Genomic DNA, 111,136 nt, shown 5'->3' on the forward strand with positions numbered 1-111,136 from the left:
TCGAGCCCTACCTCGGCACCGTGGTGATCGGCGGCGGCTTCCTGAAGCATTCCGGCTATGCCGGCGCCAGCGACCTGATCGGCGGCATCATCGGCGGCGAGACGATCATCGCCTTCGCCTATGCCGAGCCGCAGGCCCGCTACACTTGGCAGGACCTGAAGACCACCGCCAAGAAGGACGGCGGCGGCTACGTCCTCAACGGCCACAAGGCCGTGGTCATCGGCGCGCCGTACGCCACGCACCTGATCGTCACCGCCCGCACCGGCGGCGGCCAGCGCGACGCCCAGGGCGTCTCGGTGTTCATCGTGCCGAAGAACGCCAAGGGCGTGACGACGCGCGATTACCCGACCGTCGACGGCTTCCGCGCCTCGGAAGTCACCTTCGAGAACGTTTCGGTCGGCGCCGACGCGCTGATCGGCACGGAAGGCGCCGCCCTTCCGCTGGTCGAGAAGGTGATCGACGAAGCCATCGTCGCCACCTGCGCCGAAGCCTGCGGCGTGTTCCGGAAGCTGCATGAAGGCACGCTGGAATACACCAAGCAGCGCAAGCAGTTCGGCCAGCCGATCAGCCAGTTCCAAGTGCTGCAGCACCGAATGGTCGACATGTTCATCAACCTCGAGCAATCGATCTCGATGACCTACATGGCCGACATCAAGCTCAGCGACAGCGACGTCGAGCGGGCCAAGGGCGCGGCGGCGGCCAAGGTGCAGATCGGCAAGGCGGCCAAGTTCATCGGTCAGAACGCCATCCAGTTGCACGGAGGCATGGGCATGACCGACGAGATGGCCATCGGCCACTACTTCAAGCGCGCCACCATGATCGAGAGCGCCTTCGGCTCGACCGATCACAACCTGGCCCGCTACGAGACCCTGAGCCTCGGCGCGGCGGCGTAAGCCCGCGCGCATGGCGGATATCGAGGCGGCGCTCTTCGGGCGCCGCCTTTTTCGTGCGTCACAGCAAGGTGCGTTGCCGCGGCGGGGGCGCGGCCTGGATTTCGATCTTGCCGCGACGACGCAACTCGGTCTCGGCGGAGAAGCGGAGGTTGGGGTCTCTATCTCGGGCGAAGCTGTGCAGGAGGTCGGTTGCGACCTCGGTCCACGGCCGCCCACGTTCCGGGCCCGTCGGCACGCGGGGGAGCAGTCCCGGCTCGTCGCTCCAGGCCAGCAGTTGGTCGACGGACGCCTCGTTCAGCATATCGCGCAGGTGGTGCGCGGTGACGTAAGCGTCCGGCATAGCCCGGTGCGCGGGCAGGCCGGTCTGACGATCCAACCCCTGGGGCATGCGCTGGTACCGGAGCAGTTGGTTCGAATAACCGGGCAAGTCCGGCCATAGGCGCAAGGCGCACTTCCAGGTGCAGATCCATCGGGCCCCGCCGCTCAGCGCAGGCGTGCAGTAACGCTGCTCGAAAGCCGCCCGGTGCGCGGCCAGCGCCAGGACGCCATCGGCGGGGCGCAGGACGTCCGGCGCCGCCTCGCGCCAGAACGGAGCGCCCACGACATCGCCGTCCATGATGTGGTGAACCGCCATTGTGGCGGTCGAGATGGGGCGGCCCGGATTGACGAATTTCGCGCCGCGTTCTTCGTTCACGGACCATCGGCCGTCCGGACCCAGGACGACGTCCTGCCAGCCGATTTCGCAGACCTCATAGGCCGAGGCGCCTGACGTCTCCAAGTCGATGACGCGGATGCGGAGCGTGGACATTCATCCAATATGGTCGCGCCGGGCCGCTCTGCCGGAAAAAGTTCGCGTGGGATGTCGGGACGGGAGGGGGGCCTTCGTCCTAGGCTCAGACCCATCCCCCAGGAGTGATCCCATGCGAATGATCTTTGTGAACCTGCCGGTGAAGAGCGTGGCCGCCTCCCGCGCATTCTTCGGCGCTCTCGGCTTTTCGTTCAACGAGCAGTTCTGCAGCGAAAACACCGCCTGCATGGTCATCGAGGAGAACATCTTCGCGATGCTGTTGGAGCATGAGCGTTTCCAGGACTTCATCAACGGCGACATCGCCGACGCTCACAAGGCGACGGAGGTGCTGACCTGCCTCTCCGCCGCCAGCCGGGCCGAGGTCGACGGCCTGCTGAGCAAGGCGCTGGCGGCGGGTGGCAAGCCCTGGAAGCCGGTCCTGGACATGGGCCCGATGTACGGCTGCAGCTTCCAGGACCTCGACGGGCATGTCTGGGAGGTGATGTTCATGGATCAGGCCGCAATGGCCGAGGGCGGGGCGCCGGAGGCGGCGAACGCCTAAGGGTCAGCCGAAGATGGCCGCCAGCCGTGCGTGCTCGGCGGCCATCTCGGCGCGGAAGCTGTCCTTCGACCACAGCCGGTAGTCGCCCTGGGCGTAGGCCTGGGCGTTGCGCCAGTAGAGGAAGGCGTTCAGCGCATTGGCGCGGCGGCTGTCGCGGGTCTTGGTCGCCGCGCCGGGCGAACCCATGACGATCGAGTTCGGCGGGATCACCGTGCCTTCCTTAAGGAAGCTGCCGCCGGCGACGATCGAGCCCGCGCCGACCACGCAGCCGTCCATAATCGTCGCGCCGATGCCGATCAGGCAGTTGTCGCCGATATCGCAGCCGTGCAGCGTGACGTGGTGCGTGATCGAGCAGTTCTCGCCCACGATGGTCGGGGTCCCCGAGCCGACATGGATCATCACAAAGTCCTGGATGTTGGTCCGCCGGCCGATCACGACCTTTTGGCTCTCGGCGCGGGCCACGACGTTGCACCAGATCGAGGCCTCCGGCGCGATCTCCACCGCGCCGAATATTCGCGCCGAGGGGTCGATCCAGGCCGAACCGTGATCTTGGACGTCGGGGCCTAGGAAGGGGGCGGCGGTCATGTCTGGAACTCCGGGCTCGAACTGGGCGCCACAATCGGGGATTTCCCAAACGTCGCACAAGCCGCGCACTTGCCAAACGCGGTCCAACCGCGCCTAACCGCCAGGTCATGGCCCTTCGCGACTTCGCCCTCCTGGTCTTCGTCTGTCTGTTGTGGGCGACCAACAACATCGTCTCGAAGTACGTGGTCGCCTATCTGCACGCTCCGCCGCTGTTCTATGCGGCGGTTCGCTTCATCATCGTGGCGGCGGCGGTGTTCCCCTGGCTGCGCAACCCGCCGCGGCCGCTGTGGCGGCTGCTGCTGATCGCGGTCTGCATGGGGGCCGGCTCGTTCGCCTTCATGTTCATTGCGCTGAAGACCGCCAGCCCATCGTCGGCCGCGATCGTGAGTCAGCTCATGGTGCCGACCACGACCTTCCTGTCATTCATGCTGCTGGGCGAACGGCTGAACCGTCGCCGCCTGCTGGGCATCAGCCTGACCCTGGTCGGCGCCCTGGCGGTGATGTGGGATCCGCACGGCTTCACCCTGACCGGCGGCCTGGCGTTCGTGCTGGTTTCGGTCGTGCTGGGCTCGCTCGGCTCGGTGCTGATGAAGCAGATGGAAGGGGTCAAGCCTCTGCAGTTCCAGGCCTGGGTCGGAGTGGCCTCGGCCGCCGTGCTGATCCCGATGTCGCTGATCTTCGAGCCGGGCGGCGTCGAAACCGGCCTGGCCATCGGTTGGCGGTTCTGGGCCGCGGTGATCTTCTCGGCCCTGGTGGTGTCTGTATTCGGCCACACTGCCTACTACTGGCTGATCCAGCGCTATGAGGCGAACCTGATCTCGCCGTTGACCCTGATGACGCCGCTGGCCACCATCGGCCTTGGAGTCGTCATCACCCACGACCCGTTCGACGCACGCATGGCATTTGGCGCCGCGGTGGCGCTGGCGGGCGTTCTGATCATCGCCATGAGGCCCAACCAGATCATGCTGCTGCTGCTCAACCTGCGGGGACGGGCCCGATGAACTTCATTGAAGCGGTCTCGCCGAACTTCAACGAGCGCAAGGTCCCGCCCGACATCATCGTGCTGCACTACACCGGCATGAAGACCGGAGAGGAGGCGCTCGCCTGGCTGTGCAACGAGGAGTCCAAGGTCTCGTCGCACTATCTCGTCGAGGAGGATGGGCGGGTGTTCCGGCTGGTGCCTGAGGAACGCCGCGCCTGGCACGCCGGCGTCTCGTCCTGGAAGGGCGAGACCGACATCAACGGCCGCTCGATCGGCATTGAGATCGTCAATCCCGGCCACGAGTGGGGCTATCGCCCCTTCCCGAAGGCCCAGATCGACGCGGTGATCGAACTGCTGTCCGACATCCGCAGCCGTTGGCAGGTCGAGGACGGGCGCATCGTCGGCCACTCCGACGTCGCCCCGGCCCGCAAGGACGACCCGGGCGAGCTGTTCCCCTGGAAGACGCTGGCCCAGGCCGGCCATGGGCTGTGGGTCGAGCCCGATGCAGCGCCTGGCGCCCCGCTGTCCGAGGGCGAGGAGAGCGCCGGGGTGTTCGCGCTGCAGGCCGGACTGACCCGGCTGGGCTACGACAGCGCCCCCTCAGGCAAGTACGACGCCGACACCACCACCATCGTGCGCGCCTTCCAGCGCCACTGGCGGCCGGAGAAGGTCGACGGGATCGCCGACGGCATGACCCGCGCGCGGCTGATCGCCCTGTTGCGGGCGGCGGCGGTCTCGTGAGCGAGCCGATCATCCGGGCCACGACGGCCGGTGACGCCACGCAGGTGCTGGCGCTCTATCGCGCCGCGGCTGGAGGTTCGGGCGGTCTGGCGCGGCGGCCCGAGGAGATGGACCTGGCCTATGTCGAGGGCTTTCTCGCCAAGGCCCACGCCGGCGGCGTGAGCTTGGGCGCCTGGATCGACGGGCGGCTGGCTGGCGAGATCCACGCCTCGCGTATCGGGCCGGACCAATTCGCCCACGTGCTCTCCGACCTCACCGTTGCAGTCGATCCGGCCTGGCAGGGGAAGGGCGTCGGGCGAGCGCTGTTCGCGGCGCTTTTCGCCGCGGCGCGGGAGCTGTCGCCGACGGTCACCCGCATCGAGCTCATGGCGCGCGAGGGCAATATCGACGCCATTCGTCTTTATGAGCGGCTCGGCTTCGTGATGGAGGGCCGCTTCGTCCAGCGCGTGCGCATGCCGGACGGCCGGCTGGAAGACGATATCGCCATGGGACTGCTGCTGACGCCTGCTTGACGGCGGCCGCGCCGCCCGTCAGCAGTGCTCGCCACGAGTTTTCCGCCTTTCGCCATACCTTTATTTCGAAATTGAGGGACGTATTCCATGCGCAATCTGTTCAGCGTTGAGGGCAAGGTCGCCCTGGTCACCGGCGGCAGCCGCGGCATCGGCGAGATGATCGCACGCGGCTATGTCGAGAACGGCGCCAAGGTCTACATCTCGTCACGCAAGGCCAATGTTTGCGACGGGCTGGCCGAGGAGCTGTCGAAGTACGGGACCTGCATCTCGCTGCCCTTCGACCTGTCGAACATGGACGGCATCACCGGTCTTGCCTCGGCGCTGGCCGAGCGTGAGGACAAGCTCGACATCCTGGTCAACAACGCGGGCGCCACCTGGGGCGCGCCGATCGACGAGTATCCGGAAGACGGCTGGGACAAGACCGTCGACCTGAACGTGAAGTCGATCTTCTTCCTGACCCAGAAGCTGCTGCCGCAGCTGCGCGCCGCCGCGACCCACGAGAACCCGAGCCGGGTGATCAACATCGCCTCGGTCAACGGCATCGAGCCGCCGGCGCTGGAGACCTACGCCTATTCGACCTCCAAGGCCGGCTGCATCATGCTGACCCGCCACCTGGCCAAGCGCCTGGCTCCCGAGCACATCCTCGTCAACGCCATCGCGCCCGGTCCCTTCCAGAGCCACATGATGGCCGCGACGCTAGCCCGGGCCGGCGACGCCATCGCCAAGTCGAACCCGCGCGGCCGCATCGGGACGCCGGAAGACATCGCCGGCGTGGCGATCTTCCTGGCCAGCCGCGCCAGCGCCTACACCACCGGCGCGGTGGTGCCCTGCGACGGCGGTTCGGCCGAGTTCTAGAACGGTTCGGCGAGGCGGCCCGCGCCGCCTCGCCGTTCTGTCTTAGCCGCGCCGGCCGCGTCCGCCGGGGCGGATCGGAGCGGGCGACCAGCCGCCCTTGCCGGGTTTGTGGACGCCGCCGGCCTTGCCGCCGGAGGCGCCCGGCGGGCCGCTGTTCTGCTGCTTCTTGGCCAACTGCTGCTCGATGATCGCGCGGGCGCGTTCGGCCGCGGTCAGGGGCGCGGAGTCGGTTTCAGGATGGCGCACGGGCGTGCGCGGGTCTTGGAATTTCGGCATGATGTGTCCAGTCGAGTTGAGGCGCTCGCGCCCGGCAGGCGCGGCGGGGATGGCAGGGCTCAGCCCAGCGGTCTCACGGCCTCAATCGATCACAGCACACACGTAGGCATCCTCTTCCGGACGGTTGCGACAAGGCTAGGCGCGTGAGCCGCGATGCGCAAGTCGCCGCCTGATGGGACGAAATGGGATGAGCGCCGCGCTTGACCGCGGGCGCGGGGCGGCCCACTTAGCGCGCGGACCAGACGGCCGGGCGATCGCGGCTGCTCACGCAGTCGAGGAAAGTCCGGGCTCCACTATGACATGGCGGCGGGTAACGCCCGCCGGGGGCGACCCCAGGGATAGCGCCACAGAGAGCAGACCGCCCCGGTTTCGCCCGGGGTAAGGGTGAAAGGGTGGGGTAAGAGCCCACCGCGGACCTGGTGACAGGGACGGCATGGCAAGCCCCGCCAGGAGCAAGACCGAATAGGGATTCCGCGCCCCGCAAGGGGTAGGGCCGTCATAGGCCTGAGGCGTCCGGGTAGGTCGCGAGAACCGTCCAGCAATGGACGGTCCAGAGGAATGATCGTCGCGCCCGTTCGCGGGCGGCACAGAACCCGGCTTATAGGCCGTCTGGTCCGTACTTCCGTCCCGCTTATCCACCGCCGTCCACAGACGCGGCGGCTATACTTAACAAGTTCGCTGTATGTTCTGTTGATATCAACTGTGGATGCATGCGACGTGACCGTGAGCTCTTTGAGATTCCCCGAAATTACGGCTTGGAGTCATTGTCTCCCAATTGATCCCATGTTAACCCAATCAGCATCCGTTGAAGATCAGCGGCGCGTCGGAGCTGGGGGCTTCGCGGGTCCAAAACGGGGTGAAGTTGGCGGCTCGCTCGGAGCCGCGATCTGGGGCGCGGCGGGATGTTTCTCTCGACCTTCGAGAAACAAGTAGACGCCAAGCGGCGCATCGTTGTGCCGCAGGAATTCCGCGCGCTCGTGTCCGGCCCTTTTGACGGCATCGTATGCTTCCCCTCGATCGAGGCGGACTGCATCGAGGGCGGCGGTCGGGCGCTGTTCGATCGCTACATCGCGCTGATGGACGAGATGCCGTTCGGCGACCCTGTGCGCTCGGCGATCGAGCTGTCGGTGCTGGGCGGTCAGGCGAAGATGAGTTTCGACACCGCCGGCCGCATCACCCTGCCTGAGCAGCTGTGCGACCAATTCGGCCTGACCGACTGGGTCGTGCTGGTCGGCCTGGGCGACCGTTTTCAGATCTGGGAGCGCGAGGCGTTCCAGGCCCATCGGGCCGCCCAGCGCGAGTTGGCCCGCGCCGGCCTCGCCGAACTGCGCGCCCAGCAGCGCGCCGCCAAGCTGGGAGCGGCTTAGGTGAGCGCGCCCCACACCTCGGTCTTGCTGGATGAAGTGATCGCGGCGCTGGAGCCCGCGCCCGGCAAGCTGATCGTTGACGGCACCTTCGGCGCCGGCGGCTACAGCCGTGCGTTCCTGGCCACCGGCGCCGACGTCGTCGCCTTCGATCGCGATCCCAGCGCGCGCAAGTTCGCCGAAGGCCTGGGCGAGCGCTTCCGGCTGGTCGACGGGCGGTTCTCGCAGATGGCCGACGAGCTGGGCGAAGGCGTCGCCGACGGCGTCGCCCTGGATCTCGGCGTCTCGTCGATGCAGCTCGACCAGGCCGAGCGCGGCTTCTCGTTCATGCGCGACGGGCCGCTGGACATGCGAATGGGGGCTGACGGCCCGACCGCGGCCGACATCGTCAACACCGCCGAGCAGGCTGAGCTGGCCCGGATCTTCTACGTCTATGGCGAGGAGCGGCAGTCGCGCCGCGTGGCCTCGTTCATCGTTCGCCGCCGCGCCGAGCAGCCGTTCACCCGCACGCTGGACCTGGCCGAAGTGATCGAGCGCGCCCTGGGCGGGCGACGCGGGGCCAAGGTGCATCCGGCCACGCGCTCGTTCCAGGGCCTGCGCATCGCGGTCAACGAAGAGCTGTCCGAGCTGGAGGCTGGGCTGATCGCCGCCGAGCGCGTGCTGAAGCCGGGCGGCCGGCTGGCGGTGGTCACCTTCCATTCGCTGGAAGACCGTATCGCCAAGGCCTTCTTCACTGAGCGCGCCGGCAGGACCCCCGGCGGCTCGCGCCATGCCCCGCCGGTCGAAGCCGGCGCGCCCCCGAGCTTCCAGCTGCTGTTCAACGGCGCCCGCGCGCCAGGCGAGACCGAGACCGCGACCAATCCGCGCGCGCGATCGGCCAAGTTGAGGGTGGGGGTTCGCACCTCCGCTCCGGTATGGAAGGAGGCGGCATGAGTCTCCTAACCCGCAAGATTCGGGGCTTCCGGCTGGTCGATGTGGTCGCGCTGGGGGTTCTGGTCGCCGTGATCCTGTCGGTCTACCTGGCCAAGACCATGGCCGGGCGCGAGCGCGCGGAAATCGCCTCGGTCGAAAAGCAGATCGACGCCGAGAAGGCCCGCATCCGCCTGCTGCAGGCCGAAGTCGCCCACCTGGAGCAGCCCTCGCGCATCGAGGCGCTTTCGACGGCGCATCTGGGCATGGGTCCGGTCGGGGCCAAGCACGAGACCACCATCGACAAACTGGGCGAAGTCGCCCTCGGGAAGCCAACGCCGTGAGCCTTGCTCATCCATCGTTCGAAGCGCCGGGTTGGCGCTGGCTCAAGGCCAAGGTCTGGGGACTGGAGCACGCCTTCGAGCGCGCCAAGGCGGCCGGCAAGGCCGAAGACGATACGCGCATCCGCATCTTCTTCGTGCTGGCGCTGTTCGCGACCGCCTTCCTGCTGCTGGCCATCGGCGCGACGCGCGCGGCGCTGTTCTCGGACGCCGGCCGCAGTGGCGGATACGCCGCGCCGGTCGGCGCCTCGCGCGCCGACCTCGTCGACCGCAACGGCGCCATGCTGGCCGCCGACCTGCTGCACTATGGCGTCTATGTCGATCCGCGCGAGATCTGGGACGCCGACGAAACGCGCCGGGCCCTGCGCGCGGCCCTGCCGAACCTGAACCGCCAGCGCCTGGAGAAGGTGCTGAGCGGCGAGCGCCGCGGCTTCGTGGCCGCCGGACTGACGCCGGAAGTGCGAGCTCGCATCCATGCCCTCGGCCTGCCGGGCGTCACCTTCGAGCCGGAAGAGCGGCGGGTCTATCCGCTGGGCACGACCGCAGCCCACCTGGTCGGGTTTGCGGACACCGGCGGGATCGGGCTGGCCGGGGCCGAGCGGGCGCTGAACGACACCATCCGCGGCAATGCTGCATCGAAGACGGCGGTGGCGCTGTCCATCGACCTGCGCGTCCAGGCGGCGCTGGAGGACGAGCTCTACAAGGCCGCGGCCGAGTTCCAGCCACGCGGCGCCGTCGGCATCGTCACCAACGTCCACACGGGCGAAATTCTGGGGATGGCGAGCTATCCGACCTTCGATCCGAACCAGGTCGCCAAGGCCAGCGACGACGCCAAGCTTAACCGCGCGGCGGCTTCGATCTACGAGATGGGCTCGACCTTCAAGGCGTTCACGGTCGCGATCGGTCTGGACACCGGCGTGGCTAATCCGTCGTCGACTTTCGATGCGCGCGTGCCGTACCAACTGGGCTACCGGACCATCAAGGACTACCACGCCGCCCGGAAAATCCTGACCCTGGTCGAGGTGTTCCAGCACTCCTCCAACATCGGCACCGCCAAGCTGGCCGAGAGCGTCGGCGCCGAGCGCCTGAGCAAGTACTTCACCGCTCTGGGCCTGACCAAGCCGGCTCGCGTCGAGCTGATGGAATCGGCCCGTCCCTTGACCCCGCGCAAGTGGGACATGGACGCGGTGGCGTCGACCTCGTTCGGCCACGGCATGAACGTCAGCCCGCTGGCGCTGTCGAGCGCCATGGGCGCGCTGCTGAACGGCGGCTATCTCGTGCCGCTGACCATCAAGAAGCTGGAGCCTGGCCAGAGACCTCAGGGCCAGCGGGTGCTGTCCGAGCAGACATCGATCCAGATGCTGCAGATCATGCGCGCCAACGTCATCGGCGGCAGCGGCAAGTCGGCGAACGCCCCAGGTCTGAGCGTCGGAGGCAAGACCGGCACCGGCGAGAAGTACGACCCGGCGATCCGCGGCTACTCGACCCAGCGCCAGGTGTCGTCGTTCGCGGCCGTGTTCCCGACCGCTGGCGCCGTGCAGGAAGACCGCTACTTCGTGCTGATCCTGATGGACGAGCCGCACGGCACGGCCAAGACTTATGGCTATTCCACTGGGGGCTGGGTCGCCGCGCCCGCCGCCGGCCGCGTCATCGACCGTATCGCCCCGTTCCTGGGCGTTCAGCGCCAGCCCGACCTAATCAAAGTGGTGGGCGAGGGTTCCGTGGCTGCCGAGCCGATCGCGGACGGCCACTGATGCGCAAGATGCTCTCCCAGCTGGTCCAGCGGACCTCTGCGGTCGATCCGGAAGTGACAGGCGTCACCGCCGACAGCCGCAGGGTCAAGCCCGGCTTTCTGTTCGCCGCGCTGCCAGGTTCGAAGGTCGACGGCAAGGCGTTCGCCGCCAAAGCTGTCGAAGCCGGCGCCGTGGCGGTGATCGCGGCCGAGGACATGCCCGAACTGGGCGTGCCGGTGATCGTCACCCCCGATCCGCGCCGGGTCTATGCCCTGGCCGCACGGGCGTTCTGGGGCGCGCAGCCGCCGGTCGTCGTCGCCGTCACCGGCACCAACGGCAAGACCTCGGTCGCCGGATTCTGCCGTCAGATCTTCAACCGCCTCGGCCATCGAGCCGCCAGCATGGGCACCCTCGGCGTCCGCGCGACCGGGCCGGGCCTTGATGAGCAGATCACCCCCGCCGGCCTGACGACGCCGGACGCGGCCGATGTCGCCGAATTGATGTCGGTGCTGGTCGCCAAGGGCGTCACGCACCTGGCGATGGAGGCTTCGTCGCACGGGATCGACCAGCGCCGGCTCGACGGGGCGGACCTGACCGCGGCTGGTTTCCTGAACCTGACCCAGGACCATCTCGACTATCACCACACCATGGAAGCCTACCGCGACGCCAAGCTGCGCCTGTTCGAGGCGCTGCTGCCGCGGGGCGCAACCGCTGTGCTGAACGCCGACTCCGACGCCTACGGCGCTTTCGCCGCCGCGGCGGTCGGGGCGGGGCAGTCGGTGCTGTCAGTCGGCGAGGCCGGGCAGGGGCTGAAGCTGGTCGGTCATGCCCCGACGCCTGACGGCCAGGCCCTCAAGATCGAAGCCAAGGGCAAGACCTATGACGTCGTGCTGCCGCTGGCCGGAGCGTTCCAGGCGTCAAACGCCCTGGTCGCCGCGGGGCTGTGCATCGCCGCGGGCGAGCCGGTCGACGGGGTCATCTCAGCGCTCGGCACGCTTGAGGGCGCGCCCGGACGTCTGCAGCGCGTCGGAACCGGCGCCAAGGGCGGCGAGGCCTATGTCGACTATGCCCATACGCCCGATGGATTGGAGACCGTGCTGAAGTCGCTGCGGCCGCACGTGGAAGGCAAGCTGATCGTCGTGTTCGGGGCCGGCGGCGACCGCGACCGCGCCAAGCGTCCGCTCATGGGTCTGGCCGCCGCCCAGCACGCCGACATCGCCATCGTCACCGACGACAATCCCCGGTCGGAAGTTCCGGCCGCGATCCGCGCCGAAATCCTGGCCGGCGCGCCGGGCTCGCGCGAAGTCGGCGACCGCCGCGAGGCGATCCGCGCTGGCGTGGCGCTGATGGGGCCTGGCGACGTGCTGGTCGTCGCCGGCAAGGGACATGAGCAGGGCCAAACCGTCGGTTCGACCGTTCATCCCTTCGACGACGTGGCTGAAGTGTCCGCGGCGCTGGAGGCTGGGCATGTCTAATCCCCTCTGGACGTCCGAAGAGATCGCCGCTGCGACCGGCGGCCGGCTTTCCGGCCGGCCGTTCACGGTCGACGGCGTTTCAATCGACACCCGCAGCATCGAGGCCGGCGACCTCTTTGTCGCCCTGGCCGGCGCGCGCGACGGTCATGAGTTCGTGCCGCAGGCTCTGGCGGCCGGCGCGGCCGCAAGCCTGGCGTCGAAGAGCGTCGACGGCTCCAGTATCGTCGTAGTCGACACGCTCAAGGCCTTGGAACAATTGGGCGAAGCTTCGCGCGAGCGGGCGTCGCAGGCGCGTCGGGGCGCGGTGACCGGCTCGGTCGGCAAGACGAGCGTCACCCAGGCCATCCGGGCCGGGCTTGAGCGCGCCGGCCGCGCGCACTCGTCGGTGAAGAGCTACAATAACCATATCGGCGTGCCGCTGACCCTGGCGCGGATGCCGCGTGACACCGAGCGGGCGATCTTCGAGATCGGCATGAACCACGCCGACGAGATCACCCCGCTGTCGCGGTTTGTGCGTCCGCACGCCGTCGCGATCACCACGGTCGGGCCGGTGCATGTCGAGAACTTCCCCGATGGCGAAATAGGCGTGGCGCGCGCCAAGGCCGAGATCTTCGCCGGCATCGAGCCGGGCGGCGTGGCGGTGCTCAACGCCGACAACAAGTGGTTCGAGCTGCTGGCCGAAGAGGCCCACAAGGCCGGCGCGACCGTGCGCAGCTTCGGCGCAGGCAAGGATTGCGACGCCCAGCTTGTCGACTTCGCGCCCGAGCCGGGCCGGGCGGTGATCAAGGCGCGGCTGCACGGCAAGGCGCTGGACTTCCCGATCCTGCAGACAGGTTTCCATTGGGGCCCCAACAGCATGGCGGTGCTGCTGATGCTGGAGGCGCTAGGCGTCGGCCTCGACGACAGCCTGGCGGCGCTCGGCGGATTCGAGCCGCTGGCCGGCCGCGGGGCCGAGAGGGCGATCAAGCTCCCCGGCGGCGTCTTCACGCTGATCGACGAGAGCTACAACGCCAATCCGATCTCGATGGGCGCGGCGTTCGCCAGTCTGGGCGCGCGCAAGACGGGGGGGCGGCGGATCGTCGCCCTGACCGACATGCTCGAGCTCGGGGCCGAAGCGCCCGCCTTCCATGCCGGCCTGGCCGAACCGCTGGATGCGGCCAAGGTGGACCTCGTGTTCGCCGCCGGGCCGCTGATGAAGTCCCTGTGGGACGCACTTCCGCCGACTCGTCGCGGCGGTTACGCCGAGAGTGCGGCGGAGCTGGCGCCACTGATCAGCGCGGCCGTCGAGCCGGGCGATCTGGTGATGGTGAAGGGGTCCAACGGCTCTCGGGCGGGCGCGGTAGCAGCTGCGCTGAGCGCGCTCGACGTGCGTTCGGGGGAGACGGGCTGATGCTCTACTGGCTGTATCAACAGCTCGCCGCGGACGGCTATGTGCCGTTCCTCAACCTGCTGAAATATCAGACCTTCCGGACCGGCATGGCGCTGTTCACGGCGCAGCTGGTGGTCGTGGCCATGGGCTCGCGCTTTATCCGCTGGATGCAGGCCAAGCAGGGCAAGGGCCAGCCGATCCGCGCCGACGGCATCGAGCGTCACGTGGTCGAGAAGGCCGGCACTCCGACCATGGGCGGGGTGATGATCCTCGCCGGCCTACTGGTCGGCACCCTGCTGTGGTCCGACCTCAGCAACGTCTATGTCTGGGCGGTGATCCTGGTCACCGCCGGCTACGGGGTGCTCGGCTTCACCGACGACTACGCCAAGGTCACGAAGCAATCGACCGCCGGGGTTTCGGGCAAGATTCGCCTGCTCATGGAGGCGGCGATCGCTATCGCGGCGGTAGCCCTGATGGTGATCTTCGGCACCAGCCCGCCGGAGACGCCGGAGCTGTCGACCTCAGTCGCCTTCCCGATCTTCAAGCAGCTTTTGATGCCGCTCGGCTGGTTCTACCTGGCGTTCGGGGCCTTCATCATCGTCGGGGCGGCCAACGCCGTGAACTTCACCGACGGCCTGGACGGGTTGGCGACGGTGCCGGTGATGATCGCGGCCGCCGCTTTCGGCTTCATCGCCTATCTCGTCGGCAACTACGTCTTCGCCCAGTACCTGAAGCTGCACTTCGTACCGGGCGTGGGCGAGATCGCGATCTATTGCGGGGCGATGATCGGCGCCGGACTTGGCTTCCTCTGGTACAATGCGCCGCCGGCTAAGATCTTCATGGGCGACACCGGCTCGCTGGCTCTGGGCGGCGGCATCGGCGCCGTGGCCGTGGCCACCAAGCACGAGATCGTGCTCGGCATCATCGGTGGTCTCTTCGTGATGGAGACCCTGTCGGTGATGATCCAGGTCGCCTCGTTCAAGCTCACCGGCAAGCGGGTGTTCCGCATGGCGCCGATCCACCACCATTTCGAAAAGCTCGGCTGGTCCGAGAGCACGGTCGTGATCCGCTTCTGGATCATCGCGGTCATGCTCGCCCTGCTGGGCCTTGCGACGCTGAAGCTGCGGTAGGGGAGGGCAGGCAGTCTCATGATTCCGGTCCGCGGCTTCGAAGGCAGGACGGTCGCCGTGTTCGGCCTGGCCCGCACAGGGCTGACGGCCGCGCGCGCGCTGATCCTGGGCGGCGCGAAGGTCGTAGTCTGGGACGAAAAGGCTGAAAGCCGCGCCGCCGCCGAGGCCGAGGGGCTGGACCTCCAGGACCTCTCGACCGCCGACTGGTCTCAGTTCGCCGCCCTGATGCTGTCGCCGGGCGTACCGTTGACCCATCCGACCCCGCACTGGACGGTCGAGAAGGCCAAGGCCGCCGGCGTCGAGATTCTCGGCGATGTCGAGCTGTTCGCGCGCACCGTGAACGCCGCGCCGGATCACAAGCGCCCGAAGATCGTCGCCATCACCGGCACCAACGGCAAGTCGACCACCACCGCCCTGATCGGCCACATCTGCGCCGCCGCCGGGCGCGACGTGCGGGTCGGCGGCAATATCGGCCAGGGCGTGCTGGGCCTGGAGGACATGCACGGCGGGGCGGTCTACGTGCTTGAGTTGAGCTCCTACCAGTTGGACCTGACCTCGAGCCTGAAGCCCGACGTGGCGCTGCTGCTCAACGTCTCGCCCGACCACCTCGATCGCCACGGCGGAATGGAAGGGTATGTCGGGGCCAAGCGCCGTATCCTGCTGAACCAGGGGAAGGGCGACACCGCCGTCATCGGCGTGGACGACCCCTGGGGCCAGCGGATCTGCACCGAGATCACCGCCGCCAACCGTCGCACCATCGTTCCCATCTCGGCTTCAAAGGCCATGGGCCGTGGGGTCTATGTCTTGCAGGGCCTGCTCTATGATGCGACCGGCGAGCGGGCGGTGGAAGTCGCCGACCTGCTGCGCGCGCGTTCGCTGCCGGGCCGCCACAACTGGCAGAACGCGGCCGCCGCCTACGCCGCCGTGCGCGGCCTAGGCCTGACCTCGCAGGAAGCCGCCGACGGCCTGATGAGCTTTCCGGGGCTGGCGCACCGGATGGAGACGGTGGGCGCGGTCGGAAAGGTGCGGTTCGTCAACGACAGCAAGGCGACGAACGCGGACGCGGCGCGCCAGGCGATGTCCAGCTATCCGAAGTTCTACTGGATCGCCGGCGGCGTGCCGAAGGCCGGCGGCATCGACAGCCTGGGCGATCTCTTCCCGCGGATCGAAAAGGCCTACCTGATCGGGGAGGCGCAAGACGACTTCGCTGCGACACTTGAAGGCAAGGCCAAGCTCGCCAAATGCGGGACGCTGCCGGCCGCTGTGGCCGCCGCCTATGCGGACGCCGCGGCTTCAGGGCATGACGCCGTGGTGCTGCTGTCGCCGGCCTGCGCCTCGTTCGATCAGTTCGCCGACTTCGAAGCGCGCGGCGAAGCGTTCCGCGAGGCGGTGCTGGGGCTGAGCCGCCCGACCGCCAAGGGCGCGCGCGCCTAGGCTCGAGCCGTCACCAGCCAGCAACCGGCGACCATCGGCACGACGCCGTCCACGGCCTCGGCCTCCAGGGCGTTTTCCACTGCCTCACGCACCTTGCCGCGTGTCGCCTCATCCGCCTCGCGCAAGGCCGCCGCGACCGGGCCCATTCGCAGGCTTAGCGTGACCAGATCGTCCAGCGCGATGGGCGTCGGCGTATCGAGCCGGGTGATGTCGATGTCGCTCCAGCCGCTGCGCGTGAGGATCCCGCGCACCCGCTCCGGATCGGCGAAGGCGAAACGGCCGGGGGCAAGCGGATCGGCAGCCGGGGAGGGCGGCAGGAACGGCGCGGCGGCGCGTCCGGGGATGACCGCCATCGGGTTGTCGGCTGGGCTGCGCCAACAGGCGAAGACCAACTCGGCCCCGGGCTTCAGGCTGCGACGGATGTTGGCGAAGGCGGCGTCGAAATCACTGAAGAACATTACCCCGAACCGGGACATCGCCGCGTCGAAGGTCGCCTGGTCGAAATCATAGGTCTGGGCGTCGGCCTGTACGAACTGCGCCCCCGCCGTCGCCTGGGCGACGGCGATCTCGATCAACGGTGCGGAGATGTCGACGCCGAGGCTGAGTCCCTCGGAACCGAGCCGCCGGGCCATGGCCAGGGTGGTGGCTCCCGCGCCGCAGCCGATGTCCAGGACTCGCTTGCCGACCCCTGGGAAGGCGCGCTCGACCAGGGCCTCTTCGATCGGCCGGTTGAGGTTGTCCATCATATCCTGCAGGTCGACCCAGGCTTGGCCCCCGGTCTTGTTCCAGTAGGCGGCCTGATCGGTCGGGGCGGAGGGGGCCTGGGGCATCGAGACGTCCTTCTTCGGCGGGAAAGCGATGTCGCCTGTAGCGACGAAAGAATTCAAGTCGCAGGGCCGTCGAGCGGTCGCTTGGTTAAGATATCTTAAGCATGCCGCGGGCATCTGGAGGATACGGGCCGCTGCGCCCGCGGAGACGCCCCATGAGTCACATCCATCGCCCCCAGCAGGCCCACGCCTTCGCGCGGAGCGACCGCTCGTCGGTCGGGATCTGGTGGTGGACGACGGACCGCTGGATGCTGGGTGCGGTCGCCGCCCTGATCGCCATCGGCGTGATGATGTCCTTCGCCGCCAGCCCGGCGGCGGCGGCGCGCATGAACGTCGGCGATCCCTTTCACTTCGCGGTGCGCCAGTGCGTGTTCGCGGTGACCGGCGCGGCGATCCTGATCGGGGTGTCGATGCTCGATGCGAGGGGGATCCGGCGCGCGGCTTTCTTCATCTATCTGGTCGCCATCGCCATCATGCTGATCCTGCCGTTTCTGGGGCACACGGCCAAGGGCGCCACGCGCTGGGTGCAACTCGGCGGCTTCACCCTGCAGCCGTCCGAGTTCATGAAGCCGGCGCTGATCGTGCTGGTGTCGTGGATGTTCTCGGAAGGGCAGAAAGGGCAGGGCGTGCCGGGCGTCTCGATCGCCTTCGGCCTCTACTTCCTGTCGGTCGGGCTGCTGCTGATCCAGCCGGATGTCGGCCAGACGGTGCTGATCACCATCGCCTTCGGGGCGGCGTTCTGGATGGCCGGGGTGCCACTGTCCTGGGTGATGCTGCTGGGCGGCGTAGCGGTGACGGGTCTCAGCTCGACCTACTTCCTGTTCCCGCACGTGGCCAGTCGCGTGGACCGCTTCCTCAGCCCTGATCGCGCCGACACCCACCAGGTCGACCGCGCCGCCGAGGCCATCGCCGCCGGCGGCTTCTTCGGCCGCGGTCCGGGCGAAGGCGTCATGAAGCGTCACGTGCCCGACCTGCACACCGATTTTATCTATTCGGTCGGCGCCGAGGAGTACGGGCTGATCTTCTCGCTGCTGTTGATCGTGCTATTGGGCTTCATCGTCACGCGCGGCCTCTATCGCGCCATGAAGCTGACCGATCCCTTCGAGCAGGTCGCTGCGGCCGGACTGTTCGTCCTGGTTGGGCAGCAGGCCTTCATCAATGTGGCGGTGAACCTGAACATGATCCCGACCAAGGGCATGACCCTTCCGTTCATTTCGTACGGCGGCTCGTCGATGTGGGCGATCTGTCTGACCTTCGGCATGGCGCTTGCGCTGACTCGCCGTAGACCGGGCGCCTATTCCCAGGGCGAGGGCCTCGCCAAGGCCGGCGCGTTCGCCTAAAGGCTCGTGATGCGCAAAATCGCTGTCGTCGCCGCCGGGGGAACCGGCGGCCATCTGTTTCCCGCACAGGCCCTGGCTGAGGCGCTGATCGCCCGTGGATGGCGCATCGTGCTGGCCTCCGACGAGCGCGCCGCCGCGTTCGCCGAAAGCTTCCCGGCCGAGGAGCGCATCGGGCTGTCGGCCCGCACCTTCCAGCGCGGCGACGTGGTCGGCATGGCCCAGGCCGGTATCGCCATCGTGCGCGGAGTCATGCAGGCGCGCGCCGCCTTCACGCGCATCGATCCAGCCGTCGTCGTCGGATTCGGCGGCTATCCGTCGGTGCCTGGCCTGCTGGCGGGCATCACCCAAGGGCGGCCGACGCTGCTGCACGAGCAGAACGCGGTGATGGGCCGCGCCAACCGGCGGCTGGCCGGACATGTGCGCGCGGTGGCTTGCGCGTTCCCGGTGCTGCAGAAGGCCCCAGGACGAGTGGCTGAGAACGCCGTCGTCGTGGGCAATCCGATCCGGCCCGACATCCGGGCCCTGGCCGACCATCCCTATACGCCGCCGACCGCCGACGGTCCGATCCGCCTGCTCATCACCGGCGGCAGCCAGGGCGCGCGACTGCTCTCCGAGTTGATGCCCGAAGCGATCAAGAAGCTGCCCGAGGACCTGCGTCACCGGCTCGACGTCCAGCAGCAGACCCGCAAGGAGTCGATGGACAACGCCCGGCGCATCTACGCCGACGCGATGGTCAAGGCGGAGATCGCCCCGTTTTTCCGCGACATGGCCACCCGCTTGCGTGACGCCCATCTGGTGATCGGCCGCTCGGGAGCCGGTTCAGTCTGCGAGTTCGCGGTAGCCGGCAAGCCGGCGATCCTTGTGCCGCTAGCCATCGCTCTGGACGACGATCAGGGGCAGAACGCCCGGGTCATGGCCGAGGCGGGCGGGGCGGAGGTTGCCCGCGAGAACCAGCTGACCGTCGATACGATGGCGGGCGCCCTGCAGAAGCTGCTGACCAATCCCGACCGCCTGGCGCGCATGGCCGCCGGCGCCCGATCCATCGCCAAGCCCGACGCGGCCGAACGCCTGGCCGACCTGGTCGAGAGAACCGCCGTCCAAAAATGAACAAGCGCCCCGTCCCCTTCGCCCTCGGCCCCGTGCATTTCATCGGCATCGGCGGCATCGGCATGAGCGGCATCGCCGAGATCATGCTGCGCATCGGCTACACGGTGCACGGCTCCGACGCGAAGGCCAGCGTCAACACCGAGCGGCTCGAGAAGCTGGGCGCCAAGGTGTTCATCGGCCAGGATGCGGCCAATGTCGAAGGCGCGTCGGCAATCGTCTATTCGACGGCGATCAAGGCCGACAATCCGGAGATGGTCGCGGCGCGCGAAAAGCGGCTGCCGCTGGTCCATCGCGGCGAGATGCTCGCAGAACTGACCCGCCTGCAGTACTCGGTCTCGGTCGGCGGCACGCACGGCAAGACCACCACGACCTCGATGGTCGCCGCCCTGCTGGACGCCGGCGGCATGGACCCGACTGTGATCAACGGCGGCATCATCAACGCCTACGGCACCAACGCCAAGGTGGGCGAGGGCGACTGGATGGTGGTCGAGGCCGACGAGAGCGACGGCACCTTCCTGAAGCTGAAGTCGACCTGCGCCATCGTCACCAACATCGATCCCGAGCATCTGGACCACTACGGCGACTTCGAAGCCGTGAAGAAGGCGTTCCAGGATTTCGTGGAGAACGTGCCGTTCTACGGCTTCGCCGCGGTCTGCACCGATCATCCGGAGGTCCAGGCCATGGCCGCGCGGGTGCAGAACCGCCGGGTCATCGCCTATGGGACCAACCCGCAGGCCGAGGTCCGGGCCGAGAAGATCAGCATGGGCCCGGATGGCTCGCGGTTCGACGCGGTGTTCGCCCCGCAAGACGGCCCGGTGACGCGACTGGAAAACCTGCACCTGCCGATGGCCGGCCGGCACAATGTGCTGAACGCCACGGGCGCGATCGCGGTCGCGCGCGAACTGGGCGTGTCTGACGAAGACATCCGCAAGGGCCTGACCGGATTCGGCGGCGTGAAGCGCCGCTTCACCACCACTGGCGTAGCGGGCGGCGTGCGCATCATCGACGACTACGGCCACCACCCTGTCGAGATCGCCTCGGTGCTCAAGGCCGCGCGCGCGGTGACTGAAGGCCGCGTCGTCGCCGTCGTCCAGCCGCACCGCTATACGCGCCTTCACGACCTGTTCGACGAATTCTGCGGCTGCTTCAACGACGCCGACACCGTGATCGTGGCCGATGTCTATACGGCCGGTGAGAGTCCCATCCCGGGCGCAGACCGCGATGGCCTCGTCGAGGGACTGCGCCGCTTCGGCCATCGCCGGGCGCTGGCGCTCGAAAGCCCTGCCGATCTCGCGCGGATCGTGCACGAGGAGGCCAAGTCCGGCGACCTGGTGGTCTGTCTGGGCGCCGGCGACATTACGGTCTGGGCGCACGCGTTGCCCGGGCAGCTTGAGGCGTTGAACCGATGAGCTGGCGAGACAACCTGCCCGAGGTCCGCGGCCGGCTGCTGCGGGACGAGCCGCTCGGCCCGTTTACCTGGTTCCGCGTCGGCGGCGCGGCCGACGTGCTGTTCCTGCCGGCCGACGAGGCGGACCTGAGCGACTTCCTGGCGGCCCTGCCGACCGAGGTTCCGGTGACGGTGCTGGGGGTCGGGTCTAACGTCATCGTCCGCGACGGCGGCGTCGAGGGCGTGGTCATTCGCCTTGCCGGCAAGGCCTTTGCGGAGATCTCGATCGACGAGGAAGAAGGCTGGATCATCGCCGATGCTGGCGCTCTGGACGCCATGGTCGCCAAGGCGGCGGCCAAGGCCGGACTGGCAGGGCTGGAATTCTATGCCGGCATCCCCGGCACCATCGGCGGCGCCCTGACCATGAACGCTGGCTGCTACGGCAGCGAGACCAAGGACGTGCTGGTCTCGGCATGGGGCTTCGACCGCAGCGGCGAGATCGTCAGCTATTCGCTGGAGGACTTCGGCTACACCTACCGCCACAGCGCCGTGCCGCCGGGCGAGGTGATCTGGATGCAGGCCGTGTTCCAAGGACGCCCGGACGAGCCGGCAGCCGTAGAGGCGCGCATGGCCGAGATCACGGCGCGGCGCGAGACCACGCAGCCGATCCGCGAGAAGACCGGCGGCTCGACCTTCAAGAACCCGCAGGGGCATTCGTCCTGGAAGCTGGTCGACGAGGCCGGCTGGCGTGGCAAACCTTTCGGCGGAGCGATGTTCTCGCCGCTGCACTCGAACTTCATGATCAACACCGGCGAGGCGACCGCAGCCGACCTCGAAGACCTGGGCGAAGCGGTGCGGGCCGACGTCAAGGCGAAGACCGGGGTCGAACTGGAGTGGGAGATCAAGCGGATCGGCCGAAAGGCCTGAGGGCGTGTTGTTCCTGCCAGCACGGCGCGCCGCGCCTGGAGCCCGGCACGCCGCCGTCGTGGCGATGTGGGAAGAGAGCGCCGACGAAGCGCATGCCCGGTTTTCCCGGGGGCTTGATCGGGCAGATCGCCGCCCATCCGGGCGGGCGCTGGTGATCGTGACCACGGAAGGGTGATCAGCCTGTGGGCCAGCCGCAGGTTTGGTTTCGACCCCAGTCTTTGTGGCGCAGCTTGAACCTCGGGCCGTGCTCGTGACCGCGTCCGACGCCGAGTAGCGGGCGATCGAGCCCTAGGTCGCGAGGATGTTGCGCCGGCGGCCGGCGCGTACGGCGGTCCCCGCGACGCCGAACCCGATGATCATCATCGCCCAGTTCGCCGGTTCCGGAACCGCGGCGGTCACTAGGCGCAACTGAGCACGCAGGTCGGCCGAGCCGCTCTCATTCTCGCGTGCCCAGAACTCCTCGACGGGATTGCCGTCGTGGACGAGCCCGGAGATGTCGAGAGCGTAGTACTTGCCGTCGATCTTGATCAACTCGGCCGGCTTGAGCAGCGTCGCGCGCACCCGATCGGCGCAGCCGTACAGATTGCTGGCGTCGCGGTCACGCTCGCCGTTGCCGCAGACGCCGTTCACGCCATGCGCGTTGTTCGGCGTCTCCCAATGCTCGAAGCCATAGACGAAGTTGCCCAAGCCCTGATTGACGCCGTCGACGACCACGGAAGTCGAGACCGACAGCGTGATCCCCGTGATCGAGCCGCCGCTGACCTTGGCGTCATCATAGGTGAAGGCGCCGATCCTGAACGGCGCGGGGCCTTCGCCCAGGGTCTTGCTGACGTCCGACGCGCCTGAAAAGACGTAGCTGCTCTTGGAGAGCGCGTCGCCCCTGACGGCTTGCGCCTCATCGGTCCCGGCGCCCGTGTAGGCGACCTTCGCGCCTTTCGCGTTGGACCAGACGCCGGCGAAATCGGTGAACAGGATCGTAGCCGCAACCGCAGGAGCGGCGACCGCGCCAAGCGACAGGGTCGCTGTGGCGGCGGCCCCGATAGAGCGCGCCCTCATCTGGAACCTCTTACGACTCGAGCTGTCACGCCGGACCCGACGAACTTGGTTAACCGGTAGCGTCGTTACGTCGCATTTACAAGCGGGAATAGAGATTTTCCGGGATTCACCCGAGTAATGGCTTGGCCATGAGACGTGTGCGTCTGCTTCGGAAGTGCAGTATTCGTGCGAGCTTACACTTGCGGAAGTAGATCGGCGCGATCGCGAGTTGAGTCGCCCGGGTGCGGGCGATGCCGCGGGTGGGCCGGTGCCTGCGGCCGAGCGGCACTTGGCTTGACAGCACTCCCTGCGAAAGGCACCGGCGGCGCATGCGTATTGCTTTGCTCGCGGCCGCCGCCGCCACCCTGGTCTCGGCCAACACCGCCTTCGCCACCGACCTCGCCGCCGCCGCTGTGGCGATCAGAGACCGCGCCCTAGCGGACACAACCGCCTGGGACGTCACAGAGTCGCTGACGACCGAGGTGGGGGCGCGCCCGCAAGGATCGCCCGCCATGGACCGCGCCCGCGACTGGGGCGTGGCCAAGCTGAAGGCCCTGGGGTTCGAGAACGTCCACGTCGAGACCTTCGAGACGGAGTCCTGGCTGCGTGGCGCGGAGTCCGCCGAGGTCGTCGCGCCGTTCCCACAGAAGCTGCAGATTTTGGGGCTGGGCCGCTCGGCGGCGACGCCGGCTGGCGGGCTGGAGGCCGAGATCGCGCTCTTCCGCAGCTATGATGAATTGCTGGCCCAGCCGCCCGGGGCGCTGAAGGGCAAGATCGCCGTGGTCACCGAACCTATGCGCCGCACCCAGGACATCCGTGGCTACGCCGGCGCCGTGCGCGCCCGTTCCGGCGGCGTCGAGGCGGCCAAGCGCGGGGCGGTCGCTTATCTGGTGCGTTCGATCTCGACCGACGACACGCGGTTGCCGCACGGCGGTGGCGCGGCGATGTCGGGCATTCCAATGGCGGCGCTGTCGCCGCCCGACGCCGAACTGCTGGAGCGTATGGTCGCGCGCGGCAAGCCGGTCCGGATCAAGCTTGCCATGGCCTCGACCTATCGCGCCAAGGCGCCGGCCTACAACGTGGTCGGCGAGATCCGCGGACGCGAGAAGCCGGAAGAGGTCATCGTCATCGGCGGGCACCTCGATTCCTGGGACGCCGGCACCGGCGCCGTAGACGATGCGGCCGGCATCGGCGTCACCACGGCGGCGGCCAAGCTGATCTCGGACCTACCGCAGCGCCCCCGCCGCACGGTGCGCGTGGTGATGTGGGGAGCCGAAGAGCAGGGCGGTTCGGGCGGTGCCTATGCCGAGGCCAACAAAGCCGAGGTTCCGAACATGATCGTCGCTGGCGAGAGCGACCTGGGCGCGGGCGAGATCTTCAACGCCAAGCTGCCCGCTGGCAGCCTGGACCATCCCGCCATGAAGGCCTTCGCCGCAGCCGTGAACCCGCTGCGGGTGATCATCTCGCGCGATCCGGCCCAGGACGGCGGCGCTGATGTAGCCGGCCTTAAGCGGCTCGGGACGCCGGTCGTGGAGTTGCAGCAGGACGCTGGTCGCTACTTCGACCTGCACCATTCTGCAGACGACACGCTGGACAAGGTCGATCCCAAGGAACTCGCCCAGAACGTGGCCGTCTGGGCCGCCTTCGTTTACACCGTTGCGGACAGCGATATCGACTTCCGCAAGACTGCGAGCGTGAGCCAGTGAGCCTTCCCCTATCCGGACACCATGTCGCCCTGCTGCTTGGCGGCCTTTCTTCCGAACGCGAGGTCAGCCTGTCGTCGGGCAAGGAGTGCGGCGCGGCGCTCGAACGCCTGGGCGCCAAGGTGAGCTATGTCGACGCTGGCCGCGATCTGGCCCAGGTGCTGACGGCGCTGAAGCCTGACGTGGTTTTCAACGCTCTGCACGGGGAGTGGGGCGAAGACGGTTGCGTCCAGGGCATCCTAGAGACCCTGCAAGTCCCGTATACCCACTCGGGCGTGCTTGCTTCGGCGCTGGCGATGGACAAGGCCAAGGCCAAGGCGGTTATGGCTGCTGCGGGCGTCACCGTGCCGGGCGGTGGGCTCTTCAACCGCCACGTCGCGGCGGCGGATCACGTGATGGCGCCGCCTTATGTGATCAAGCCGAACGCCGAAGGTTCGTCGGTGGGGGTGTTCATCGTCCGCGAGGGTGCGAATCGCCCGCCGCAGGAACTCGTCTCGCCACAATGGACCTTCGGCGAGGAGGTCATGATCGAACCCTATATCCGCGGCCGGGAACTGGCCGTGGCCGTCATGGACGGCAAGGCTTTGAGCGTTACCGACATCATCCCGCAAACTGAATTTTACGATTACGAAGCCAAGTACGCCGCGGGCGGTTCCGTGCACGTCGTCCCGGCCGAAATTCCGAAGCATGCCTTTGAAAAGGCGTTGGAATTGTCCGAGCTGGCGCATGCCGCCCTTGGTTGCCGGGGAGTTACCCGGTCCGATCTTCGTTATGACGACATTAACGACATTCTGGTCCTTCTGGAGGTCAACACCCAGCCCGGCATGACGCCTACCTCGCTCGCGCCCGAGCAGGCGGCTCACAAGGGGGTGGATTTCGAACGTCTAGTGCTTTGGATCACGGAGGATGCGTATGCCCGCGGCGATGCGGGGGGAGTCGCGAGCTCAAGCGAAGCCCCGGGCCAAAACGCCCGCTAGCTCCAAGTCCGCGCCCCGCGCCAGAAAGCCGGGGGCGGCTTATGCGCCCGGCAAGTTGGGCGCGGCCCGCGGCGTCGGGCTGTCGCCGTGGCATGCTCTGATCGCGGCCGCCGGCGTGGTCACCATCGCACTGACCGTGACCATGGTGACCGGCCACCGAGGCGAGAAGCTGAGCGCCTCGATGGGCTCGGCGGTCGGCGGCCAGCTCGCCGCGCTTGGCTTCAAGTTGAAGGCGATCCATGTCGAGGGTGCGTCAGAGATGGCGGCCGCCGACATCCTGCGCGCCGCCGCGGTCTACCAGGACGAGCCGGTCGTCGGCATGGACCTCGAGGCCATCCGCCAGCGGGTTGAAGCGGTGGGCTGGGTCAAGGAAGCGCGGGTCGTGCGCCTTCTGCCCGACACCCTCGTGCTCGCCGTGGTCGAGCGCCGCCAACTGGCGGTCTGGCAGAACGGCGGCCGAAGCTACGTCATCGACGAGACCGGCCGGGTGATCCCCGAGGCCGATCCCGGCCGCTTTGCGACCCTGCCGCTGATCGTGGGCGCGGGGGCGAACGAGGCCGCTGCGGCGATCCTGCCGGAAGTCGCGGCCCGGCCGCGGCTGGCCGAGCGCACCGAGGCGCTCGTGCGCGTCGACGGTCGTCGCTGGGACCTGAGAATGAAGGATGGATCGCTGGTGCAACTGCCGGCGGTCGACGAGGGCGCGGCCCTGATCCAGCTCGAACAGCTCGATCAGCGCTCGCGCATTCTGGAACTGGGCTTCGAGCGGATCGACCTGCGCGATCCGACCGTGGTGGCCGTGCGCCCGCGCGACGGCGTGCTGCCGGGCCAACTGGTCGCCAACGGCGCGTGAGATTGAAGGAAGGACGTACGGACTTGTCGACCCGGGTTGAGGAACGCAAGGAAAGCCGCGAGGGCCTGAAGGCCGCGCTCAGCCGCCAACCTGTGGTGGCGGCCGTGGACCTTGGCGCGTCCAAGGTCACCTGCTTCATCATGAAGCCCGACGGCGTGCGCCGCGGCGACCGCACCCTGACCGCGGCCGGCGTCGGCTACGTGCAGTCGCGCGGCGTGCGGGGCGGGGCGATCATCAATCTCGACGAGGCCTCGGATGCGATCGCCCAAGCGGTCGAACGGGCTGAGAACGTCGCCGGGGTGCAGGTGCAGGGCGTCACCGTCGCCACAGCCGGCGGCCAGCTGACCAGCCACCGCATCGCCGGTCGCGTCTCCATCGGCGCCCGCCCGATTTCGGACGGCGACCTTGTCCGGGCCATCCAGCAGGCGCTGGGTCAGATCAAGATTCCGGGCCGCCGCGCCGCCCACATCCTGCCGGTCGCCTGGAGCGTCGACGGCCAGGCCGCCATCCGCGATCCACGGGCCATGTTCGGCCGTTCGCTGGGTGTCGAGCTGCTGGTCGTCACGGTCAGTGAGGCCGTCTACCAGACCCTCGGCGCCTGCGTCGAACGCGCTCACCTGCAGTTCGAGGGCGTGGTCGCCGCGCCGTTCGCCTCTGCGCTCGCAGCGCTGGAAGAGGACGAGATGGATCTGGGCGCAGTCTGCATCGACATGGGCGGAGGGTCGACCTCGGCCGCGGTGTTCGCCGGCGGCAGCCTGATCCACGTCGAAACCCTTCCGGTCGGCGGCAGCCACGTCACCGCCGACATCGCCCGCGGCCTGTCGACTTCGGTCGCCGGCGCCGAACGCATCAAGACCCTGCACGGGTCGGCCATAGCCTCGGCCAACGAGGACCGCGAGATGATCGAAGCGCCGCCGCGCGGCGACGATCCGGGCGCGGGGCCGGTCATCGCGCCGCGCTCGTTGCTCAAGGGCATCATCGCCCCGCGGGTGGAAGAGACGCTCGAACTGCTTCGCGACCGTCTGAAGGCGTCAGGCGCGCCGGTCGAGGCCGGCGCCGGTTTGGTCCTTACCGGCGGCGCCAGCCAGCTGGCCGGCGTCCGTGAAGTCGCCGTGCGGGTGTTCGACCGTCCGGTCCGTTTGGGCCGCCCGCGTCGGGTGCCGCATCTGGCGGACGCCGCTTCCGGGCCGGCTTTCTGCGCCGCCGCCGGGGTGCTGCAGCGCGCCGCATTCGGCCCGCGCGAAGCGGTCTCGGCCAAGGCCCTGGCCAGCGCAAAGCTGCGCCGCGAGCCGCTAGACCCCCGCGCCAATCCGGTGGCCAAGGCCGCCGCGTGGTTGCGGGAAAATCTCTAGGCGGAGCGATTTAAGCTTCGCCACGAAGATGAATTGTGCCCTGGGCATGCTCGCTCAGAGTGCAAAGCCCTGTTCGCAGAGCAGCTTAGCGCACAGCGTTCGATAAACGCCTGAAGCCAAGACCGCCGCCGCGGCGTGGTTAACGCTCAAGCCTTACACAGCAAGAAATTTTGTTGTGGATGCGGCTTCACGCGCCTTCACGCGCCTCCGACTCGCCTTATGCAGTTAACCGCCAATTAACGATGGTGGGCGCTTCCTTAACGCCAGCCGTCGCGGGAACCGGGCGGGCGGGTCGCCTTCAGTTCCCTTGACCACGGTACGGAGGACACAGGGTCCCAATGGCTATCGCACTTTCCGCGCCGCGCGCGACCGAACTGAAGCCGCGGATCGTTGTGTTCGGCGTCGGTGGCGCCGGGGGCAACGCCGTCAACAACATGATCGAGGCGCATCTCGAGGGCGTCGAGTTCGTCGTGGCCAACACCGACGCACAGCAACTGGCCTTCGCCAAGACCGACCGCCGCATCCAGCTCGGCGTGACGGTGACGCAGGGCCTCGGCGCCGGGGCTCATCCGGAAGTCGGGATGAGCGCTGCCGAGGAGTCGATCCCGGAGATCGGCGAGCACCTCGACGGCGCCCACATGATCTTCATCACCGCCGGCATGGGCGGCGGCACCGGCACCGGGGCGGCCCCGATCATCGCCAAGTGCGCGCGTGAGCGCGGCATCCTGACCGTCGGCGTCGTGACCAAGCCCTTCCACTTCGAAGGCCGCCACCGCATGCGTCTGGCCGACGCCGGCATCGGCGAACTGCAGCGCTACGTCGACACCCTGATCGTCATCCCGAATCAGAACCTCTTCCGCGTCGCCAACGAGCGGACCACCTTCGCCGAAGCCTTTGGCATGGCCGACCAGGTCCTGCACTCGGGCGTGCGTTCGATCACCGACCTGATGGTGCTGCCGGGCCTGATCAACCTCGACTTCGCCGACGTCCGCACGGTCATGACCGAGATGGGCAAGGCGATGATGGGCACCGGCGAGGCGACCGGCGAAGATCGCGCCCTGATGGCGGCCCAGAACGCCATCGCCAACCCGCTGCTGGACGAAGTCTCGCTGAAGGGCGCCAAGGCCGTGCTGGTCAACGTGACCGGCGGTCTCGACATGACCCTTCTGGAGGTCGATGAAGCGGCCAACGCCATCTCCGAACAGGTCGACGCCGAGGCGAACATCATCTTCGGCGCCGCTTTCGATCCGACCCTGGACGGCATGATCCGCGTGTCGGTCGTCGCGACCGGCATGGACGGCGCCTCGATGGCCGCCATCGAGCCGAAGGTCGAGCGCAAGCCGCTCGCCGCGCCGCCGCTGCGCGCCGAGACCACGCGTCCGGCGCCGGTGACCGAGCCAGTGATGCGCGCGACGCCGACTTACGAACGTCCCTCGCCGCCGAGCTTCGCCGACCGCCCGGCGCCGCGTTATCCGGAGCCGGCCGCCTATGTGCCGCCGACGCCGACCGTGACGCCTGTCGCCGCCGCGCCGGCTCCGGCGCCTGCGCCGATCCCGTCTCCTGAGCCGATCAAGGCCGTGTTCGAAGAAGAAGAGCAGGGCGATCTCTACAGCGCTCCGGCGCCCGCGCCGGCTCCGGCCCCGGTGGTCGCCGCGGCTCCCGAGCCGCAGGTCGCCCGCCCGATGACCAAGATCATCGACCCGGCGGTCGAGGAGTTCGAGGAAGAGCCGCTGTTCGCCGAGCCGACCTACGAGGAGCGCCGTCCGCAACGCGGCGGGTTCCTCAGCCTCTTTGGCAGCCGTCCGCGCTATGAGCAGCCGGCCCCGCAACCGACGCGCCAGCAGGCGCCGGTGAGCCGCGGCGGTGCGCTGCCCGCCGAGCAACCGGCCCAGGAAGCCCAGTTCGACAGCCAGGAAGACCTGGAGATCCCGTCCTTCCTGCGGCGCCTGGCCAACTAGGCTGATCGATCAGATCGATGAACGGCCGGACGCGAGTCCGGCCGTTTTTCGTTTCAGGTTCCAGGAATCTCCGAGGTCGGGCCGATGAAAGACAGGCCCAAGTTGGTGGCGACACGCTGCGAGGCGTGGTTCGTCGCCGAGGTGCTGTAGAACAGCGTCAGTTCGCGCAGGTCGGGCAGGGCGCTCCAACTGGCGACGGCCTGAGCGGCCATGCCGCGGCCGTGGAAGGCCTCGAAGTGACCAGACCCAGCTCCGCGCCGCGGAGGCCTAGGCGAGGCCGTCACGGCGTGGCCTCCATCGGTCGCCGAACGTCCTTGCGTCCAACCTGGAGGCGCGCCAATTTCGGGGGCATCGACGGGCGAGAGGGGGGCTCTTCCCTTTGAATCCTAAGGGTTTCTTAACCGTCCCAAATCGAAACATTGCGAAACAGGAAGTGTTTTGCTGCGGCGCGGCATAACCCTTACCTGACAGTTGGGGCGTTATGCGGCCATCTGGCCGTGTGCCCGAACGAGGAAGGCGGCGAGTTTTGCGCGCACAAGAGTTTCAGCACACCCTGCAGGGTCCGGCGATCTTCGCCGGCGTCGGCGTCCACACGGGCGCCTATACGCGTGTCGCCGTCCGCCCCGCCCCGACCAATTCGGGCATCGTCTTCGTCCGTACCGACCTCACCGACCGTGACAACCGCGTCCCTGCCACCGGCGAGGCGGTCACAAAGACCCAACTGGGCACCGTGATCGAAAACGCCGCCGGCGTGTCGGTCTCGACCATCGAGCATCTGATGGCCGCCCTGGTCATGCTGGGCGTCGACAACGCGATCGTCGAGCTCGATGGGCCGGAAATGCCGATCATGGACGGCTCGTCGCTGCCGTTCGTACAGATCCTCGACCGCGCCGGCCGCCGCCAGCAGGACGCGCTGCGCACCTATATCGAAATTCTAGAACCGATCGAGTTCATCGACGGCGACAAGCGCGCCAGTCTGACCCCTTCGGACCAGTTCGAAGTCGCCTTCGAGATCCGTTTCCCGTCCGCCGCCATTGGCCGTCAGGCCGTGGACCTGGTCATGGACGAGCAGGCGTTCCGCGACGAGTTGGCCGACTGCCGGACCTTCGGTTTCCTGCACGAGGTCGAGTATCTGCGCTCGATCGGCCTGGCCCGCGGCGGTTCGATGGAGAACGCGGTGGTCATCGAGGGCGACCGCATCCTCAATCCGGAAGGCCTGCGCCGTCCGGACGAGTTCGTGCGTCATAAGGCGCTGGACGCTATTGGCGACCTCTATGTGCTTGGCGCGCCGATCCTCGGCCGCTTCGAAGGCGTTCTGGCAGGACACGGCCTGAACAATCAGTTGGTCCGCGCATTGCTCGCCGCGCCCCAGTCGTGGCGCTATCGGACCCTGGCGCCGGAGCTGGCCCAAGCGGTCTAACGGCTTTGAATTCGGCAGGCCGCCGCGCCGCTCGGGGCGCGCGTTTGCTCATTGCTGGGGTTGAACCGCCATGGCCTGCGAGCGGCGCCATGCGACCATGACGACTGGTTAGCTGCGTCATTGCACTCCGCCGCATTTGCGCCCTGCATTCCATGCTGTAGAAGCGGGGACTCGCGGCGCGGGGGCGCGCGTCGTTCCTTTTGAGGTGAAGGTGTCCTTGCTTCGCAATAACCGGACTCGCACGGCTCTCATCGTCGGCTGCGCCGCTCTCGCCCTGGCCTCTTGCGCCGGCAAGAAGGAGAAGCCCCGCCTGGCTTATGAGGAGCGGCCCGTAGAGCTGCTCTACGCCACGGGCGCGGACCGTCTCGACCGCGGCCTGTGGAATCAGGCCGTCCAGTACTTTGGCGAGGTTGAACGTCAGCACCCTTATTCGGAGTGGTCGCGCCGCGCGATCCTGATGACCGCCTACGCGCACTATCAGGGCAACGACTACGCCGAGGCCATCGGCGACGCCGACCGCTTCATCTCGCTTTATCCGGGCAATCCGGCCGCCGCCTACGCTCACTATCTGAAGGCCATCTGCTACTTCGAGCAGATCGTCGACGTGGGCCGGGACCAGGCCGCCACCGGCCAGGCCCTGGCGAACCTGAACGAGGTCGTTCAGCGCTATCCGCGCACCGAGTACGCGGCTGACGCACGCTTGAAGATCGACATGGTCAACGACCAGCTCGCCGGCAAGGAAATGACCATCGGCCGCTGGTATCTGCGCCAGGGCGACACTCTGGCGGCGATCGGCCGCTTCAAGACGGTCATCGAACGCTATCAGACCACCAGCCACACGCCGGAGGCGCTCTATCGCCTGGTCGAAGCCTATCTGACACTCGGCCTGGCCGAAGAGGCCAAGCGAAACGGCGCGGTGCTCGGCTACAACTATCCGGGCGACGTCTGGTATCGCGACGCCTACAACCTGCTGACCGACAAGGGCCTGCGCCCGGCGGTCGAGCCGGCCCAGTCGAAGAAGCCGAGCCTTGTCTCGCGACTGCCGTTCGTGAAGGACAAGGATGCGACCATCCGGCCGCCCGCCGCTGATGCTGCGCCCGCCGAGGTTCCGGCCGCCGAGCCGCCGCCCGCCCTGGAAACCCCGCCGACGGCGTCAAACGAAACGCCTGCGCCGGCCGAGCCAGCTAGGCGCCGTGGCCTACTCTCGCGCATCCCCGGCCTCGGCGGCGATAATTAGAACCTAAAGCGAACTTAAGCGTCTTCCGAACCGGCTGATTCCGGGCGATCTTGCGGCCATGCTGATCGGACTTTGGATCCGCGACGTCGTGCTCATCGAGGCCTTGGACCTGTCCATTGGCCCGGGGCTGACGGCGCTGACTGGTGAAACAGGGGCGGGCAAGTCGATCATTCTCGACAGCCTGGGCCTCGCCGTAGGCGCGCGCGCAGACGCCGGGCTCGTGCGCCAGGGCGCGGCCCAGGCGGCGGTGTCGGCGGTGTTCGCACCGGCGCCCGATCATCCGGTTTGGGACCTGCTGGAAGACAAAGGCATCTCCTACGACCGCAGCGAAGACTTGGTGCTGCGTCGAACGCTCAGCGCCGACGGCCGCAGCCGGGCCTTCGTCAACGACCAGGCGACCAGCGCCACGGTGCTGCGCGAACTGGGAGAGATTCTGCTGGAGGTGCACGGCCAGCACGAAACCGTCGGCCTGCTCGACGCACGCAAGCATCGCTCGCTGCTGGACGCCTACGGCTCTCTGGGGCCGCTGGCGACCGCAGTGAACCGGACCTGGTCGGACTGGCGCGGCGCGCGCAACCGGGCGGAGGAGCTGCGCGATATCGTCGCGCGGTCGGCCGAGGAGTCCGAGGAATTGACCGTCCGTCTGGCCGAGCTGGACCGGCTCGACCCGCGCGAGGGCGAGGAGCCGGCCCTGGCTGAAGAGCGGGCGATCTTGGGGGCGTCGGAGAAGGCCCTCAGCGACATCACCGAGGCGCGCGCCGCCTTCGAAGGCCTCGGCCCGCGCCTGGCCCAGGCCGTCCGTGCGGTCGAGCACGCCCGCGCCCGCGCGATCGCCGCAGGCGCGGCCGAGGATTCGGCCGCCGTGGAGCGCCTGACCGCCGCAAGTGCGGCCATCGACCGCGTTTTCAGCGAGGCGCAGGAAGCCGAGGCGGCCGTCGACGCGGCGGCCGACGCGTTCGACTTCCGCCCCGATCAGCTGGAAAAGACTGAGGAGCGGCTGTTCGAGCTGCGCGGCATGGCCCGCAAGCTGCAGGTCAGCGTCGAGGAGCTGCCGCTGCTGCGCGTGCGCTTTGCTGAACGGCTGCAGGCCATGGAGTCGTCGGAAGACGACCTGAAGGCCGCCGAGGCCGCGGTGGCGGCGGCCCGCGCGACCTATCTGGCTGCGGCGGGCAAGCTCACCGCGGCCCGTCGCGCGGCGGGCGAACGGCTGGCGGCGGCGGTGATGGGCGAACTCGGCCCGTTGAAACTGGACAAGGCCCGCTTCCGGGTCGCCGTCGAACCGCTGGGCGAGGATCGCGCCGGTCCGAACGGACTGGATCGCGTCGCCTTCGAAGTCGCGACCAATCCGGGCGCGCCGTTCGGCGACCTGGGGGCCATCGCCTCCGGCGGCGAGCTGGCGCGCTTTGCTCTGGCCCTGAAAGCTTCGCTGGCTGGCCGCGCCGAGGGGCCGCAGCCGTTGATGATCTTTGACGAAGTCGATCAGGGCGTGGGCGGTGCGGTCGCCGACGCCGTCGGCCTGCGGCTCAAGAGGCTGGCCGGCGACGCCCAGGTGCTGGTGGTCACCCACAGCCCGCAGGTGGCCGCACGCGGCGACGCTCATTGGCGGATATCCAAGAGCGGCGACGCCGAGCGGATCCGCACCGCCGTCGAGACCCTGTCGCTCGCCGACCGCGAGGAGGAGATCGCCCGCATGCTGGCCGGGGCACAGATCACCGACGCCGCCCGCGCCGCGGCCAGGGCGCTGATGGATGCCTGACGCCCCCAAACTCCCCGCCGACCTCACCGAGGCCGAAGCCGTCGAGGAACTGACCGCGCTCGCCGATGAGATCGCGCGCCACGACATCGCCTATCACCAGCAGGACGCGCCGACGATCTCGGACGCGGAGTATGACGAGCTCAAGCGCCGTAACACCGCGCTGGAGGCGGCGTTCCCGCATCTGATCCGCGAGAACTCGCCTTCGACTCGAATCGGGGCCGCGCGAGCCGAGCAGTTCTCGCCCGTCGAGCACGGCGTGCCCATGCTCAGCCTCGACAACGCGTTCTCCAATGAGGACGCGCTGGAGTTCGACGCGCGCATCCGCCGGTTCCTGCGGCTCTCGGGTTCGGAAGAGGTCGGCTACACGGCCGAGCCCAAGATCGACGGCCTGTCGGCTTCGCTGCGCTACGAGAAGGGCGTCTTCGTCCAGGGCGCGACGCGCGGCGACGGGCGGGTCGGCGAGGACGTCACCGAGAACCTGCGCACCATCGCCGACATTCCCAAGCGGCTGGCCGGCGAGGGCTGGCCCGACGTCATCGAGATCCGGGGCGAGGTCTATCTCGGCCACGAGGAATTCGCTGCGCTCAACGCCGCCAACGAGGCGGCGGGCCTGAAGACCTACGCCAACCCGCGCAACTCGGCGGCCGGATCGCTACGCCAGATCGATCCAAAGATCACAGCCACCCGGCCGCTAAAGTTCTTCGCCTATGCCTGGGGGCTGCTAAGCGAGTCGTTCGCCCAGACCCAGTGGGAAGCGCTGGCCAAGCTCAAGGCCTGGGGCTTCCAGACGACGCCGCAGAGCCAGCGCGTGATCAGCGGGCAGGGGCTGCTGGACGCCTATGCCGACATGGAGGCCGTGCGGCCCAAGCTCGGCTACGACATCGACGGCGTCGTCTACAAGGTCGATCGCCTGGACTGGCAGCAACGCCTAGGCTTCATCACCCGCACGCCGCGCTGGGCGATCGCCCGCAAGTTTCCCGCCCAGCAGGCGCGCACGATCCTGGAAGCCATCGACATACAGGTCGGCCGCACTGGCGCCATCACGCCGGTGGCGCGGCTGCATCCGGTGACGGTCGGCGGCGTCGTCGTCGTCAACGCCACTCTTCACAACGCCGACGAGATCGCGCGCAAGGATGTACGTATCGGCGATACGGTGATCCTGCAGCGCGCCGGCGACGTGATCCCGCAGATACTCGGCTACGTGCCTGAGGAGCGACCTGCCGACGCGGTTCCCTACGAGTTTCCGACCGTGTGCCCGTGCGACCTGCGGACGCCGATCGTCAAGGAGACGACGGCGGCCGGCGCCGAGACCGTCGTGCGCCGATGCTCGGGCGAGTTCGCCTGTCCGTTCCAGCGGATTGAGCACCTGCGCCACTTCGTATCGCGCCGAGCCTACGACATCGAAGGCCTGGGCGAGAAGCAGCTGACGGCTTTCTTCGAGCGCGGCTGGGTCAAGGAGCCCGCCGACATCTATCGCCTGGCCCGCGACGAGGAGAAGCTCGCCGAGCTGCGGACGACCGAGGGCTACGGGGAGACCTCGATCAGCAATCTGGTCGCGGCGATCAACGCCAAGCGACGGATACCGCTGGACCGCTTCATATTCGGGCTCGGCATCCGCCATGTCGGCGAGACGACGTCGCTGGCCCTGGCGCGCCACTTCGAGACCTACGAGCACTTCGTCCAAATCGCCCAGGCGGCGGCTGGGCAGGTCGGCGGCGAGAATTACGCCGCGCTTTTGGAGCTCGACGGCCTGGGGCCGACGGCCGTGCGCGCGCTGCTGGACTTCGGCGGCCAACAATTGGCGCTGCTGGTGCCGGAGGACGCCTCCCTCGACAAGCGCCTGCAACTGGCCGTGCCGAAGCTCAACGCGCGCGCCCGCTCTGCCCTGATAGAGCGGTTCGGCGACTGGGACACGATCGTTCGTGTGGCTCGTCAAGCCGCCGACGAGGAACCGGGTGAAGAGTTCCGCGAGCTGTCCGGCGTCGACGCCGTCGGCCCCGTCGCCGCGCGGATGATCGCTCAGTTCTTCGCCGAGCCGCACAACCGCGCCAAGGTCGAGGCTCTGCGCGGCCAGCTCGACGAGGTGATCGCGGCCGAGCGTCCGAAGACCGACACCGCCGTCGCCGGCAAGACCATCGTCTTCACGGGCAGCCTGGAGAAGATGACCCGCGACGAGGCCAAGGCGCAGGCCGAGGGCCTCGGCGCCAAGGTCTCCGGATCGGTGTCGAAGAAGACCGACCTGGTGGTGGCCGGACCGGGCGCGGGCTCGAAGCTGAAGACGGCCACCGACCTCGGCATCCAGGTGATGACCGAGGACGAGTGGCTGGCTCTGGTCGGCGGCTAGGCGCCGGCCGGACTTGCCGCGGGGGCCTTCAGTCCCCAACCTTGGACCAGACACAAGGAGGATCGTCGTGGCGTCGCACTGGCTCGTGAAGTCCGAACCGGACACCTATTCCTACGCCGATCTCGAGCGGGACGGGTGCACCATCTGGGACGGGGTGCGCAATTTCGCGGCCGCTTCGCACCTCAAGTCGATGAAAGTCGGCGACCAGGTGTTCTTCTACCACTCCCAGGAGGGCAAGGAGGTGGTGGCGATCGCCCAGGTCGCCAAGGAAGCCTTCCCCGACGCCAGCGACCCGACCGGCAAGTTCGTCGCGGTCGAGCTGACGCCCGTGCGAAAGCTGAAAACGTCCGTCACCCTGGCGGAGATGAAGGCCAATCCCGCGCTGTCGGACATGCCGATGCTGCGCCAGGGCCGGCTGTCTGTTTCGCCGGTCAGCGACGCGGAATGGGAGACGATCCTGAAGATGGCGGGGGAGTAGCCCCCGCCCTAGACCCTCAGAGCGGCGCGCAGACGGCTTCCAGCCAGGCGCGGACGTCCGGCTGCTCGATCCGCGGACCGACCACCTTCAGCACGCGCGCGTGATAGGCGTCCATCTGGGCGCGCTCGCTCGCCGACAGCATTTCGACGACGATCAGGCGACGGTCCATGGGAGCCAGGGTCAGGGTCTCGAAGCCCAGCATCTCGCGCTCGCCGCCCGGGATCGGGGCCGGCTCGGTCACGAACTGAAGGTTCTCGATCCGGATGCCGTAGGCGCCTTCCTTGTAGTAGCCCGGCTCGTTGGAGACGATCATCCCCGGCCGCAAGGCGACGAAGTTCGGTAGCTTGGAAATCCTCTGCGGGCCTTCGTGCACGCCGAGGTACGATCCAACGCCGTGGCCGGTGCCGTGGTCGTAGTCGAGGCCGACGTTCCACAGCGGCGCGCGCGCCAAGGCGTCCAGCGCCGAGCCGGTGGTGCCGGCGGGGAAGCGGATCGCCGCGAGGGCCAGATGGCCCTTCAGCACCAGGGTGAAGCGCTCGCACATCTCCTGGCTCGGCTCGCCGATGGCCACCGTGCGGGTGATATCGGTGGTGCCGTCGAGATACTGCGCGCCCGAGTCGACCAGCAGCAGTGAACCCTGTTGCGTTTGCTTGTTGAGCCGCGTGGTCGGCCGATAGTGGACGATGGCGCCGTTCGACGCCGCGCCGGCGATGGTGTCGAAGGACAGGTCCTTCAGCGCCCCGGTGTCCTGGCGGAAGCCCTCCAGGCGGGTGACCACCTCGACCTCATCGATCGTGCGGCTTTGGCCTTCGGTGGCGACCCAGTGCAGGAAACGGGTCACGGCGACGCCGTCGCGGGCATGGGCCTCGCGCGTCCCGGCGATCTCGACCGGGTTCTTGCAGGCGCGGGGCAGGGCGCACGGGTCTTCGCCGCGCACGACCTCGGCGCCGGCGTTGGCCAGGGTGTCGAAATACCAGGCCGACGATTGGCCCGGATCGACCAGCACCCGCTTGCCCTTGAGCTCGGCCAGGGCGGTCGGTAGATCGTCGGGCGTCTCGAGGCGCACTTCGTTGCCGAGCCAAGCGCGCAGCTCGGGCGACACCTTCACGGGATCGAGGAACAGTCGCGCCGTGCCGTCTTGGTTCAGGATCGCCTGGCCGAGCGGCAGAGGCGAGCGGATGACGTCGCCGCCGCGGACATTGAACAGCCAGGCGATGGACGACGGGGCGGTCAGCACCGTGGCCTCGGCGTTCTTGCCGGCCAGGGCCTGGCCGATACGCGCCCGCTTGGCGGCCGACTCCTCGCCGGCGTACTCCAGCGGATGCGGCGTCACCGGGGCGGTGGGTTGCGCCGGGCGCGCTGCACCCCAGGCCTCGTCCAGCGGATTGGCCTCGACCGGCTTCAGGGCGGCTCCGGCCTTGGCGGCGGCCACCTTCAGGCGCTCCAGTGCGTCCGGCGAGTGCAGGCGCGGGTCGTAGCCGATCAGTTGGCCTTTGGCGGTGGCGGTCTCCAGATAGGCCGGCACGCCGCCATCGACGAGATCGCGGATCTCGAAGACCCCAGCGTCGACCTGATCGCGGACCTGCAAGGTGTAGCGACCATCGACAAAAATCGCTGCCTTGTCGGCCAGTATCACCGCGGCTCCGGCCGAGCCGGTGAAGCCGGTCGCCCAGCCGAGGCGATCGTTGGCTTCGGGCAGGTATTCATTCTGGTGTTCGTCCTCGTGGGGCACCAGGAAGCCGTCCAACCCTTGCGCCTTCATGGCGGCGCGGATCAGCGGAACGTGCTTCGGGCCGAAGGACGGATCGGTGGTTTCATCAAAGGTCTGACGCATGAGGCGAACTTAGTCTTCGCGCGGAGTGCGCGCCACCCTAGGCGGCGGGTTTGCGCAGGGCGAAGAGACAGCCGAGCGCGCCCACACAGGCCAGAATCAGCACCCACAGCGACATCTGCGCCGAGCGCTCCATGCCCAGGGCGAAGATCAGCGGCGCGGCGGCGCCGATCAGCCGCGAGGGCACGCTGAGCGTTCCCAGGCGGCGACCATAGTTGCGGCTGCCGAACAGCACCAGCGGCAGGGTGCCGCGCACGATTGTGAACAGGCCGTTGCCCGCGCCGTAGAGCGCGGCGAAGGGCGCTGCAGCCAGCGGCCCGAGTGCAAGTAGGAGCCCTGCGCCGGCGGGGAACATCGCCACCGCGACCCGGGCCGAGACCAACGGGTGGATGCGTCGGACCAGGAAGAACTCGCCAAGCCTGGCGACGACCTGGGCCGGTCCGACCAGCATGCCGGCGGCGATGGCCGCCGTCGTGCTGGCTCCCAGCCCGATCAGCAACAGCGGCAAATGCGCGGCCATCACCGAGCCGACCCCGGCCATCACCGCCAGCGCCGTGGCCAGCAGCGCCATCTTCAGAGCCGCGCCGGGCTCGGGCGGCGCGTCCCCGCCTTCCTGAGCGGCCTGGGGGGTGTTGGCCGGCTGTGTGGCGCGCGGCAAGGTCCAGTGCAGGGGCAGGGCGATCAGCAGATTGGCCGCCGCCCAGAAAAGCGCCGTGGCTCGCCACCCATAGGAGCCCTCCATCCAGGCCGACAGCGGCCAGGCGATAGTGCTGGCGAAACCGGCGATCAGCGTCACGCCCGTGATCGAGCGCCGTGCGTCCTGACCGAACCAGCCGACCAGTCCGGCGAACGCGATGTCGTAGAGCGCCAGCGCCATGCCGGCGCCGAGCACCAGCCAGGCCAGCGCCAGCTGCACGCCGTCCTGCGCCAGCGCCATGCCTATCAGCGCGAGAGTCAGCACCACGCTGCCGAGGGCCAGCGGGCGGCGTGCGCCGTGCCGGTCGACCGCCCGTCCGGCCGACGGGCCGAGCAGGGCCGAGATCAGCAGCCCGCCGGAATAGGCCCCGAACACGACCGACGTGGAGACGCCGAGCGAGCCCGCCTGAGCCTTGGCGAGTGTGGCGGGCAGGTAGCTGGTGCAGCCGTAGCCGATCAACTGCGTCACGCCCAAGGTCCAGACCGCGCGGCGGGGAGTGATGGCTGGCGCCTGCATGTCCGGCCTCCTTTTCCCGAGGCCTAAGGGGAGTCGGCCGTGCGACGTCGGATCAAATAATTTACCCGGGTATAATTGACTCGGGGTCCCGATCGGGCCATTTGGTGTGCATGGACAAGACCAGCCGCCGCGACGCCGTACGCCAATATAAGGAACGCAAGGTCCCGATGGGGATTTTCGCGCTGCGCAGCGTGTCGACCGGCGAGACCTTCGTCGGCGCCTCGCGCAATCTCGACGGCCAGCGCAACTCCTCGCTGTTCTCGCTGCGCCTGGGCAGCCATCGTAACAAGGCGATGCAGGCGGCCTACACCGCCGCGGGCGGCGAGGCCGGGTTCGAGTTCGTCGTCCTGGAGCAACTGGAGGACGAAGACCTGGGCCCTATCGGGCGCGACACCTGGCTGAAGGAGCGCGAGCGCCACTGGCGCGGGGAGCTCTCGGCGCAGTCTGCGATCTAGACGCCGGCGGCGACATCACGCATAACGCCGCTATGCATCGCGCCTGCGCCCTCTCGAATTCGAACGGTTCCTTTGGGGCCGTGCGTCTTCGCGTGGGTTAGATCATCCAGCGAACGAACGCCGACCCCGCCGCAGACGGCCGGGGTCGATGGCGATGCAAGCGATCTCCTGCCGAGCGGCTCAAGCCCTCGAAGGAATGCAAAATGGACCCGACCCCGCCCTACGCCATCCGCACCGCGCGACTGCTGTTGCGCGAGTTTACGCCTGACGACCTCGACGACGTCCACGCCTACGCCTGCGACGAGGCGACCATCCGCTACATGGATTGGGGGCCGAACACGCTCGCGCAGACTAAGGTGTTTCTGGGCGAGGAGATCGCACGCGCGCAGGCCGCGCCGCGCGAGCATATCGGTCTGGCCGTCCAGCACCTGCAAACTGGGATTGTCATCGGCTCGATCCGGTTGGGCCTGCAGGCGCATCGCAACGCCGACATCGGCTACAGCTACGGCAGCGCCTGGTGGCGACGCGGTTACGGCTATGAAGCGGCCCACGCGCTGGCGGCGCACGCGTTCGAGGCGCTGGATGTCCACCGGCTCTGGGCGACGTGCGACGTGCGCAACGCCGGCTCCTACGCGCTCATGGAAAAGCTGGGCATGCGCCGGGAAGGTACGCTGCGCCAGAACCAGCCCGCCCGCGACGGCGGCTGGCGCGACACCCACGTCTACGGGCTTTTGGCCTCGGAATGGGCGTCGCGCCGTCCGGCCTAGTTGACCGGCTCGTTGGAGGCGGCGTCGGCGGCGGCGCTGTCGACGCTGGCGGCCACCGACTGGGCGGCCTGGGCCGTATTTTCGGCGGATTGCGCGGCGCGTTCGGCCGCCGCGTTACCGGCCGCGGCCACGCTGGCGGTCGCGTCGGCGGTGGCCCTCCGGGCGTCGGCCGTCGCGCTCTGCGCCTGCGTCAGGGCGTTTTCGACCATAGCTTCGGCTCGTCCCGTGTCACGGGCCGCCTGAAGGTTCGATTGGTTGGTCTGGGTGAACAAGAAGAAGCCGCCCGCTACCAAGGCGACCGCCAGAATGGCGGCGACCCACCAACCCCCGCCCGAACTACGCGGCTGCTGAATGTGGACCTCTTCGTGCCGGATCGTCGTCCGGGGTTCGTTCTCGTCGGTCATTCCGTCGTTCCTCCTAGGACAGAACCCTTAGGGGCTCCCCCTCGATGGTCCGGGAACGTCAGGCGCCGGCGTGGGTTCCTCAGGCCCGCCGCAGGACCAGGGTGGCCCACGCGTCGCGATGAATGCGGCGATGCAGGCGGAACCCCTTCGACAAATAGGCCGCAAGCACGCGCCGCTCTTGGGTGCGCAGCAGGCCCGAGAGGATCGCAAAGCCGCCGGGCTTCAGCGCGGTCTTGATGTCCTGCGACAGCGCCACCAGCGGCGGGGCGAGGATGTTGGCGAACACCAGATCGTAAGGCGCGGCCTTGGCCACCAGCTGATGGCCGAGCCCCGAGGCGTGCACGAAGCGGGCGGTCGACTTGTTGAGCTTGGCGTTCTCGTTGGAGATGCGCACGGACGGCCCGTCGATGTCGGTGCCGACCGCCAGCTTGCTGCCGGTCAGCGCTGCAGCGATAGCGAGCACGCCGGTCCCGGCCCCGACGTCCAGCACCTTGTCGAAACGACGCGACTTGATCAGGTCGTTGTAGGCGATCAGGCAGCCGACGGTGGTGCCGTGGTGGCCGGTGCCGAACGCCGCGCCGGCCTCGATGCGCAGGTTGACCGCGTTGGTCGGGGCTCGGCCCTTGTCGTGGGCTCCGAACACGAAGAACCGGCCGGCGCGCACGGGCGGCAGACCCGACAGCGCCACGGCCAGCCAGTCGGCGTCGGCGAGCTTTTCGACGACCGTCTTCATTTCCGGATAGGCGGCCAACGCCTCGACCAGACCGTCGGCCTCTTCGGTCGTGGTCGGGAAGGCGTCGATACGCCAGACATTGTGGTCCTCGTCCTCCTCAAGGATCGAGTAGGTGGCGCCTTCCAGCAGCGGATTGGCGTCGATCGCTTCGGCGGCGGCTTCGGCCACCGCGCGGGGCCCGCGGGAGATGATCTGAACGGCGTCTTGGCTCATGCGCGCCGTTTAGAGGCTAGGCGCGCGAAAGGCGAGGGGGCATGGGCGGGTTTCAGTTCAGCGCCTGACCGTGCCATCATATCGTATCCAGTGACGAGGTTTCGCCCATGAGCAAGTACAGCCCCCTCTCGGACTTTCTCGCCCAGCGCGCCGAGGACGACTGGCGCGCAAGCTTCGCGGAGGTCGAGATGGTGCTGGGCGCATCCCTGCCGAAGGCGGCGAAGCAACCGGCCTGGTGGATCGGTAGCGACAAGCCGCATCAGAAGGCGTGGCTCGACCATGGCTGGCGGGTGTCGGCGGTCGGCGAGGGCATGGTCTCGCTCAAGCGCACGGTCGCCCACGAGGTGCAGCCGCCGGCGCTGAAGGCCGCGGCCGAGAACGCCTCGACCCAGGCCCACGTGCGCCAGACGGCCGGCATCGCCGCGATCGTCGGCGGAGCGATCGCGGTCGTGGCCGGCCTGGGCGTGCTGTCGGCGAAGCTTTGGAAGGCCCGCGCGCGTACCTAGGCGGCGACGCGCGCCTTTTGCGTCGCCTGCTCGATCAACTCGGCGATCGGCTTCCACAGCGCCTTGGGTAGGTTGTGGCCCATGCCCGGAATGACGTGCAGCTCGGCGCCCGGGATGGTCGCGGCGGTGTCTTCGCCCCCCTGAACCGGGACGAGCGGATCGTCGGCCCCATGGATCACCACCGTGGGGGCGGCGATGCCGGCCAACGCCTTGCGGCGGTCGCCGCTGGCGACGATGGCGGCCATCTGGCGCGAGGTGCCGACCGGATAGAAGGCGCGCTGGTAGTCGGCAAGCAACTGGGCGCGCTGCTCGGCGTCGTCGACCGGGTAGCCGGGGCTGCCGATCACCTTGGCGCTGGCCATGCCGTAGTCCAGGAAAGCCTCGATGTCGGCCTTAGGGTCGGGGGCGACCCCGGTCAGGCGCTTGGACGCCTCGGCGGTGGCGGGCGGCACCGCCGGATTGCCGGTGGTCGACATGATCGAGGTCAGGGTCAGCACCCTCTCCGGATGCTCGGCGGCGACCATCTGGGCGATCATCCCGCCCATGGAAGCGCCCACGACGTGCGCCTTCTTGATCCCCAGCGCGTTAAGCAGGCCGACGGCGTCATTGGCCATGTCCGAGACCAGATAGGGCGCGTTCGGCTTTTCACCCTTCATCAGCGAGGCGTAGAGCGCCGGCATGTCAGCCGGGCCCAGTTCGTCGAACTTGTGCGACAGGCCGCAGTCGCGGTTGTCGTAGGCGACGACGCGGTGGCCGTTCGCGGTCAGGAGGTCGATGAAACCGAGCGGCCAGCGGGTCATCTGTGCGCCCAAGCCCATGATCAGCAGGATGACGTCGCCGTCGGCCGGGCCATGGTCTTCGTAATAGAGCGGAATCCCGTTGGCTGTGATCGTCGGCATCTTCGTCGCTCCCTGGCGTTGTTGGGAGCAACCTGAAGCAGAGCAGCGGCGGCGGCAAGGCCGCCCGCGGCCTCAGGCCTTCTCGACGAAGCTGTCGATGACCTTCTTGTCGCCTGCCTTGTCGAAGGCGACCGTCAGTTTGTTGCCGTCCACCGATTTTACCTGCCCATAGCCGAACTTCTGATGGAACACCCGCTGGCCGCGCTTGAAGTCGCTGGCGGCGGAGGATTCGGAGACCACTAGCCGGCCTTCGCCCTCGATTACTGCGCCACGACCCGGATGACTGCCGTGGAAGTTCCGCTCCTGGGCGCGCTTCCAGCCGGGGCTGGAATAGCCCGCGCCGAAGGACGGGCTCGCATCCCAGCGGCTGCCATGCTGCTGCATGCCGGGCCCACCGCCGTAGTAGCCGGTCTCGGAGCTGGCCTCGACGTTCTCAAGCGGCAGTTCGTCGACGAAACGGCTGGGCAACTGGCTGGTCCAGCGGCCATAGACTTGGCGGTTGGCGGCGAATGAGATCCGCGCCTCCTCGCGTGCGCGGGTGATGCCCACATAGGCCAGGCGCCGCTCCTCCTCGAGGCCCTTCTCGCCTTTTTCGTCCATGCTGCGCTGGGAAGGGAACACGCCTTCCTCCCAGCCAGGCAGGAAGACCAGTGGGAACTCCAACCCCTTGGCCGAGTGCAGCGTCATGATCTGCACCGCGTCGGCCTGCGGCCCACGGTCCATGTCCATGACCAGCGACACGTGCTCCAGGTAGCTTTCGAGGGTGTCGAACGCCCCCATCGACTGGACCAGTTCCTTGAGGTTCTCGAGCCGCGTCTGCGCGGTCGGCGTCTTGTCCAGGCGCAGGGCGTCCGTGTAGCCGCTCTCCTCAAGGATCTGCTCGGTCAGGCGGCCGTGGTGGAAGGCCTGGGCCTGACCGCGCCAGCGGTCGAGGTCGCGCAGGAAGTTCGACAGCGCCGTTCGCGTGCGCGCGGCCAATTCGTCGGTTTGCACCGCCTCGCGAGCGGCCTGCATCACCGGCACGCCGTTCACGCGGGCGATCTGCAGCAGCTTCTGGACAGTGGTGTCGCCGATACCGCGCTTGGGCACATTGACTATGCGCTCGAAAGCCAGGTCGTCGTCCGGCGACTGAACCAGCCGCAGATAGGCGTGGGCGTCACGGATCTCCGCCCGTTCGAAGAACCGCGGGCCGCCGACCACCGTGTAAGGGATCTGCAGCATCACGAAGCGCTCTTCGAAGGCGCGCATCTGGAAGGAGGCGCGCACCAGGATGGCGATGTCGCGGTACTTGCGCGGGTCCTTCTCGGTCCCGCCCTTGCGCGCCCGCTCGATCTCCTCGGCGATCAGCCGGCTCTCGGCCTCGCCGTCCCAGACGCCGCGCACGACGACCTTCTCGCCGCCGTTCTGATCGGTCCAGAGCGTCTTGCCGAGGCGACCTTTGTTCGCGGTGATGAGACCGGACGCCGCGGCCAGAATATGGCTGGTCGATCGGTAGTTCCGCTCCAGCCGGATCACCGTCGCGCCCGGGAAGTCGCGTTCGAAGCGCAGGATGTTGTCCACCTCGGCCCCGCGCCAGCCATAGATCGACTGGTCGTCGTCGCCGACGCAGCAGACGTTCTGGCGCTTCTGAGCCAGCAGCCGCAGCCACAGGTATTGAGCGACGTTGGTGTCCTGATATTCGTCGACCAGCACGTACTTGAATCGCTCGTGGAAGTCGGCGAGCACGTCCGGATTGGCCATGAAGATGGTCAAGTTGTGCAGCAGCAGGTCGCCGAAGTCGCAGGCGTTCAGCACCCGCATCCGCTCCTGGTAGAGCCGGTACAGCGCCGGCCCCTTGCCGTTCGCGAACTCGCGCCCCTCGTTGGGCGGCAGGCGATCGGGCGTCCAGCCGCGATTTTTCCAGTGGTCGATCATCCCCGCCAGCGCCTTGGGCGTCCAGCGCTTGGCGTCGACGTTCTCGGCCTCCAGCACCTGCTTGATCAGCCGCTCCTGGTCGTCGGTGTCCAGGATGGTGAAGTTCGACTTCAGGCCGACCAACTCGGCGTGGCGGCGCAGGATTTGCGCGGCGACCGAGTGGAAGGTCCCCAGCCATCGCAGGCCTTCGGCCGACGGGCCGATGATATGGGTGATGCGTTCGCGCATCTCCTTGGCGGCCTTGTTGGTGAAGGTGACGACCAGCAGTTCCCAGGGCTTGGCGCGTCCCGTCGCCAGGATGTGCGCCAGCCGCGTGGTCAGCACGCGCGTCTTGCCGGTGCCGGCGCCGGCCAGGACCAGCACCGGGCCTTCGGTCGCTTCGACGGCGGCGCGCTGCTCGGGATTAAGGCCGGTCAGGTAGTCGGGGCCCTTCACGCGCGCGAGGTCGCTGACCCGTTGCATGGGCAGGGCGTCGTCGAACGGGTTGTCGAATGATTCAGGGGAGGACATCGGAACATATGTAGCACACGGTGCGCGCGGCTTAAGCCCGGAACCGCCGCAGCCGGCGTTCGTTCTCCACCTTGAGCATGACCGCCAGGGAGGTGTTCATGGCCGATCGTACGGGTTCGAGCACCTTGATCTGGCTGGCGATCCTGATCGGGGCGCTGGTCCTGGGCATAGGCGCCATCGGCTACGCGGTGATGAGCCGACAGGCTGAGTCGCCGAGTTCGATCGATGTGGACATTAACGTCCCGCGGCCTCCATCCTTGCCCGACGCGCCGAAGCTTCCGGACGCGCCGCTGCCAACCCCGAAGTAGACCTTGAGCGACGACGACCCGCCTCCGCCCCGCCGCAAACCGATTCCGCTGTTCCTCTGGGCCGTGATCGGCTTCCTGTTGGTTCTGGGGTTCATGTTCGCCATGCGTGCGCTCAATCCGACATCCTTAGGGACCCGTGTCCCTGCGCCGGATATCGCACTGCCGGCGGCGGCCAAGCCGGCGCCGCTGCCGGACGCGCGACCGATCAGCTAGCCCGCGCGTAGGCGAGGGCGGCGACCCGGCACGCCGAAGCGAGCGGCCGATCGCCGCGACCTTCGTCGATCTTGGCGATGAGCACCGCCAGCGTGACGCCTCCGTTCGCCGCCATCTCGTCCATCACCGCCCAGAACTCTGGCTCCAGCGCCATCGAGGTGGCGTGTCCGGAGAGCAGGATCGAACGTTTCTTCAAGGAAGCCATGGGCAGAGTTGTGGCCCAGGCGCCACGTTGCAGCCAAGCATTCCTTTGTCATCTTGCAAAAAGATGACGCATGCGTCATTTTTAATTCAAACGTTGTTCGCATTGAAGGCTGCTTCCCCCATGGCCATGACCGCCGACGCTCTCGACGCCCCGATGCATCGCCAGGCCGCGCCTGCAAATACGCGGCTACCCAAACCGCGCCTGCAGTGGGGCGCTGCGCTGAAGGCGCTGCAGCGACTGCTGAACGACAAGGAAGATACCGGCCAGGTGTTCGAGATCATGCGTGCGCTGAACGGCGCCTCGACCGCCAACTGCTATCAGCGCCTGCTGACCACCACCCAGGGTGGCCGCATCGCTTATCAGCGGGAGGAATTCGCCGACCGTCTGATGGACGAAGCCTGGCTCGACTCTCTGCCGGCGGGCAGCGTCGGCGCGGCCTATCGCGAGTTCATCCGCTCCGAACAACTATCGGCCGAAGGCCTCGCCGAAGTCAGTCGCATTCAGGGTAACGAGATCGATATCGCGCACCCATACGCCTGGATGGGGCGTCGCACACGCGACGTGCATGACATCTGGCACATCCTCTCGGGCTACCACCGTGACGGCCTGGGCGAGGCCTGCCTCGTGGCGTTTTCCTATGCGCAGACCAAAGGCCTGGGCTGGGCGCTGATCGCGCTCGGCGCGGCCTCGCGCTCGCGCCGCGCGGACTATCCATACGTCAAGGCGATCTGGCAGGGTTACAAGCGCGGCAAGGCCGCCGCCTGGCTGCTCGGCGAGGACTATGAGCGCCTGATGGCCGAGCCTTTGGAAACGGCGCGCAAGCGCCTCGGCATCACCCCGCCGACGATCTACGACTCCATCCCGGCGGAAGCCCGCGACGCGGCGGTTCCGGCCCGGATGTAAGCGGTCCCGCGCGCCGATCCGGGGGGACGGTGCGCAGGCGGCGCTGTGCACAGCGCCGGGCGGGTGGGGGAGTGTCGAGCCTTCCCCACCCACGCCCTCGGCCTATTCGGGCTTGTCGAGCTTCGCCCCGTCGAGGGCTTGCTCAGCCTTCTTGGTCTCGGCCTTCGCAACATCCTTGGCGTTCTTGGTGCGGCCGAACCGGACGCGGTTTTCCTGCGCCTGATCCCGCTCGCGTTCGCGCTCGCGCGCCTTTCGAGCCTTGTTCAGGTTCACGACGTTGCTCATGCGTCCTCCGGGCCGCTGGCGTTCGAAACACCGCCGGCCTGCCGGCCGGCGCTCCCGCAGATACGCTCTTCGCGCCCTGCTGTCAGGCGGCCGCCGCCGAGGGCCCCGACGCCGCTCTCGTTGCCCAAGATAACCGCGTTCTTTCCCGGAGGCTTATTCGGAGCTAAGGCGTTGATGTCGGCTAGGATCGGATGACGCCGTGGCGGCCAGTTTTCGCGAGAGATTGTTGGAACGAGTGCGGGAATGGCCGGCCCTGACCTGGCCCGCCATCGTGGCGGCGGTCGGGTTGGCCGCCACCCTGTCCGGCACCTACATGATGGAGCAGGGGAGGCAGGCGCGCGAAAGTCTGCGCTTCGACGCCATCGTCGACCAAGCCAATGAAGCGGTCGCCAATCGCCTCGACACCTATATGGCGGTGCTGCGGGCTGGGGCTGGGCTGTTCGCCGCCAGCACAGACGTCAGCGCCGGTGAATTCCGCGCCTTCGCCCAGCGGGTGGAATTGACGCGGCGATATCCCGGCATCCAGGGCATCGGCTACACCAAGCGCGCACCGGCCGGCGGCGAGCGGGAACTCATCAGCTACATGCGCGCCGAGGGCGTGCCGGACGCACCGCTTCGGCCGCCGGGCTACGGCGAGTTCTATGCGATCCTGTATCTGGAGCCCCTCGACTTCGTGAACCGGCGCGCGCTCGGCTTCAACATGTACGCGTTTCCCGTGCGGCGCGAGGCGATGGACCGGGCGCGCGACACCGGCCTTCCGGCGCTCTCAGGCAAGGTGGAGGTGATCGAGGAGGTCGAAGCCAAACGTCAGGCGGGCTTCCTGATCTACGAGCCCGTCTATCGGGGTGGGAATGTTCCCGACACTGTCGCAGAGCGCCGCGAGCGCCTGGAAGGGTTCGTCTACGCCCCGTTTCAGGCCGGAGACTTGCTCGGCAGCGTGCTGCCCGCGGCGAAGGGCGTTGGTCTCGACTACGCGGTCTACGACGGCTCGCCTTCGGTCAGCACTTTGCTCAGCCAGTCGCCGGACGCGGCCGCGCAACGCGGCGGCCTGGTCGCCACGCGCACGCTGGACATCGCCGGTCGGACCTGGACGATCATCTATCGCGCTCGCGCAGACTACGATCATGGCGCCGACAGATGGGTTTCGCTCGCGTTCATCGTCGGCGGCCTGCTGGCGACCACCCTGGTCAGCCTGGCGACGTGGCGGCAGGTAAAGGCCCGCTTGGCCGCCGAGCGCGAGATCGTGGCCCGCATCGCCGCCGAGGCTCGCCAGAAGCTGTTGCTCGACGAACTGAACCACCGCGTCAAGAACACCCTGGCGACCGTCCAGTCGATCGCCGCCCAGAGCCTTCGGCACGGAGCCGACGTGGGTAGCGTTCGCAAAAGCTTTGAGGCGCGGCTGATCGCGCTCTCCCAAGCCCACAACCTGCTGACGCGCGACAACTGGACCGGCGTCAGCCTGGCCGAACTGATCGAGAGCGAACTCAGTCCATATGGCGGCGATCACGGCGAACGGCTGATCGTCACCGGCCAGGCTGTCTGGCTGCCGCCGAACACCGCCGTCGCTCTAGGCATGGCCTTCCACGAACTTGCCACGAACGCGGTGAAGTACGGCGCGCTCGCCAACGAGGACGGGCGCGTGCAGGTGACCTGGACGCTGGCGCCGGGCGCCGGTCCCCGGCAGATCCGGATCGTGTGGCGAGAGATCGGCGGACCGCCGGTGTCGCCCCCCGACCGCCGGGGGTTCGGCACCCGCGTCATCGTCGGCGGCTTGGCTCATCAGCTCGACGGAGTGGTCGATCTCGACTTCGCGCACGAAGGCGTCGTCTGCACCATCGTCTTCACTCTGCCGGCCGCCGGTGTTGAGGAAGACATTCTTGATCTGGGCTCGGCAGCGTAGAATTTGAAGGTAATTCGACTATTAGTGGAGATATTTCAAAATGTTGGGTCATTTTCCGTGAAACGCGAAGCTGGCTGAAACCCTCCAAAGGTCCCGGCCGTTCTGGGGCGGACGACATCGGCGGAGACGCGAGATGGTTGCGGACATCCATTTCGACATGGAAATTATCGGCTCGGACGGCGGCCATCTCGGACGCGTCCGCCACGTGGCCGGCGACGACATCGAATTGGCAGACATGGACGGCCGCGGCGCCGGTTACAGGCGTCTGATTCCGCTTAGCTGGGTGCATGACATCAATGGCGACCAGATCCGGCTGAACCTGAACGGGCAAGCGGCGAAGGCGGCTTGGCGCGACGTTCACTAGCGGCTTTATCTCCGGCCAAGCTGAAACCGCCTCGAGGCGTGTTCGTTCTTCTGCGACCCCGAAACACCGAAGATCAGGAGAACGCCATGCATCCCGGCATTCGTGAACATATGGAAGTCATCGGCTCGGATGGCGGGCACGTGGGCCGCGTCGACCACGTGATCGGTGACGAAATCGAACTCGCCAAGCTCGACCTTGGCGCCGGCCTCAAGCACCACCTCATCCCGCTCTCCTGGGTGGACGACGTGGTGGACGAAAAAGTCAGGCTGAACCTGACCAAGGACGCCGCCAAGGCCGCTTGGCGCGAAAAGCACTAATGCGACGACAAACGGCCCGGATCGTTCCGGGCCGTTTTTCGTTAGTGGTTCAGACGCTCGAGCGTCAGGTCCATCAGGCCACGTTGGCGCAGAAGCGCTGGATGCGGGTGCAGGCGTCTTCCAGCACCTCGTTGGAGGTGGCGTAGCTGATGCGGAAGAACGGCGAGAGACCGAAGGCCGCGCCGAACACCACCGAGACGCCTTCCTGTTCCAGCAGTTCGACGGCGAAGTCCTGATCGTTCTCGATGACCTTGCCGGACGGGCTCTTCTTCCCCAGCAGTTTTTCAACCGACGGATAGACGTAGAAGGCGCCTTCCGGGGTCGGGCAAACGATGCCGTTGGCCTGGTTCAGCATCGAAACCACCAGGTCGCGGCGGGCCTCGAACAGCTTGGCGTTCGGCTTGATGAATTCCTGAGTGCCGTTCAGCGCCTCGACCGCCGCCCATTGCGAGATCGAGGCCGGGTTCGAGGTCGTCTGGCTCATCACCTTGGCCATCGCCTTGATCAGCGCTTCCGGGCCGGCCGCATAGCCGATCCGCCAGCCGGTCATGGCGTAGGCCTTGCTGACCCCGTTCATGGTCAGGGTGCGGTCGTAGAGCGCCGGCTCGACCTGGGCGATGGTCCAGAACTGGAAGTCGCCGAACACCAGGTGCTCGTACATGTCGTCGGTCAGGATCCAGACGTGCGGATGGCGCAGCAGCACGTCGGCGATGCCGCGCAGCTCTTCCTTGGTGTAGGCCGCGCCGGACGGGTTCGACGGCGAGTTCAGGAACACCCACTTGGTCTTCGGGGTGATCGCCGCTTCCAGGTCGGCGGGCTGCAGCTTGAAGCCCGTCGCGTCCGAGGTGGCCACGGCCTTGGGCGTGCCGCCGGCGAGCAGCACAATATCCCAGTAGCTGACCCAGTACGGGGTCGGGATGATCACCTCGTCGCCGGGATTCAGCGTCGAGATCATCGCGTTCCAGATCACCGGCTTGCCGCCCGGCGAAACGTTCACCTGGCTGGTCTTGTAGGTGAGGCCGTTCTCGCGCTTGAACTTGGCGACGATGGCTTCCTTCAGTTCCGGAATGCCGTCGACGTTGGTGTACTTGGTCTTGCCCTCGCGGATCGCCTTGATGGCGGCTTCCTTAATGTTGTCGGGCGTGTCGAAATCGGGTTCGCCGGCCGCCAGGGAGATCACGTTCCGGCCGAGCGCTTTCAGTTCCCGGGCTTTCGCGTCCGCCGCCAGTGTGGCGGACGGCTTAACGCGGGCGAGCGCGGCGGATTCGAGCGACATGGCGGGCAGACTCCCGGAGACAGGTTGAATGGAACGCGCGCGGTTTAACCGAAGGCCGGGCAAAGGCAAAGCGGACAAGCGGGCTCCACCGCCGATTCCCCATCCCCAGGCCTCCATCGACTATGACTGCCGGCAGGCCTCTAGGAGGGGCTGACCGCCCCCACCAAGGTCCATCTGCTGCTCGAAGTACTAAGCCGCTACGCCAACTCTGGATCGTGACGCTCGAAGGCGGCCGCTGGGGCGTAACGCAACGCTCATACTGAACCGCGGCCTTGCGCGAACGCGGGTGTCCGGCCAAGACTTGCAATTGCAGGGCGTGGGATATCGCATTGCGAGGCGCGGCGGGGGCGGGCCTGGCTGGAGAACGGCTGTGCTCAATTCTGTGCTGTCTATTCTGCCGGGCCTATTGGCGGCCCTGGCGTTGGTGCTCGTCCCGGCGGCGGCCAACGCCTGCACCCGCGTGGTCTATCTCGGCGCGAACAACGACGTGATCACCGCCCGGTCGATGGACTGGAAGGTCGACGTCCAGACCAATCTCTACGTCTTTCCGCGTGGCATGAGCCATGACGGCCAGGCAGGGCCCAATTCGATCAAGTGGACCTCGAAGTACGGCAGCGTGATCGCGACCGGCTACGACATCTCCACCACCGACGGCATGAACGAGGCCGGACTGATGGCCAATGTCCTCTGGCTGGTGGAGTCCGAGTATCCGGCGTTCGGCAAGGGCTCCAAGCCCGGCCTGACCATCGCCGCCTGGGCCCAGTACGTGCTCGACAACTTCGCCACCGTCGCCGAGGCGGTGGCCGCGCTGGAGAAGGAGCCGTTCACCATCGTCACCGACTCGGTCCCGGGCGAGCAGCGCCTGGCGACCCTGCACCTGTCGATGTCGGACGCCAGCGGCGACAGCGCCATCGTCGAGTACATCGGCGGCAAGCAGGTCATCCATCACGGGCGCCAGTACCAGGTGATGACCAACTCCCCGACCTTCGACGAGCAGTTGGCTCTCAACGCCTACTGGAAGGAGATCGGCGGCACGGTGATGCTGCCCGGGACCAATCGATCGGCGGACCGGTTCGCCCGCGCCTCTTTCTACGTGAACGCCATCCCCAAGAGCGAGGACCCGGTCGAGGCGCTGGCCAGCATGTTCGGGGTGATCCGCAACGCCTCGGTGCCGTTCGGCATCACCACCCCGGACCAGCCGAACATCTCCTCGACCCGCTGGCGCACCGTCGCCGACCACAAGCGCAAGCTCTACTTCTTCGAGTCGGCTCTGACGCCGAACACCTTCTGGGTCGACCTGAACAAGCTCGATTTCTCGCCGCAGACCGGCAAGGTGAAGCGGCTCGATCTCGGCAAGGACCAGCGCAACGTCTTTGCGGGCGAGGTCTCGGCCCAGTTCAAGGAAGCCCCGCCGTTCAAGTTCCTGGGCCTGCAGTAGGGTCTAGAAGCCCATGCTCAGGCCCAGCACCGGCCCCTGCTGGGTGACGTCCCAGCGGAAGGTCTGGCCGGTGAAGTCGTCCATCTCGTAGGACTGGTACAGCACCCGGTAGCCGGCCCGCAGCATGGCGGGTCGGCTCAGCAGGTGCGTACGATAGCCGATGAAGGCTTGGGCGTTGACGCTGCGCTTGTCGTCGATGTCGAAGCCGCCGACATCGGCCTGGCCAGACAGGTTCCAGCGGTCGTTGAGGTCGAGGCTGGAGCGGACGCCGACGAACGGCTCGGTCCAGTCGGCCTTCTTCGAGGTCGAGAAGCCCAGCACGTCGACGTCGGCTTTCAGCTTGGTCCAGCGCACGCCGACCATCGGCTCGACGACGAAGCGCCGCGGCTCGCCGGTCACCATGTCGCCGCCCTGCGGAGAGTCGTAGATGCGATAGAACACCCCGGCCATGGCGTTGACCTTGGTGATGCCCAGGCCCAGCTGCTGAGCGAGCAATTCCTGCTCCTGGCTGCTCTTCACGTACTGGCCGTCGAGATAGAGCCCCCAGCGGCCCCGCATGATCTCGACCTCGGCCAGGGCGGCCAGGTCCAGGTTCTCCATGGCATCGGAAAACGGCACGTCGATATGGGTGCGCAGGCCGGCGAGCTCCGCCTTGCCGTCCAGCGAGCTGGCCCAGATGTAGGGGCTGACCGTGACGCTCCAGTCGTCCGCCGCCTGCGACGAGGTCGCCGCCGTCGCGGCCAGCAGGAAAAGGGCGCCCGCGCCCACGGTCGTCAGTCGTCGCATCATCGCAGCTGTCCCGCCCTCCGCGCCAGGCGCGCTAGCGACGAACGTTCCGGCCACGCTTGTCGTTCCCGCCGTTACACCTTCTGGTCGAAGCGCCAGGGTTGACCGGCGACGGCCGTGGCCCGTCGAGCGACGCGGACGCCCGCATCGGGGCCGCGCGGATCGACCACCGAGACGAACTCCGTCTCGACGGTCTCGCGGGTCAGGCGCAGGGCGATGAAGCCGATCGCCCGGTGGTCGCACCAGGCGATGTCGCGGTTTTTCGCCGCCAAGCGCTCGCCCAGCGGCGCGTCGTTCATGGCCAGCACTGCGCCCAGCGACGGGCCGGTGATCGTGGTCGCCGCCACCTCCAGGGCGACCTGGCCCTGGGCGTCGTGCAACTCGTTGGCGAAGGCCATGTGGCTGTCGCCCGACAGCACCACCGTATTGGCCCCAGTCCGGCGCAGGATGTCGTAGAGCCGCTGGCGCTCGGCGCCGTAGCCGCTCCAGGCGTCGAGGTTCAGCAGCGGGATCTGCAGCCGCGTCATCTCGAAGAAGCCCCTGAGCTGGCCGCTGGCCGGCGCGAAGTCCGACATGTCCGGATAGTCGTAGTCGCCCATGATCGTCGCGCTGCCCAGCAGCACCCAGGGACGTCCGGCGGCGACCGACCCCTCCACCTCTCGCGCCAGCCAGTCGAGTTGCTGGGCGCCGAGCATTTCCCGCTCGGGCGCGGCGATCTTGCGGCGGAAGCCTTCGATGTCGGGAACCTTCGCCCCGTCCGGTCCGGTGGTGAAGTCGAGGTCGCGCTGCACGCTTAGCTGCTGGTCGCGCGCTTTCAGCCGGGTTTCTGGAACAATCAGGGTGGCCAGGTCGCCGAACGCTGCCGCCCGTTGGATCGCGTAGGGATCGTTCGGCTCAGGATCGCGGATCGGCATCCACTCGTAATAGGCGCGCACCGCCGCGGTCTTGCGGATCTCCCAATCGCCCTGTCGCTCGGCCGCGTGGCCTTGCGCGCCGCCGGTCCAGTCGTCGTTGGCGATCTCGTGGTCGTCCCAGGTGCAGATCCACGGTGCGCGGGCGTGGGCGGCCTGCAGGTCGGGGTCGATCCGGGCCTGGGCGAAGCGGCGGCGGTAGTCGCTGAGCGTCAGGGTGTCGTGCGGCGGATCTGCGGGACGCAGCGTCGCCATGCCCGGATAGTTCGACGCCCCGTATTCATAGATGTAGTCGCCGACGAACAGCACCGCGTCGAGCTTCGGGCGCTCGGCGATGGCGCGGTAACCGTGGAAGCGGCCCATCGTGTACATGGCGCAACAGGCGACCACGAGGTTCAGGTCGTCCAGCCGCCCGATGGCCAGCGTCCGCGTGCGTCCGACCGGCGAGGCGGCTCCGGCCGCTTCGAACTGGTACCAGTAGTCGGTTCCAGGCTGCAGGCCGGCCAGCTCGACCTTGATCGTGAAGTCGCGCTCGGCCCGGGCCGTGAACTCGCCCTGGGCGGCGACGTCGCGCATCTGCGGGTCGCGCGCCACCCGCCAGCGTCCGCTCGCCTCGCCGACGCCGGTCAGTCGCGTCCACAGCAGCACGCTTGTGGCCGCCGGCTCGCCGCTGGCGACGCCGTGCTGGAAGGGGGCGGGCGCGGCGCTCGCCGGCCCAGCGCTGGCCGCGCTCAACGCCAGTCCGGTTCCGATCAAGGTTCGGCGGTCGAGGGCCATGCATGTGCTCCGAATGCAAAGATGCCCGCCGGGCGCGTCCTGCCCGGCGGGCCAGTGCTGGGGCCCGAGTGGGGCGCGGGCCCCGGGGGGATCAGTAGCGCCAGCTCATCCGCACGCCGTAGGTGCGCGGCGGATGCGGGCTGGCGGTGGCCGCCGAGATGAAGGCGTTGCGGGTTTCTTCGAAGTAGCTGTCGAGGGCATTGTTCACCCACAGCCCGATCGAATAGCGCCCGTCGATCGGCCGCGCGGTCAGGTTGGCGTTGACCAGCCAGTAGTCGCCGATCACCGAGTTCGACGTCGTGCTGAACAGCGAGCTTCGGTAGTTGTAGTTGGTCTCGGCCTCGAACTGCCAAGGACCGACGTCCATCACATAGCTGATCGCGCCCTTGTAGTCGGCCCGCGGGAAGGGCAGGCGCTCGCCTGATCGGTCGCTGTAGATGATGGTGTTGTACTGGCCGGTGACCGGATCGCGCGCGGCTTCCGTCGCCGCCGAGTTCACGAAGTAGAACTCATCGTACTCGCCGTACTTGTAGCCCAGCGACTGGTTGATGGTCAGGCGCTCGGTCGGCCGCCAGGTCAGCTCCAGCTCGCCGCCCCAGATGTGCGACTTCGGGATGTTGATCATCCGCCCGACCCGGCCGGTCTGGGTGTAGAGGATCCCCTGCAGCTGCTGGTCGCGGTAGTCGTAGTAGAAGGCCGACAGGTTGACCCGCAGCTTGCGGTCGAAGAACTCCGACTTCACCCCGGCCTCGTAGGCGTAAAGCGTCTCAGGCGTGAACGGCTCGAGCTGCTGGGGCATGCCGCTGTTGTAGGTGGTGAAGCCGCCGGACTTCACGCCGCGGGCGGCGCTGGCGAACAGTAGGATGTCGTCGCTGGCCTTGTACTCCAGGCCGACCTTGCCGGACCACTCGCCCATCGACTGCTCGGCGTTGGTCGAGGCCAGGCGGCTCGGGACCGGGGCCAGGACCTGGGTCAGGAAGTCCTTCAGCTCGCGTGTCTCGTCCTCGTAGCGCAGGCCGGCCGACACCGTCAGCCGCTCGGTCAGGTCATAGTCGATATTGCCGAACACGCCGGTGGTCTGGACCTCCTGCGTGTAGCTGGTGCTCATCCAGTTGCGCAGGGTCGAGGCTTCCGAGAAGTCCGAATAGAACCCGCCGTCCACCGTCTCGGTGGAGTGGTAGAGGCCGGCCAGCCAGCGGAAGGCGCCCTCGGCCGGCGAGACCAGGCGCACTTCCTGGGACAGGGTCTCGATGTCGTTGAAGAAGAAGGTGCCGGCCTCGTTCGAGGCGGTGGCGTCCCAGTCGTTGAACTCGCGCCGCTCCAGGGTCTCGTAGGCGGCCACGGCGGTCAGGGCGGCCCAACCGAAGTCGTGGCGCAGGCGGATATTGGCGCCCCAGCCCTCGTTGTCGCGGAACGGCTTGGCGTTCGGCGACACCCCGATCAGGTTGGCGAAGTACGGGCTGATGCCCCAGCCGGTGATCCGGCGCTCGGTGTCGATCGGATAGAGCCGGCCGATCGGCGCATAGTTGTGCGACTGGAACGGGCGGGTGACCAGGCGCAGGCCCAGGCCGTCCGATTGATCACGGTTGTACCGCAGCGAGCCGTCGATCTGTGTGGCTTCGGTCGGCTGCCAGTCCAGGCGCAGGCGCACCGCCCAGCGATCCTTGTCGCCGAGCTCTTCCAGCGTGTCGCGGTGGTATTGCCAGGCGCCGCCCTGGTCGACGGTGGCGGCTAGGCGCGCCGACAGCGTGTCGGTCAGCGGCCCGGAGACGAAGCCGTCGGCGTGGACGGCGTTGTAGCGGCCATAGGAAGCGTTGATGCCGGCGTCGAACTGCTTGGTCGGGGCGTTGGTGATCACGCTGACCGCGCCGCCGGTGGTGTTGCGGCCGTAGAGGATGCCCTGCGGCCCACGCAGCACCTCGATGCGGGCGACGTCGAACAGCGCGCCCTGGGTCATCGAGCCGTAGGGATAGGCGACCTCGTCGATATAGACCCCGACGGTCGAGGTGTTGTTGGCGGCGTAGTCGGTCATGCCGACGCCGCGGATGCGGAACTGCGGCTGGCCGCCGCCCAGCTGGCTGGTCACCTCCAGGTTCGGCACGCTGTTTTCGAGATCGTTGACCGTCTCGATGTTGCGGCGCTCCAGTTCGTCGCCGCTGATCACGGTGAGCGCCGTGGCCACCTTCTGCTCGGATTCCGCCCGGCGGCGGGCGGTGACGATCAGTTCGTCGACCTGGGCCGCGTCATCGGCCACGGCCGGCATGGCGGCCGCGCTGGCGCCGGTCAGCAGAACAGCGGCCAGCGCCGCTTTGGACTTGATTTTCATGGATATCCCCGCCCCGAACTGGGTCACGCGAAAAAGCAGTCGTTCGATGCGGCGTGGCTATAGATGCGGCCTGTAATGCTTTGATGACGCGCGGCGTTATGTGGAGTAAAAAAACGCTTGTTCGTTTTCTCAGGCGCGAGGCGCGATAGCCAGCGCCGCGGACTGCAGCTGCATCCTCGGGTTTTCGGTGGGAGCCTGCTCGATAGCGTTCAACAGCGCGCGGCCCTTGATCCAGATGGCGAAATGCGCGGCGCTCATCCGGGTCAGCGCGAACTGCGGCGGCCAGATCGCCTCGCGCCGGGCGAATGTTCCGCCGCCTTCCGGCCCGCGCAGCAGAGCCGCCAGATCCTGGAAGGCCGGATCGCGCCGCGCCAGCAGGCAGATCTGGGCGATCAGCCGGGCGTACTTCTCGTAGAAGCCGGCGTCGGCGGGCGCGCCTGCCGGGGCGGGCTCCAGCGTCGCCGCCATCAGCTCCGACCACGCCGCGAGGTCGGCCGGCCGGCTGCGGTCGAGCGGTCGGCGCCAGTCGAGATAGGCGGGAATTTCGCGGAACACGCTGTGCCAGATGGCCTGGGCCAGGAAGCTGCGCATGTCGCCGAAGTGGTAGAGGATGGTCGAGGTCGACGCCTTGGCGAGTTGGGCGACCGAGCGGTTGGTCACCGCCCCGACGCCGCCCTCCATGATCAGGTCGGCGGCGATGTCGAGCAGCCGCAGCTTCATCGACCCGGCTTCCAGGCCCGGCGGCTGCGGCGGGACGAGGCCGGCCTCGATCCAGTCGAGCACCGGCGTCGCCGGCGGCGGCGTGTCCAGAGCACGAGCCATCAGTCCATCCAGCGACTCATCGAGCAGCAGCTCGTAGTCGGCACGTCCGATCAGGGCGCTCGCGTAGAGCCCCTCCATGGCCAGGTAGGGCGCCAGCACCGGCGCAAGCCGCGCGAAGGCCGGCGCCCGGTCGAGCAACTCGGTCCAGGCCCTCGCCTGCAACTGCCTCCAGGCCTGAAGCTGCGGCCCGGCGGCGAGGCAGGCCTCGCGGTCGGTCAGGTACTCTTCCCACACGCGTACGAAGCGCGCCTGCGGCGCGGCCCTGCGGGTGATGTAGCCGGCCGCCAGGGCGCGCAGGGTCGTGCGGTCGAGCGGCGCGCCGTCCGTCTGCGCCAGGAAGCGCGCATGGAACGCTGCGTCGGCCCCCAGCCCGGCCTCGGCGACCGCAGCCAGCAGACCGGCCTTGGTCTGGAAGAGGTTGACGATGACCGTCGTGCTCTTGCCGATGCTCTGAGCGAGGTCGCGGATTGAGAGCGCCGCCAGCCCCTGATCGGCGATGATCCCCATGGCCGCCGCTATGGCCTGGACGCGCAGCGCGTCCCGTCCGTCGCCGCCATCGGGCCGAATGTCCGCCGCGTCCGCCATCTGGCCCCTTGATGGCCTGAGCAGGCTCCGCCGTCGAGAGGCGACGAAACGAGCCGTTCGGCGTTCTCGTCAGGGCGCGGCCATCGCCGGCCGCCCTCCGAGGAGACGCCGCCATGAAGATCGTCACCAGCCTCAGCTTCCAAGGCCAATGCCGGGCCGCCTTCGACTTCTACGCCAAGGTTCTGGGCGGCAAGGTCACCGCCGCCTTTCCCTACGGCGAAGGGCCGCCCGACATGCCTATGGACCCCAAGTACAAGGACTGGCTGATGCACTGTTGGCTGGAAGCCGGCGACCAGGCGCTGATGGGCGCCGACATGGCCCCCGAGTTCGCGCCGAACATCGACAAGCCGAAGAACGGCTTCGACGTCGCCTTCCACAGCGAGGACGCGGCCGAGGCGCGCCGGGTGTTCGACGCCCTGTCGGCCGGCGGCAAGGTGACCATGCCGTTCGAGGCGACCTTCTGGTCGCCAGGCTACGGCAGCCTCACCGACCAGTTCGGCATCCCCTGGATGGTGAACACCATTCCCGGCCCGGACTGGAAGCCAGCCGCCGGCGGCTAGGCCTCGCCGAGCAGGTGCAGCGCCACCTCGCGCCGGTGCGGGCGTCGGCGGTGCTCGAACAGGTAGACGCCCTGCCAGGTCCCTAGCGCCGGGACTCCGTCGATGACTGGGATGGAGAGCTGCACCCCGGTCAGAACGGCGCGGATATGGGCTGGCATGTCGTCGGGGCCTTCGTCGTCGTGCGCGTAACGGCCGGGCGCCTCGGGGGCGATCGCCTCGAAGTAGGCCTCCAGGTCTTTGCGCACCTCGCGCGCCGCGTTCTCCTGGATCAGCAGCGAGGCCGAGGTGTGGCGGCAGAAGACCGTCAGCAGTCCGGTCTTCACGCCTTGCCGCTCGGTCCAGCGCCGGACCTCCGCGCTGATTTCGTGCAAGCCGCGCCCGCGGGTCTGGATGCTTAGAATGTCGACCGCCTGGAGCATGACGCCAGCCTAGCGGGCGCTCGCGGCGGCTGCGAGCGCTCCTTGACCGCGCGGCGCGAACAGGCGACGGGAGAGCGATGCGCCGCATCATCCGCTTCCTTACCGAAATGGACGCCAAGGCCTGGCGCACGCTGGCCGTGTCCTTCGTGCTGTTCGGCGGCGTCGGCGTGGTCTTCCTGTTCGGCGCGCAGGTTCTGGGCTTCGACGGCGAGGCGACGGTCGAGCGCTGGCTTGGCTTGGCCTCGGACGGTCCCTGGGCGCTGCCGGTGGCGGTCGCAGCCTTCGCGATCCTCGCCTTCGTCGGGGTGCCGCAGTTCGTGCTGATCGCCGCTGCGGTGGTCGCCTTCGGCGCCTGGACCGGCTTCGCCTACAGCTGGATCGGCACCATGGTCTCGGCCCTGGTCGGGTTCTATCTGGGGCGGACGGCGGGCGCGCGCAGCCTGCAGCTGCTGTCGAGCCAGGGCGTGCAGCGGTTCATGGACCTGGTCGGCCGCAACGGCTTCCTGGCCAGCCTGATCGTGCGCCTGGTGCCCTCGGCCCCGTTCATCGTCGTCAACATGGCGGCCGGCGTCACGCCGATGCGGATGCGCGACTTCGCGTTCGGCACGGCGATCGGCATCGTGCCGAAGATCGTGCTCACCGCCTTCGCCGGCAATTCCATCGTCCAGGTGCTGAAGGGGGAGGGCGGCGCCCACTTGCTGTGGCTGGCCCTGATCATCGCCGCCTGGATCGCCATCGGCTGGTTCGCCCGCAACTGGCTGAAGTCGCGCGAGGATGCGATCAGCGGCCCGATGAAGGACGACTGATGCTCAGACTCTTCTATTCGACCGGCTCCTGCGCGCTCGCCTCGCACATAGCCCTGGAGGAGGCCGGCGCGGAGTACGAGGCGATCCGCATGGATCTGCGCGCCGGCGACCAGCACAAGCCCGAGTTCCTGGACCTCAACCCCAAGGGCCGGGTGCCGGCTCTCGTCACGAACCTGGGCGTTCTGACCGAAAACGTGTCGATACTGGCCTTCATCGCCCAGTCGTTTCCTGACGCTCGGCTGGCCCCTATCGATCCGTTCGGCTTCGGCCAGGTGCAGGCGTTCAACGCCTATCTCGCCTCGACCGTGCACGTCGCCCACGCCCACGGCCCGCGCGCCTCGCGCTGGGCCGACGATCCCGCCGCCCAGGCCGCCATGCGCGAGAAGGTCGCCGACAACATGGCCACCTGCTTCCAGCTGATCGAGGACGAGATGTTCGCCGGCCCCTGGGTGATGGGCGAGCAGTACACGATCTGCGACCCCTATCTGTTCACCATCGCCAGCTGGCTGGACGACGACGGCGTCGACCCTTCGCAGTTCCCGAAGATCAGCGAGCACATGGTCAAGATGATAGCCCGCCCGGCCGTCTGGAAGGCGCTGGCGATGGAAAACGCCTGAGCGCCCAGGGGAAGGTTATTGCGCGCATCCGCCTCAGGCGTTGATTTTACGCAATAGTCTTGCGGCTCGGTCCCCGTTTGGGTACACACGGCGCCATGCGCACGCAGCCGAACAGCCTGCTTCTTCTTGACCTGGGGCTTAGCCGCCCCTGGGCGACCCTTTAGGCTGCGCGACTTCGCGGCTGGGCGCTCAGGGGACACATCACCCATCGCCCGCCCCAACAGAATACCCGCGAAGAGAGTTCGCAAATGACCAACGTTTCCGACGCCCCCGCCCGCGATTCTCGTGATCGCGTGATCGTCTTTGACACCACCATGCGTGACGGCGAGCAGTCGCCCGGCGCCTCGATGTCGCTGGACGAAAAGCTGGAGCTGTCGAAAATCCTTGAGGACATGCGCGTCGACGTGATCGAGGCCGGCTTCCCGATCGCCTCCAACGGCGACTTCGAAGCGGTCCGCGAGATCTCGAAGATCGTCACCGAGAGCACCATCTGCGGCCTGGCCCGTGCCGGCATGGTCGACATTGAGCGCTGCGCCGAGGCCATCCGTCCGGCCAAGCGCGGCCGGATCCACACCTTCCTGTCGACCAGCCCCAGCCACCGTGATCACATCCTGAAGGCCAGCCAGGAAGACATCCTGGAGATGATCACAAAGTCGGTCGGCCACGCCCGCAACCTGTGCGGCGACGTCGAATGGTCGGCTCAGGACGCCACCCGCACCGAGCAGGAGTTCCTGCGCCGCTGCGTTGAGGCCGCGATCAAGGCCGGCGCCAAGACCATCAACATCCCCGACACGGTCGGCTACACCTATCCCTCTGAATACGCGGATATTTTCCGCGACCTGATCGAGAACGTGCCGGGCGCGGACACCGTCGTTTTCTCGACTCACTGCCACAACGACTTGGGCCTGGCCGTCGCCAACAGTCTGGCCGGGGTGCAGGGCGGGGCCCGTCAGGTCGAAGTCGCGATCAACGGCATCGGCGAGCGCGCGGGCAACGCGGCGCTGGAAGAAGTCGTCATGGCCCTGAAGGTCCGCGGCGACGCCCTGCCGTTCCACACCGGCATCGAGACCCAGCACATCACCCGCGCCAGCCGCTACGTCTCGGCGATCACCGGCTTCCCGGTGCAGTTCAACAAGGCGATCGTCGGCAAGAACGCCTTCGCCCACGAGAGCGGCATCCACCAGGACGGGATGCTGAAGGACCGCGGCACCTACGAGATCATGAGCCCTGAAACCGTCGGGCAGGGCGCTTCCAACCTGGTGATGGGCAAGCACGCCGGCCGCGCCGGCTTCCGCGAGAAGCTGAAGGAGCTGGGCTACGAGCTGGGCCAGAACGCCCTGAACGAGGCCTTCCAGCGCTTCAAGGATCTGGCCGACAAGAAGAAGCACGTCTTCGACGACGACATCATCGCCCTGGTCGACGACGCCCTGGCCTCGGGCGCCGACCGCATCCAGGTCAAGCACCTGCGCGTGATCGCCGGCACCGACGGCCCGCAGGAAGCCACCCTGACCGTGACGGTCGACGGCGAGGAGCGCACCGCGACCGCCACCGGCGATGGTCCGGTCGATGCGGTGTTCAACGCGATTCACGAGGTGGTGTCGCACACCGCGATCCTGCGCCTGTTCCAGGTGCATGCTGTGACCGAGGGCACCGACGCCCAGGCCCAGGTTTCGGTCCGTCTGGAAGAGGACGGCCGCATCGCGACCGGCCAGGCCGCCGACACCGATACCCTGACCGCCTCGGCCAAGGCCTATGTCAACGCGCTCAACAACCTCTTCGCCCGCAAGGAAAAGAGCGCGCCGGACGCGATCGCTTCGGGCTTCTAGCTCAGTGTGTCATCCCGGTTTCCGCGCGGCGGAAGACCGGGACCCATCAACACCGATTTCTCGGGAAGGACCTGTGCGAACGGGGACCGACAAGCTTAGTCGCTTGTCGGATGCTGTGGCGTGCGGGCATTGAGCCATGCTCTGGATTGTACTGACGGCGGCCGCTGCGCCGCTGCAGGTCGCGCGCAACGCCTTGCAGCGCGGCCTGGTCGGCGACGCCGGCCCCTGGGGGGCGACCCTCGTGCGCTTCCTGTTCGGCCTGCCGTTCGCCCTTATCATCTTCGCGGTGGTCGCCATGGCCACGCCCGACGCCGATCCACGGTTCTCGTGGCGGTTCGCCGCGGCGGTAAGCGCCGGCGCAGCGGGGCAGGTGGCGGCGACGGCCGCGCTGCTGGTCGCCATGCGTCGCTCAGGGTTTGCTGTGGCGACCTTCATGCAGCAATCGTCCCTGCCGCTGGCGGCGCTGATGGGCGTTCTCGTCGGCGACCATCTCAGCGCCCCGGCCTGGATCGGCGTGGCGGCCACGACCGCGGGCCTGGCGGTGCTCTCCTGGCCGAAGGCGGGCGCTGAGAAGGGCGCGGCGCAGGGCGCGCTGTTCGGCCTGGCCTCGGGCCTGGCCTTTGGCGTGACGCTGAACGCCTACCGTCAGGCCGGCGTCGCGCTCGATTCCGCCCACCCGCTGTTCGCGGCCACGGCCTCGGTCTGCGTCGCCCAGACCCTACAGTCGCTCGGCTTGCTGATCTTCCTGGGGACCACCCGCCCGCAGGCGTTGCGCGCTGTGTTCGCCTCCTGGCGCCAGTCGCTGGGCGCAGGCTTCTTTGGGGCGGCCGCGTCGGCCTGCTGGTTCGCGGCCCTAGCCATGGCGCCGGCCGGCGCTGTGCGGGCCGTCGGCGTGATCGAGGCGCCGATCGCCGCGGCGGCGGGGCGTCGGCTGTTCAAGGAAATGCTCTCCGCCCGCCAGATGCTGGGCGGCGGGGCCACGGCCATCGGGGTTGTGATGACCGCCCTAGGCTGAGCTCGGCCGTAACCTGGCTTGGTTCCGCTCATCGAGTTGCGTTATGCGGAGCGGCCTCCATCCCCGGGACAATCGTTCATCCGCCTCGCCAACGCCACGCCCGCCGCCGCGGGCGAGCACAAGCACTAGGAGCCCGCGCCTCATGAAGCTCATCCGTTGGGCCGCCGGCCTGCTGGCCGCCGCCCTCATGGCCGGAGCGGCCCACGCCGCGCCGGTCACCGTCTTCGCCGCCGCTTCGCTGAAGAACGCCCTCGACGAGGTCGGGGCCGAATACGAAAAGGCCGGCGGCGCAGCGCGCTTCTCCTACGCCGCCTCCTCGGCGATCGCCCGCCAGATCGAGCAGGGCGCGCCCGCCGATGTCTATGTCTCGGCCGACAGCCACTGGATGAACTATCTGGCCGAGCGCAAGCTGATCATCGCCGCCACCCGCCGCGACCTGCTGACCAATCGCCTCGCCCTGATCGCGCCGGCCGACTCCAAGGTCGCGCTGAAGGTCGGCAAGGGCATGCCGCTCGCCAAGACCTTGGGACCGGGGCGCCTGGCTGTGGCCGGCCCCGACGTGCCGGCCGGAAAGTACGCCCGCGCCTCGCTGACCGCCCTGGGGGTCTGGGACGGCGTCTCGGGCAAGCTGGTCCAGGCCGAGAACGTCCGCGCCGCCCTGCAGTTCGTGGCCCGCGGCGAGGCTCCGCTGGGGATCGTCTACGACACCGACGCCAAGGTGGAACCCAAGGTCCGCATCGTCGGCCTGTTCCCCGACGGCACGCACCCGAAGATCGTCTATCCGGCCGCGGTGGTGGCCAGCTCCAAGAACGCCGACGCGGCCAAGTTCCTTGCCTTCATGAGCACGCCCGAGGCCGCGGCGGTGTTCCGCAAGTACGGCTTCACGGTCCTGCCGGGACGCTAGCGGGCCTTGCGGCGGGCCAGCCACATCGGGAAGAGGGCGGCGACCACGCCGGCCACATTGGAGATCAGGTCCTTCCACTGGAAGGTGCCCGACACCACGCCGAGGATCTGGGTCGCCTCCAGCCCGGCGCCCAGCGCCAGGTAGAAGCCGCCGATCTTCCATGGCTTGATCTTCGGAAGCGCCAGAATCGACAGCACGGTCAGCAGGTAGCCGTAGATGATGTGCATCACTGCATCGGCCGGCGGCGCCCACTTCTTGGCGTTGTAGTTCGGGTCCAGCGCGCCGACGACGCAAACGGCCAGCACGACGAGCAGGGCGCCGCGACCGGCCCAGGTGATCACATTCTGCATGCCCTCTGACTTAAGGCGTTTCGCGCCCTGCGCCTATTGGGCGGCGAAAAAGGCCTCGGGGCCGTCAACCTCGACCAAACGCCCCTTGCGGATCTCCAGGAAGCGGTTGGCGGCGCTGCGGGTGAAGTAGCGGTCGTGCGACACGAAGAGACAGGCGGTCTCGGCGCCCTCCAGTTGCGCCTCCAGTTCCTCCTGGCCCTCGATGTCCAGGTGGTTGGTCGGCTCGTCCAGCAGGTAGAGGTTGGGACGGGCCAGCTTCATGCGCAGGAAGACCAGCCGCGCCCGCTCGCCGTGGCTGAGGTCGCCGATCGGTCCCTTGATCCGCACATAGGGAAAGCCGGCCTTGGCCAGCAGGGCGTTGGCGTCGCGGTCGCTCGCGCCCTCGGCTGAGGCGACATAGTCCAGCAGGCTGGTCCTCAGCGGCAGGTCGGCCATCTTCTGATCGAAGTAGACCAGCCGGCTCTGGGGGTTGAAGCTGATCGGCGCCTGGCCGTCATAGTGCTCCAGCTCTGGATCGAAGGCGCGGGCCAGGGCCGACAGAAGCATCGACTTGCCGGCGCCGTTGACGCCCAGCAGCGCAATGCGGTCGCCGCGCGCCACGCTCAGCCGCTCGATCGAGAACAGCTTGCGACTGCCGTCCGGCGTGGTCACTGCATAGTCGCGGATGCGCAATGCGACCTTGGCGTCCATGTCGCCGTCGTGCAGCTCCAGCCGCCGCTCGCGGGCCGCATAGGCGCTCGTGCGGTCGGCTTCGATACGCTCGATGCGCTTTTCGGTGGCTTTGGCGCGCTTGTCGAACTTGTCGTTTTTCACGCCCCAGACGCGATAGCGGGCCGCAACCTTCTGCAGGCGCTCGATCTCCTTGCCTTCCAGCTGGCGACGCACGGCGTCGGCGGCGTCGCGTTGCAGCAGCGCCTCGCGGGCCTCGACGAACGGAGTCTTGAAGCTGTGGGCCCCGTCCGAGCGCAGGAACAGGGTGCGCGTGGTCATACGCTGCAGGAACTCGCGGTCGTGGCTGACGATCAGCATCGGCAGCCGCTGATCCTGTTCGAGCCAGGTCTCCAGCGTATTGATGTTTGACAGGTCCAGGTGATTGGTCGGCTCGTCGAGGATCAGCAGGTCAGGCTCGGCCAGCCGCGCCGCCGCCGCGATCAGCAGCAGACGCTGCCAGCCGCCGCTCAGCGATCCGAACGCCTGCTGCGCGGTTTCGTAGCTGACGCCGATCTCGTCCAGCAGGACGTCGATCTTCCAGTCTTCTGACCCGTCGCTCGTAGGCAGGGCGGCCTCCAGCACCTCGCGGACGCTCTTGCCGGCCAGCCCTGGGGGCGTCTCCTGGGGCACATATCCGATCTTCAGACCGCGCGAGCGGACGATCTGGCCGTCCATTAACTCCAGTTCGCCCAGCAAGCATTTGAGCAAGGTGGATTTTCCGGCGCCGTTCTCTCCAACCAGCGCGGTGCGCGCGTCGTCGAGCTGGAAGCTCACGCCCTCGAAGACCTTGTTGGACCCGTAAAAGAAGCCGGCGCCTTCGACGCCCAGGACCGCCTGGCGAGATGACATCTTCGTGCACACGAGGTTCGGCCGACGCGGCCGCTAGACCAACTTCCTTTGTATGCCTGGGATTGCTGCTTAGCTGTAGCGCGGGAGAAACAGTCCACCGTTCGTCCACAGCGGAGTCGTCAATGTCGCCGACTCGACGGAACCATGTGGGACGCTGACTGATTTGAGGCCCCAGATGCACGGTAGCGGGCGGCGAAATGCACGACGTCGGGGGAACTCCGGTGGGTGAGGCGGGGCTGTCCGGCCGGGCGGCGGCCGCCGAGGTCCTGCTCAAGCGCGCCTACCAGACCTGGGAGGGCCTGCTGGAGCGTCTCCCGATCGGCGTCTATGTCTGCGACCGCAAAGGGGCGGTTATCCAGTTCAATAGCCGCGCCGTCGAGATGTGGGGCGGCAAGCCGCCGCCGGCGGGCGGTCGGGCGCCGTTCGAACGCTCCTTTCATCCGGACGGCAGTCCGATGTCGCCGGACCAGTCGCCAGTTGCGGTGGCGCTCGCCACCGGCGCGCCGGTCAAGGACCGCGAGGTGATCATCCTGCAACTGGACGGGCGGCGCACGCACCTGCTGGCCAATGTCGAGCCGCTGTTCGACGAGGGCGGCCGGCTGATGGGAGCGATCAACAGCCTCCAGGACGTCACCGAGCTGCGCCAGGCGCGTGAAATGCTGCGCAACCGCCAGGCCTGGACCCAGAGGGTCGTCCAGACTTCGCCGATCGCCACCTACCACACCGATTCCGAGGGGCGCATCCTCAGCTACAACCACGCCGCGGTGACGCTCTGGGGCCGCGAGCCCAGGTTGGGTCAGGACCGCTGGTGCGGATCCTTCAAGCTGTTCGAACCCGACGGCGCGCCGCTGGCGCCTGAGCGCTGTCCGATGGCGATCGCCCTCCGTGAGCGCCGTCAGATCGCCGGGGCCGAGGTGATCTTCGAACGGCCGGACGGCAGTCGGGGCGCCTTGCTCGCCTATCCGACCCCGCTCAGCGGCGCCGACGGCGAGCTGGTCGGGGCGATCAATATGCTGGTCGACATCACCGAGCGCAAACGCGCCGAGGACCTCCAGAAGACCCTGCTCGACGAACTGAACCACCGGGTGAAGAACACGCTCGCCACGGTGCAGTCGCTGGCGGCGCACAGCTTCCACGACGTCGGCGACCCGGCCGGCATGCGCCAGGCCTTCGAGGCGCGGCTCATGGCGCTCTCGAGCGCGCACAATCGGCTGGCCGAACGGCGCTGGGAGACGGCCGATCTCGGCGACATCGTCGCCGGCGTTCTGGCCCCCTACGGTCCGGACGTCGCCATCTGTGAAGGTCCCTCGATCCAGCTCTCGACCCGCGCATCGGTGACCTTCGCCATGGCGTTGCATGAACTGGCCACCAACGCCGCCCGGCACGGCGCGCTGTCGTCGCCCAAGGGCCGGTTGCTGGTGCACTGGACGCGGGTGAGCGACTTCTTGTTCCTCGAGTGGCGCGAGACCGACGGGCCGCCGCCGCCGTTGCAACCGCTGCGCCGCGGCTTTGGGCTGCGCTTCATCCGGGGGGCGGTTGAACGCGAACTGAGCGGACAGGTCGAGGTCGACTTCAACGAGGCCGGACTGCGCTGCCGTATTTCCGCCCCGATTTCAGCGACGGTTTGAGCCCATCCCCCACCATCGGGCGGCTCCTCCGGGCGCGTCCCCCTGTACACGTGCGACGCGAAATCACAGACCTCTCTTTAAGCCTTGAAATAAGCCCACTTGCAGGGCACACGGACCTTCTGTCCTGCAAGCGGAGGCTGGCGTCGCCTGACGTTTCGAGATTCGAAACGAAGCGTCGGCAGCCTGGGCTTTGCACACCCCCAATTCTGCTCCCCACCCTCCAGGGCCCTGCATGATCTCGTCCCTCTTCGGCGCCATTTCGAACGACATCGCCATCGATCTCGGCACCGCCAACACGCTCATCTACATGAAGGGCAAGGGCATCGTTCTGAACGAGCCTTCCGTCGTGGCTTTGCGTAACGTCGGCGGCCGCAAGGTCGTGCATGCCGTCGGCATCGAGGCCAAGCAGATGCTGGGCCGCACCCCCGGTCACATGGAAGCCATCCGCCCGATGCGTGACGGCGTCATCGCCGACTTCGAAGTCGCCGAGGAGATGATCAAGTACTTCATCCGCAAGGTTCACAACCGCAAGGGCTTCGTGAACCCGAAGGTGATCGTGTGCGTGCCGTCGGGCGCCACCGCGGTCGAACGCCGCGCCATCAACGACAGCTGCCTGAACGCTGGCGGCCGCCGCGTCGGCCTGATCGACGAGCCGATGGCCGCGGCGATCGGCGCGGGCCTGCCGATCCACGAACCGACCGGTTCGATGGTGGTCGACATCGGCGGCGGCACTACCGAAGTCGCCGTGCTCTCGCTGTCGGGCATCGTCTATTCGCGCTCGGTCCGCGTCGGTGGCGACAAGATGGACGAGGCGATCATCAGCTACATGCGCCGCAACCATAACCTTCTGATCGGCGAAACCACCGCCGAGCGCATCAAGAAGGAAATCGGCACCGCCCGCGCCCCGGCCGACGGTGAGGGTCTGTCGATCGAGGTCAAGGGTCGCGACCTCATGCAGGGCGTGCCGCGCGAAGTGCGCATTAGCGAAAAGCAGGCTGCGGACTCGCTGGCCGAGCCGGTCGGTCAGATTGTCGACGCCGTGAAGATGGCGTTGGAAGCCACCCCGCCGGAACTCGCCTCCGACATCGCCGACAAGGGCATCATGCTGACCGGCGGCGGCGCGCTGCTGCGCGGGCTGGACGCCGAAATCCGCGACCACACCGGCCTGCCGGTGACCGTGGCTGACGACCCGCTGTCGTGCGTGGCGCTCGGCTGCGGCAAGGTGCTCGAACATCCGAAGTGGATGAAGGGCGTCCTGGAGTCCACCCTGGCGTAGTATTGCCGAGTCGCGGTCTGGGGGAGGGCTCCCAGGCTGCGCCTCTAGGGCGAGCAGGTTCAGGTGGCGCTTCGCGAGAACCCGTTTGGCGAACTGAAGGTGCCCTTGGCGTGGACGGCCGGGGTCGCGCTGGTTGTCGCCATGGTGGTGGCGCTGGTGCTGCTGATGTCGGACCGCCGCGAGACCTTCCAGACCGAAGCCTACGGCGCCTCGCGCAAGGTTGGCGATGCAATCGCCGCGCCGGTGACCGGCGTGCTGGCGACCCCGGGCGAGTGGATCGGCAGCGGCGTCGAGGGCGTCCGCGGCTACTTCTTCGCCGTTTCCGAGAACCGCCGCCTCAAGGAAGAGCTGCGTCAGGCCCGTGAGTGGCAGGTCGCGGCCTTGGCCCTTCGCGACACCAACGACCGCTACAAGGCTCTGCTGGGCCTGAAGACCGACCCGCCGATCCCAATGGTCGCCGCCCGCACGGTCAGCGAGGCGAGGGGCCCGTTCTCCAACACCCGCCTGGCCAACTCCGGCAAGGAGAAGGGCATCAGGCCGGGCAACCCGGTGATGAGCGAGAACGGCTTGGTTGGCCGTGTGATCGGCGTTACTGACGGCGCCAGCCGCATCCTGTTGCTTACCGACATCGCCTCGCGCACCCCGGTGATGATCGACCGCACCAACGCGCGCGCCATCCTCGCCGGCGACGGCGGTCCCAATCCGCGGCTCGAATACCTGCGCGGCCAGGACCCGGTGAAGCAGGGCGACCGCATCGTCACCTCCGGCGACGGCGGCGTCCTGCCGCGCGGCCTGCCGGTCGGAGTCGCGGTCAAGGGCCTGGACGGCCGTTGGCGCGCGGTTCTGGCCTCCGACGCCGCCCCGGTCGACTTCGTCCAGGTGATGCTGTTCCAGGACTTCTCGCAGCTGACCGCCGCGGCGGCCGCCGAACTAAACCGCATGCCGGTGCCGCCGCCAGCCAGTCCACCGCCGATCGTCGGGGTGACGTCGGCGACGCCCGCTGCTCCGGCCCAGACCGCTCCAGCAGCGGCGCGCCCGGCCGCCAGCGCGCCGGCCGCCTCTCGACCAGCGACGCCGCGGCCGGCGACGCCACGGCCCGCCGCCGCTGCGCCGCCTCGACCCGCGACCGCCACGCCCCCGGCGCCCGCGCCCCAGCCGCAATCCCCGCCTCCGTCGGAGGTCCCGTTCTAGATGGCCGGCGCGCGCCCCTTGGCCCCCTGGCGCTGGATCGGGGTCCCGCTCGTCCAGTGCCTGATCCTGACCGTCCTGTTCTCGCTGCCCTTCCGGCCCTTCGGTCTCAGCCTGCCTGAGCCGATCTTCCCGATGGTGCCGGCCTTCGCCTGGGCGGTGATCCGTCCTTCCATGCTGGCGCCCGCCGGTGTGCTGCTGATGGGGCTGTTCCTCGATATCCTCTGGGGCGCGCCCATGGGGCTGTGGGCCCTGTCGCTGCTCCTCGTCTACGGCGCGGCGCTGATCGGCCGCAGCATGATGGCCGGTCAGAGCTTCCCGGTCATGTGGGCCTGGTACGCCGCGGCGACCGGGCTGGCGCTCGGGGCGGCTTTCCTGTTCACGATGGTCGGGGCGCATGCGACAGCGGACCCCATCGCCGTCGCCTGGCAATTCCTCGCCACAATCATATTGTTTCCGTTCGCACACCTGCTCATCGACCGGTTCGAGGATGCAGACGTGCGTTTCCGCTAGGGTTCCGAAGCGATGGCCGAGCCGTCGATCTTCTTCTCCGAGGTCAACGAACGGCAGGGGGTCTTCCACCGCCGGATGTTTCTGCTCGGCGGCATAGCGGGCCTAGGCCTGGGGGCGCTCGGCGCGCGCCTGGCGCACCTGCAGATCATCGAAACCCAGCGCTACGAGAAGCTCTCGGCTTCGAACCAGTTCAATTTCCGCCTGGTGCCGCCGCCGCGTGGCCTGATCGTCGACCGCAACGGCGCGATCCTGGCCTCCAACCGCCCGAACTTCCGCCTGCTGGTGACCCGCGAGGACAACTCGACAGATGTAGAAGGCACGCTGAAGACGTTGTCGACCTTCGTGCCGCTGGACGAGGCGCGCCAACTGCGCCTGATCAAGGACATCAAGCAGACCCCCAAACGGGTGCCGGTCTCGGTGTTCGAAGACATGAGCTGGGACGAGTTCTCAGCGATCAACATCCGAGCCCCGGAACTGCCGGGCGTCACCGCCGACATGGGCGAGGTGCGGGTCTATCCGCACGGCGGCGCCTTCGCGCATGTCATCGGCTACGTCGCCAAGGTCAACCGCGAGGACCTCACCTCGACCGGGCCGAATTCCGACCCGATCCTGCTCAATCCCGGCTTTCGGATCGGCCGCCAAGGGGTGGAGAAGGCCTTCGATCTGGACCTGCGCGGCAAGGCCGGCGCAAGAAAGGTCGAGGTCGATGCGAACGGGCGCGAGGTTCGCCAGGACGAAGCCGGCGATATCCCCAGCATTCCCGGCAAGCGCATCGAGCTGACGCTGGACGTCGACATCCAGAACCGCGCGCTCGAGGTGATGGGCGACGAGAGCGGGGCCATCGTGATGATGGACTGCCGGACGGGCGACCTGCTGTGCATGGCGTCCTCGCCGAGCTTCGACGCCAACCGCTTCGTCAAAGGACTGTCGGGCCCCGAGTATCGCGCCCTGGCGCAGTATGAGCGCAAGCCGCTGCTCGACAAGGTGATGACCGGGACCTATCCGCCGGGGTCGACCTTCAAGCCGACGGTCGCCCTGGCGGCGCTGACGGCGGGCATCGACCCGGAAGTGCGTATCCATTGCTCCGGCGGCTGGTACTGGGGCGGGCGCACCTGGCGCTGCTGGAAGCATGGCGGGCATGGCTCGCAGAACATGCACGACGCCATCAAGAACTCCTGCGATGTCTACTTCTATCAGACCGCGCTGCGCATGGGGCCGGACCCGATCGCCAAGGCCGCCCACGCCATGGGCTTCGGTCAGATCTTCGACATCGGCATTCCAGGCCAGAAGAAAGGCGTCGTCGGATCCCGCGAGTGGAAACGCAAAGCAGTAAAACGCGAGCCCGTGTGGCAGCCCGGCGACTCCGTCAGCTACGGCATCGGCCAGGGCTATGTGGCGGTGAACGCCCTGCAGTTGGCGGTGATGACCGCGCGTCTGGCCAACGGCAAGAAGGCGCTGAACCCACGCTTGATTAAGTCCGTAGGCGGGGTGGAGCGGCCGCACGGCGACGACGTGCCGGACCTGCCGTTCACCAAGGAGCAGCTCGACTATGTCCGCGGCGGCATGGTCGCCGTCGCGAACGACACCGGCGGCACCGCCTATCGCCAGAGCCAACTCGGCCTGGGCGACATTCAGATGGCCGGCAAGACCGGCACCGCCCAGGTCCGCTCCTATGCGGGCCTGGCGTCTCGAAGCAGCGCGGGCGTCACTTGGCGACTGAAGGACCACAACCTGTTCGTCGCCTTCGCCCCGGTCGATGATCCGCGGTACGCCGTGGCGGTCATCGTCGAGCACGGGGGCCTTGGCGGCGCCACCGCCGGCGCGCCCCGCGCCCGCGAGGTCATGCGCGTCGCGCTGATGAAGGACCCGGAGCTGCGTTCACGCATCGAGACTCCGATGCCGATGCCCGAGGCGCCTGAGCCGCTGGAGGCCGAAGGCGTCGCGCCCGAAGCGCCGACCATCACCGCCGCGCCGGCCGCGCCCGCCGCTCCGGGGACGCCGCCCGCAACCACCCCGACTGGAGGCGCGATATGACCGTCAGCGCCCTGACCCGCCCGGGCGAACGTGACCGCCTAGTCGTCAAACTGTCCGAGATCGACTGGCTGTTTGCTCTGGCGCTCTGCCTGATCGCCGGGACCGGCGCCCTGATGATGTTCTCCATCGCCGGGTCATCGTGGGAACCCTGGGCCGCCAAGCACCTCAGTCGTTTCGCGCTCTGCTTTGCGCTGATGATCGGGCTGGCGATGATCGACCTGCGGGTATGGTTTGCGATCTCCTATCCGCTCTACGGCATAGGCCTCTTGCTGCTGGTCGCGGTGGAGGTGGCCGGGGACGTGCGCATGGGCGCGCAGCGGTGGCTGGCCTTCGGACCGTTCAGCTTCCAGCCGTCCGAGATCATGAAACTCGGGATCGTGCTGGCCCTGGCGCGGTTCTATCACGGCATTTCGGCCGACAACGCGCGGCTCTCCTGGTGGCTGTTGGTGCCGGCCGCGATGATCGGGGCTCCCACCGTGCTCGTCATGCACCAGCCGGACCTGGGCACCGCCATGCTCATCGCCATGACCGGCGTGGCCATCGTCGTGCTGGCGGGGCTGTCGTGGCGGATTATCTTCGCCGGCATCGCCGCCTTCGTCGTCGCAGTCCCGCCGATCGTGATGTTCGTGCTGCACGACTACCAGCGAAAGCGCGTGCTGACCTTCCTCGATCCAGAGAGCGATCCCTCGGGTTCCGGCTATCACATCCTGCAGTCCAAGATCGCGCTGGGCTCCGGCGGCTTCTTCGGCAAAGGCTACGGGCTCGGCTCGCAGAGCCAGCTGAACTTCCTGCCCGAGAAGCAGACCGACTTCATCTTCGCGACCCTGGCCGAGGAATTCGGCTTCCTGGGATGCTTCTCGCTGCTGTTCCTCTATGGGGCGGTGATCTTCATGGCCCTGCGCACCTCGGCCCTGGCGCACTCGCACTTCGGCCGACTGTCGGCGGCCGGCACCACTGCGACCTTCGCGCTCTACGTGCTGATCAACGGCGCGATGGTCATGGGCCTGGCGCCGGTCGTGGGCGTGCCGATGCCGCTGCTGTCCTATGGCGGCACCGTCATGTTGACCGTGATGATCGGTTTCGGTCTGGTCCAGGCCGTGCGCGTCCACCGCTATTCGGAAGTCACCAGCGGCAAGGGTGCGCTGATGTAGCTCAGGCGACCGTCACGGTCGTCTCGCCCTCGCCGAGGGGCGGCTCGAAGCTGCGCAGGAAACGGGCCAGCATCGCATCGTCGACCGGGATCGCACCCCGCTGGTCCGGCTGCTCACGGCGGGCGGCAAGCCGCCGCTGCAACAGCTCTGGCTGGGCGTGCAGGTAGATCAGCCGCCAACGCCCGCCAGCGCCCTCGACCTCGGCCTTGAACGCCTCGCGATGGGCCCGGCTCCAGAAGCTTGAGTCGATCACCACGGCCTGGCCGGCGCGCACCGCCTCGGCGACCTGGGCCTGCATCCAGACGCGGACCGGCTCCAGCAGGGCGGGGTAGTCGGCGGCGGGAAAGTCGAGGCCGTACCGGCCGTGACGGCGCCAGAGCTCCTCGTCGATCGACAACCGCAGGAAGCCGGCGTCTTCGAGCGCCATGGCGAAAGTCGTCTTTCCGCTCCCGGCCACGCCGCACATCAGCACCGCCAGGCCAGGCAGGGGTCTTAGGGACAGAAGCGCGTCGGCGATGGTGACTGCCATGGCGCGCTCCCCTTGGTCCCTAGAGCTTCAGCGCCTGATCGGTCGCCCGGATCAGACCGTCAACGATGCCGGGCTCGGTCGAGGCGTGACCCGCGTCCCAGACGATGTCGAAGCTGGCCTCGGGCCAAGCGCTCTTCAGCCGCCAGGCGCTGTCCATCGGCGTCACAACGTCGAACCGGCCCTGGACGATCCATCCGGGGATGCCGCGGATCTTGTCGATGTTGTTGAGAATCCAGTTGTCTTCTTTGAAGAAGCCGCCGTTGACGAAGAAATGGCTCTCGATCCGCGCGAAGGCGATGGCGAAGTCGATCTCGTTGAACTTGGAGGGCCGCGCCTCCGGTCCGCGGATCGAGATGGTGTCGCCTTCCCATTGGCTCCAGGCGGCCGCGGCCTCGGCCTGGATGCGGCGGTCGGTATGGGTCAGGCGCTTGTGGTAGGCGGCCATCATGTCGCCGCGCTCGGCCTCCGGGATCGGCGCGCAGAACCGCGCCCACGCGTCCGGGAACAGCATTGAGGCGCCCTCCTGGTAGAACCAGCGCAGCTCGCGCTGGGTCAGCAGAAAAATGCCGCGCAGGACCAGCGCCTCGACCCGATGCGGATGGGTGATGGCGTAGGCGAGCGCCAGGGTGCTGCCCCAGCTGCCGCCGAACACCGTCCACTTCTCGACGCCGAGATGGATGCGCAGCCGCTCGATGTCCTCGATCAGCGACCAGGTGGTGTTGTCTTCCAGGCTCGCGTTCGGCCGCGACTTGCCGCAGCCGCGCTGGTCGAACAGCACCATCCGCCACTTCGCCGGGTTGAAGAACCGGCGCATCGTCGGGTTGATCGCTCCGCCCGGGCCGCCATGCAGGATCACGCATGGCTTGCCGTCGCGATTTCCGCACTCCTCGTAGAAGATCTCGTGCGCCCCGCTGGTCGGCAGCCAGCCGTAGGCGAACGGCTCGTTGTCCGGATACAGCCCCTTGCGGTGCGATGTGTTCGAGACGGCGAAAGGCGGGGTGTTGCGTTCCATCCCCGCCAGTCTACTTCGGGAAGCGGCGCCCCATCCAGTCCAGGATGAGCCGGTTGACCTCTTCGGGCTTCTCCTGCTGCGTCCAGTGGCCGCTGTCCTTGATCAGCACCTTCTCCAGGTCGGAGATCACATCCTCCATGCCGTCGGCCATGGCCGGCGACAGCACGACGTCCTTCTCGGCCATGATCATCAGGCAGGGGATGCCGTCGATGCGGGTGGGCAGGTCGGCCGAGCGCTCCCAGTTGCGTGTGAAGTTGCGATACCAGTTGATCCCGCCGGTGAAGCCGGTGGCCTGGAAGGTCTCGACGAAACCGGCCAGTTCGTCGGCGTTCAGCAGCTGGTTGGCGGTGTCGGACTTGTCCCAGGCGTTCAGCGCGTCGCCGAACGCAAACGTCGATCCGCCGGCGGGCGGGGCGGCGGCCTGCGCCACGGCGGCCGGCTTGCGCATGAAGAACCGCATGGTCTTGTCGACGTCGGCGGCCAGCGCCGCGTCGGCGATCCCCGGCTTCTGGAACCACACGATGTACATGTCCTCGCCGAACACCTTGCGCATGCCCTCGATCGGGTCGAGCGGCGCGCGGCGCATGAACGGGGTGTTGAGCCCGATGATTCCAGCGACGCGGTCCGGATGCATCAGCGGCAGCTGCCAGACGACGATCCCGCCCCAGTCGTGGCCGACGAACACACCCTTGGCCGCGCCCAGGTGGTCCAGCAGCCCGATCAGGTCGCCGGTCAGGTGCTCCATGTCGTAGTCGGTGACAGCTTCCGGCCGCTCGGTCAGGCCATAGCCGCGCTGGTCCGGCGCGATGGCCCAGACCCCGGCCGCCTCGCAGGCCGCCAACTGGTGGCGCCACGAGAACGCCAGCTCCGGAAAGCCGTGGCAGAAGATCAGCGGCACGCCCTGTCCGCGCGGTCCGACTTCGTAATAGGCCATGTCGATGCCGTTGACCTTGGCATACTGGGCGGGCGGCATCTGGCGGGCGAGGGCGGTCGACATGGCGGGCTTCCTCCGAAGGTTTGGCCGAGCTTGCCAGGGTTCCTTGCGCGGAAGGCAAGCGCGGCTTGGCGCGTTCGGCGCGAATGACGCTAGAAGGGGGCGATGACCAGCCAGCAAGCCGCCGCCGCCGACCGCACGCCCTGGGGCCTGGTGTTCCTGCTCGGGGCGCTGACCGCCTTCGCGCCGATGTCCATCGACATGTACCTGCCCAGCTTGCCGGCCATCGGCGCCGACCTGCGCGCCAGCGCGGCGCAGACGCAAGGGACGGTGGCGGCGTTCTTCGCCGGCATGGCGATCGGCCAGTTCTTCTACGGCCCGGCCTCCGATCGCTTCGGGCGCCGCGGCCCGATTCTGCTGGGTGTGGCGATCTACGTCGCCGCCTCGGTCGCGTGCGCGCTCGCCACCTCGGGCGACATGTTGGTCGCCGCCAGGTTCGTCCAGGCGCTCGGCGGTTGCGCCGGCGGGGTCGTGGCCCGCGCCGTGGTTCGCGACCGCTTCAACCACACCGAGACTGCGCGGATGCTGTCGCTGATGACCCTGATCATGGGGCTTGCGCCGATCCTCGCGCCGATGCTGGGCGGCCTGCTGTTGACGCTCGGCGGCTGGCGGCTGAACTTCTGGGCGCTGGCGGTGTTCGGTCTGGCCTGCGGCGCGGCGACCCTGCTCTGGCTCAAGGAATCGCGCTCGGAAGAGACCGCCGCTCAGGCCGCATCGGAAAATCCGCTGAAGGCGTATCTGGCCCTGCTGCGCCAGCCGCGTCTGGTCGGCTACGCCCTGGCCGGAGCGCTGAACGGCGCCACCCTGTTCACTTACATCTCGGCCTCGCCGGACCTGCTGATCGGGACCTATGGCATCTCGCCTCAGCAATTCGGCTTGGTGTTCGGTCTCAACGCCGCGGCGATCATCGGCGCCAGCCAGGTGAACCGCTATCTGCTGCGTCGCGCCACTCCTGACGAGGTGCTCGAGCGGGCCAGCCAGGCGGCGGTGTTGGCCTCGATCGCCCTGACCATCGCGGCTCTGACGGGTTTCGGCGAGCGTTGGAGCATTCTGCCGCTGCTCTTCGTGCTGCTGGCCAGCTACGGCTTCATGCAGGGCAACACAATGGCTGGAGCGCTCAATGTCGACCCGCGGCGAGCCGGTTCTGTCTCGGCCCTGATGGGCGGCGCCTCATTCGGCGTCGGGGCGCTGGCGGCCAGCCTTTCGGGCGCCTTCCACGACGGGACGCCGCGGCCGATGGCGGTGGTGATGGGACTGGCCGTGATCGGTTCTGCGGTGGCGCTGCGCGTCCTGGCCTTGCCTAAGTCAACTCAGTCCTGAGGCCTTTGCAGCGCGGCCAAGGCCAGCAACGCCCAGCCGAGCATGAACAGCACCCCGCCGATGGGGGTGATCGCTCCGAACCAGCGCGGCGCGCCAAGCGCCATGGCGAAGAGGGTTCCGGAGAAGATGATGACGCCGCTCAGGAAAATCGGCGGCGTGATCCGCGCCAGCCGCCCCCCGGCGTTAACCACGACCACTGACGCGAAGACTGCCAATGCGTGCAGGAATGCGTAGATTGCACCCGTATGCATCCAATCCTTGGCCTTGGGATCGGTGACGCCATGAGCTGCGAACGCGCCGAAGGCGACGGCAAGAAAGCCGCAGACAGCGGCGGCGGACATCCAGACGCGCAGATTGCTCATGCGCTCTGCGTAGCGACTCCTCATAGCATTGGCCACACATACAGGGGGGACATTCCATGAAGCCCGCATCGGTCGCCGACTATCGCGAGCTTGCGAGGCGACGCCTTCCGAAGATGTTCTTCGAGTACATCGACGGCGGCTCCTACGCCGAGGTCACGCTGGAGCGGAACGTCGCCGACATCGAAGCCCTCGCCCTGCGCCAGCGGGTGATGCGCGACATGACCCAACTCGACATGTCGGTCGAGGTGCTGGGCCAGAAGATGACCATGCCGATCGGCCTTTCGCCGGTGGGCATGGCCGGCATGTACGCCCGCCGGGGCGAGGTTCAGGCCGCCAAGGCCGCCGCCGTCGCTGGGGTACCGTTCTGCCTGTCGACGGTCGGAGTCTGTTCGGTCGAGGAGGTCGCCGAGTCCGGAAAGGCGCCCTGGTTCCAGCTCTACATGCTCAAGGACCGCGGCTACATGCGCGAGCTGCTCGCCCGCGCCAAGGCGGCCGGCTGCCCGGTGCTGGTGTTCACGGTCGACCTGCCGCTGCCCGGCGCGCGCTATCGTGACGTTCGCTCGGGCTTCACCGGCGCGACGGGGGTCTCGGGGGCGATGAACACCGCCTGGCAGGGGGTGACTCATCCGGAATGGCTGTGGGACGTGTGGTTGAACGGGCGTCCGCACAGCCTGGGCTCGGTGGCCGGGGCGATTCCCCAGGGACGCAGCGTCACCGATTTTCTCAGCTGGATCGCAAAGAATTTTGATCGATCGGTCACCTGGAAGGATCTCGACTTCGTTCGCGAGGTCTGGGATGGCCCGATCGTCATCAAGGGCCTGCTCGATCCCGAGGACGCGCGCGACGCCGTCCGCGCCGGGGCTCAGGGCCTCGTCGTGTCCAACCATGGCGGCCGCCAGTTGGACGGCGTCCGCTCTTCGATCTCGGCCCTGCCGGCCATAGTCGATGCGGTCGGAAATGACCTCGAAGTGCTTATGGACGGCGGGATCCGCTCAGGTTTGGACGTGCTCAAGGCGCTCAGCCTCGGCGCCAAGGCCTGCTTCATCGGCCGCGCCTGGGCCTATGCGTTGGGGGCAGGGGGCCGGCCGATGGTCGCCAAGATGTTGGGAACGCTACGGGCCGAGCTTTCCACGGCCATGGTCCTGACCGGCTGCAACGCCGCGCGAGACGCCGATAAGTTGCTACTAGACGTCGCACCTTAGAAAATCTTTTCAATTCGACGCGCGCAGGCCCATCGACAAGGGCTGATCTTGCCGGGTAAATGCCCGCCGAATTTGCGCGCAACAACGGTCGCCGAAAGCCGGCCTTGCTGCGTGCCCGAGTTTTGAGAGCGAGGTATCCGGATGGGAGCTCCCGAGCGGCAAGGTCTTTACGACCCGCGCAACGAACACGATGCGTGCGGTGTGGGGTTTGTGGCCAATATTAAAGGCCGCAAATCGCATGAGGTCGTGACCGCCGGCCTGGAGATCCTGATCAACCTGGATCACCGCGGCGCGGTCGGCGCCGACCCGCTGGTCGGCGACGGCGCCGGGATTCTGATTCAGATTCCCGATGCTCTGATCCGCGACTGGGCCTCCAAGGAGGGCGTCGACCTGCCGCCGGCCGGCGAATACGCCGTCGCCATGTGCTTCTTGCCCAGCGACGACGCCGCGCGCGACATCGTGATGGCTCAGTTCGAGCACTTCCTGAAGGTCGAGCATCAGCCCCTGCTGGGCTGGCGCGACGTGCCGGTGAACCTCGACGGCCTCGGCGCCGCCGTGCTCGCCGACATGCCGGTCATCCGCCAGGCGATCATCGGACGCGGCCCGAACATCCGCAGCCAGGACGCTCACGAGCGCAAGCTCCTGGCGGTCCGCAAGCAGACCCAGAACCCGCTGGCGGAATTGGCCGTGAAGCACGGCATCCCCAGCATCGCCGACCTCTACATGCCGTCGCTGTCGACCCGTACCGTTGTCTACAAGGGTCTGCTGCTCGCCGACCAGGTCGGGACCTTCTACCAGGACCTGCTGGACGAGCGCTGCGAGTCGGCCCTGGCCCTGGTGCACCAGCGGTTCTCAACCAACACCTTCCCTTCCTGGAAGCTGGCCCACCCGTACCGGTTCATCGCCCACAACGGCGAAATCAACACCGTCCGCGGCAACGTGAACTGGATGAACGCGCGCCGGCGCACGCTGGAAAGCGATCTGCTGGGCCCCGACCTCAATAAGATGTGGCCGCTGATCCCGCACGGTCAGTCGGACACCGCCTGCCTCGACAACGCGCTCGAACTGCTGGTCGCCGGCGGCTATCCGCTGGCCCACGCGGTCATGATGCTGATCCCGGAGGCTTGGGCCGGCAACCCGCTGATGGACGCCAAGCGCAAGGCTTTCTACGAGTACCACGCCGCCCTTATGGAGCCGTGGGACGGCCCCGCCGCCGTCGCCTTCACCGACGGCCGCCAGATCGGCGCCACCCTCGACCGTAACGGCCTGCGTCCGGCCCGCTTCATCATCACCGACGAAGACCATGTGATCATGGCTTCGGAAGTCGGCGTGCTGACGGTTCCCGAGGAGCGCATCGTCCGCAAGTGGCGTCTGCAGCCGGGCAAGATGCTGCTTATCGACATGGAAGAAGGTCGGATTATCGAAGACGAGGAGATCAAGCGCTCCCTGTCCGAGGCCGAGCCCTATGCCGACTGGCTGAGCGAGACCCAGTTCAAGCTGGAAGAACTGCCCGAGATCGCCTTCAACGAGGCGCTGTCCAACGACGCGGCCCAGTTGCTCGATCGCCAGCAGGCGTTCGGCTACACCCAGGAAGACGAGCAGTTCTTCCTGGCGCCTATGGCGACCACCGGCGAGGACCCGATCGGCTCCATGGGCGCCGACACTCCGATCGCGGTGCTGTCGAAGCGTTCGAAGCTGCTCTACGACTACTTTAAGCAGAACTTCGCCCAGGTCACGAACCCGCCCATCGACCCGATCCGCGAGGAACTGGTTATGAGCCTCGTGTCGATGATCGGCCCGCGCCCGAACCTTCTCGGCCGTCACGCCGGCACCCACAAGCGCCTGGAAGTCTCGCAACCGATCCTCACCAATGAGGATCTGTCGAAAATCCGCTCGATCAGCGAACTGCTCGACGGTTCGTTCCGCACGGCGACGATCGACACCACCTGGGCGGCCGACGAGGGCGCTGCGGGCCTGGAGCGGGCGATCGAGCGCGTGTGTCGTGAGGCCACCGACAACGTCCTGGCCGACAAGAACATCCTGATCCTGTCGGACCGCCGGGTCGGCTCGGACCGCATCCCGATCCCGGCCGCCCTGGCCACCGCCGCCGTGCACCATCACCTGATCCGCCAGGGGCTGCGCATGCAGACCGGCCTTGTGATCGAGACCGGCGAAGCGCGCGAAGTGCACCACTTCTGCGTCCTGGCCGGCTACGGCGCCGAGGCGGTGAACCCGTACCTCGCCTTCGAAACTCTGGAGAACCTGCGCGTCCGCGAGGGGATCACGGTCTCGGCCTATGACGTTCGCAAGAACTACATCAAGGCCATCGGCAAGGGCATCCTGAAGGTCATGTCCAAGATGGGCATCTCGACCTACCAGTCGTACTGCGGCGCTCAGATCTTCGACGCTGTCGGCCTATCGTCTGAACTAATCGAGAAGTACTTCACCGGCACCGCGACGACGATCGAGGGCATCGGTCTGGCCCAGGTCGCCGAGGAGTCCGTGCGTCGTCACCGTGACGCTTACGGGGACAACCCGATCTACGCGACCATGCTGGACGTCGGCGGCAGCTACGCTTTCCGTCTGCGCGGCGAACAGCACGCCTGGACGCCGGAAAGCGTCTCCAAGCTGCAGCACGCCGTGCGCGGCGGCCGCTCGGATGACTACCGGGCCTTCGCCGAGAGCATCAACGAGCAGTCGGAGCGCCTGCTGACCATCCGTGGCCTGATGCGCTTCAACTTCAACGAGACCCCGGTTCCGATCGAAGAGGTCGAGCCGGCCAGCGAGATCGTCAAGCGCTTCGCCACCGGTGCGATGAGCTTCGGCTCGATCAGCCGTGAAGCCCACACCACGCTCGCCGTGGCCATGAACCGCATCGGCGGCCGCTCGAACACCGGGGAGGGCGGCGAGGAGGCCGACCGCTTCAAACCGCTGCCGAACGGCGATTCGATGCGCTCGGCGATCAAGCAGGTGGCCTCGGGCCGGTTCGGCGTCACCGCCGAGTATCTGGTCAACGCCGACGACATCCAGATCAAGATGGCCCAGGGCGCAAAGCCCGGCGAGGGCGGCCAGCTTCCTGGCCATAAGGTCGATAAGAACATCGCCCGCGTCCGTCACTCGACGCCGGGCGTCGGCCTGATCAGCCCGCCGCCGCACCACGACATCTATTCGATCGAGGATCTGGCCCAGCTGATCCACGACCTGAAGAACGTCAATTCGGGCGCCCGCATCTCCGTGAAGCTGGTGTCGGAAGTCGGCGTCGGCACTGTGGCCGCTGGCGTCGCCAAGGCGCGCGCCGACCACATTACCATCTCGGGCTTCGAGGGCGGCACCGGCGCCTCGCCCCTGACCTCCCTGACCCACGCGGGCTCGCCCTGGGAAATCGGTTTGGCCGAGACCCAGCAGACCCTGCTGCTCAACGGCCTGCGCACCCGCGTGGCGGTCCAGGCGGACGGCGGCCTGCGGACCGGCCGTGATGTCGCCATCGCCGCCCTGCTGGGCGCCGACGAGTTCGGCTTCGCGACCGCCCCGCTGATTGCGGCCGGCTGCATCATGATGCGCAAATGCCACCTGAACACCTGCCCGGTGGGCGTGGCGACTCAGGACCCGGTGCTGCGCGCGCGCTTCACCGGCCAGCCCGAACACGTGATCAACTACTTCTTCTTCGTCGCTGAAGAACTGCGCGAGATCATGGCGTCGCTCGGCTTCCGGACGGTCAACGAGATGGTCGGCCGCGTCGACCGCCTCGACGCCCGTGACGCCGTCGATCACTGGAAGGCTGAAGGCGTCGACTTGTCCAAGCTGCTCCATGCGGCCGCTCCGGAAGGCGCCAAGGGCCTCTGGAACATGGACCGCCAGGACCATGGCCTGGGCAAGGCGCTGGACAATACCCTCATCGCCGACGCTGCTGCGGCGCTGGAGAAGGGCGAACCGGTCCTGCTTGAGTACGCGATCAAGAACATCAACCGCACCGCGGGGGCCATGCTCTCGGGTGAGGTCGCCAAGCGCTATGGCCATGCCGGCCTGCCTGAGGACACCATCACCATCAAGTTCCGCGGCCAGGCCGGCCAGAGCTTCGGCGCCTTCGCCGCCCGCGGCGTGACGCTGGAGCTGACCGGCGACGGCAACGACTATGTCGGCAAGGGCCTCTCGGGCGGCCGCATTGTCGTGCGCCAGCCGGCCGAGGCGCGTCGCGATCCGACCCAGAACATCATCGCCGGCAATACCGTGCTCTACGGCGCCATCGCCGGCGAGGCCTACATCCAGGGCGTGGCTGGCGAGCGCTTCGCCGTCCGTAACTCCGGCGCGGTGACCGTCGTCGAAGGCGTGGGCGACCACGGCTGCGAATACATGACCGGCGGCGTGGTGGTCGTGCTGGGCGATACGGGCCGCAACTTCGCGGCCGGCATGTCCGGCGGCGTCGCCTATGTCTACGACCCCAAAGGGCGCTTCGCCGACCTCTGCAACAAGGCGATGGTCGACCTTGAAAAGGTCGAGCCGGCGACCGCGCCGAGCCGCGAGGACGAGCCGTACCGCCCAAGCCAGCGTTCGCTGTCGGTCGACAACAACGGCATGGGCGACGTGCTGCGCTTCGACGCCGAACGCCTGCGCATCCTGATCGAGCGCCATCACCTCTACACGGGGTCCGAGCGCGCCCGTCAGATTCTGGAGAACTGGGATCAGACCCTCGGCTCGTTCGTGAAGGTCATGCCCAAAGATTACCGCCGCGCCCTGCAGGACATGGCGGCCGAGCGGCAAGCGGCTGCGGCCGTGGCCGCGGAATAGATTGAAAGTCGGAGGACAGCATCATGGGTAAGGTCACCGGCTTTCTCGAGATCGAGCGCCAGGAACGCACTTACGAAGCGCCGCAGGAGCGCCTGAAGAACTGGAAGGAATTCGTCCACCCCATGCCGGCGGCGGACGTGTCCAAGCAGGCCGCGCGCTGCATGGACTGCGGAATTCCGTTCTGTCACCAGGGCTGCCCGGTGAACAACCAGATCCCGGACTTCAACAACCTAGTCTATCGCGACCAATGGAAGACGGCGCTGGAGAACCTCCAGTCGACCAACAACTTCCCGGAGTTCACCGGCCGGGTGTGCCCGGCGCCCTGCGAGGCGTCCTGCACCCTGAACATCATCGACACGCCGGTCACCATCAAGACCATCGAGTGCGAGATCGTCGACCGGGGCTGGCAGGAAGGCTGGATCAAGCCGCAGATGTCGCCGCGCGGCACCGGCAAGCGCATCGCCGTCGTCGGTTCGGGCCCGGCCGGCCTGGCCTGCGCCCAGCAACTGGCCCGCGCCGGCCACGCCCCGACCGTGTTCGAGAAGAACGACCGGATCGGCGGCCTGCTGCGCTACGGCATCCCGGACTTCAAGATGGAGAAGCACCTCATCGACCGCCGCGTGGCGCAGATGGAAGGTGAGGGCGTGATCTTCCGGACCAACTTCGAGGTCGGCAAGACCGTCTCGGTCCAGCGCCTGCTCGACGATTACGACGTGCTCGTCATGGCCGGCGGGGCGGAAGATCCGCGCGACCTGCCGATCCCGGGCCGCGAACTGGCCGGCGTCCATTTCGCGATGGACTTCCTGACCCAGCAGAACAAGCGCAACGCCGGCGACGACGAACTGCGCGCGGCGCCGACCGGCGGCATCTCGGCCACCGGCAAGCATGTCGTCGTGATCGGCGGCGGCGACACCGGCAGCGACTGCATCGGCACCTCGAACCGGCATGGCGCGGTCCAGGTCACCCAGCTGGAAATCATGCCGCAGCCGCCGGTTCGCGAGAACAAGCAACTGACCTGGCCGGACTGGCCGCTGAAGCTGCGCACTTCCTCCAGCCACGAAGAGGGCTGCGAGCGCGACTTCGCCGTCTCGGCCAAGCGCTTCATCGGTTCCAACGGCAAGGTCGAGGCGGTCGAGTGCGTCCGCGTCGAATGGGTCGTCGGCGCGGACGGCCGCCAGTCGCTGCAGGAGGTCGCCGGGAGCGAGTTCCAGATCAAGGCCGATCTGGTGCTGCTGGCCATGGGTTTCGTCGGCCCTCGCCACAACGAATTCATCGCCCAGTCGGGCGCGGAGCTCGACCCGCGCGGCAACGTCAAGGCGCCGGTCAGCGACTACAAGACCACCTCGGCCAACATCTTCTCCTGCGGCGACATGCGCCGCGGCCAGTCGCTGGTGGTCTGGGCGATCCGCGAGGGCCGTCAGTGCGCCCAGGCGGTCGACGAATACCTGATGGGGACCAGCAAGCTTCCGCGCTGACGCTTAGGCGTTGAGGCGGGCCAGGGAGACGGTTAGGGCAGGGGCATGATCCGCTCCTGCCTCACCGCGCTCGCCGCTGTCCTCGCCCTCTCGCCCGCCGTCGCGCTCGCTCAGGAGCCGCCGGTCGAGGCCCAGACCGTCTATCGCAACGTCACGCTCATCGACGGGACCGGCGCGCCGGCCCGCGCGGCCATGAATATCCTCGTCCGCGGAGAGCGGATCGAGCGCGTCTGGAAGGAAGGCGAGATCGCCTTCAAGCTGTCGCCGGACACTCGGATCGTCGACATGACCGGCAGGTTTGTGCTGCCGGGCCTAACCGACAGCCACCAGCACTTGGCCACCCCGCCGAACCGCCGCTTCGCCGAGGCCCAGCTCAAGCGGGACCTCTACAGCGGGATCACCTCGACCCGCGACATGGCCGACGACCTGCGCAATATCGCAGACTTGGCCCGCGCCACGCGCATCGGCGAGATCCCCGGGCCCGACATCCACTATGCGGCCTTGATGGCCGGCCCGTCGTTCTTCGACGACCCCCGCGTCGGCGCCGCCTCGCTCGGCGCGGTCGGCGGCCAGGTTCCCTGGATGCAGGCCATCCGCCCCGACACCGACATCCGTCAGGCGGTGGCTGAGGCCAAGGGAACCAGCGCCGCGGCGATCAAGATTTACGCCAACCTGCCAGGCGCCGAGGTCGCGCGCATCACCGCCGAGGCCCACCGCCAGGAGCTCCAGGTCTGGACGCATGGCGCGGTGTTCCCGGCCACCCCGGCGGAGGTTCTGGCTGCGCGGCCCGACAGCGTGAGCCACGTTTGCATGCTGGCCTACCAGGTCTCCGACCAGTTCCCGACCGGCTACCACCGGCGCGCGGCGGTCCAGGAAGAGAAGTTCGGCAAGGACGTGCACCCGCAGATCGCCCCGCTGCTGGCCACGATGCGCCGGGACGGCGTCGTCCTCGACGCCACTGTCCGTATCTACGAGGCGATGAAGGGCCGGCCCAGCAAGCCCTACTGCTCCACCGAGCTCGCCGCCCAGCTGACCTCTCAGGCGCTGAAGGCCGGCGTGATCATCTCGGCCGGCACCGACGGCTTCTCCAACCCTGCCGCGGCCTATCCGGCCCTCTACGAGGAACTGGAGCTGCTGGTCGACAGATCGGGCTTTTCGCCGATGCAGGCCATCGTCGCGGCGACCCGCAATGGCGCGCTGGCCGTCAGCAAGACCCCGGACTTCGGAACCATCGAGGCGGGCAAGCTCGCCAACCTGGTGTTCACCGGCCAGGATCCGAGCCAGGACATCCGCGCCCTGCGCACCATCACCCTGACCGTCAAGCGCGGGAAGGACTATCCCCGCGCCGACTTCGACCCGGCCGCGGACGTCGCCGCCCGCGCCATGGTCGACGACTAACCCATGAAGCGTCCGGCCGCCCAGTAGGTCAGGGCGCCGATAATCGCCGCCGCGGGCAGGGTCACGACCCAGGCGGTGACGATCTCCTTGGCCACGCCCCAGCGCACCGCCGAGACCCGCTTGGCCGCGCCGACGCCGACGATGGCGCCGGTGATGGTGTGGGTGGTCGAGACCGGCACGCCGAGGCTGGTGGCGGCGAACAGGGTGATCGCCCCGCCGGTCTCGGCGCAGAAGCCCTGCATCGGGGTCAGGCGGGTGATCCGCGAGCCCATGGTGTGGACGATCCGCCAGCCGCCGAACAGCGTGCCCAGGCCCATCGCCGCCTGACAGGACAGCACCACCCACAGCGGCACGTGGAACTCGCCGTCGCTCGGGCCCATGCCGTGCGCGATCAGCAGGGCGGCGATGATGCCCATGGTCTTCTGGGCGTCGTTGCCGCCATGGCCCAGCGAATAGAGCGAGGCCGACACGAACTGCAGTTTTCGGAACACTCCATCCACCGCGAACGGCGTCAGCCGCACGAACAGCCACGAGACGATCAACACCAGGAACAGCGCGAGGATGAAGCCGGTCGCCGGCGACAGCACGATGGCGAACAGGGTCTTGGAGAGGCCGCCCCACATGACGGCGCCCATCCCGGCCTTGGCGACGCCCGCACCGACCAGCCCGCCGATCAGCGCATGCGAAGACGAGGAGGGGATCGCCGCCCACCAGGTGAGCAGGTTCCAGCCGATCGCCCCGATCAGCGCCGAGAAGATCAGCCCGTCGCTGATCAACTCGGGCATGACCAGCCCCGCGCCCACGGTCTTGGCCACGTGCAGGCCGAAGAAGAGGAAGGCGATGAAGTTGAAGAACGCCGCCCAGGCGACGGCGATGAAGGGCGGTAGCACCCGCGTCGCCACGATGGTGGCGATCGAGTTGGCCGCGTCGTGCAGCCCGTTCAGGAAGTCGAAGGCCAACGCCACGAAGATCAGGAAGATCAGCAGCGGGCCGTAGCCGGCGAGGAGTTCCACGTGGGCTAGACCTGCTCGATTACGATGCCGCTGATGCAGTTCGCCACGTCCTCGAAGCGGTCCATGACCTTTTCCAGGTGGCTGTAGACGTCGACCCCGACGACGAACGCCATCGGGTCGTCGTGCCGATGGGCCAGGAACAGGGCCTTGCGGCCGGCGTCATAGATCGCGTCCGAGCGATCCTCGATGTGGGTGATCTGTTCGGTAAGCTGGCTGAGCCGCGTCACATTCTGGCGCATGTTGCTCAGGAGGCCGACGGCCTCGCGGGTCAGCACGGCGGCCTCGACGATGATGTCGGCCATCTCCCGCATCGGATCTTCGAACTCGCGCAGTTCGAACAGGCTGACGACCTTCACCGTCTTGTGCATCTGGTCGATCGCGTCGTCGAGCGAGGTGATCAGGTCCTGGATGTCGCTGCGGTCGAAGGGGGTGATGAACGAGCGGCGCACGTTCAGCAGCACCTCGCGGGTGATCGCGTCGGCCGCATCCTCGTGCGCCACGACGCGGGCGCAGGCCTCGGCTACCCCGTCGCCGCCTTGCAGGACCTCGCGCAGAGCGGTCGCGCCCTCCACCAGCTTCTCGGCGTGGGCGCTGAAGAGGTCGAAGAATTTCAATTCCTTAGGCATCAAAGCCTGGAACCAGGTGAGCATCGTTCCGTCCGTGTCCCTTATGTCGCGGCCGCGGCGGCGCGAAGATTCTGCGCGCTCTTAGCTGCTTCCTGGCTCCGACAGAAGACCTCCACCGCCCGCGAGCGATGCGCGCGCCGAGGCGGAGGGCCCCGTTTGACGGGTATAGACGGTCAAGCCGGCGCCATGGAAGGAGACCTTCCAACCGGGGCCGGGCGCCTGTGCGCCGAGTGAGACGATGGTGTCGATCTCGGTCAACCGCGCGGCGTCGGGGGCGGCCTGGACCGTGATCGGCCGGGCCCGGAGCCGCAGATAGGCCAGGCGCGCCTGGATCGGATCCTGCGCCAGCAGCGCGACGCCCCCTGGCCGCTGTTCGATGATCGCCGCGGCCGCGGTCAGGTCCTGGGCCAGCGCGCCGCGGGCGGCCGATGTGGCGCGCTCCCAACGGACGTCCAGGGCGGTCGACAGCGCCGCCAACGCCACAAAGGCCGTCAGCCAGACGCCCATCACCGGCCAGGTTCTGAACGCGGTGGCCGCGCCGGCCGCCACGACGATGGCGCCCGCCAGGATGGCGGTGATCGGGCTTTCCAGCGAAAAGGCGCTCAGCGCCGCGGCGTCCCAGGCGCGCGGGACCACGCCGCCGAGCAGGCAGGCGGTCAGCACCGACAGGCCGACGACTGGGACCGCCCCCATGGCCAGCCGCCACCAGCGACCGCCGGCGCGGTCGAACTCCCCGATGAACGGGGCCGCCGCGATCCACAGCAGTGGGACCAGCGCCTCGAACTGGCGTCCCCAGATGCGGGTCGGATTGGCCGCCTCGCCAGTGCCTAGCAGGGCGGTCAGCACGAGCGTCAGGGCCGCGGTGAACAGCACCAGCAGGAAGCTCGCCTCGTGCGGGGTTAGGAAGAAGCGGCCGCGACCGCGGTGCCAGCGCCAGCGCATCTCCACGCGCAGCAGGCCCGTCAGGGCCGGAATGCCGGCCAGCATCACGCAACTCGCAGCCATCGCCACGAGCCCGCGCGCGCCGGCGATCCAGCCGTCCTGACTGATCGCGCCCTCCAGGAGGCCGTCGTAGCGATGCTCGAGATAGAAGGTCAGCGGCTCGCTGGACGCCTGGTTCGCGGCCAGTTGCAGCAGGTTCACGCTTGCCAGGAAGGCCGCCGCCAGCACCGCGATCCGCCCGACGAAGATGCGCAGATCCCGCCTTCCCAGCAGCAGGTCGACCACCGCCAGCAACAGCAGAGCGATCCCGAGCGCCGGCCCCTGCGGCTTGAGCAGGGTGAGGGCGCCGACTAGGACGCCGGCCAGCGCCGCATGGGCGATTGGCCGCGGGCCATAGAGCCGCGCCGTGGCCAGCACGGCGGCGCCCAGCAGCAGGACGTACCAGCCCTCGGGCAGGGCGGCGGCCGCGAAGCGGTAGTAGGGATAGGCGAGGGCGAGCAGCGCCGCGGCGATCCAGCCTGGCCGGTCCATGCTCGTGCGCACGCTGGCCAGCGCCAAAGCCAGCCCGCCGAAATAGGCCGCCGCGCCGAGGATCCGCAGCCATGGCAACAGGTTCTGCGTCGCGTAGGTCAGGGCCCGGATCAGCAGGCCGAACAAGGTGTCGCCCGTGCTCTGGGCCTGCGGCAGCAGATCGGGCCGAGCGGCCAGGGTCTTGCCGAACAGCGCATGGACCAGATGGGTGCTCTCGGCGCCGGTATAGAGCGGGGCTTCCAGGAACACCCGGTCGAGATAGACCAGCGCCACGGCGATCGCGGCCGCCGTCAGCACGCCGTAGCCTAAGCGCGCGCTCGGCCATGCCGGCCGACCTGCATCCCCCCGAGTCATGGCTTCACTGTGGCCGCTTCCTGGGCGGGTGACCATAGTGGGCGTTTGCGCCCGGCCGCGGATCGTCGATCAATGGGCGCGGCGATTCACGGGGGGAAACATGCGCACTGCTCTGCAAGCTCTGATCGTGGCGGCCGGTCTGGCGCTGGCGGCTCCAGTCGCAGCGGAGGATCTGCTGCTGCACGGCGGGCCGATCTACACCGGCGATGCCGTGGTCCAGGCCCTGGCGGTCAAGGACGGCAAAGTCGCCTATGTAGGCGGGATCGAGGCCGCCCGCGCCGCCGCGCCCGGCGCCCGCGACATCGACCTCAAGGGGGCGGCCGCCTATCCCGGCTTCGTCGACTCCCACGCCCACTTGGCGGGCATCGGCTTTCGCGAAATGACCCTCAACCTCGAGGGGACGGAATCTATCGAGGCCCTGGTCGCCCGGCTGAACGCCTGGGCCGCGGACAATCCCGGCTCCGACGTGATCTCCGGCGCCGGCTGGATCGAAACCCATTGGCCGGAGAAGCGCTTCCCGAGCCGCGCCGATCTCGATCGCGCCGCGCCGGACCGCCCGGTGGTGCTGACCCGCGCCGACGGCCATGCCCTGGTCGCCAACACCGCCATGCTGAAGCTGGCCGGGATCACCGCCCAGACCGCCGCGCCGGCCGGCGGGCAGATCCTGAAGGACGCCAAGGGCGAGCCCGACGGCATGCTGATCGACAACGCTATGGCCCTGGTCCGCGCCAAGGTGCCGCCGCCCAGCGCTGCGGCCCAGGCCGAGGCGGTGCGCCGCGGCGCGCGGGTCTACGCCTCGCGCGGCTGGACCGGCCTGCACGACATGAGCGTCGGCGCCGACGAGGTGGCGATCCAGCAGGACCTGGCGGCCCGCGGCGAGCTGCCGGTCCGCATCGACAACTACATGTCCCAGGCCGCAGCGCAGAAGGTGCTGGCCGAGGGACCGTCGCAGGACCCGACCGGCCTGGTGCGCGTGCGCGGGGTGAAGCTGTTCATGGACGGCGCGCTCGGATCGCGCGGGGCGGCGTTGCTTGCGCCCTACTCGGACGCCGAGGGAACGGGCCTGATCGTCACGCCCCGCGAAACCGTCGACGCCATCCTCGCCAAGGCGCGCAAGTCCGGAGCCCAGATGGCGGTTCACGCTATCGGCGACCGCGGCAACCGGGTGATCCTCGACGCCTACCAGCAGGCCTTCGCCGACGACCCGGCCGCGCTCAAGGCCGCCCGCTGGCGCGTCGAGCACGCCCAGATCGTGGCGCCGGAGGACCTGCCGCGCTTCGCGCAGATGGGCGTCGTCGCCTCAATGCAACCCTCGCACGCGATCGGCGACCTCTACTTCGCTCCCGCACGTCTCGGCCCGGAGCGCCTAAAGGGCGCCTATGCTTGGGAGAGCCTGCTGAAGTCCGGCGCGGTCGTCGCCGGCGGCTCGGACGCCCCGGTCGAGAAAGGCGATCCGCTGGTCGAGTTCTACGCCGCCGCCTACCGTCATGACCTGAAGGGGTTCGCCGGTCCCGACTGGCATCTGGACGAGGCCGTCACCCGTGCCCAGGCGCTGGAGATGCTGACCCGCGGCTCGGCCTATGCCGGCTTCCGTGAGACCGAGCTGGGCCGGCTCGCCGTCGGCCGCGACGCCGACATCTCGGTGTTTTCCGTCGACCTGATGAGCGCGCCGTTCGCCGACATCGCCAAGGCCCATGCGGTCATGACGATCGTCGGCGGCAAGGTCGTCTATCAGGCCGCGCCGTGACCACGGCATAGGCTGCGCCGCAAACCCCTATGGGGTGTTCTACGGATGGCGCGCGGGCAGCCGCCTGGCTGAGCATTGTCTCTCAGCCAGGAGCCCCCCATGCCCGACAGCAACCCGATCCTCGTCACGCCCGACAACTTCGTGCGCGCCGAGAGCGATCTCTATTTCGCGAACATCGTGAAGGCGGAGAACGCCTTCGCCCGCTTTTCTCACAACCGCGAGCCGGCCTCGGTCGAGCACCAGAACGTCATCCGTCTGAACCGCGACACGCTCTATTCCGCGGCGGTCTTCGACCTCGACGCCGGCCCGGTGACGATCACGCTGCCGGACGCCGGGCGACGGTTCATGTCGATGCAGGTGATCAACGAGGATCAGTATACGCCCTCGGTCACCTATGGCGCCGGCGCCCGGACCCTGACGCGTAACGCAGTCGGCACGCGCTACGTCATAGTGGCGATCCGTACTCTGGCCGATCCTGACGATCCGGCCGATCTGGCCGAGGTTGCAGCCCTGCAGGACGCGATCACGGTCGACCAGCCCGGCGGTCCAGGCCGCTTCGAGATTCCGCATTGGGACAAGGAGAGCCAGGACAAGGTGCGCGGGGCGCTGCTGACGCTCGCCTCGACCCTGCGCGACACGAAGGGGATGTTTGGCCCGAAGGAGACGGTCGATCCGGTACGCCGGTTGATCGGCGCGGCCTCGGCCTGGGGCGGCAATCCGGAGAGCGAGGCGCTCTATCTCAATGTCACGCCCGAGAAGAACGACGGAGAGACGATCTACCGGCTGAAGGTCGGCGAGGTGCCGGTCGACGGCTTCTGGTCGATCAGCCTCTACAACGCCGAGGGCTACTTCGCGCCGAACCCCCAGAACGCCTATTCGGTCAACAATCTGACCGCCGAGCGCGATGCGGACGGCGGGGTGACCATCCAATTCGGCGGCTGCGACGGCTCTGTCCCGAATTGCCTGCCGATCATGCCGGGCTGGAACTATCTCGTGCGGCTCTACCGGCCGCGGCCCGAGGTGCTCAGCGGCGCCTGGACCTTCCCGTCGCCGCAGGTCGTCTAGCGGGTATAGGCGTCGATCAGGCGGGCCGCGGCGCGCGGCGCCTCGGCCGTCGGCCGGTCGTCGTCGAATAGCTGGCTGCTCAGATAGGCGCCCTCGAACAGCAGCATCAGGGCGTCGGCCAGGCCTTGCGGATCGTCGGCCCCCATCTCGGCGGCCATGCCGCGCAGCCGTGCGCGGACCTGGGTCTTGAAGTCCTGTGCGGTCAGGCGGGCAGGGTGGCCGGCCTCGGGATACTCCACCGCCGCATTGCTCAGCGGGCAGCCGCGGTACTCGGGCTGTCGGGCTCGCTCGGCCAGACCTTCGAGAAACGCCAGCACCTGGGCGCGCGGGTCGCCAGGATGCGCCTCGACCGCCGTCTCGAAGCGGCCCCAGAAGGTGTCGGCCCCCTCGCGCAGAACGGCGGCGGCCAGCTCGTCCTTGGACTTGTAGGCGCGATAGAGGCTGGGCTTGGTGGCGCCGGCCTTGGCGACGATCTCGTCGACGCCGACCGCGCGGATGCCTTCGCGATAGAACAGCTCGCGGGCGGTCTCGCGGATCTTGTCGGCGGCGCGCAGGGCGGGTTTGTTCGGCTCGGACATGGAAGTTCGCTTGACGATGTAACTGACCGGTACGTATATCCACCATGAAACTTACAGGTCAGTAACATGACGATAGCGCGCGCCCGACCCTTTGGCCAGAACTATGCCTTCGTGGCGGTCGCGGCGGTGTTCATCGCCCTTATGGCGGCGGCTGGTCTGCGCTCGGCGCCCGGCGTGCTGATGTTGCCGCTGGAGCGGGCGTTTCAGTGGGATCGCGGCACGATCTCCATGGCCGCCGCCGTCGGCATCTTCCTCTATGGCCTGACCGGACCGTTCGCCGCTGCGCTGATGCAGTCGTTCGGCGTGCGCCGCACGGTGACCCTGGCCCTGGCGGTGATGGCCGCCTCGACCGCCGCATCGTCGCTGATGACTCAGCCCTGGCACTATGTCGCCACCTGGGGCGTGATCTCCGGCGTCGGCTCCGGCGCGGTGGCGATGGTGCTCGGCGCAACTGTCGTGAACCGCTGGTTTGTCGCGCGGCGCGGCCTGATGATGGGCCTGCTCAGCGCCTCGGCCGCCACCGGCTCGCTGATCTTCCTGCCGGGCATGGCGGCCCTGGCCGAGGCCGGCGGCTGGCGGCCGGTGGTGTTGGCCATCGCCGCGGTCATGGCCGTGCTGGCGCCGGTGGTGTGGTTCCTGCTGCCCGAGGCCCCGGCTGCGATCGGCCAGAGGCCCTACGGCGCCCCGGACAGCTACGTCGCCCCGCAGCCGGCTCCGGCCGGCGGCGCCCTGCGCGGCGCGTTCGGGGCGCTGTTCCGCGCCGCCCGCACCCGGACCTTCTGGCTGCTGTTCGGCGGCTTCTTCGTCTGCGGCCTGACAACGAACGGCCTGATCGGCGTCCACATGATCGCCATGTGCTCGGATCAGGGCCTGCCCGAGACCCGCGCCGCGACCCTGCTGGCGGTGATGGGGATCTTCGACCTGATCGGCACCACGCTTTCAGGCTGGCTCACCGACCGCTACGACCCGCGCAAGCTGCTGTTCGTCTATTACGGCCTGCGCGGCCTCTCCCTGATGGTGCTGCCGTTCACCGACTTCTCGATCGTCGCTCTGGGTATCTTCGCCGTGTTCTACGGCCTCGACTGGATCGCCACCGTGCCGCCGACCGTCCGGCTCGCCACCGAGGCGTTCGGCGAGCATGACGGCCCGATCGTGTTCGGCTGGATCGCCGCCGGCCACCAGGCTGGCGCCGCGACGGCCGCCGTCACCGCTGGCGTGATCCGCGCCGCCCAGGGCCGCTACCTGGAAGCCTTCGTCCTGGCCGGCGTTGCGGCGCTGGTCGCCGCGGCGGCTTCGCTGATGATCCGTCGCCAGGGCGCGGCCGCGCCGGTTCTCGCCTAGCGCGCCTCAGGCAAGGCCAGCAGCTGCTCGGCGGTCAGGCCCAGCGGGCTGGGCGCGGTCTGCGTGCAGGTCATTCGCCTATGGAATAGGCCGCGTCGGGATCTCGATGTCGCAGATCGAGAGGTCCGCGCCCTTGTCGCGGCGGACCTTGTCGACCAGAGCGGCGAAGGCGGCCCCTCGCTCGTCCATGACCTCGATCTTGGGGCGCTCGGCGGCTGGCAGGTCGGCCGCGACCCGCACCTTGCGCATCACGTCGGGGCTGGCTGGCGGCTCGCCCACCGCCACCGCGCGGAGGACATCCAGCCCGATGACCGCGCGGCCCCAGACCGTATAGGCGCGATCCAGCCGCCGGCTCGCCGCGCGCATGAAGAAGATCTCGGAGTTGGCGGTGCCTTCGCCGGCCTGCCGGCCCATGCCGGCGACGCCGGGGCAATAGGCGCCCCAGGCCCGCCGGCCGAGCGCGGCGTCGCGCTGCGCTTCCAGGTCCGAGGCCGCTTCGAACGGCGCGGACCCGATGAAACCTGCCACACTGTCGCTAGCGTTGACGACGACCTTCGCCGGCGCGCCGGACTTTAGCCGGAACGTGAACTCCGGCGGGAGATCGGGGTGCCGCGAGACCCCGCCGTCTTTGTTGTTCGGGTTGCCGGTCTGGTCGACGAAGTGTTCGATCACCCGGTGGAACTGCAGGCCGTCATAGAGGCCCTCGCGGGTCAGCAGCTTGACGCGTTCGACAGCCTTCGGTGCGAAGTCGGGCCGCATCTCGACCACCACAACCCCTTTGCTGCTCTCGATCACCAGCGTGTTCTCGGGATCGAGACGGCGCCAGTCGGCGGCCTGGGCGGGGAGGGCGAACGTCAGGGCCAGGACGGCGGCGATGGTGCGGATCATGGAAGGACTATCGGACAACCTGCCGATAGAGGCCACCGCTCAAGCTTACTAAGATGTAATGCAAGCTACCTTGCACTAGTCACTACCGGGCGATACACGATAGGCGAACTGGAGGTTCGCCGTGCCGGAAACCGTGCAAGTCCAACTGAAGAAGGGGGTGCTCGAGCTTTGCGTGCTCGCCTTGCTCTCTTCCCACGACAGCTACGCCTACGAGATCGCGAGTCGCCTGGCCGAGGGGATCGATATGGGTGAGGGAACAATCTATCCGCTCATGCGGCGGATGCAGAGCGACGGGCTGGTCGAGACCTATCTGGTCGAGAGTTCGGCGGGGCCGCCGCGCAAATACTACAAGCTGACCGAGGCTGGAAAGGCGAGTTTCACCGCGCAAAAGGCGGAATGGGCTGCGTTTTCCCGTGCGGTCGACAACATTCTTGGAGACGCCCAATGAACCGTCAGGCCTTCATCGATCGGCTGCGGTTGGGCCTTTCGGGCCTGCCGCCGGCCGCCATCAAGGACGCCGTGGCCGACTACGAAACCCACTTCGCCGAGGGCGCGGCCGCGGGCCGGACCGAGGAGGAGGTGGCCGAGGCGCTGGGCGATCCGGCCCGCCTGGCCCGTGAGCTGCGCGCCGAGAGCGGCCTCAAGAAGTGGGAGGAGCAGCGCAATCCCACCTCCGCGGCCGGCGCGATCTTCGCCGTCCTCGGCCTCGGCGCCATCGACATCCTGATCCTGCTGCCGATCCTGATGACCGTCGGCGGGGTGCTGTTCGGCCTGATCGTCGCGGCCATCGGCGTGTTCGTCGCCGGCGGCGTGGTGTTCGCGGCCGGTCCGTTCCTCGGCCCGCCCGGCGGCCCGATCGCTGCTCTGCTGGCCGGCATCGGGATGATGGCCCTGGCCGCGTCGGCCGGTGCGATCCTGACCATCGTCGTCATCGGCCTGGTCAACGCCCTGGTCTGGTACGGCCGTCTTCACTACCGGCTGCTGAAGCCGGCCATCGAACCTCAGTCCTGAGCCAGGAGCGCAGACATGATCCGTGTGCTTGTGATGATCGCCGTGGCCGGCTTCCTGGCCGGGGTCGTGGCCCTGGCCGGCGCCGCCGCCCTGGGCGGGCCCGACCTGGCCGCCCGCAACTGGAACTGGGACGTGGACTGGCATGACCGCCACGAGCGCCGTGAATGGCGCGACCGCGACCTGCGCCGCGACCGGCCGCTCGAAAAAGACGCCGGCGAGATCACCCGCGAACTGGCGTGGGACGGCTCGACCAAGGCCGAGTTCGACATCCCCGCCGCCATCGAGTTCACCCAGGCCCCGGGCCCGGGCAAGGTCACGATCTATGGCCCCAAGGACATCGTCGACCGCATCCGCCTGAGTAACGGGCGCTTCAGTCTCGACCAGCCGCTCGCCGACTATGCCCGTCTGCGGGTGGTGATGACCGCTCCGGCCGTCAACCGCTTCCAGATCAGCGGCGACGACCGCCTGGAGATCCGCGGCTACAAGCAAGACCAACTGGAGATCATCGCCAGCGGCTCGTCTGAGGTGGTCGCCAGCGGCCAGGCCCGCGAGGTCGACGTCGAGCTCTCGGGGTCCGGCGAGGCGGATCTCACCGACCTGATCACCGACAACGCCGAGGCCGACATCTCCGGCTCGGCGGAGGTCACCTTGGCGCCGCGGGAAGCCGCCAGCCTGGAAGTCTCCGGCTCGGCCACCGCCCGCCTGCTGACCCGGCCCAAGCGCCTGGAGACCGACGTCGCGGGCGCCGGCTCGGTGATCTTCGACGATGGCGGCAAGTCCGGCGGGGTTGGTGCGCCGACCAAGCCGGCCAAGCCCGCCGCCGGCGCCCAGGCGACCTAGGCGCGACGTCCGGCCAGGGCCTTGAGCAGCACCGGCGCAAGGCCCTGGGCGATCACGACCACGCCCTGGGCGTTCGGGTGAAAGCCGTCGCGCTGGTTCAGGCGCGGCTGCTGCGCGACCCCTGCGAGAAGGTTGGGGTACAGGGCCACGCCCTGGGCCTTGGCGACCGCCGGGAACACCGACTGGAAATCGCGGGCGTAGGCGCGGCCGATCACCGGGGGCGGCGCCAGCCCGGCCAGCACCACCCCGATCTTCCGCGCCTTCAGCCGGGCGACGATCTTGTCGAGATTGGCCTGGGTCCGTTTGGGATCGATCCCCTGCAGCAAGTCGTTACCGCCCAGCGCCACCAGGCAGACGTCGGTGTCGCGCTGAACGCTGAAGTCCACCCGCGCCAGGCCGCCGGCGGTGGTGTCGCCCGACACGCCCGCGCCGCGGATGATCGCGCTCGAACCCAGCTTGCGCATCTGCGCCTGCAACTGCACGGGCAGGGCGGCGTTGGACGGCAGGCCGTAGCCGGCGGTGATCGAGTCGCCCAGTATGGTGATCACCCGGCGCTGCTGGGCCAGCCCTTGGGCCGGCAAGGCGGTCAGGGCGGCGGCGATCAGCAACCGGCGGCTCGGAAATCGGGGGGCTGTCGCATCCATGTCGGTGTCCTATCTAGGCGATAGCCGGTGAAGCTCAATCTCCAGAGGCCGCATTTGTCCGAACCTGTTCCGCCGCTCGCCGTCACGAACGTCTCGCTCACCCTGCCGTCGGCGGCCGGACCGGTCGAAATCCTAAAGAACCTGAGCTTTTCCGTGGCGGCGCGGGAGCGAGTGGCGATCACGGGTCCTTCTGGCTCGGGCAAGTCGAGCCTCATCGCCGTCGCTGCGGGCCTCGAGCAGCCGACCACCGGCCGCGTTGAGCTGCTGGGGCAGGATCTGGGGCGGTTGAGCGAAGATGGCCGGGCCCGCCTACGCCGCGGTAAGGTCTCGCTGGTCTTCCAGTCGTTCCACCTGCTGCCCAATATGACCGCGCTGGAAAACGTCGCCGCCCCATTGGAGATCGCCGGGATCGCCGAGGCAGACGCGATCGCCCGAGGTTGGCTCGATCGGGTCGGGCTCTCGGCCCGGCTGCGCCACTATCCGCACCAGCTGTCGGGCGGGGAGCAGCAGCGCGTTGCTCTGGCCCGCGCGCTGGCCCCGCGACCGGCCCTGCTGTTCGCCGACGAGCCGACCGGCAATCTCGACGCCGCCAACGCCGCCAAGGTCGCCGACCTGCTGTTCGGGTTGGTGGCGGAGGAGGGCGCCGCCATGGTCCTCGTCACCCATGACCCGGCCCTGGCCGAGCGCGCCGACCGCCAGGTGCGTCTCACCGGCGGCCACGCCTGATGCCGCTGGCCTTTCGCTTCGCTGCGCGCGAGCTGCGTTCCGGCGTCAGTGGATTCCGGATTTTCCTGGCCTGTCTGGCGCTCGGCGTCGCGGCCATCGCCGCGGCCGGCTCGACCGCCGAGGCTTTCCGCCAGGGTCTGGCGAGCCAAGCGCGTGAGATCCTCGGCGGCGACATGGCGGTCACCGTCGAGCAGCGCCGCTTCACGCCCATAGAGCGCGCCGCCATCGAGAAGACCGGCAAGGCCTCCTGGGCGGTCGGCAGCCGCGCCATGGCCCAGGCCCCTGACGGCCAGCGCCGTCTCGTCGAGCTGCGCGGGGTCAGCGACGCCTATCCCTTGGCCGGACAGGTCACGCTGGAGGACGGCGGCGATTTCCACCGCGCCATCGCGCCCGTCGCCGACGGAACCGCCGGGGCGGTGGTCGAGCGCGTACTGCTGGAGCGCCTGAACCTGAAGATCGGCGACCGCATCCTGGTCGGTGAACTGCCGGTCGTGGTCCGCGGCGTGCTGGTGCAGGAGCCGGACCGCCTGTCGCGCGGCTTCGCGCTGGGACCGCGGGTGCTGGTCCGTCGCCAGGCGGTCGAGGCGGGGGGATTCCTGGAACCGGGCCTGCCGTTCCTGGAGACCGCGCGGATCGCCCTGCCGGCGGACGTGACGCCGCCGGAGGCGCGCAAGGCTCTGCGCAAGGAGATCACGGATCGCGGCGTGCGCATCCGCGACCGCGACGACGCCGCGCCCGGGATCCGCTGGCTGATCGACCAGCTCGAGTACTTCCTCGGCTTCATCGGCCTGGCCTCGCTGGTGGCTGGCGGGCTCGGCGTGTACGGCGCGGTCACGGCCTTCCTGGAGGAGCGCAAGCCCTCCATCGCCGTCCTTAAGGCGCTTGGCGCCGAGGGGCGGTTCGTGCGCGACCTCTATCTGATTCAAATCGGCGTGCTGGCGCTGCTCGGCGTCGCCATCGGCTTGGCGGTCGGTGCGGCCGCTCCGTTCCTGCTGGCCGGGCTGATCCCAGACGACCTGACCGTGCCGGCGCTGTTCGCGGTCTATCCCGAGCCGCTGCTGCGGGCCGGCGCCTTCGGCCTGCTGTCGGCCGCCGCCTTCGCCCTGGCGCCGCTGGCCCGCGCCCGCGCCACGCCTCCCGCCAGCCTGTTCCGCCGCGACACCCGCGGGCGTCTGGGCTTCAGCGTCGAGACGGTCGGGGCCGCGCTAGCCGCCGTCGCGCTGGGCATGCTCTCGGTCGCGACCGCGCCGACTCCGCTAGCCGCCGGCCTGATGATCGGCGGCGTGGCGGCGTCCTTCTTGTTGCTCTGGGGGCTCGGCCTGCTGGCCGCCCACCTGGCCGGACGCCTGCGCGGCCGCGCGCACGGCGCGGTTCGGATGGGCCTGGCCAATCTCGCCGGTCCCAGATCGGCCGCCCGCACCGCCGCCCCGGCCATCGGTCTGGGCGTCGGGCTGCTGGCGGCGGTGGTGCTGATCCAGTCCAGCCTGCTGCGCCAAGTCGCCGAGGTTGCGCCCAAGACCGCGCCGGCCATCGTCTTCACCGAGATTACCGGCGCGGAAGTCGCACGTTTCGATCAGATCGTGCAAAGCTCGTTCGGCCAAAAGCTGAGTGCCGAGAATTACTTGCGCGCACCGTTTCTCACCGGCCGCATCGTTCGCATCAAGGGTGAGTCGGTCGATCGCAAGGCCATCGCCGAGCGCGAGCGATGGGCCTACGACAACGACATCTCGATCTCTGCCATCGGCCCGCGTCCGGCCGATCCGCAGATCGTCGAAGGCCGCTGGTGGCCGGCGAACTACCAAGGCCCGCCGCTGCTGGCCATGGAGGTCGACGCCGCTCGCGCCGGCGGGCTGAGGGTCGGCGACATGGTCACCCTCTCGGTGCTCGGCCGCGAAATCGAGGCCAGGATCGCGGTGCTGCGCAAGGTCGACGTCGGCGGCTTCGGGGCCAGCTTCCCGCTGATCCTGACGCCCTCGACCCTCGAAGGCGCCGAACTGCGCCACGTCGCCATCGCCAAGGCCAGCAAGGAACAGGAGGCTCGCGTCACCCGCGCACTGGGCGCCGAGTTCCCTGAGGTGAACGTCATCTCGGTCCGCGAACAGCTCGAGGCGGCGACCGAACTCTTCGATCGGCTGGTGCTGGCGATCCGCAGCGCCGCGGCCGTCGCGGCCCTGGCCGGCCTATTGGTGCTGACCGGGGCCATCGCCGCCCGCGCCCAGGCCCGCACGCGCGAGGCCTCGATTCTCAAGGTGCTGGGTGCAACCCGGCTGCAGGTGCTCGGCGCCTATGTGCTGGAATATGGCGCCGTCGGGCTGATCGCCGGCGTGACGGGCGTCGGCCTGGGCGCGCTCGCCGCCTGGCCGGTGGTGACGCAGGTGTTCAAGGCCGATTGGGCCGTGGACTGGTCCGGCGTCGCGGCCCTGGTGCTCGGCGCGGCGCTGCTGGCTGCGCTCGGTGGGCTGCTGGCCTCGCTTCATGCCTTGGCTAAGCGGCCGGCGGCGGCTTTGCGCGCGGAATGAAAACAGAGTGAACCGGCTTTAAGGATCTGGTCACCGACGCAGCGCCTACTTCGTCTTCATGAGGTCTGCCCGTTCCACCGCTGCTTTCGATCACGGCGCTGCGCTTCGCGTGCCGCCGGCCAACGACACCCGTAGCTGGCACAAACTCTGGGCCTGGCTGGGCGACGACGCCCAGGCCATGACCGAGGCCGGCGCTGTTCAAGTCTGCACGCCGCAAGGCTGGGCGATCGCCCAGGCCGGCGACTGGATCGTGCTCTCGGTCAGTGGCGATTTCCACGTGGCGCACAGCGGCCGCGTCTGGGACGCCTGACCGTAGCCGCCGATGGCGGATTCCGAGGGATCTAAGTCGTTTAGCCGCCCCGCTGCGCGGGGCTATGCTTCCGGCCTCGAACCCGGAGCGCCCGATGCTGCTGCTCAAACCGAACTGCGAATGCTGTGACCGCGACCTGCCGCCTGAGTCGGCCGAGGCGCGGATATGCTCGTTCGAATGCACCTTCTGTGCGGCCTGCGCCGATGGCGTGCTCGGCGGCGCCTGTCCCAATTGCGGCGGCAGCTTCGCGGCGCGCCCGATCCGTCCGGCCGCGGCCTTGGCCCGTTTCCCGGCGTCGGGCGAGCGCGTGCTGGGCTCGGCGGCGGCCTGCGTCGCCAGGCGAAGCGCGGTCTAGGCCGCGCGCAGCGCCTCCCAGGCCTTCTGGACGCCGATAAGGCGTTCTTCGGTGTTGGTCTCGATATGGGTCTGGGCGTCAAAAGACACGCCGGTCATGTCGCCCCGCCGCCAGCGCACGCGTACGTCGTAGACGACGCCGCCCAGCAGCTGCAGCACCACAAACCGCGAGGGCAGGGGATAGATCGCCGAGATCTGCAGCCGCGCGCCGCCCTTGCTCAGGTCGACGATCGTGCAGTCGGCCCAGTGGGCCATCTCCTTGCCATAGAACACGCGTGCGCGAAGGCTCGTCGGCTCGCGGGGGTGCTCTCGGCGGTCGGTGTAGTCGGGGGCGCTCACGATGGCATCCTGTCAGGCAAACGCTTTCAGCCGGCTTAACTGCCACGCTTGAGCTTCGCGGGAAGCCAAAGCCGAAACCATTGCGATTCCAAAGGTGACGCTTCGTCGCGCCGTCTGAAAAACTTGGGCCGTGGATAGAGATTCCGGGGCGCGCGGCGCCGAACTTCTGTGCATAAGCGCCCGCATGTTGAGCAGGCTCATCACAGCGCTGGGCGGCCGCGCGTCGGTCCGGTTCGACGACGTGCTGCGCGCCGGCGTCGGCAGCGTGCTCGGCGTGGCGCTGGCCGGGGTGGCTGCGCGAATGATCTCCGGCGGCGACTTGGCCCTCGGTCCGCTCCTGGTCGGGCCGATCGGGGCCTCTGCCGTGCTGCTGTTCGCGGTGCCGGCCAGTCCGCTGGCCCAGCCGCGATCCGTGCTCGGCGGCAACATCCTCTCGGCCCTGGTGGGCGTGGCCTGCGCCATGTTCGTGCCGGAGCCGGCCGTGGCCGCGGCAGTGGCGGTAGCGCTCGCCGTCGTGCTGATGATGCTGACCGGATGTCTGCATCCCCCGGGCGGGGCGATGGCCCTGACCGCGGTGATCGGCGGATCGGCCGTGACCGATCTCGGCTTCGGTTTCGCCCTTGTTCCCGTCGGGCTCTGCTCGCTGCTGCTGGTGCTGGCCGCCATCGGGCTCAACCGGCTGATGGGCAGGTCCTATCCGCACCGCGTCCCGGCCGCGGCCAGCCCGCACGCCACCAGCGATCCGGCCCCGCAGAGCCGGGTCGGCTACACCGCCGCCGACCTCGACGAGGCCCTGGTCCAGTATGGCGAACTGCTGGACGTCAGTCGCGAGGACCTCGACGCCCTGTTCCGGCAGGTCGAACTGGCCGCCCACAAGCGCCTGCACTCGGCGATCCTCTGCGGGGCGATCATGTCGCGAGACGTGCTCTCGGTCGACGCCGAGCAGAGCGCCGAGAGCGCCCTGGCCTTCCTGCAGTCCCACGAGCTGCGCACCGCCCCGGTGGTGGACGCGCAGGGCAGGGTGGTCGGCATGGTCCGCCGCGCCGAGTTGCAGGCCGCCGGTCAGCGGGCGGTGGAGACCGTCGTCGATCCCTTCGTGCACAAGGTCCGTGAGGCCACACCCATCGAGGCGCTGCTGCCGCTGCTGTCCAGCGGCGCGGCCCACGAGGCCCTGGTCGTCGACGAGAACCGAGTGCTGATCGGCATCATCACCCAGACCGATCTGCTAGCCGTGCTGTACCGCGCCCACATCGTCGAGGCTGTCGTCGCCGAACGCGCCGCCGCCTGATGGACGATAACTCGCCAGCGGGACTAGGATTTCCGCCGGTGTGGACTAGAAACCATCCTCCACCCCGTCGTATCGATAGCCCTCGCGGGACCAGGCCCCCGCGCGTGGGTAGCTCTGCATTTGGAAGGAACCGGCTTTGGATGACGCTCTGCGGCGCGCTGCGCTCGCCTATCACGAGTTTGGACGGCCGGGGAAACTGAGCGTCGAACCCACCAAGCCGATGGCCACCCAGCGCGACCTGGCCCTGGCCTATTCCCCCGGGGTGGCGGCGGCCTGCGAAGCGATCGTCGAGGACGCGGCCTGGGCCGAGCGCGTCACCGCCCGCGGCAACCTGGTGGCGGTGATCACCGACGGCACCGCGGTCCTGGGCCTGGGCAACATCGGTCCGCTGGCCTCCAAGCCCGTGATGGAAGGCAAGGCCGTCCTCTTCAAGAAGTTCGCCGGCATCGACGTCTTCGACCTTGAGGTCTCCTCGGCCAATCCCGACCACTTCGTCGAGGTGGTCGCCGCGCTCGAGCCGACGTTCGGCGGCATCAATCTTGAGGACATCAAGGCCCCGGAGTGCTTCTACATCGAGCGCGCCCTGCGCCAGCGGATGAACATCCCGGTCTTCCATGACGACCAGCACGGCACCGCCATCGTCTGCGCCGCGGCCGTCCGCAACGCGCTGACCATCCAGGGCAAGCAGCTTTCCGAGGTGAAGCTGGTCACGTCGGGCGCCGGGGCCGCGGCCCTGGCCTGCGTCGACCTGCTGGTCAGCATGGGGCTGCCGGCCGACAACGTCACCCTGACCGACATCAACGGCGTCGTGCGCAAGGACCGCGGCGACCTGACGCCGGAGCTCGCCCGTTACGCGCGCGACACGAACGCCCAGACCCTTCCGGACGTGCTCGTCGGCGCCGACATCTTCCTCGGCCTCTCGGCCCCGCGGGTGCTGAAGCAGGAGTGGCTGCCGCTGCTGGCCAAGAGCCCGCTGATCATGGCCCTGGCCAATCCGGAGCCGGAGATCCTGCCCGAGCTCGTGGTCGCGAGCCGCCCGGACGCCATCGTCGCCACCGGCCGCTCAGACTATCCGAACCAGGTCAATAACGTCCTCTGTTTCCCGTTCATCTTCCGCGGCGCGCTCGACGTCGGCGCGACCGAGATCAACGAGGCGATGAAGAAGGCCGCCGCCGAGGCGATCGCCGAGCTGGCGCGCGCCGAGGTCAGCGACGTCGTCGCCAGCGCCTATGCCGGCCAGGTTCCGTTGTTCGGCCGCGACTACGTGATCCCCAAGCCGTTCGACCCGCGGCTGATCCTCGAGATCGCGCCCGCCGTCGCAAAGGCGGCCATGGACTCCGGCGTCGCCCGCCGCCCTATCGCCGACTTCGAGGCCTATCGCCGCGAGCTGGAAGGCTATGTCTACCGCTCGGGCCAGCTGATGCGCCCGGTGTTCGCCCAGGCCCGCGACTGCAAGCGCCGCATCGCCTATGCCGAGGGCGAGGACGAGCGGGTCCTGCGCGGCGTTCAGACCGTGGTGGACGAGCAACTCGCCCGCCCTGTGCTGATCGGCAACCGCGAGATTATCGAGGCCAAGGTCCGGGAGCTCGGCCTGCGCCTGACCCCGAACCGCGATATCGAGATCTTCGACCCCGGCGCCGACCCGGCGGTGGACGAGATTTCGTCCGAGTACCGCGCGGTCGTCGAGCGGCGCGGGGTTCCGCCGGCCGCGGCCAACCGCCGGGTCGTCACCCGGCCGACCGTGACCGCCGCCATGCTGCTTCGTCGCGGCATGGTCGACGGCGCCTTGGTCGGCGGCGGCGGCGACTGGTGGCGGCACTTCACATACGCCACCCCGGTGATCCCGGCGCGGCCGGGCGTCTCGCGGATTTCGGCCTTGTCGGGCGTGATCATGCCCAAGGGCGCGCTGTTCTTCTGCGACACCCACGTCAACGTCGACCCGACCGCCGAGCAGATCGCCGAGTCGACGATCCTCGCCGCCGAGGCGGTGCGCGGCTTCGGCATAGCCCCGAAAGTGGCGCTGCTGTCACACTCCAGCTTCGGCTCGTCGAACTCGCCCTCGGCCCGCAAGATGCGCCAGGCGCTCGCCCTGGTGCGACAACTGGATCCGGCGCTCGAGGTCGACGGCGAGATGCACGGCGACGCAGCGCTCAATGAGCAAGTCCGCACCCGCTACATCTCAGGCGGAGCCTTCGCCGGGGACGCCAACCTGCTGATCGCCCCGTCGCTAGACGCCGCCAACATCGCCCTGACTCTTGTCAGCGCGGTGACCGAGGGCATCGAGGTCGGGCCGCTGTTGCTCGGCCTCTCAAAGCCCCTGCACGTCCTCAGCCCCACGGCGACGGCCCGCGGCATCGTCAACATGACCGCCCTGGTCGCCAGTCAGGCCGCCGCCAAGGTCTAGGAATAAAGGGGGCGCGCCGCCGGTGCGTCTCCCGTCTCCGTGTTGCGGTTTAGCTCTACCCTGACGTCGCGAACCCTGCGCTAGTCCCGTCCGGTGTTCATTCGGGAGTCGCGTACTTGCCTCTAGACCTTCCTCCGCTCGTCGACACGGTCGTGGTCGAGGCCGCCCGGTTGCCGCCGTCGCCGACCGACAGGGCGTTCTCGATCGTGACCATCGACGGCGAGGCCATCGCGACGGCGCCGCGCCTCGATGAGGCCCTGACCGCCACGCCGGGCGTCCAGCTCTTCCGGCGCACCTCTAGCCAGGCCTCCAACCCGACCACTCAGGGGATCAGCGTCCGCTCGATCGCGGGCTCCGGCGCCAGCCGCGCGCTCGTCCTGCTGGATGGGGTGCCGCAGAACGATCCGTTCGGCGGCTGGGTGCTGTGGACCGGATTGCCGACCATCGGGGTCGAACAGGCGCAGGTCGTGCGCGGCGCGGGCACGGGGCCCTACGGCGCCGGCGCGCTGACCGGGACGATCCAGCTTGCGGAACGCACCCGCGTGCCGAGCGGCGGCGAGTACGAAGTCTACGGCGGCGAGCGCGGCCTGGCCGGGGGCGCGGCCGCCGGCGCGGTCGGCGACCTGTTCATGGCCGTGTCGGGGGAGCGCAGCGACGGCTGGATTCCGCTCGGCGCGGGGCGCGGAGCGGCAGACACCGAGCTCTACTACCGGGGCCTCGGGGGCGCGCTGCGCTGGACGCCGCAACTGGGCGACCAGCAGCTGGCCGTGCGCCTCTCGGGCTATCAGGAGAAGCGCGGCGCGGGCCTGGTCGGGGCTGACTCACGCGCTACCGGCGCGACGCTCTCGGCGACCCTTGTCGACCAACCGGAAGGCGAGGGGACCGGCTGGCGCCTTCAGGGCTGGGTCAAGCGCTCGGACTTCGAGAACCGCTCTGCCGCCGTCGCCGCAGGCCGCAACTCGACCACGCCGGCCAGCGAGCAATATTCCACCCCGGCCATGGGCTACGGCTTCAACGCAGCCCTGCGCCGTGACGCCGCCGACGGCGGCTGGGAGGTCGGCGCCGACGCCCGCATCTTCGACGGCGAGACGCGCGAGAAGTTCCGCTACATGGCCGGCGCCTTTACCCGCGACCGCGTCGCCGGCGGAACCCAATCGGTGCTCGGCGCCTATGGCGAGGCCTATCGCAACCTCGGCGACTGGCTGCTGACCGGGGGCGTGCGGATCGACCGCTGGGCGACCTATGACGGCCACCGCACCGAGCGTGACGCGTCCACCGGCGTGGTGACTCTCGACAACCGCCCCAGCGACCGCGACGGATGGCTGCCGACCGGGCGGGTCGGAGCGCGCTACAGCGTTTCGGACGATCTCTATCTGCGGGGCGCGGCCTATGCCGCCTTCCGACCCGCCACGCTCAACGAGCTCTACCGGCCGTTTCGGGTCGGCAATGACGTGACCGAGGCCAATGCCGGCCTGGAGCCGGAAAAGCTCTATGGGATCGAGTTCGGCGTGGGGGGCGACGGCGACCTGCGCTGGGATGTCACCGTGTTCGCCAACCGGCTGGAAGGCGCAGTGACCAACGTCACCATTGGCTTCGGGCCCGGGACCTTCCCCATCGCGGGCCTGATCCCGGCCGGCGGCGTGCTGCGCCAGCGCCAGAACGCCGGCGAGGTGGAGGCCTATGGCGTCGAGGCCGAGGTCGAGCGCCGCTGGGAGAGCGTCACACTTCGCCTGGCCGGCGCCTACACGCAGGCCGAGGTCGACGGCGGCTCGGCCGCGCCGCAGCTCACCGGCCTGCGTCCGGCTCAGACCCCGCGCCTGACGGCGGCGGGCGAGGCGACCTGGCGTCCGCTCGACGTCCTCAGCCTGCGCGCCGGCGTCCGCTACGAGGGAGACCGCTACGACGACGATCTCAACACCCGCGAGTTGTCGGCGGCGACCGAGGTCGACCTGCGCGCCGACTGGTCGGTATCGCGCGCCGTGACGCTATACGCCGCGGCCGAAAACCTGTTCGATGCGGAGATCGAAACCGCCCAGACCGGCGACGGCCTGGAAAGCTACGACCAGCCCCAGACCTTCCGCGTCGGGCTGATCCTGCGGCGCTAGGCGGTCTCGCCCCAGTCCCGGCTGATGGCCAGCGCCGCCAGGGTGCAGATCGCCCCTGACGGCAGGTAGGCCCCGACCGACCACAGACCGAAACGCGTAGCAAGCAACAGCGCGACGAGCGGCGCGAAGCCGGCGCCGATCAGCCAGGCGCAGTTGGCGACGATCGCCGCGCCGGTATAGCGGTGGTCGGGCGGGAACTTGCTGTTGACGATGCCCGACGACTGGCCGAACGCCAGCCCCAGCAACACGAAGCCGACCAGCATGTAGAACACCTCGCCGACCGGCCCAGCGTTGGGGGGCAAAGCCGCGATAGGCCCCGATCAGCACTGCCGAGACGCCCAGCAGCGCCCGGCCGACGCGGTCGGCGATCACGCCGGACGCGACCACCGCGCCGACGCAGACGATCGCCCCCACGCCCTCGATGATCAGGAAACGGATCGGCGGCTCGTCGGCGAACAAGGTGACGTACGAGAGGGGAAAGACGGTCACCAGGTGGAACGCGGAGCGGACTGGTGGATGATGACGCTGCTACGCACGTCGGCCGGGGCCATACTGATCAATCGCGGCTTCGTGCCGGCGCAGTATCGCGATCCGGCGTCTCGGCCGCGCCTATGGGAACCGTCGAGGTCGTCGGTCTCCTGCGCGCCAGTGAGGCGGGCGGGAGCTTCCTGCGCCGCAACGAGCCGGCGTCGGATCGCTGGTATTCCGCCACCCTGGCGGGTGCGGCCATCGTGTGGCGCTCCGGGCCGCGTCTCGGGTCCGCCGCCGTGGCGGTCAGTGAGCCGTCGGCGAGGGGGCGTCAGGACCCTGGTTGAGGACCGCTGCGGTGTGTTCGGCGTCTTCGCGTGACAGGCCGCACTGTCTGACCTTCGCGATGACGAGCGTCTCGCCGGTTGCGAGGTCGCGGACGCTGAACCCGGCAGGGTCGGGCCTGATGTCGAATCGCGTGGACAAGGGCGCGCGAAGCATGTGGCTCACCGGTCTGAAAGCGCGCGATCCCAGCACATGCGCGGGGCCGGCGACATCAGGTGATCCCCTGGGAACCGCTGCTTGCCGGCGCGCCTACGCCATTGTGATCGC

The 111,136-nt window shown here is 68.4% G+C and carries 101 protein-coding genes, 1 other RNA gene and 1 pseudogene (1 of these 103 running past the window's edge); 69 read left to right on the forward strand and 34 right to left on the reverse strand.

What is annotated here, in order from left to right; genetic code table 11:
- Window positions 1–893 carry the 3' portion of an acyl-CoA dehydrogenase family protein gene (locus GGQ61_RS00310; RefSeq protein WP_183769383.1) on the forward strand. 253 nt of this gene lie to the left of the window's left edge, so 893 of the gene's 1,146 nt are visible here — the last part of the coding sequence; the start codon falls outside the window, past its left edge; its stop codon occupies window positions 891–893.
- Window positions 894–951: 58 nt separating this feature from the next.
- On the opposite strand, the gene GGQ61_RS00315 is transcribed toward GGQ61_RS00310, so the two are convergent.
- Window positions 952–1,701 (reverse strand): DNA polymerase III subunit epsilon, encoded by a 750-nt coding sequence (locus GGQ61_RS00315; RefSeq protein WP_183769384.1) that lies wholly within the window; start codon window positions 1,699–1,701, stop codon window positions 952–954.
- A 112-nt stretch (window positions 1,702–1,813) separates the two neighbouring features.
- On the opposite strand from GGQ61_RS00315, the gene GGQ61_RS00320 reads away from it, so the two are divergent.
- Entirely contained in the window at window positions 1,814–2,242 is a 429-nt protein-coding gene (locus GGQ61_RS00320; RefSeq protein WP_183769385.1) for a VOC family protein, read from the forward strand.
- 3 nt (window positions 2,243–2,245) lie between these two features.
- Here the strand turns inward: GGQ61_RS00320 and GGQ61_RS00325 are convergent, their stop codons facing one another.
- The gene (locus tag GGQ61_RS00325; RefSeq protein ID WP_183769386.1) at window positions 2,246–2,827 is read right to left on the reverse strand and encodes a gamma carbonic anhydrase family protein; all 582 of its coding nucleotides are present in this window, start codon (window positions 2,825–2,827) and stop codon (window positions 2,246–2,248) included.
- 107 nt (window positions 2,828–2,934) lie between these two features.
- Here GGQ61_RS00325 and GGQ61_RS00330 point away from each other — a divergent pair, with 107 nt between their 5' ends.
- The 4 genes from GGQ61_RS00330 to GGQ61_RS00345 all read left to right on the forward strand — a co-directional run bounded on the left by GGQ61_RS00330 (window position 2,935) and on the right by GGQ61_RS00345 (window position 5,917).
- Complete coding sequence (locus tag GGQ61_RS00330) at window positions 2,935–3,828, forward strand: DMT family transporter (RefSeq protein WP_183769387.1); 894 nt, start codon at window positions 2,935–2,937, stop codon at window positions 3,826–3,828.
- On the forward strand, window positions 3,825–4,550 hold the full coding sequence (locus tag GGQ61_RS00335; protein ID WP_183769388.1) for an N-acetylmuramoyl-L-alanine amidase: 726 nt from the start codon (window positions 3,825–3,827) through the stop codon (window positions 4,548–4,550). Before GGQ61_RS00330 ends, GGQ61_RS00335 begins: the two co-directional genes overlap by 4 nt.
- Window positions 4,547–5,062 carry a GNAT family N-acetyltransferase gene (locus GGQ61_RS00340; RefSeq protein WP_183769389.1) on the forward strand — a complete coding sequence of 172 codons (516 nt, stop codon included), beginning with the start codon at window positions 4,547–4,549 and terminating at the stop codon, window positions 5,060–5,062. The genes GGQ61_RS00335 and GGQ61_RS00340 overlap by 4 nt, the downstream gene beginning before the upstream one ends.
- Before the next feature lie 87 nt (window positions 5,063–5,149).
- On the forward strand, window positions 5,150–5,917 hold the full coding sequence (locus GGQ61_RS00345) for an SDR family oxidoreductase (protein ID WP_183769390.1): 768 nt from the start codon (window positions 5,150–5,152) through the stop codon (window positions 5,915–5,917).
- 42 nt (window positions 5,918–5,959) lie between these two features.
- On the opposite strand, the gene GGQ61_RS00350 is transcribed toward GGQ61_RS00345, so the two are convergent.
- A complete protein-coding gene (locus GGQ61_RS00350; RefSeq protein WP_183769391.1) occupies window positions 5,960–6,193 on the reverse strand; it encodes a hypothetical protein in 234 nt (77 codons plus the stop codon).
- Between the two features lie 238 nt (window positions 6,194–6,431).
- Between GGQ61_RS00350 and rnpB the strand changes: the two genes are divergently transcribed.
- From rnpB to murD, 9 genes are all read left to right on the forward strand, one after another.
- An RNA gene (gene rnpB / locus GGQ61_RS00355) (RNase P RNA component class A) lies at window positions 6,432–6,810 on the forward strand.
- A 285-nt stretch (window positions 6,811–7,095) separates the two neighbouring features.
- Window positions 7,096–7,560 carry a division/cell wall cluster transcriptional repressor MraZ gene (locus GGQ61_RS00360; protein ID WP_183769392.1) on the forward strand — a complete coding sequence of 155 codons (465 nt, stop codon included), beginning with the start codon at window positions 7,096–7,098 and terminating at the stop codon, window positions 7,558–7,560.
- Window positions 7,561–8,490 carry a 16S rRNA (cytosine(1402)-N(4))-methyltransferase RsmH gene (rsmH, locus tag GGQ61_RS00365; protein ID WP_183769393.1) on the forward strand — a complete coding sequence of 310 codons (930 nt, stop codon included), beginning with the start codon at window positions 7,561–7,563 and terminating at the stop codon, window positions 8,488–8,490.
- Entirely contained in the window at window positions 8,487–8,810 is a 324-nt protein-coding gene (gene ftsL / locus GGQ61_RS00370) for a cell division protein FtsL (protein ID WP_183769394.1), read from the forward strand. The genes rsmH and ftsL overlap by 4 nt, the downstream gene beginning before the upstream one ends.
- Complete coding sequence (locus tag GGQ61_RS00375; RefSeq protein ID WP_183769395.1) at window positions 8,807–10,561, forward strand: penicillin-binding transpeptidase domain-containing protein; 1,755 nt, start codon at window positions 8,807–8,809, stop codon at window positions 10,559–10,561. Before ftsL ends, GGQ61_RS00375 begins: the two co-directional genes overlap by 4 nt.
- Window positions 10,561–12,015 carry a UDP-N-acetylmuramoyl-L-alanyl-D-glutamate--2,6-diaminopimelate ligase gene (locus GGQ61_RS00380; protein WP_183769396.1) on the forward strand — a complete coding sequence of 485 codons (1,455 nt, stop codon included), beginning with the start codon at window positions 10,561–10,563 and terminating at the stop codon, window positions 12,013–12,015. Before GGQ61_RS00375 ends, GGQ61_RS00380 begins: the two co-directional genes overlap by 1 nt.
- Complete coding sequence (locus tag GGQ61_RS00385) at window positions 12,008–13,405, forward strand: UDP-N-acetylmuramoyl-tripeptide--D-alanyl-D-alanine ligase (RefSeq protein WP_183769397.1); 1,398 nt, start codon at window positions 12,008–12,010, stop codon at window positions 13,403–13,405. Before GGQ61_RS00380 ends, GGQ61_RS00385 begins: the two co-directional genes overlap by 8 nt.
- Window positions 13,405–14,514 (forward strand): phospho-N-acetylmuramoyl-pentapeptide-transferase, encoded by a 1,110-nt coding sequence (mraY, locus tag GGQ61_RS00390; RefSeq protein ID WP_183769398.1) that lies wholly within the window; start codon window positions 13,405–13,407, stop codon window positions 14,512–14,514. Before GGQ61_RS00385 ends, mraY begins: the two co-directional genes overlap by 1 nt.
- Window positions 14,515–14,532: 18 nt before the next feature.
- A complete protein-coding gene (gene murD, locus GGQ61_RS00395; protein ID WP_183769399.1) occupies window positions 14,533–15,948 on the forward strand; it encodes a UDP-N-acetylmuramoyl-L-alanine--D-glutamate ligase in 1,416 nt (471 codons plus the stop codon).
- Here murD and GGQ61_RS00400 read toward each other — a convergent pair.
- A complete protein-coding gene (locus GGQ61_RS00400; protein WP_183769400.1) occupies window positions 15,945–16,778 on the reverse strand; it encodes a class I SAM-dependent methyltransferase in 834 nt (277 codons plus the stop codon). The two genes, murD and GGQ61_RS00400, sit on opposite strands and share 4 nt — an antisense overlap.
- Window positions 16,779–16,930: 152 nt before the next feature.
- Between GGQ61_RS00400 and ftsW the strand changes: the two genes are divergently transcribed.
- The 4 genes from ftsW to murB are packed head-to-tail and all read left to right on the forward strand — an operon-like array spanning window position 16,931 to window position 21,536.
- Entirely contained in the window at window positions 16,931–18,115 is a 1,185-nt protein-coding gene (ftsW, locus tag GGQ61_RS00405) for a putative lipid II flippase FtsW (RefSeq protein WP_183769401.1), read from the forward strand.
- Window positions 18,116–18,124: 9 nt separating this feature from the next.
- The gene (gene murG, locus GGQ61_RS00410) at window positions 18,125–19,222 is read left to right on the forward strand and encodes an undecaprenyldiphospho-muramoylpentapeptide beta-N-acetylglucosaminyltransferase (RefSeq protein WP_183769402.1); all 1,098 of its coding nucleotides are present in this window, start codon (window positions 18,125–18,127) and stop codon (window positions 19,220–19,222) included.
- The gene (gene murC / locus GGQ61_RS00415; RefSeq protein ID WP_183769403.1) at window positions 19,219–20,631 is read left to right on the forward strand and encodes a UDP-N-acetylmuramate--L-alanine ligase; all 1,413 of its coding nucleotides are present in this window, start codon (window positions 19,219–19,221) and stop codon (window positions 20,629–20,631) included. Before murG ends, murC begins: the two co-directional genes overlap by 4 nt.
- On the forward strand, window positions 20,628–21,536 hold the full coding sequence (murB, locus tag GGQ61_RS00420; protein ID WP_183769404.1) for a UDP-N-acetylmuramate dehydrogenase: 909 nt from the start codon (window positions 20,628–20,630) through the stop codon (window positions 21,534–21,536). Before murC ends, murB begins: the two co-directional genes overlap by 4 nt.
- 288 nt (window positions 21,537–21,824) lie before the next feature.
- Here murB and GGQ61_RS21965 read toward each other — a convergent pair whose 3' ends face one another.
- Complete coding sequence (locus GGQ61_RS21965) at window positions 21,825–22,592, reverse strand: choice-of-anchor K domain-containing protein (RefSeq protein ID WP_221220798.1); 768 nt, start codon at window positions 22,590–22,592, stop codon at window positions 21,825–21,827.
- A gap of 308 nt (window positions 22,593–22,900) precedes the next feature.
- On the opposite strand from GGQ61_RS21965, the gene GGQ61_RS00430 reads away from it, so the two are divergent.
- The 5 genes from GGQ61_RS00430 to ftsZ all read left to right on the forward strand — a co-directional run bounded on the left by GGQ61_RS00430 (window position 22,901) and on the right by ftsZ (window position 29,411).
- Entirely contained in the window at window positions 22,901–24,277 is a 1,377-nt protein-coding gene (locus GGQ61_RS00430; RefSeq protein ID WP_183769405.1) for a M20/M25/M40 family metallo-hydrolase, read from the forward strand.
- The gene (locus GGQ61_RS00435) at window positions 24,274–25,251 is read left to right on the forward strand and encodes a D-alanine--D-alanine ligase (protein WP_183769406.1); all 978 of its coding nucleotides are present in this window, start codon (window positions 24,274–24,276) and stop codon (window positions 25,249–25,251) included. The genes GGQ61_RS00430 and GGQ61_RS00435 overlap by 4 nt, the downstream gene beginning before the upstream one ends.
- Complete coding sequence (locus tag GGQ61_RS00440; RefSeq protein ID WP_183770538.1) at window positions 25,187–26,101, forward strand: cell division protein FtsQ/DivIB; 915 nt, start codon at window positions 25,187–25,189, stop codon at window positions 26,099–26,101. Before GGQ61_RS00435 ends, GGQ61_RS00440 begins: the two co-directional genes overlap by 65 nt.
- Before the next feature lie 23 nt (window positions 26,102–26,124).
- Window positions 26,125–27,453, forward strand: coding sequence for a cell division protein FtsA (gene ftsA / locus GGQ61_RS00445; RefSeq protein ID WP_183769407.1), 1,329 nt, complete (start codon window positions 26,125–26,127; stop codon window positions 27,451–27,453).
- Window positions 27,454–27,791: 338 nt separating this feature from the next.
- Window positions 27,792–29,411 (forward strand): cell division protein FtsZ, encoded by a 1,620-nt coding sequence (gene ftsZ, locus GGQ61_RS00450; protein WP_183769408.1) that lies wholly within the window; start codon window positions 27,792–27,794, stop codon window positions 29,409–29,411.
- A 53-nt stretch (window positions 29,412–29,464) separates the two neighbouring features.
- Here the strand turns inward: ftsZ and GGQ61_RS00455 are convergent, their stop codons facing one another.
- Window positions 29,465–29,695, reverse strand: a complete 231-nt coding sequence (locus GGQ61_RS00455; RefSeq protein ID WP_221220799.1) for a GNAT family N-acetyltransferase — start codon at window positions 29,693–29,695, stop codon at window positions 29,465–29,467.
- 197 nt (window positions 29,696–29,892) lie between these two features.
- On the opposite strand from GGQ61_RS00455, the gene lpxC reads away from it, so the two are divergent.
- The 5 genes and pseudogenes from lpxC (at window position 29,893) to GGQ61_RS00480 (ending at window position 36,646) form a co-directional block, all read left to right on the forward strand.
- Window positions 29,893–30,831 (forward strand): UDP-3-O-acyl-N-acetylglucosamine deacetylase, encoded by a 939-nt coding sequence (lpxC, locus tag GGQ61_RS00460; protein ID WP_183769410.1) that lies wholly within the window; start codon window positions 29,893–29,895, stop codon window positions 30,829–30,831.
- Between the two features lie 205 nt (window positions 30,832–31,036).
- Window positions 31,037–31,912 (forward strand): annotated as a pseudogene (locus tag GGQ61_RS00465) (outer membrane protein assembly factor BamD); the annotation flags it as partial.
- Between the two features lie 214 nt (window positions 31,913–32,126).
- Window positions 32,127–33,824, forward strand: a complete 1,698-nt coding sequence (gene recN, locus GGQ61_RS00470) for a DNA repair protein RecN (protein ID WP_183769412.1) — start codon at window positions 32,127–32,129, stop codon at window positions 33,822–33,824.
- A complete protein-coding gene (ligA, locus tag GGQ61_RS00475; RefSeq protein ID WP_183769413.1) occupies window positions 33,817–36,168 on the forward strand; it encodes an NAD-dependent DNA ligase LigA in 2,352 nt (783 codons plus the stop codon). The genes recN and ligA overlap by 8 nt, the downstream gene beginning before the upstream one ends.
- A 67-nt stretch (window positions 36,169–36,235) precedes the next feature.
- Complete coding sequence (locus GGQ61_RS00480) at window positions 36,236–36,646, forward strand: EVE domain-containing protein (protein WP_343055963.1); 411 nt, start codon at window positions 36,236–36,238, stop codon at window positions 36,644–36,646.
- 16 nt (window positions 36,647–36,662) lie between these two features.
- Here GGQ61_RS00480 and GGQ61_RS00485 read toward each other — a convergent pair whose 3' ends face one another.
- Entirely contained in the window at window positions 36,663–38,480 is a 1,818-nt protein-coding gene (locus tag GGQ61_RS00485; RefSeq protein ID WP_183769414.1) for an aminopeptidase P family protein, read from the reverse strand.
- A 37-nt stretch (window positions 38,481–38,517) separates the two neighbouring features.
- On the reverse strand, window positions 38,518–39,690 hold the full coding sequence (locus GGQ61_RS00490) for an MFS transporter (RefSeq protein WP_183769415.1): 1,173 nt from the start codon (window positions 39,688–39,690) through the stop codon (window positions 38,518–38,520).
- A 110-nt stretch (window positions 39,691–39,800) separates the two neighbouring features.
- Here GGQ61_RS00490 and GGQ61_RS00495 point away from each other — a divergent pair, with 110 nt between their 5' ends.
- Window positions 39,801–40,145, forward strand: a complete 345-nt coding sequence (locus GGQ61_RS00495) for a GIY-YIG nuclease family protein (RefSeq protein ID WP_183769416.1) — start codon at window positions 39,801–39,803, stop codon at window positions 40,143–40,145.
- Window positions 40,146–40,348: 203 nt separating this feature from the next.
- Window positions 40,349–40,912, forward strand: a complete 564-nt coding sequence (locus GGQ61_RS00500; RefSeq protein WP_183769417.1) for a GNAT family N-acetyltransferase — start codon at window positions 40,349–40,351, stop codon at window positions 40,910–40,912.
- Here the strand turns inward: GGQ61_RS00500 and GGQ61_RS00505 are convergent.
- Entirely contained in the window at window positions 40,909–41,316 is a 408-nt protein-coding gene (locus tag GGQ61_RS00505; RefSeq protein WP_183769418.1) for a hypothetical protein, read from the reverse strand. The genes GGQ61_RS00500 and GGQ61_RS00505 overlap by 4 nt on opposite strands.
- A gap of 79 nt (window positions 41,317–41,395) precedes the next feature.
- Window positions 41,396–42,262 (reverse strand): 50S ribosomal protein L11 methyltransferase, encoded by an 867-nt coding sequence (locus GGQ61_RS00510; protein ID WP_183769419.1) that lies wholly within the window; start codon window positions 42,260–42,262, stop codon window positions 41,396–41,398.
- A gap of 107 nt (window positions 42,263–42,369) precedes the next feature.
- Here GGQ61_RS00510 and GGQ61_RS00515 point away from each other — a divergent pair, with 107 nt between their 5' ends.
- The gene (locus tag GGQ61_RS00515) at window positions 42,370–42,768 is read left to right on the forward strand and encodes a DUF7662 domain-containing protein (protein ID WP_183769420.1); all 399 of its coding nucleotides are present in this window, start codon (window positions 42,370–42,372) and stop codon (window positions 42,766–42,768) included.
- Here GGQ61_RS00515 and GGQ61_RS00520 read toward each other — a convergent pair.
- Window positions 42,765–43,667 carry an alpha/beta fold hydrolase gene (locus tag GGQ61_RS00520; RefSeq protein WP_183769421.1) on the reverse strand — a complete coding sequence of 301 codons (903 nt, stop codon included), beginning with the start codon at window positions 43,665–43,667 and terminating at the stop codon, window positions 42,765–42,767. The genes GGQ61_RS00515 and GGQ61_RS00520 overlap by 4 nt on opposite strands.
- A gap of 72 nt (window positions 43,668–43,739) precedes the next feature.
- A complete protein-coding gene (locus GGQ61_RS00525) occupies window positions 43,740–46,091 on the reverse strand; it encodes a DUF3553 domain-containing protein (RefSeq protein ID WP_183769422.1) in 2,352 nt (783 codons plus the stop codon).
- Window positions 46,092–46,189: 98 nt separating this feature from the next.
- Between GGQ61_RS00525 and GGQ61_RS00530 the strand changes: the two genes are divergently transcribed.
- Window positions 46,190–46,399, forward strand: coding sequence for a hypothetical protein (locus GGQ61_RS00530; RefSeq protein WP_183769423.1), 210 nt, complete (start codon window positions 46,190–46,192; stop codon window positions 46,397–46,399).
- A gap of 3 nt (window positions 46,400–46,402) precedes the next feature.
- The gene (locus GGQ61_RS00535) at window positions 46,403–46,612 is read left to right on the forward strand and encodes a hypothetical protein (RefSeq protein ID WP_183769424.1); all 210 of its coding nucleotides are present in this window, start codon (window positions 46,403–46,405) and stop codon (window positions 46,610–46,612) included.
- On the opposite strand, the gene GGQ61_RS00540 is transcribed toward GGQ61_RS00535, so the two are convergent.
- The gene (locus GGQ61_RS00540) at window positions 46,605–46,817 is read right to left on the reverse strand and encodes a ribbon-helix-helix domain-containing protein (RefSeq protein ID WP_183769425.1); all 213 of its coding nucleotides are present in this window, start codon (window positions 46,815–46,817) and stop codon (window positions 46,605–46,607) included. The two genes, GGQ61_RS00535 and GGQ61_RS00540, sit on opposite strands and share 8 nt — an antisense overlap.
- 27 nt (window positions 46,818–46,844) lie before the next feature.
- On the opposite strand from GGQ61_RS00540, the gene GGQ61_RS00545 reads away from it, so the two are divergent.
- Window positions 46,845–47,720, forward strand: a complete 876-nt coding sequence (locus GGQ61_RS00545; RefSeq protein WP_246370408.1) for a ubiquinone biosynthesis protein COQ4 — start codon at window positions 46,845–46,847, stop codon at window positions 47,718–47,720.
- A gap of 102 nt (window positions 47,721–47,822) precedes the next feature.
- Here the strand turns inward: GGQ61_RS00545 and GGQ61_RS00550 are convergent, their stop codons facing one another.
- Window positions 47,823–48,005, reverse strand: a complete 183-nt coding sequence (locus tag GGQ61_RS00550; RefSeq protein ID WP_183769426.1) for a DUF4169 family protein — start codon at window positions 48,003–48,005, stop codon at window positions 47,823–47,825.
- 235 nt (window positions 48,006–48,240) lie between these two features.
- On the opposite strand from GGQ61_RS00550, the gene GGQ61_RS00555 reads away from it, so the two are divergent.
- The 3 genes from GGQ61_RS00555 to GGQ61_RS00565 all read left to right on the forward strand — a co-directional run bounded on the left by GGQ61_RS00555 (window position 48,241) and on the right by GGQ61_RS00565 (window position 50,586).
- Window positions 48,241–49,905, forward strand: a complete 1,665-nt coding sequence (locus tag GGQ61_RS00555; protein ID WP_343056050.1) for a CHASE domain-containing protein — start codon at window positions 48,241–48,243, stop codon at window positions 49,903–49,905.
- A 133-nt stretch (window positions 49,906–50,038) separates the two neighbouring features.
- The gene (locus GGQ61_RS00560; RefSeq protein ID WP_183769428.1) at window positions 50,039–50,269 is read left to right on the forward strand and encodes a DUF2171 domain-containing protein; all 231 of its coding nucleotides are present in this window, start codon (window positions 50,039–50,041) and stop codon (window positions 50,267–50,269) included.
- Window positions 50,270–50,355: 86 nt separating this feature from the next.
- Complete coding sequence (locus tag GGQ61_RS00565) at window positions 50,356–50,586, forward strand: DUF2171 domain-containing protein (RefSeq protein WP_183769429.1); 231 nt, start codon at window positions 50,356–50,358, stop codon at window positions 50,584–50,586.
- A gap of 73 nt (window positions 50,587–50,659) precedes the next feature.
- On the opposite strand, the gene GGQ61_RS00570 is transcribed toward GGQ61_RS00565, so the two are convergent.
- Window positions 50,660–51,862, reverse strand: a complete 1,203-nt coding sequence (locus GGQ61_RS00570; RefSeq protein WP_183769430.1) for a pyridoxal phosphate-dependent aminotransferase — start codon at window positions 51,860–51,862, stop codon at window positions 50,660–50,662.
- 370 nt (window positions 51,863–52,232) lie between these two features.
- On the opposite strand from GGQ61_RS00570, the gene GGQ61_RS00575 reads away from it, so the two are divergent.
- Entirely contained in the window at window positions 52,233–53,300 is a 1,068-nt protein-coding gene (locus tag GGQ61_RS00575) for a linear amide C-N hydrolase (protein WP_183769431.1), read from the forward strand.
- Between the two features lie 3 nt (window positions 53,301–53,303).
- Here GGQ61_RS00575 and GGQ61_RS00580 read toward each other — a convergent pair whose 3' ends face one another.
- The 4 genes from GGQ61_RS00580 to GGQ61_RS00595 form a co-directional block, all read right to left on the reverse strand.
- Window positions 53,304–54,089 (reverse strand): hypothetical protein, encoded by a 786-nt coding sequence (locus tag GGQ61_RS00580; protein WP_183769432.1) that lies wholly within the window; start codon window positions 54,087–54,089, stop codon window positions 53,304–53,306.
- Window positions 54,090–54,160: 71 nt separating this feature from the next.
- Window positions 54,161–55,774 carry an alkaline phosphatase D family protein gene (locus GGQ61_RS00585; protein ID WP_183769433.1) on the reverse strand — a complete coding sequence of 538 codons (1,614 nt, stop codon included), beginning with the start codon at window positions 55,772–55,774 and terminating at the stop codon, window positions 54,161–54,163.
- Between the two features lie 91 nt (window positions 55,775–55,865).
- Complete coding sequence (locus tag GGQ61_RS00590) at window positions 55,866–58,100, reverse strand: TonB-dependent receptor (RefSeq protein ID WP_183769434.1); 2,235 nt, start codon at window positions 58,098–58,100, stop codon at window positions 55,866–55,868.
- A gap of 129 nt (window positions 58,101–58,229) precedes the next feature.
- Window positions 58,230–59,507, reverse strand: a complete 1,278-nt coding sequence (locus tag GGQ61_RS00595) for a TetR family transcriptional regulator (protein WP_183769435.1) — start codon at window positions 59,505–59,507, stop codon at window positions 58,230–58,232.
- 113 nt (window positions 59,508–59,620) lie between these two features.
- Between GGQ61_RS00595 and GGQ61_RS00600 the strand changes: the two genes are divergently transcribed.
- Window positions 59,621–60,067: a VOC family protein gene (locus GGQ61_RS00600; protein ID WP_183769436.1), complete on the forward strand. Its 447-nt coding sequence runs from the start codon at window positions 59,621–59,623 to the stop codon at window positions 60,065–60,067.
- Here the strand turns inward: GGQ61_RS00600 and GGQ61_RS00605 are convergent.
- Entirely contained in the window at window positions 60,064–60,486 is a 423-nt protein-coding gene (locus GGQ61_RS00605; protein ID WP_183769437.1) for a secondary thiamine-phosphate synthase enzyme YjbQ, read from the reverse strand. The genes GGQ61_RS00600 and GGQ61_RS00605 overlap by 4 nt on opposite strands.
- Window positions 60,487–60,563: 77 nt before the next feature.
- On the opposite strand from GGQ61_RS00605, the gene GGQ61_RS00610 reads away from it, so the two are divergent.
- The 5 genes from GGQ61_RS00610 (at window position 60,564) to modA (ending at window position 65,654) form a co-directional block, all read left to right on the forward strand.
- Entirely contained in the window at window positions 60,564–61,292 is a 729-nt protein-coding gene (locus tag GGQ61_RS00610; RefSeq protein ID WP_183769438.1) for a TVP38/TMEM64 family protein, read from the forward strand.
- A complete protein-coding gene (locus GGQ61_RS00615; protein WP_183769439.1) occupies window positions 61,292–61,909 on the forward strand; it encodes a glutathione S-transferase family protein in 618 nt (205 codons plus the stop codon). Before GGQ61_RS00610 ends, GGQ61_RS00615 begins: the two co-directional genes overlap by 1 nt.
- A 248-nt stretch (window positions 61,910–62,157) precedes the next feature.
- Window positions 62,158–63,735, forward strand: a complete 1,578-nt coding sequence (locus tag GGQ61_RS00620; RefSeq protein WP_183769440.1) for a 2-isopropylmalate synthase — start codon at window positions 62,158–62,160, stop codon at window positions 63,733–63,735.
- Window positions 63,736–63,871: 136 nt separating this feature from the next.
- Entirely contained in the window at window positions 63,872–64,750 is an 879-nt protein-coding gene (locus GGQ61_RS00625; RefSeq protein ID WP_183769441.1) for an EamA family transporter, read from the forward strand.
- Window positions 64,751–64,892: 142 nt separating this feature from the next.
- Entirely contained in the window at window positions 64,893–65,654 is a 762-nt protein-coding gene (gene modA, locus GGQ61_RS00630; protein ID WP_183769442.1) for a molybdate ABC transporter substrate-binding protein, read from the forward strand.
- Here the strand turns inward: modA and GGQ61_RS00635 are convergent.
- Both GGQ61_RS00635 and GGQ61_RS00640 read right to left on the reverse strand, forming a co-directional pair.
- Window positions 65,651–66,004, reverse strand: coding sequence for a hypothetical protein (locus tag GGQ61_RS00635; protein WP_183769443.1), 354 nt, complete (start codon window positions 66,002–66,004; stop codon window positions 65,651–65,653). The two genes, modA and GGQ61_RS00635, sit on opposite strands and share 4 nt — an antisense overlap.
- 33 nt (window positions 66,005–66,037) lie before the next feature.
- Entirely contained in the window at window positions 66,038–67,564 is a 1,527-nt protein-coding gene (locus tag GGQ61_RS00640) for an ABC-F family ATP-binding cassette domain-containing protein (protein ID WP_183769444.1), read from the reverse strand.
- Between the two features lie 197 nt (window positions 67,565–67,761).
- On the opposite strand from GGQ61_RS00640, the gene GGQ61_RS00645 reads away from it, so the two are divergent.
- From GGQ61_RS00645 to rodA, 6 genes are all read left to right on the forward strand, one after another.
- Entirely contained in the window at window positions 67,762–69,192 is a 1,431-nt protein-coding gene (locus tag GGQ61_RS00645; protein WP_183769445.1) for a sensor histidine kinase, read from the forward strand.
- A 232-nt stretch (window positions 69,193–69,424) separates the two neighbouring features.
- Window positions 69,425–70,468: a rod shape-determining protein gene (locus tag GGQ61_RS00650; protein WP_183769446.1), complete on the forward strand. Its 1,044-nt coding sequence runs from the start codon at window positions 69,425–69,427 to the stop codon at window positions 70,466–70,468.
- A 63-nt stretch (window positions 70,469–70,531) separates the two neighbouring features.
- Complete coding sequence (mreC, locus tag GGQ61_RS00655; protein ID WP_183769447.1) at window positions 70,532–71,659, forward strand: rod shape-determining protein MreC; 1,128 nt, start codon at window positions 70,532–70,534, stop codon at window positions 71,657–71,659.
- Complete coding sequence (locus GGQ61_RS00660; RefSeq protein ID WP_183769448.1) at window positions 71,660–72,169, forward strand: hypothetical protein; 510 nt, start codon at window positions 71,660–71,662, stop codon at window positions 72,167–72,169.
- Between the two features lie 12 nt (window positions 72,170–72,181).
- A complete protein-coding gene (mrdA, locus tag GGQ61_RS00665; RefSeq protein WP_183769449.1) occupies window positions 72,182–74,203 on the forward strand; it encodes a penicillin-binding protein 2 in 2,022 nt (673 codons plus the stop codon).
- Entirely contained in the window at window positions 74,200–75,354 is a 1,155-nt protein-coding gene (gene rodA / locus GGQ61_RS00670; protein ID WP_183769450.1) for a rod shape-determining protein RodA, read from the forward strand. The genes mrdA and rodA overlap by 4 nt, the downstream gene beginning before the upstream one ends.
- Window position 75,355: 1 nt before the next feature.
- Here rodA and GGQ61_RS00675 read toward each other — a convergent pair whose 3' ends face one another.
- Genes GGQ61_RS00675 through GGQ61_RS00685 form a run of 3 tightly spaced genes read right to left on the reverse strand, consistent with a single transcriptional unit; the run spans window position 75,356 to window position 77,892 of the window.
- On the reverse strand, window positions 75,356–75,883 hold the full coding sequence (locus GGQ61_RS00675) for a P-loop nucleotide/nucleoside kinase family protein (RefSeq protein WP_183769451.1): 528 nt from the start codon (window positions 75,881–75,883) through the stop codon (window positions 75,356–75,358).
- Window positions 75,884–75,902: 19 nt separating this feature from the next.
- Window positions 75,903–76,895, reverse strand: coding sequence for a prolyl aminopeptidase (gene pip, locus GGQ61_RS00680; protein ID WP_183769452.1), 993 nt, complete (start codon window positions 76,893–76,895; stop codon window positions 75,903–75,905).
- Between the two features lie 10 nt (window positions 76,896–76,905).
- On the reverse strand, window positions 76,906–77,892 hold the full coding sequence (locus GGQ61_RS00685; protein ID WP_221220802.1) for an alpha/beta fold hydrolase: 987 nt from the start codon (window positions 77,890–77,892) through the stop codon (window positions 76,906–76,908).
- A 102-nt stretch (window positions 77,893–77,994) separates the two neighbouring features.
- Between GGQ61_RS00685 and GGQ61_RS00690 the strand changes: the two genes are divergently transcribed.
- On the forward strand, window positions 77,995–79,209 hold the full coding sequence (locus GGQ61_RS00690) for a multidrug effflux MFS transporter (RefSeq protein WP_183769453.1): 1,215 nt from the start codon (window positions 77,995–77,997) through the stop codon (window positions 79,207–79,209).
- Here GGQ61_RS00690 and GGQ61_RS00695 read toward each other — a convergent pair.
- Entirely contained in the window at window positions 79,200–79,571 is a 372-nt protein-coding gene (locus tag GGQ61_RS00695) for a DUF423 domain-containing protein (RefSeq protein ID WP_183769454.1), read from the reverse strand. The genes GGQ61_RS00690 and GGQ61_RS00695 overlap by 10 nt on opposite strands.
- Window positions 79,572–79,627: 56 nt before the next feature.
- Here GGQ61_RS00695 and GGQ61_RS00700 point away from each other — a divergent pair, with 56 nt between their 5' ends.
- The 4 genes from GGQ61_RS00700 (at window position 79,628) to GGQ61_RS00715 (ending at window position 88,431) form a co-directional block, all read left to right on the forward strand.
- A complete protein-coding gene (locus tag GGQ61_RS00700; RefSeq protein ID WP_183769455.1) occupies window positions 79,628–80,773 on the forward strand; it encodes an L-lactate dehydrogenase in 1,146 nt (381 codons plus the stop codon).
- Between the two features lie 141 nt (window positions 80,774–80,914).
- Window positions 80,915–85,558 carry a glutamate synthase large subunit gene (gene gltB / locus GGQ61_RS00705; RefSeq protein ID WP_183769456.1) on the forward strand — a complete coding sequence of 1,548 codons (4,644 nt, stop codon included), beginning with the start codon at window positions 80,915–80,917 and terminating at the stop codon, window positions 85,556–85,558.
- A gap of 23 nt (window positions 85,559–85,581) precedes the next feature.
- On the forward strand, window positions 85,582–87,033 hold the full coding sequence (locus GGQ61_RS00710) for a glutamate synthase subunit beta (RefSeq protein WP_183769457.1): 1,452 nt from the start codon (window positions 85,582–85,584) through the stop codon (window positions 87,031–87,033).
- A 45-nt stretch (window positions 87,034–87,078) separates the two neighbouring features.
- Window positions 87,079–88,431, forward strand: a complete 1,353-nt coding sequence (locus GGQ61_RS00715) for an amidohydrolase family protein (protein ID WP_183769458.1) — start codon at window positions 87,079–87,081, stop codon at window positions 88,429–88,431.
- Here GGQ61_RS00715 and GGQ61_RS00720 read toward each other — a convergent pair.
- Genes GGQ61_RS00720 through GGQ61_RS00730 form a run of 3 tightly spaced genes read right to left on the reverse strand, consistent with a single transcriptional unit; the run spans window position 88,428 to window position 91,840 of the window.
- A complete protein-coding gene (locus GGQ61_RS00720; protein WP_183769459.1) occupies window positions 88,428–89,444 on the reverse strand; it encodes an inorganic phosphate transporter in 1,017 nt (338 codons plus the stop codon). The genes GGQ61_RS00715 and GGQ61_RS00720 overlap by 4 nt on opposite strands.
- Window positions 89,445–89,449: 5 nt before the next feature.
- Window positions 89,450–90,094: a DUF47 domain-containing protein gene (locus GGQ61_RS00725; protein WP_183769460.1), complete on the reverse strand. Its 645-nt coding sequence runs from the start codon at window positions 90,092–90,094 to the stop codon at window positions 89,450–89,452.
- A gap of 57 nt (window positions 90,095–90,151) precedes the next feature.
- Complete coding sequence (locus GGQ61_RS00730; RefSeq protein ID WP_183769461.1) at window positions 90,152–91,840, reverse strand: hypothetical protein; 1,689 nt, start codon at window positions 91,838–91,840, stop codon at window positions 90,152–90,154.
- A gap of 157 nt (window positions 91,841–91,997) precedes the next feature.
- Here GGQ61_RS00730 and GGQ61_RS00735 point away from each other — a divergent pair, with 157 nt between their 5' ends.
- Window positions 91,998–93,644 carry an amidohydrolase gene (locus GGQ61_RS00735; RefSeq protein ID WP_183769462.1) on the forward strand — a complete coding sequence of 549 codons (1,647 nt, stop codon included), beginning with the start codon at window positions 91,998–92,000 and terminating at the stop codon, window positions 93,642–93,644.
- Between the two features lie 99 nt (window positions 93,645–93,743).
- Entirely contained in the window at window positions 93,744–94,709 is a 966-nt protein-coding gene (locus tag GGQ61_RS00740) for a DUF1254 domain-containing protein (RefSeq protein WP_183769463.1), read from the forward strand.
- Here GGQ61_RS00740 and GGQ61_RS00745 read toward each other — a convergent pair.
- The gene (locus GGQ61_RS00745; protein WP_183769464.1) at window positions 94,706–95,287 is read right to left on the reverse strand and encodes a TetR/AcrR family transcriptional regulator; all 582 of its coding nucleotides are present in this window, start codon (window positions 95,285–95,287) and stop codon (window positions 94,706–94,708) included. The genes GGQ61_RS00740 and GGQ61_RS00745 overlap by 4 nt on opposite strands.
- Before the next feature lie 66 nt (window positions 95,288–95,353).
- Here GGQ61_RS00745 and GGQ61_RS00750 point away from each other — a divergent pair, with 66 nt between their 5' ends.
- Complete coding sequence (locus GGQ61_RS00750; RefSeq protein ID WP_183769465.1) at window positions 95,354–96,628, forward strand: MFS transporter; 1,275 nt, start codon at window positions 95,354–95,356, stop codon at window positions 96,626–96,628.
- Between the two features lie 78 nt (window positions 96,629–96,706).
- On the opposite strand, the gene GGQ61_RS00755 is transcribed toward GGQ61_RS00750, so the two are convergent.
- Complete coding sequence (locus GGQ61_RS00755) at window positions 96,707–97,516, reverse strand: peptidylprolyl isomerase (RefSeq protein WP_183769466.1); 810 nt, start codon at window positions 97,514–97,516, stop codon at window positions 96,707–96,709.
- Window positions 97,517–97,637: 121 nt separating this feature from the next.
- Here GGQ61_RS00755 and GGQ61_RS00760 point away from each other — a divergent pair, with 121 nt between their 5' ends.
- Genes GGQ61_RS00760 through GGQ61_RS00770 form a run of 3 tightly spaced genes read left to right on the forward strand, consistent with a single transcriptional unit; the run spans window position 97,638 to window position 99,367 of the window.
- The gene (locus tag GGQ61_RS00760) at window positions 97,638–97,964 is read left to right on the forward strand and encodes a PadR family transcriptional regulator (protein WP_183769467.1); all 327 of its coding nucleotides are present in this window, start codon (window positions 97,638–97,640) and stop codon (window positions 97,962–97,964) included.
- On the forward strand, window positions 97,961–98,527 hold the full coding sequence (locus tag GGQ61_RS00765) for a DUF1700 domain-containing protein (RefSeq protein ID WP_183769468.1): 567 nt from the start codon (window positions 97,961–97,963) through the stop codon (window positions 98,525–98,527). Before GGQ61_RS00760 ends, GGQ61_RS00765 begins: the two co-directional genes overlap by 4 nt.
- A gap of 15 nt (window positions 98,528–98,542) precedes the next feature.
- Entirely contained in the window at window positions 98,543–99,367 is an 825-nt protein-coding gene (locus GGQ61_RS00770) for a GIN domain-containing protein (RefSeq protein ID WP_183769469.1), read from the forward strand.
- Here the strand turns inward: GGQ61_RS00770 and GGQ61_RS00775 are convergent.
- A complete protein-coding gene (locus GGQ61_RS00775) occupies window positions 99,364–100,011 on the reverse strand; it encodes an arylesterase (protein ID WP_183769470.1) in 648 nt (215 codons plus the stop codon). The genes GGQ61_RS00770 and GGQ61_RS00775 overlap by 4 nt on opposite strands.
- Window positions 100,012–100,065: 54 nt before the next feature.
- Here GGQ61_RS00775 and GGQ61_RS00780 point away from each other — a divergent pair, with 54 nt between their 5' ends.
- The 4 genes from GGQ61_RS00780 to GGQ61_RS00795 all read left to right on the forward strand — a co-directional run bounded on the left by GGQ61_RS00780 (window position 100,066) and on the right by GGQ61_RS00795 (window position 103,921).
- On the forward strand, window positions 100,066–100,737 hold the full coding sequence (locus GGQ61_RS00780; protein WP_183769471.1) for an ABC transporter ATP-binding protein: 672 nt from the start codon (window positions 100,066–100,068) through the stop codon (window positions 100,735–100,737).
- Window positions 100,737–103,256 (forward strand): ABC transporter permease, encoded by a 2,520-nt coding sequence (locus GGQ61_RS00785; protein WP_183769472.1) that lies wholly within the window; start codon window positions 100,737–100,739, stop codon window positions 103,254–103,256. Before GGQ61_RS00780 ends, GGQ61_RS00785 begins: the two co-directional genes overlap by 1 nt.
- 58 nt (window positions 103,257–103,314) lie before the next feature.
- Window positions 103,315–103,566, forward strand: a complete 252-nt coding sequence (locus GGQ61_RS00790; RefSeq protein ID WP_183769473.1) for a hypothetical protein — start codon at window positions 103,315–103,317, stop codon at window positions 103,564–103,566.
- 94 nt (window positions 103,567–103,660) lie between these two features.
- The gene (locus GGQ61_RS00795) at window positions 103,661–103,921 is read left to right on the forward strand and encodes a DUF1272 domain-containing protein (RefSeq protein WP_183769474.1); all 261 of its coding nucleotides are present in this window, start codon (window positions 103,661–103,663) and stop codon (window positions 103,919–103,921) included.
- Here GGQ61_RS00795 and GGQ61_RS00800 read toward each other — a convergent pair.
- Window positions 103,918–104,259, reverse strand: coding sequence for a PilZ domain-containing protein (locus GGQ61_RS00800; RefSeq protein WP_183769475.1), 342 nt, complete (start codon window positions 104,257–104,259; stop codon window positions 103,918–103,920). The two genes, GGQ61_RS00795 and GGQ61_RS00800, sit on opposite strands and share 4 nt — an antisense overlap.
- Before the next feature lie 184 nt (window positions 104,260–104,443).
- Between GGQ61_RS00800 and GGQ61_RS00805 the strand changes: the two genes are divergently transcribed.
- The 3 genes from GGQ61_RS00805 to GGQ61_RS00815 all read left to right on the forward strand — a co-directional run bounded on the left by GGQ61_RS00805 (window position 104,444) and on the right by GGQ61_RS00815 (window position 110,056).
- A complete protein-coding gene (locus GGQ61_RS00805; protein ID WP_183769476.1) occupies window positions 104,444–105,547 on the forward strand; it encodes an HPP family protein in 1,104 nt (367 codons plus the stop codon).
- A gap of 136 nt (window positions 105,548–105,683) precedes the next feature.
- Complete coding sequence (locus GGQ61_RS00810; protein ID WP_183769477.1) at window positions 105,684–107,951, forward strand: NADP-dependent malic enzyme; 2,268 nt, start codon at window positions 105,684–105,686, stop codon at window positions 107,949–107,951.
- Window positions 107,952–108,067: 116 nt separating this feature from the next.
- Window positions 108,068–110,056 carry a TonB-dependent receptor gene (locus GGQ61_RS00815; protein ID WP_183769478.1) on the forward strand — a complete coding sequence of 663 codons (1,989 nt, stop codon included), beginning with the start codon at window positions 108,068–108,070 and terminating at the stop codon, window positions 110,054–110,056.
- On the opposite strand, the gene GGQ61_RS00820 is transcribed toward GGQ61_RS00815, so the two are convergent.
- Window positions 110,053–110,358: an MFS transporter gene (locus GGQ61_RS00820; RefSeq protein ID WP_183769479.1), complete on the reverse strand. Its 306-nt coding sequence runs from the start codon at window positions 110,356–110,358 to the stop codon at window positions 110,053–110,055. The two genes, GGQ61_RS00815 and GGQ61_RS00820, sit on opposite strands and share 4 nt — an antisense overlap.
- Window positions 110,359–111,136 lie beyond the last annotated feature (778 nt).

Source organism: Phenylobacterium haematophilum, assembly GCF_014196295.1.
Classification (GTDB): Bacteria; Pseudomonadota; Alphaproteobacteria; order Caulobacterales; family Caulobacteraceae; genus Phenylobacterium; species Phenylobacterium haematophilum.

What these genes read in the sequence shown, in the direction of transcription:
- GGQ61_RS00315 (WP_183769384.1), bottom strand. Translation starts at nt 1,701, where the DNA reads ATGTCCACGCTCCGCATCCGCGTCATCGACTTGGAGACGTCAGGCGCC.
- GGQ61_RS00320 (WP_183769385.1), top strand. Translation starts at nt 1,814, where the DNA reads ATGCGAATGATCTTTGTGAACCTGCCGGTGAAGAGCGTGGCCGCCTCC.
- GGQ61_RS00325 (WP_183769386.1), bottom strand. Translation starts at nt 2,827, where the DNA reads ATGACCGCCGCCCCCTTCCTAGGCCCCGACGTCCAAGATCACGGTTCG.
- GGQ61_RS00330 (WP_183769387.1), top strand. Translation starts at nt 2,935, where the DNA reads ATGGCCCTTCGCGACTTCGCCCTCCTGGTCTTCGTCTGTCTGTTGTGG.
- GGQ61_RS00335 (WP_183769388.1), top strand. Translation starts at nt 3,825, where the DNA reads ATGAACTTCATTGAAGCGGTCTCGCCGAACTTCAACGAGCGCAAGGTC.
- GGQ61_RS00345 (WP_183769390.1), top strand. Translation starts at nt 5,150, where the DNA reads ATGCGCAATCTGTTCAGCGTTGAGGGCAAGGTCGCCCTGGTCACCGGC.
- GGQ61_RS00350 (WP_183769391.1), bottom strand. Translation starts at nt 6,193, where the DNA reads ATGCCGAAATTCCAAGACCCGCGCACGCCCGTGCGCCATCCTGAAACC.
- GGQ61_RS00360 (WP_183769392.1), top strand. Translation starts at nt 7,096, where the DNA reads ATGTTTCTCTCGACCTTCGAGAAACAAGTAGACGCCAAGCGGCGCATC.
- ftsL (WP_183769394.1), top strand. Translation starts at nt 8,487, where the DNA reads ATGAGTCTCCTAACCCGCAAGATTCGGGGCTTCCGGCTGGTCGATGTG.
- GGQ61_RS00380 (WP_183769396.1), top strand. Translation starts at nt 10,561, where the DNA reads ATGCGCAAGATGCTCTCCCAGCTGGTCCAGCGGACCTCTGCGGTCGAT.
- GGQ61_RS00385 (WP_183769397.1), top strand. Translation starts at nt 12,008, where the DNA reads ATGTCTAATCCCCTCTGGACGTCCGAAGAGATCGCCGCTGCGACCGGC.
- mraY (WP_183769398.1), top strand. Translation starts at nt 13,405, where the DNA reads ATGCTCTACTGGCTGTATCAACAGCTCGCCGCGGACGGCTATGTGCCG.
- murD (WP_183769399.1), top strand. Translation starts at nt 14,533, where the DNA reads ATGATTCCGGTCCGCGGCTTCGAAGGCAGGACGGTCGCCGTGTTCGGC.
- GGQ61_RS00400 (WP_183769400.1), bottom strand. Translation starts at nt 16,778, where the DNA reads ATGCCCCAGGCCCCCTCCGCCCCGACCGATCAGGCCGCCTACTGGAAC.
- ftsW (WP_183769401.1), top strand. Translation starts at nt 16,931, where the DNA reads ATGAGTCACATCCATCGCCCCCAGCAGGCCCACGCCTTCGCGCGGAGC.
- murG (WP_183769402.1), top strand. Translation starts at nt 18,125, where the DNA reads ATGCGCAAAATCGCTGTCGTCGCCGCCGGGGGAACCGGCGGCCATCTG.
- murC (WP_183769403.1), top strand. Translation starts at nt 19,219, where the DNA reads ATGAACAAGCGCCCCGTCCCCTTCGCCCTCGGCCCCGTGCATTTCATC.
- murB (WP_183769404.1), top strand. Translation starts at nt 20,628, where the DNA reads ATGAGCTGGCGAGACAACCTGCCCGAGGTCCGCGGCCGGCTGCTGCGG.
- GGQ61_RS21965 (WP_221220798.1), bottom strand. Translation starts at nt 22,592, where the DNA reads ATGAGGGCGCGCTCTATCGGGGCCGCCGCCACAGCGACCCTGTCGCTT.
- GGQ61_RS00430 (WP_183769405.1), top strand. Translation starts at nt 22,901, where the DNA reads ATGCGTATTGCTTTGCTCGCGGCCGCCGCCGCCACCCTGGTCTCGGCC.
- GGQ61_RS00440 (WP_183770538.1), top strand. Translation starts at nt 25,187, where the DNA reads ATGCCCGCGGCGATGCGGGGGGAGTCGCGAGCTCAAGCGAAGCCCCGG.
- ftsZ (WP_183769408.1), top strand. Translation starts at nt 27,792, where the DNA reads ATGGCTATCGCACTTTCCGCGCCGCGCGCGACCGAACTGAAGCCGCGG.
- lpxC (WP_183769410.1), top strand. Translation starts at nt 29,893, where the DNA reads ATGCGGCCATCTGGCCGTGTGCCCGAACGAGGAAGGCGGCGAGTTTTG.
- recN (WP_183769412.1), top strand. Translation starts at nt 32,127, where the DNA reads ATGCTGATCGGACTTTGGATCCGCGACGTCGTGCTCATCGAGGCCTTG.
- ligA (WP_183769413.1), top strand. Translation starts at nt 33,817, where the DNA reads ATGCCTGACGCCCCCAAACTCCCCGCCGACCTCACCGAGGCCGAAGCC.
- GGQ61_RS00485 (WP_183769414.1), bottom strand. Translation starts at nt 38,480, where the DNA reads ATGCGTCAGACCTTTGATGAAACCACCGATCCGTCCTTCGGCCCGAAG.
- GGQ61_RS00490 (WP_183769415.1), bottom strand. Translation starts at nt 39,690, where the DNA reads ATGCAGGCGCCAGCCATCACTCCCCGCCGCGCGGTCTGGACCTTGGGC.
- GGQ61_RS00495 (WP_183769416.1), top strand. Translation starts at nt 39,801, where the DNA reads ATGGACAAGACCAGCCGCCGCGACGCCGTACGCCAATATAAGGAACGC.
- GGQ61_RS00500 (WP_183769417.1), top strand. Translation starts at nt 40,349, where the DNA reads ATGGACCCGACCCCGCCCTACGCCATCCGCACCGCGCGACTGCTGTTG.
- GGQ61_RS00505 (WP_183769418.1), bottom strand. Translation starts at nt 41,316, where the DNA reads ATGACCGACGAGAACGAACCCCGGACGACGATCCGGCACGAAGAGGTC.
- GGQ61_RS00510 (WP_183769419.1), bottom strand. Translation starts at nt 42,262, where the DNA reads ATGAGCCAAGACGCCGTTCAGATCATCTCCCGCGGGCCCCGCGCGGTG.
- GGQ61_RS00515 (WP_183769420.1), top strand. Translation starts at nt 42,370, where the DNA reads ATGAGCAAGTACAGCCCCCTCTCGGACTTTCTCGCCCAGCGCGCCGAG.
- GGQ61_RS00520 (WP_183769421.1), bottom strand. Translation starts at nt 43,667, where the DNA reads ATGCCGACGATCACAGCCAACGGGATTCCGCTCTATTACGAAGACCAT.
- GGQ61_RS00525 (WP_183769422.1), bottom strand. Translation starts at nt 46,091, where the DNA reads ATGTCCTCCCCTGAATCATTCGACAACCCGTTCGACGACGCCCTGCCC.
- GGQ61_RS00530 (WP_183769423.1), top strand. Translation starts at nt 46,190, where the DNA reads ATGGCCGATCGTACGGGTTCGAGCACCTTGATCTGGCTGGCGATCCTG.
- GGQ61_RS00540 (WP_183769425.1), bottom strand. Translation starts at nt 46,817, where the DNA reads ATGGCTTCCTTGAAGAAACGTTCGATCCTGCTCTCCGGACACGCCACC.
- GGQ61_RS00550 (WP_183769426.1), bottom strand. Translation starts at nt 48,005, where the DNA reads ATGAGCAACGTCGTGAACCTGAACAAGGCTCGAAAGGCGCGCGAGCGC.
- GGQ61_RS00560 (WP_183769428.1), top strand. Translation starts at nt 50,039, where the DNA reads ATGGTTGCGGACATCCATTTCGACATGGAAATTATCGGCTCGGACGGC.
- GGQ61_RS00565 (WP_183769429.1), top strand. Translation starts at nt 50,356, where the DNA reads ATGCATCCCGGCATTCGTGAACATATGGAAGTCATCGGCTCGGATGGC.
- GGQ61_RS00570 (WP_183769430.1), bottom strand. Translation starts at nt 51,862, where the DNA reads ATGTCGCTCGAATCCGCCGCGCTCGCCCGCGTTAAGCCGTCCGCCACA.
- GGQ61_RS00580 (WP_183769432.1), bottom strand. Translation starts at nt 54,089, where the DNA reads ATGATGCGACGACTGACGACCGTGGGCGCGGGCGCCCTTTTCCTGCTG.
- GGQ61_RS00585 (WP_183769433.1), bottom strand. Translation starts at nt 55,774, where the DNA reads ATGGCCCTCGACCGCCGAACCTTGATCGGAACCGGACTGGCGTTGAGC.
- GGQ61_RS00590 (WP_183769434.1), bottom strand. Translation starts at nt 58,100, where the DNA reads ATGAAAATCAAGTCCAAAGCGGCGCTGGCCGCTGTTCTGCTGACCGGC.
- GGQ61_RS00595 (WP_183769435.1), bottom strand. Translation starts at nt 59,507, where the DNA reads ATGGCGGACGCGGCGGACATTCGGCCCGATGGCGGCGACGGACGGGAC.
- GGQ61_RS00600 (WP_183769436.1), top strand. Translation starts at nt 59,621, where the DNA reads ATGAAGATCGTCACCAGCCTCAGCTTCCAAGGCCAATGCCGGGCCGCC.
- GGQ61_RS00605 (WP_183769437.1), bottom strand. Translation starts at nt 60,486, where the DNA reads ATGCTCCAGGCGGTCGACATTCTAAGCATCCAGACCCGCGGGCGCGGC.
- GGQ61_RS00610 (WP_183769438.1), top strand. Translation starts at nt 60,564, where the DNA reads ATGCGCCGCATCATCCGCTTCCTTACCGAAATGGACGCCAAGGCCTGG.
- GGQ61_RS00615 (WP_183769439.1), top strand. Translation starts at nt 61,292, where the DNA reads ATGCTCAGACTCTTCTATTCGACCGGCTCCTGCGCGCTCGCCTCGCAC.
- GGQ61_RS00620 (WP_183769440.1), top strand. Translation starts at nt 62,158, where the DNA reads ATGACCAACGTTTCCGACGCCCCCGCCCGCGATTCTCGTGATCGCGTG.
- GGQ61_RS00625 (WP_183769441.1), top strand. Translation starts at nt 63,872, where the DNA reads ATGCTCTGGATTGTACTGACGGCGGCCGCTGCGCCGCTGCAGGTCGCG.
- modA (WP_183769442.1), top strand. Translation starts at nt 64,893, where the DNA reads ATGAAGCTCATCCGTTGGGCCGCCGGCCTGCTGGCCGCCGCCCTCATG.
- GGQ61_RS00635 (WP_183769443.1), bottom strand. Translation starts at nt 66,004, where the DNA reads ATGCAGAATGTGATCACCTGGGCCGGTCGCGGCGCCCTGCTCGTCGTG.
- GGQ61_RS00640 (WP_183769444.1), bottom strand. Translation starts at nt 67,564, where the DNA reads ATGTCATCTCGCCAGGCGGTCCTGGGCGTCGAAGGCGCCGGCTTCTTT.
- GGQ61_RS00645 (WP_183769445.1), top strand. Translation starts at nt 67,762, where the DNA reads ATGCACGACGTCGGGGGAACTCCGGTGGGTGAGGCGGGGCTGTCCGGC.
- GGQ61_RS00650 (WP_183769446.1), top strand. Translation starts at nt 69,425, where the DNA reads ATGATCTCGTCCCTCTTCGGCGCCATTTCGAACGACATCGCCATCGAT.
- GGQ61_RS00660 (WP_183769448.1), top strand. Translation starts at nt 71,660, where the DNA reads ATGGCCGGCGCGCGCCCCTTGGCCCCCTGGCGCTGGATCGGGGTCCCG.
- mrdA (WP_183769449.1), top strand. Translation starts at nt 72,182, where the DNA reads ATGGCCGAGCCGTCGATCTTCTTCTCCGAGGTCAACGAACGGCAGGGG.
- rodA (WP_183769450.1), top strand. Translation starts at nt 74,200, where the DNA reads ATGACCGTCAGCGCCCTGACCCGCCCGGGCGAACGTGACCGCCTAGTC.
- GGQ61_RS00675 (WP_183769451.1), bottom strand. Translation starts at nt 75,883, where the DNA reads ATGGCAGTCACCATCGCCGACGCGCTTCTGTCCCTAAGACCCCTGCCT.
- pip (WP_183769452.1), bottom strand. Translation starts at nt 76,895, where the DNA reads ATGGAACGCAACACCCCGCCTTTCGCCGTCTCGAACACATCGCACCGC.
- GGQ61_RS00685 (WP_221220802.1), bottom strand. Translation starts at nt 77,892, where the DNA reads ATGTCGACCGCCCTCGCCCGCCAGATGCCGCCCGCCCAGTATGCCAAG.
- GGQ61_RS00690 (WP_183769453.1), top strand. Translation starts at nt 77,995, where the DNA reads ATGACCAGCCAGCAAGCCGCCGCCGCCGACCGCACGCCCTGGGGCCTG.
- GGQ61_RS00695 (WP_183769454.1), bottom strand. Translation starts at nt 79,571, where the DNA reads ATGAGCAATCTGCGCGTCTGGATGTCCGCCGCCGCTGTCTGCGGCTTT.
- GGQ61_RS00700 (WP_183769455.1), top strand. Translation starts at nt 79,628, where the DNA reads ATGAAGCCCGCATCGGTCGCCGACTATCGCGAGCTTGCGAGGCGACGC.
- gltB (WP_183769456.1), top strand. Translation starts at nt 80,915, where the DNA reads ATGGGAGCTCCCGAGCGGCAAGGTCTTTACGACCCGCGCAACGAACAC.
- GGQ61_RS00710 (WP_183769457.1), top strand. Translation starts at nt 85,582, where the DNA reads ATGGGTAAGGTCACCGGCTTTCTCGAGATCGAGCGCCAGGAACGCACT.
- GGQ61_RS00715 (WP_183769458.1), top strand. Translation starts at nt 87,079, where the DNA reads ATGATCCGCTCCTGCCTCACCGCGCTCGCCGCTGTCCTCGCCCTCTCG.
- GGQ61_RS00725 (WP_183769460.1), bottom strand. Translation starts at nt 90,094, where the DNA reads ATGCTCACCTGGTTCCAGGCTTTGATGCCTAAGGAATTGAAATTCTTC.
- GGQ61_RS00735 (WP_183769462.1), top strand. Translation starts at nt 91,998, where the DNA reads ATGCGCACTGCTCTGCAAGCTCTGATCGTGGCGGCCGGTCTGGCGCTG.
- GGQ61_RS00740 (WP_183769463.1), top strand. Translation starts at nt 93,744, where the DNA reads ATGCCCGACAGCAACCCGATCCTCGTCACGCCCGACAACTTCGTGCGC.
- GGQ61_RS00745 (WP_183769464.1), bottom strand. Translation starts at nt 95,287, where the DNA reads ATGTCCGAGCCGAACAAACCCGCCCTGCGCGCCGCCGACAAGATCCGC.
- GGQ61_RS00750 (WP_183769465.1), top strand. Translation starts at nt 95,354, where the DNA reads ATGACGATAGCGCGCGCCCGACCCTTTGGCCAGAACTATGCCTTCGTG.
- GGQ61_RS00755 (WP_183769466.1), bottom strand. Translation starts at nt 97,516, where the DNA reads ATGATCCGCACCATCGCCGCCGTCCTGGCCCTGACGTTCGCCCTCCCC.
- GGQ61_RS00765 (WP_183769468.1), top strand. Translation starts at nt 97,961, where the DNA reads ATGAACCGTCAGGCCTTCATCGATCGGCTGCGGTTGGGCCTTTCGGGC.
- GGQ61_RS00770 (WP_183769469.1), top strand. Translation starts at nt 98,543, where the DNA reads ATGATCCGTGTGCTTGTGATGATCGCCGTGGCCGGCTTCCTGGCCGGG.
- GGQ61_RS00775 (WP_183769470.1), bottom strand. Translation starts at nt 100,011, where the DNA reads ATGGATGCGACAGCCCCCCGATTTCCGAGCCGCCGGTTGCTGATCGCC.
- GGQ61_RS00785 (WP_183769472.1), top strand. Translation starts at nt 100,737, where the DNA reads ATGCCGCTGGCCTTTCGCTTCGCTGCGCGCGAGCTGCGTTCCGGCGTC.
- GGQ61_RS00790 (WP_183769473.1), top strand. Translation starts at nt 103,315, where the DNA reads ATGAGGTCTGCCCGTTCCACCGCTGCTTTCGATCACGGCGCTGCGCTT.
- GGQ61_RS00795 (WP_183769474.1), top strand. Translation starts at nt 103,661, where the DNA reads ATGCTGCTGCTCAAACCGAACTGCGAATGCTGTGACCGCGACCTGCCG.
- GGQ61_RS00805 (WP_183769476.1), top strand. Translation starts at nt 104,444, where the DNA reads ATGTTGAGCAGGCTCATCACAGCGCTGGGCGGCCGCGCGTCGGTCCGG.